This window comes from Kocuria sp. KKT182, assembly GCF_055635395.1.
The window spans coordinates 1-85,108 of sequence record NZ_JBVMVZ010000004.1 but is presented as its reverse complement, the minus strand read 5'-3'; the positions used below and the strand labels follow the sequence as shown (position 1 = coordinate 85,108).

Annotated in this window: 81 protein-coding genes and 3 pseudogenes; 48 read left to right on the top strand and 36 right to left on the bottom strand. The window is 66.1% G+C overall.

Annotated features, from left to right (window positions below; genetic code table 11):
- Window positions 1-90: 90 nt before the first annotated feature.
- Window positions 91-369 carry a Sec-independent protein translocase subunit TatA gene (tatA, locus tag ACZ2G1_RS19945; protein ID WP_470377999.1) on the bottom strand — a complete coding sequence of 93 codons (279 nt, stop codon included), beginning with the start codon at window positions 367-369 and terminating at the stop codon, window positions 91-93.
- Between tatA and ACZ2G1_RS19940 the strand changes: the two genes are divergently transcribed.
- Window positions 341-523, top strand: coding sequence for a hypothetical protein (locus ACZ2G1_RS19940; RefSeq protein ID WP_470378039.1), 183 nt, complete (start codon window positions 341-343; stop codon window positions 521-523). The two genes, tatA and ACZ2G1_RS19940, sit on opposite strands and share 29 nt — an antisense overlap.
- Window positions 524-573: 50 nt before the next feature.
- On the opposite strand, the gene ACZ2G1_RS19935 is transcribed toward ACZ2G1_RS19940, so the two are convergent.
- Complete coding sequence (locus tag ACZ2G1_RS19935) at window positions 574-1,446, bottom strand: polysaccharide deacetylase family protein (RefSeq protein ID WP_470377998.1); 873 nt, start codon at window positions 1,444-1,446, stop codon at window positions 574-576.
- 205 nt (window positions 1,447-1,651) lie between these two features.
- Between ACZ2G1_RS19935 and ACZ2G1_RS19930 the strand changes: the two genes are divergently transcribed.
- The 14 genes from ACZ2G1_RS19930 (at window position 1,652) to ACZ2G1_RS19865 (ending at window position 13,547) form a co-directional block, all read left to right on the top strand.
- Window positions 1,652-2,656, top strand: a complete 1,005-nt coding sequence (locus ACZ2G1_RS19930; RefSeq protein ID WP_470377997.1) for an ABC transporter substrate-binding protein — start codon at window positions 1,652-1,654, stop codon at window positions 2,654-2,656.
- Entirely contained in the window at window positions 2,653-3,480 is an 828-nt protein-coding gene (locus ACZ2G1_RS19925) for an ABC transporter ATP-binding protein (RefSeq protein ID WP_470377996.1), read from the top strand. Before ACZ2G1_RS19930 ends, ACZ2G1_RS19925 begins: the two co-directional genes overlap by 4 nt.
- Window positions 3,477-4,271, top strand: a complete 795-nt coding sequence (locus tag ACZ2G1_RS19920) for an ABC transporter permease (protein WP_470377995.1) — start codon at window positions 3,477-3,479, stop codon at window positions 4,269-4,271. The genes ACZ2G1_RS19925 and ACZ2G1_RS19920 overlap by 4 nt, the downstream gene beginning before the upstream one ends.
- Entirely contained in the window at window positions 4,268-5,068 is an 801-nt protein-coding gene (locus ACZ2G1_RS19915) for an ABC transporter permease (protein ID WP_470377994.1), read from the top strand. The genes ACZ2G1_RS19920 and ACZ2G1_RS19915 overlap by 4 nt, the downstream gene beginning before the upstream one ends.
- A gap of 50 nt (window positions 5,069-5,118) precedes the next feature.
- A complete protein-coding gene (locus ACZ2G1_RS19910) occupies window positions 5,119-5,775 on the top strand; it encodes an N-carbamoylsarcosine amidohydrolase (protein ID WP_470377993.1) in 657 nt (218 codons plus the stop codon).
- Between the two features lie 101 nt (window positions 5,776-5,876).
- Entirely contained in the window at window positions 5,877-7,019 is a 1,143-nt protein-coding gene (locus ACZ2G1_RS19905; protein WP_470377992.1) for an MFS transporter, read from the top strand.
- Window positions 7,020-7,094: 75 nt separating this feature from the next.
- Window positions 7,095-7,961, top strand: a complete 867-nt coding sequence (locus ACZ2G1_RS19900) for an aldo/keto reductase (RefSeq protein ID WP_470377991.1) — start codon at window positions 7,095-7,097, stop codon at window positions 7,959-7,961.
- Between the two features lie 138 nt (window positions 7,962-8,099).
- Window positions 8,100-9,563, top strand: coding sequence for a Rieske 2Fe-2S domain-containing protein (locus ACZ2G1_RS19895; protein WP_470377990.1), 1,464 nt, complete (start codon window positions 8,100-8,102; stop codon window positions 9,561-9,563).
- 2 nt (window positions 9,564-9,565) lie between these two features.
- Window positions 9,566-10,177 carry a 3-phenylpropionate/cinnamic acid dioxygenase subunit beta gene (locus ACZ2G1_RS19890; RefSeq protein WP_470377989.1) on the top strand — a complete coding sequence of 204 codons (612 nt, stop codon included), beginning with the start codon at window positions 9,566-9,568 and terminating at the stop codon, window positions 10,175-10,177.
- On the top strand, window positions 10,174-10,479 hold the full coding sequence (locus ACZ2G1_RS19885; protein ID WP_470377988.1) for a hypothetical protein: 306 nt from the start codon (window positions 10,174-10,176) through the stop codon (window positions 10,477-10,479). Before ACZ2G1_RS19890 ends, ACZ2G1_RS19885 begins: the two co-directional genes overlap by 4 nt.
- A gap of 47 nt (window positions 10,480-10,526) precedes the next feature.
- On the top strand, window positions 10,527-10,724 hold the full coding sequence (locus tag ACZ2G1_RS19880; protein ID WP_470377987.1) for a ferredoxin: 198 nt from the start codon (window positions 10,527-10,529) through the stop codon (window positions 10,722-10,724).
- Window positions 10,721-11,953: an NAD(P)/FAD-dependent oxidoreductase gene (locus tag ACZ2G1_RS19875; protein WP_470377986.1), complete on the top strand. Its 1,233-nt coding sequence runs from the start codon at window positions 10,721-10,723 to the stop codon at window positions 11,951-11,953. Before ACZ2G1_RS19880 ends, ACZ2G1_RS19875 begins: the two co-directional genes overlap by 4 nt.
- Entirely contained in the window at window positions 11,950-12,699 is a 750-nt protein-coding gene (gene phtC / locus ACZ2G1_RS19870) for a 3,4-dihydroxyphthalate decarboxylase (protein WP_470377985.1), read from the top strand. Before ACZ2G1_RS19875 ends, phtC begins: the two co-directional genes overlap by 4 nt.
- A 47-nt stretch (window positions 12,700-12,746) precedes the next feature.
- A complete protein-coding gene (locus tag ACZ2G1_RS19865) occupies window positions 12,747-13,547 on the top strand; it encodes an IclR family transcriptional regulator (RefSeq protein WP_470377984.1) in 801 nt (266 codons plus the stop codon).
- Between the two features lie 47 nt (window positions 13,548-13,594).
- Here ACZ2G1_RS19865 and ACZ2G1_RS19860 read toward each other — a convergent pair whose 3' ends face one another.
- The 3 genes from ACZ2G1_RS19860 to ACZ2G1_RS19850 form a co-directional block, all read right to left on the bottom strand.
- Window positions 13,595-14,734, bottom strand: coding sequence for an MFS transporter (locus ACZ2G1_RS19860; protein WP_470377983.1), 1,140 nt, complete (start codon window positions 14,732-14,734; stop codon window positions 13,595-13,597).
- A 421-nt stretch (window positions 14,735-15,155) separates the two neighbouring features.
- Window positions 15,156-15,746: a recombinase family protein gene (locus ACZ2G1_RS19855; protein WP_470377982.1), complete on the bottom strand. Its 591-nt coding sequence runs from the start codon at window positions 15,744-15,746 to the stop codon at window positions 15,156-15,158.
- A gap of 216 nt (window positions 15,747-15,962) precedes the next feature.
- Complete coding sequence (locus ACZ2G1_RS19850) at window positions 15,963-16,304, bottom strand: hypothetical protein (protein WP_470377981.1); 342 nt, start codon at window positions 16,302-16,304, stop codon at window positions 15,963-15,965.
- Between the two features lie 233 nt (window positions 16,305-16,537).
- Between ACZ2G1_RS19850 and ACZ2G1_RS19845 the strand changes: the two genes are divergently transcribed.
- Window positions 16,538-17,653, top strand: a complete 1,116-nt coding sequence (locus ACZ2G1_RS19845) for a hypothetical protein (RefSeq protein WP_470377980.1) — start codon at window positions 16,538-16,540, stop codon at window positions 17,651-17,653.
- A 208-nt stretch (window positions 17,654-17,861) separates the two neighbouring features.
- Here ACZ2G1_RS19845 and ACZ2G1_RS19840 read toward each other — a convergent pair whose 3' ends face one another.
- The 3 genes from ACZ2G1_RS19840 to ACZ2G1_RS19830 all read right to left on the bottom strand — a co-directional run bounded on the left by ACZ2G1_RS19840 (window position 17,862) and on the right by ACZ2G1_RS19830 (window position 23,924).
- Window positions 17,862-18,971 (bottom strand): DUF2971 domain-containing protein, encoded by a 1,110-nt coding sequence (locus ACZ2G1_RS19840; RefSeq protein WP_470377979.1) that lies wholly within the window; start codon window positions 18,969-18,971, stop codon window positions 17,862-17,864.
- 280 nt (window positions 18,972-19,251) lie between these two features.
- The gene (locus ACZ2G1_RS19835; protein ID WP_470377978.1) at window positions 19,252-21,813 is read right to left on the bottom strand and encodes a DEAD/DEAH box helicase; all 2,562 of its coding nucleotides are present in this window, start codon (window positions 21,811-21,813) and stop codon (window positions 19,252-19,254) included.
- Window positions 21,813-23,924: a site-specific DNA-methyltransferase gene (locus tag ACZ2G1_RS19830; protein WP_470377977.1), complete on the bottom strand. Its 2,112-nt coding sequence runs from the start codon at window positions 23,922-23,924 to the stop codon at window positions 21,813-21,815. The genes ACZ2G1_RS19835 and ACZ2G1_RS19830 overlap by 1 nt, the downstream gene beginning before the upstream one ends.
- 1,151 nt (window positions 23,925-25,075) lie before the next feature.
- Here ACZ2G1_RS19830 and ACZ2G1_RS19825 point away from each other — a divergent pair.
- Window positions 25,076-25,405 (top strand): histone-like nucleoid-structuring protein Lsr2, encoded by a 330-nt coding sequence (locus ACZ2G1_RS19825; protein WP_470377976.1) that lies wholly within the window; start codon window positions 25,076-25,078, stop codon window positions 25,403-25,405.
- A gap of 467 nt (window positions 25,406-25,872) precedes the next feature.
- Here ACZ2G1_RS19825 and ACZ2G1_RS19820 read toward each other — a convergent pair whose 3' ends face one another.
- Both ACZ2G1_RS19820 and ACZ2G1_RS19815 read right to left on the bottom strand, forming a co-directional pair.
- Window positions 25,873-26,220, bottom strand: coding sequence for a hypothetical protein (locus ACZ2G1_RS19820; protein ID WP_470377975.1), 348 nt, complete (start codon window positions 26,218-26,220; stop codon window positions 25,873-25,875).
- Window positions 26,217-26,987, bottom strand: a complete 771-nt coding sequence (locus ACZ2G1_RS19815; RefSeq protein WP_470377974.1) for a ParA family protein — start codon at window positions 26,985-26,987, stop codon at window positions 26,217-26,219. The genes ACZ2G1_RS19820 and ACZ2G1_RS19815 overlap by 4 nt, the downstream gene beginning before the upstream one ends.
- A 285-nt stretch (window positions 26,988-27,272) precedes the next feature.
- On the opposite strand from ACZ2G1_RS19815, the gene ACZ2G1_RS19810 reads away from it, so the two are divergent.
- The 3 genes from ACZ2G1_RS19810 to ACZ2G1_RS19800 all read left to right on the top strand — a co-directional run bounded on the left by ACZ2G1_RS19810 (window position 27,273) and on the right by ACZ2G1_RS19800 (window position 29,231).
- The gene (locus tag ACZ2G1_RS19810) at window positions 27,273-27,470 is read left to right on the top strand and encodes an antitoxin VbhA family protein (protein ID WP_470377973.1); all 198 of its coding nucleotides are present in this window, start codon (window positions 27,273-27,275) and stop codon (window positions 27,468-27,470) included.
- On the top strand, window positions 27,463-28,095 hold the full coding sequence (locus tag ACZ2G1_RS19805) for a Fic/DOC family protein (RefSeq protein WP_470377972.1): 633 nt from the start codon (window positions 27,463-27,465) through the stop codon (window positions 28,093-28,095). The genes ACZ2G1_RS19810 and ACZ2G1_RS19805 overlap by 8 nt, the downstream gene beginning before the upstream one ends.
- A gap of 125 nt (window positions 28,096-28,220) precedes the next feature.
- On the top strand, window positions 28,221-29,231 hold the full coding sequence (locus ACZ2G1_RS19800; RefSeq protein ID WP_470377971.1) for an IS481 family transposase: 1,011 nt from the start codon (window positions 28,221-28,223) through the stop codon (window positions 29,229-29,231).
- Between the two features lie 68 nt (window positions 29,232-29,299).
- Here ACZ2G1_RS19800 and ACZ2G1_RS19795 read toward each other — a convergent pair whose 3' ends face one another.
- The 6 genes from ACZ2G1_RS19795 to ACZ2G1_RS19770 all read right to left on the bottom strand — a co-directional run bounded on the left by ACZ2G1_RS19795 (window position 29,300) and on the right by ACZ2G1_RS19770 (window position 34,856).
- Window positions 29,300-30,913, bottom strand: coding sequence for a replication initiation protein (locus ACZ2G1_RS19795; RefSeq protein WP_470377970.1), 1,614 nt, complete (start codon window positions 30,911-30,913; stop codon window positions 29,300-29,302).
- 163 nt (window positions 30,914-31,076) lie between these two features.
- Window positions 31,077-31,334, bottom strand: a complete 258-nt coding sequence (locus tag ACZ2G1_RS19790; protein ID WP_368833394.1) for a hypothetical protein — start codon at window positions 31,332-31,334, stop codon at window positions 31,077-31,079.
- Window positions 31,335-31,352: 18 nt separating this feature from the next.
- Complete coding sequence (locus ACZ2G1_RS19785) at window positions 31,353-31,955, bottom strand: hypothetical protein (RefSeq protein WP_470377969.1); 603 nt, start codon at window positions 31,953-31,955, stop codon at window positions 31,353-31,355.
- Window positions 31,943-33,061 carry a transglycosylase SLT domain-containing protein gene (locus ACZ2G1_RS19780; protein ID WP_470377968.1) on the bottom strand — a complete coding sequence of 373 codons (1,119 nt, stop codon included), beginning with the start codon at window positions 33,059-33,061 and terminating at the stop codon, window positions 31,943-31,945. The genes ACZ2G1_RS19785 and ACZ2G1_RS19780 overlap by 13 nt, the downstream gene beginning before the upstream one ends.
- Window positions 33,062-33,094: 33 nt before the next feature.
- Window positions 33,095-34,576, bottom strand: a complete 1,482-nt coding sequence (locus tag ACZ2G1_RS19775; protein ID WP_470377967.1) for a hypothetical protein — start codon at window positions 34,574-34,576, stop codon at window positions 33,095-33,097.
- 10 nt (window positions 34,577-34,586) lie between these two features.
- The gene (locus ACZ2G1_RS19770; RefSeq protein ID WP_095651506.1) at window positions 34,587-34,856 is read right to left on the bottom strand and encodes a helix-turn-helix domain-containing protein; all 270 of its coding nucleotides are present in this window, start codon (window positions 34,854-34,856) and stop codon (window positions 34,587-34,589) included.
- 127 nt (window positions 34,857-34,983) lie between these two features.
- On the opposite strand from ACZ2G1_RS19770, the gene ACZ2G1_RS19765 reads away from it, so the two are divergent.
- Genes ACZ2G1_RS19765 through ACZ2G1_RS19730 form a run of 8 tightly spaced genes read left to right on the top strand, consistent with a single transcriptional unit; the run spans window position 34,984 to window position 44,024 of the window.
- On the top strand, window positions 34,984-35,619 hold the full coding sequence (locus ACZ2G1_RS19765) for a DUF6668 family protein (protein ID WP_470377966.1): 636 nt from the start codon (window positions 34,984-34,986) through the stop codon (window positions 35,617-35,619).
- A complete protein-coding gene (locus ACZ2G1_RS19760; RefSeq protein ID WP_017832684.1) occupies window positions 35,616-35,915 on the top strand; it encodes a hypothetical protein in 300 nt (99 codons plus the stop codon). Before ACZ2G1_RS19765 ends, ACZ2G1_RS19760 begins: the two co-directional genes overlap by 4 nt.
- Window positions 35,916-35,961: 46 nt before the next feature.
- On the top strand, window positions 35,962-36,711 hold the full coding sequence (locus tag ACZ2G1_RS19755; protein ID WP_470377965.1) for a DUF8175 domain-containg protein: 750 nt from the start codon (window positions 35,962-35,964) through the stop codon (window positions 36,709-36,711).
- Window positions 36,704-38,569, top strand: a complete 1,866-nt coding sequence (locus ACZ2G1_RS19750; RefSeq protein WP_470377964.1) for a type IV secretion system protein — start codon at window positions 36,704-36,706, stop codon at window positions 38,567-38,569. The genes ACZ2G1_RS19755 and ACZ2G1_RS19750 overlap by 8 nt, the downstream gene beginning before the upstream one ends.
- The gene (locus tag ACZ2G1_RS19745; protein ID WP_470377963.1) at window positions 38,550-40,064 is read left to right on the top strand and encodes an SCO6880 family protein; all 1,515 of its coding nucleotides are present in this window, start codon (window positions 38,550-38,552) and stop codon (window positions 40,062-40,064) included. Before ACZ2G1_RS19750 ends, ACZ2G1_RS19745 begins: the two co-directional genes overlap by 20 nt.
- Window positions 40,064-41,815: an ATP/GTP-binding protein gene (locus ACZ2G1_RS19740; protein WP_470377962.1), complete on the top strand. Its 1,752-nt coding sequence runs from the start codon at window positions 40,064-40,066 to the stop codon at window positions 41,813-41,815. Before ACZ2G1_RS19745 ends, ACZ2G1_RS19740 begins: the two co-directional genes overlap by 1 nt.
- Entirely contained in the window at window positions 41,812-43,617 is a 1,806-nt protein-coding gene (locus tag ACZ2G1_RS19735) for a type IV secretory system conjugative DNA transfer family protein (protein WP_470378038.1), read from the top strand. The genes ACZ2G1_RS19740 and ACZ2G1_RS19735 overlap by 4 nt, the downstream gene beginning before the upstream one ends.
- Before the next feature lie 2 nt (window positions 43,618-43,619).
- Complete coding sequence (locus tag ACZ2G1_RS19730; protein ID WP_470378037.1) at window positions 43,620-44,024, top strand: DUF4913 domain-containing protein; 405 nt, start codon at window positions 43,620-43,622, stop codon at window positions 44,022-44,024.
- A 324-nt stretch (window positions 44,025-44,348) separates the two neighbouring features.
- Here the strand turns inward: ACZ2G1_RS19730 and ACZ2G1_RS19725 are convergent, their stop codons facing one another.
- From ACZ2G1_RS19725 to mobC, 5 genes are all read right to left on the bottom strand, one after another.
- Window positions 44,349-44,711, bottom strand: a complete 363-nt coding sequence (locus tag ACZ2G1_RS19725; protein WP_470378036.1) for a hypothetical protein — start codon at window positions 44,709-44,711, stop codon at window positions 44,349-44,351.
- A gap of 424 nt (window positions 44,712-45,135) precedes the next feature.
- Complete coding sequence (locus ACZ2G1_RS19720; RefSeq protein WP_470378035.1) at window positions 45,136-45,867, bottom strand: hypothetical protein; 732 nt, start codon at window positions 45,865-45,867, stop codon at window positions 45,136-45,138.
- Window positions 45,868-46,301: 434 nt separating this feature from the next.
- Window positions 46,302-47,072, bottom strand: a complete 771-nt coding sequence (locus ACZ2G1_RS19715; RefSeq protein WP_470378034.1) for a hypothetical protein — start codon at window positions 47,070-47,072, stop codon at window positions 46,302-46,304.
- A gap of 2 nt (window positions 47,073-47,074) precedes the next feature.
- Window positions 47,075-48,586, bottom strand: coding sequence for a relaxase/mobilization nuclease domain-containing protein (locus tag ACZ2G1_RS19710; RefSeq protein WP_470378033.1), 1,512 nt, complete (start codon window positions 48,584-48,586; stop codon window positions 47,075-47,077).
- Window positions 48,583-48,972, bottom strand: coding sequence for a plasmid mobilization relaxosome protein MobC (gene mobC / locus ACZ2G1_RS19705; protein WP_470378032.1), 390 nt, complete (start codon window positions 48,970-48,972; stop codon window positions 48,583-48,585). The genes ACZ2G1_RS19710 and mobC overlap by 4 nt, the downstream gene beginning before the upstream one ends.
- Window positions 48,973-49,186: 214 nt before the next feature.
- On the opposite strand from mobC, the gene ACZ2G1_RS19700 reads away from it, so the two are divergent.
- On the top strand, window positions 49,187-49,510 hold the full coding sequence (locus ACZ2G1_RS19700) for a hypothetical protein (RefSeq protein WP_470378031.1): 324 nt from the start codon (window positions 49,187-49,189) through the stop codon (window positions 49,508-49,510).
- A complete protein-coding gene (locus ACZ2G1_RS19695) occupies window positions 49,507-50,181 on the top strand; it encodes a hypothetical protein (protein WP_470378030.1) in 675 nt (224 codons plus the stop codon). The genes ACZ2G1_RS19700 and ACZ2G1_RS19695 overlap by 4 nt, the downstream gene beginning before the upstream one ends.
- A gap of 290 nt (window positions 50,182-50,471) precedes the next feature.
- Here ACZ2G1_RS19695 and ACZ2G1_RS19690 read toward each other — a convergent pair whose 3' ends face one another.
- Window positions 50,472-55,454, bottom strand: coding sequence for a helicase-related protein (locus ACZ2G1_RS19690; protein WP_470378029.1), 4,983 nt, complete (start codon window positions 55,452-55,454; stop codon window positions 50,472-50,474).
- A 125-nt stretch (window positions 55,455-55,579) separates the two neighbouring features.
- Window positions 55,580-55,966 carry a TnpV protein gene (locus ACZ2G1_RS19685; RefSeq protein ID WP_470378028.1) on the bottom strand — a complete coding sequence of 129 codons (387 nt, stop codon included), beginning with the start codon at window positions 55,964-55,966 and terminating at the stop codon, window positions 55,580-55,582.
- A gap of 769 nt (window positions 55,967-56,735) precedes the next feature.
- Between ACZ2G1_RS19685 and ACZ2G1_RS19680 the strand changes: the two genes are divergently transcribed.
- From ACZ2G1_RS19680 to ACZ2G1_RS19670, 3 genes are all read left to right on the top strand, one after another.
- Entirely contained in the window at window positions 56,736-57,035 is a 300-nt protein-coding gene (locus ACZ2G1_RS19680; protein ID WP_470378027.1) for a type II toxin-antitoxin system RelE/ParE family toxin, read from the top strand.
- A gap of 31 nt (window positions 57,036-57,066) precedes the next feature.
- Entirely contained in the window at window positions 57,067-58,164 is a 1,098-nt protein-coding gene (locus ACZ2G1_RS19675; RefSeq protein WP_470378026.1) for a HigA family addiction module antitoxin, read from the top strand.
- A gap of 194 nt (window positions 58,165-58,358) precedes the next feature.
- Window positions 58,359-58,781: a hypothetical protein gene (locus ACZ2G1_RS19670; RefSeq protein WP_470378025.1), complete on the top strand. Its 423-nt coding sequence runs from the start codon at window positions 58,359-58,361 to the stop codon at window positions 58,779-58,781.
- Window positions 58,782-59,269: 488 nt separating this feature from the next.
- Here the strand turns inward: ACZ2G1_RS19670 and ACZ2G1_RS19665 are convergent, their stop codons facing one another.
- The 3 genes from ACZ2G1_RS19665 to ACZ2G1_RS19655 all read right to left on the bottom strand — a co-directional run bounded on the left by ACZ2G1_RS19665 (window position 59,270) and on the right by ACZ2G1_RS19655 (window position 61,685).
- Window positions 59,270-59,431 (bottom strand): hypothetical protein, encoded by a 162-nt coding sequence (locus tag ACZ2G1_RS19665; RefSeq protein WP_470378024.1) that lies wholly within the window; start codon window positions 59,429-59,431, stop codon window positions 59,270-59,272.
- An 824-nt stretch (window positions 59,432-60,255) separates the two neighbouring features.
- A complete protein-coding gene (locus tag ACZ2G1_RS19660) occupies window positions 60,256-60,483 on the bottom strand; it encodes a ferredoxin (RefSeq protein ID WP_470378023.1) in 228 nt (75 codons plus the stop codon).
- Window positions 60,480-61,685: a cytochrome P450 gene (locus tag ACZ2G1_RS19655; RefSeq protein ID WP_470378022.1), complete on the bottom strand. Its 1,206-nt coding sequence runs from the start codon at window positions 61,683-61,685 to the stop codon at window positions 60,480-60,482. The genes ACZ2G1_RS19660 and ACZ2G1_RS19655 overlap by 4 nt, the downstream gene beginning before the upstream one ends.
- A 711-nt stretch (window positions 61,686-62,396) precedes the next feature.
- Between ACZ2G1_RS19655 and ACZ2G1_RS19650 the strand changes: the two genes are divergently transcribed.
- From ACZ2G1_RS19650 to ACZ2G1_RS19640, 3 genes are all read left to right on the top strand, one after another.
- Window positions 62,397-63,350 (top strand): oxidoreductase, encoded by a 954-nt coding sequence (locus tag ACZ2G1_RS19650; protein WP_470378021.1) that lies wholly within the window; start codon window positions 62,397-62,399, stop codon window positions 63,348-63,350.
- Window positions 63,350-63,979 carry a TetR/AcrR family transcriptional regulator gene (locus ACZ2G1_RS19645; protein ID WP_470378020.1) on the top strand — a complete coding sequence of 210 codons (630 nt, stop codon included), beginning with the start codon at window positions 63,350-63,352 and terminating at the stop codon, window positions 63,977-63,979. The genes ACZ2G1_RS19650 and ACZ2G1_RS19645 overlap by 1 nt, the downstream gene beginning before the upstream one ends.
- Window positions 63,980-64,352: 373 nt before the next feature.
- A complete protein-coding gene (locus tag ACZ2G1_RS19640; protein WP_470378019.1) occupies window positions 64,353-65,054 on the top strand; it encodes a dienelactone hydrolase family protein in 702 nt (233 codons plus the stop codon).
- 139 nt (window positions 65,055-65,193) lie between these two features.
- Here the strand turns inward: ACZ2G1_RS19640 and ACZ2G1_RS19635 are convergent, their stop codons facing one another.
- Window positions 65,194-67,581, bottom strand: coding sequence for an MMPL family transporter (locus tag ACZ2G1_RS19635; protein WP_470378018.1), 2,388 nt, complete (start codon window positions 67,579-67,581; stop codon window positions 65,194-65,196).
- A gap of 36 nt (window positions 67,582-67,617) precedes the next feature.
- Window positions 67,618-68,220 carry a TetR/AcrR family transcriptional regulator gene (locus tag ACZ2G1_RS19630; RefSeq protein ID WP_470378017.1) on the bottom strand — a complete coding sequence of 201 codons (603 nt, stop codon included), beginning with the start codon at window positions 68,218-68,220 and terminating at the stop codon, window positions 67,618-67,620.
- 390 nt (window positions 68,221-68,610) lie between these two features.
- Here ACZ2G1_RS19630 and ACZ2G1_RS19625 point away from each other — a divergent pair, with 390 nt between their 5' ends.
- From ACZ2G1_RS19625 to ACZ2G1_RS19615, 3 genes are all read left to right on the top strand, one after another.
- Window positions 68,611-69,045: a DUF6640 family protein gene (locus tag ACZ2G1_RS19625; RefSeq protein WP_470378016.1), complete on the top strand. Its 435-nt coding sequence runs from the start codon at window positions 68,611-68,613 to the stop codon at window positions 69,043-69,045.
- A gap of 471 nt (window positions 69,046-69,516) precedes the next feature.
- Window positions 69,517-70,077 carry an NADPH-dependent FMN reductase gene (locus tag ACZ2G1_RS19620; RefSeq protein WP_470378015.1) on the top strand — a complete coding sequence of 187 codons (561 nt, stop codon included), beginning with the start codon at window positions 69,517-69,519 and terminating at the stop codon, window positions 70,075-70,077.
- 69 nt (window positions 70,078-70,146) lie between these two features.
- On the top strand, window positions 70,147-70,455 hold the full coding sequence (locus ACZ2G1_RS19615; protein ID WP_470378014.1) for a transposase: 309 nt from the start codon (window positions 70,147-70,149) through the stop codon (window positions 70,453-70,455).
- A gap of 90 nt (window positions 70,456-70,545) precedes the next feature.
- Here ACZ2G1_RS19615 and ACZ2G1_RS19610 read toward each other — a convergent pair whose 3' ends face one another.
- Window positions 70,546-71,661 (bottom strand): PucR-like N-terminal domain-containing protein, encoded by a 1,116-nt coding sequence (locus ACZ2G1_RS19610; RefSeq protein WP_470378013.1) that lies wholly within the window; start codon window positions 71,659-71,661, stop codon window positions 70,546-70,548.
- A 364-nt stretch (window positions 71,662-72,025) separates the two neighbouring features.
- Here ACZ2G1_RS19610 and ACZ2G1_RS19605 point away from each other — a divergent pair.
- Both ACZ2G1_RS19605 and ACZ2G1_RS19600 read left to right on the top strand, forming a co-directional pair.
- Window positions 72,026-73,025: pseudogene (locus tag ACZ2G1_RS19605) on the top strand (IS256 family transposase); the annotation flags it as partial.
- A 13-nt stretch (window positions 73,026-73,038) separates the two neighbouring features.
- Complete coding sequence (locus ACZ2G1_RS19600) at window positions 73,039-73,188, top strand: hypothetical protein (RefSeq protein WP_470378012.1); 150 nt, start codon at window positions 73,039-73,041, stop codon at window positions 73,186-73,188.
- A gap of 261 nt (window positions 73,189-73,449) precedes the next feature.
- Here ACZ2G1_RS19600 and ACZ2G1_RS19595 read toward each other — a convergent pair whose 3' ends face one another.
- Window positions 73,450-74,427: an aldo/keto reductase gene (locus ACZ2G1_RS19595; RefSeq protein WP_470378011.1), complete on the bottom strand. Its 978-nt coding sequence runs from the start codon at window positions 74,425-74,427 to the stop codon at window positions 73,450-73,452.
- Between the two features lie 436 nt (window positions 74,428-74,863).
- On the opposite strand from ACZ2G1_RS19595, the gene ACZ2G1_RS19590 reads away from it, so the two are divergent.
- The 3 genes from ACZ2G1_RS19590 (at window position 74,864) to ACZ2G1_RS19580 (ending at window position 77,768) form a co-directional block, all read left to right on the top strand.
- Window positions 74,864-75,490: a TetR/AcrR family transcriptional regulator gene (locus ACZ2G1_RS19590; protein ID WP_470378010.1), complete on the top strand. Its 627-nt coding sequence runs from the start codon at window positions 74,864-74,866 to the stop codon at window positions 75,488-75,490.
- Window positions 75,487-77,148 (top strand): MDR family MFS transporter, encoded by a 1,662-nt coding sequence (locus ACZ2G1_RS19585; protein ID WP_470378009.1) that lies wholly within the window; start codon window positions 75,487-75,489, stop codon window positions 77,146-77,148. The genes ACZ2G1_RS19590 and ACZ2G1_RS19585 overlap by 4 nt, the downstream gene beginning before the upstream one ends.
- Window positions 77,149-77,504: 356 nt before the next feature.
- Entirely contained in the window at window positions 77,505-77,768 is a 264-nt protein-coding gene (locus ACZ2G1_RS19580) for a hypothetical protein (protein WP_470378008.1), read from the top strand.
- A 53-nt stretch (window positions 77,769-77,821) separates the two neighbouring features.
- Here the strand turns inward: ACZ2G1_RS19580 and ACZ2G1_RS19575 are convergent, their stop codons facing one another.
- Window positions 77,822-77,983, bottom strand: coding sequence for a hypothetical protein (locus ACZ2G1_RS19575; RefSeq protein ID WP_470378007.1), 162 nt, complete (start codon window positions 77,981-77,983; stop codon window positions 77,822-77,824).
- A 315-nt stretch (window positions 77,984-78,298) separates the two neighbouring features.
- Here ACZ2G1_RS19575 and ACZ2G1_RS19570 point away from each other — a divergent pair.
- Window positions 78,299-79,010, top strand: a pseudogene (locus ACZ2G1_RS19570) (DUF305 domain-containing protein).
- Between the two features lie 76 nt (window positions 79,011-79,086).
- On the opposite strand, the gene ACZ2G1_RS19565 reads toward ACZ2G1_RS19570, so the two are convergent.
- From ACZ2G1_RS19565 to ACZ2G1_RS19555, 3 genes are all read right to left on the bottom strand, one after another.
- On the bottom strand, window positions 79,087-79,788 hold the full coding sequence (locus tag ACZ2G1_RS19565; protein ID WP_470378006.1) for a DUF305 domain-containing protein: 702 nt from the start codon (window positions 79,786-79,788) through the stop codon (window positions 79,087-79,089).
- A gap of 279 nt (window positions 79,789-80,067) precedes the next feature.
- Complete coding sequence (locus ACZ2G1_RS19560; RefSeq protein ID WP_470378005.1) at window positions 80,068-80,214, bottom strand: hypothetical protein; 147 nt, start codon at window positions 80,212-80,214, stop codon at window positions 80,068-80,070.
- A gap of 78 nt (window positions 80,215-80,292) precedes the next feature.
- A complete protein-coding gene (locus tag ACZ2G1_RS19555; protein ID WP_470378004.1) occupies window positions 80,293-80,700 on the bottom strand; it encodes a four-helix bundle copper-binding protein in 408 nt (135 codons plus the stop codon).
- A gap of 606 nt (window positions 80,701-81,306) precedes the next feature.
- Between ACZ2G1_RS19555 and ACZ2G1_RS19550 the strand changes: the two genes are divergently transcribed.
- The 3 genes and pseudogenes from ACZ2G1_RS19550 (at window position 81,307) to ACZ2G1_RS19540 (ending at window position 83,881) form a co-directional block, all read left to right on the top strand.
- The gene (locus ACZ2G1_RS19550) at window positions 81,307-81,672 is read left to right on the top strand and encodes a hypothetical protein (RefSeq protein WP_470378003.1); all 366 of its coding nucleotides are present in this window, start codon (window positions 81,307-81,309) and stop codon (window positions 81,670-81,672) included.
- 220 nt (window positions 81,673-81,892) lie between these two features.
- Window positions 81,893-82,153: a hypothetical protein gene (locus ACZ2G1_RS19545; RefSeq protein WP_470378002.1), complete on the top strand. Its 261-nt coding sequence runs from the start codon at window positions 81,893-81,895 to the stop codon at window positions 82,151-82,153.
- Window positions 82,154-82,712: 559 nt separating this feature from the next.
- Window positions 82,713-83,881: pseudogene (locus ACZ2G1_RS19540) on the top strand (IS630 family transposase).
- Between the two features lie 7 nt (window positions 83,882-83,888).
- Here ACZ2G1_RS19540 and ACZ2G1_RS19535 read toward each other — a convergent pair.
- Both ACZ2G1_RS19535 and tatC read right to left on the bottom strand, forming a co-directional pair.
- The gene (locus ACZ2G1_RS19535) at window positions 83,889-84,209 is read right to left on the bottom strand and encodes a twin-arginine translocase TatA/TatE family subunit (protein ID WP_470378001.1); all 321 of its coding nucleotides are present in this window, start codon (window positions 84,207-84,209) and stop codon (window positions 83,889-83,891) included.
- Window positions 84,206-85,108 carry a twin-arginine translocase subunit TatC gene (tatC, locus tag ACZ2G1_RS19530; RefSeq protein ID WP_470378000.1) on the bottom strand — a complete coding sequence of 301 codons (903 nt, stop codon included), beginning with the start codon at window positions 85,106-85,108 and terminating at the stop codon, window positions 84,206-84,208. Before tatC ends, ACZ2G1_RS19535 begins: the two co-directional genes overlap by 4 nt.

The window sequence follows — 85,108 nt, the reverse complement described above, 5'->3', positions numbered from 1 at the left end:
GGGGACCTTCGGGACGTCGGGGCCGGGTGGTGCGGTGGCCTCGTGCGAGCGGTCCGCACCCCGGCACGGGAGGCGGACCGCTCGCACGGGTCAGGCCGGCGGATTTCCGGGAGGCTGCCCGGTGGCGCCCGGGCCGGGGGCGCGGTCCGGCGTCACGTCCTGGCCGTCGTGCACGGGTTTGCCGTCGATGACAACGCCGGAGCCGTCGGCCTGGTCGTCCTTCTTCATCTCCTTGACCTCGGACTTGAAGATGCGCATCGACTGGCCGAGGCTGCGGGCCATGCCCGGCAGCTTGGGGGCGCCGAAGAGCAGCAGGATCACCAGCAGGATGATCAGGATCATGAAGGGGCTGTCGAACAACCTACCCATAGAAGATTCCTTTCTGTTCGGCCCGGCAGATGTCGTTCATCCGCTGCGGCTGGCCCATACGGTCCTTGCGCTCCATGCGGCGTTCCAGACGGGCGGTTTCTCGTCGGTCGGAGCCGTTCCGGTACTCAGCCAAGACGTCGCCCCACGGGGGTGAACACGGACGGTACACGCCAACCAACGGGGCTGGGATAGGCGCCTGCGCGCTTAGCTGCCTTGACGTCCAGGCATGTCCTGGAAGTGCATCGCGATGTCGTCGCTGGTGGTCAACCACACGTCAGGCTGGCCTGCTATGAACTCGAGCGCGAGGTCCAGGTACTTGTGCCTGAAGGGTTGGTTGATGATGAAGGGGTGGAGCGGCAAAGACATCACCCGCCCACTCTCTCCCGCGTCCGCGCAAAGTTGCTCGTATTGATCCTTCACGATCTGCAGGAAATCGGGGCCACTGAGGTTTCTGTTCGTGAAAAGAGTAATGTCGTTGACCTCGATCGAGTAGGGAACGCTCATCATGCCAGCGACGTTGAGATGGAAAGGCTGGTCGTCTACACACCAGTCGAGAACGTAGCTCAGACCGAGTTCTTCGAGTATCTCGGGAGTGTTTCCCGTCTCCGTCAGGGCGGGTCCCAGCCAACCTTTGGGCCTTGAGCCGGTGTGCGATTCGATGGTGCGGACCACGTCTTCCAGATAGTCAACTTCTTCCTCTCGGGACATTCCCGCCTGGAAGGTCGAGTTGTCGCGCCCGTGGGCAACCCAGACCCAGTCCCGCTCCAGGCCGGCCCGGACAACCTGCGGGTAGTGCCTGCACACATCCGCGTTCACCAGAGCGCTTGCCCGAATGCCGTGCCTGTCGAGAGAGTCAACCATCCGCCAGAGCCCCACGCGCAGTCCGTAATCGCGCCACCCGTAGTTGAGCGGATCGGGGTGGAGCCCCGCTGTGCCCCCGAAGATGGAAGTCGAGGGCTTGTCGATCTGATAATGCTCGAGATTTAGACCCAGGTAGAAGGCCACCTTTTTGCCCTCGGGCCAGTGGAGGGGGGCTCGATCAATGATCGGACTGTAGTCGTAGAGCTTGTTGTCCATCGGATACATCAGTCCTTCGGTCAGATGACACGAGTCCTCCGGCAGCTCAGCCTGCGCGGCTAGCACGCCTGGGCGTTGCTCGGCCCCCTCGCGTTATGGAGGTGATCCTAGGCCCATCTGGACAGCAGAGGAAGGGTCTGGACAGCAGTAAAGTGACGTGGTTCACTTGCCAGGACATGCGCCACACACGACGAGGGAGAACCGCATGACCACCATCTTTCGCCCCATGGGACGTCGAGGCTTCTTGAAGCTTTCAGCCGCAGCAGGAGGCGTTGTCGCTCTGGGCTCCACGACGGCGTGCGGGCAAGGCGGCGGCGGCAACGGCGGCGGGGGCTACTCTGGGGACGTTGCCGTCACCGGTCTCGCGAGCCTCATCCACTCAGCACCGTTCTTCATCGCCCAGTCGGAGGGCTTCTACGAAGAAGAGGGACTCGACCTCGAACACATCCAGTTCCCCGGTGGACTGGACACGGTGCGCGGCATCGACTCTGGGATCGGGTTCGGCACCTCCTCGACTTTGCCTGTCTTCATCGCTGCAGAAAGCGGTATGGATGTCCGGATTTTTGGCAACGTCTACACTGCCGCGTCCGTCGACTTCATCGCGCTTCCGGACTCTCCGGTCAACAGCATCGAGGACGTGCGGGGCAAGAAGGTCGCCGTCAGCACTCCGGGATCGAACTCCTCGTATTTCGCGGAGCGTACGTTGCGCGAGGCGGGGCTGGAACCGGGCAGGGATGTCGAGCTCGTCAGTGTCGGTTCAGCCAGCGATTCGTGGACTCAGGTGTCCCAGGGCGTCGTCGACGTGGCGTGGACGGCCTCGCCATTGTCCGAACTGATCGCCAACGACAGCGGCGGCAAGGTCATCTGGCGGTCCCGGGACTACGTCACCGACTGGTCCGACACGTGCCTGGTCGCGACGGGGCAGTTCCTGGACGAGAACGCCGACGCCCTCCGCGGATGGGGCCGGGCCCTGCAGAAGGCGATGGACATGATCTCCAACGACGTGGAGGCGGCTGCGGAGGTGTACGCCAGAGCCATCGAGTACGAACCGGAGGTCGCCCTGGAGGCGCTGAGGAACTCCCAGGACTTCTTCAGTCTCGAATTCACCGACGCCCAGCTCAATGCCGTCGTCGAAGCCGGCAAGGAGCAGGACCAGATCACCCAGGATCCGGACATGGACGCCGTCGTTATGAGGGGCTTCTTCTCATGAGCCAGACTTCCACCCAGCCTGCGGCCGCGCAGGAACACGACGTCGTTTTCGACAACATCGGCATGACCTTCCAGAGCGCAACCGGCGTGACCCAGGCCGTCGCGAACGTGAGCGGGGCCATCCCCGAGCACAAGTTCGTCTCCGTGATCGGGCCCAGTGGTTGCGGGAAGAGCACCCTTCTGGACATGGTCGGCGGCCTGCTCAAGCCCACCCAGGGGACGGTGAGTATCGACGGCGAGACCGTGACCGGACCGCGACGCGACACCGCGATGGTCTTCCAGGAGGACTCGACCCTGCACTGGCGCAGCGTGCTGGACAACGTGGCGTTCGGACTCGAGGTCAAGGGGATCTCCAAGACTGAGCGCCACGACAAGGCCCGTGCCATGATCGAACTCGTCGGGCTGCGACAGTTCGAGAACCACCGCCCGGGCCAGCTCTCCGGAGGCATGAAGCAACGAGTGGCCATCGCCCGAGCGCTGGCCATGGAGCCGCGGGTCCTGCTGATGGACGAGCCGTTCGGAGCGCTGGATCAGCAGACTCGCCAGTTCGTCGGCCGGGAACTGCTCAACATCTGGGAGAAGACCCGCAACCGGGTCCTGTTCATCACCCACGACATCCAAGAGGCCGTCTACCTCTCGGACGAGGTCTGGGTCATGTCCGCCAGGCCGTCGGTGGTCAAGGAGGTCGTCAAGATCGACCTCCCCCGGCCCAGGCCCGCAGGCACCCATGCCATGCCGCGGTTCCGAGAGATCGAGGACCACCTGTGGGAACTGGTCAAGGTGGAAGCCGAGAAGACCCTGGGCCCAGGAGCGCAGGCGGCGTGACGGTCACAGACAAGGCCTCATCACAGCTCCGGCCGGATCCTCTGTGGCGACGGCCCCGGGTCGTCCGCTGGGCCATCATCATCGGACTCGTCGCCGTTCTGGAGGCAACGACCAGGACGGGGCTGATCGACCGCAACCTCATGGTCCCGCCGTCGGAGATCCTCGCGCGGCTGGCCTCGATCGTCCCGACCAGTGAGTTCGGTGCGGACGCGGCGCGCACCCTGACGACCATCTTGGCCGCCTTCGCCATCGGGCTCGTCGGGGGAATACCGCTGGGCGTGCTCCTGTGGCGGCTTCCTGCGGTGGGGCGCGTCCTGGAGCCCTTCCTGGTCACCGGGTATGCGATGCCGACCCTGCTGTTCTACCCCGTCCTGTTGGCGGTCATGGGACTGAACGCGGGCCCCATCGTCGTCATCGCCGCGACCATGTCACTCATCCCCATAGCGCTCACAACGATGGTCGCCCTGGGCTCGATCAAACCGATCCTGCACAAGCTCGCGAAATCGGTGAACGCTTCCTCGTCGCAGTACTACCTGAAGGTGCTGCTCCCGGCTGCGACCCCACTGGTCTTCCCCGGGGTGAAACTCGGATTCATCTATGCCGTGATCGGCACGATCGCCATGGAGTTCATCCTCGCGGCTCAAGGCATCGGATTCCGCGCCGGCTTCTACTACCGCGAGCTGAACACCGCGGACATGTGGGCCTACATCACCGTCGTGATCGTGCTCAGCGTGATCGTCAACGGCATCCTCACATGGTCGGAGAAGCGGATCAGAAAGGACATGCTATGAGCACGGACGTCAGCGCCCCTGCCGCACCTGGTACCGCCGCACCTTCCGGAGCCAAGAAGTCCACGAACGTCAAGGACAACCTGTGGCGCGCCGCGGTGATCCTGGGACTGCTCGCCGTGTGGGCCGTGCTGTCGCTCCTTTCGGATCTGGTGTCGTCTCCAGCTGCCTCTTTTGCCGCTCTGGCTGAGCTCTTCGCCAACGGATCCATCTACCGGCACCTGAGCACCACACTGGAAGCAGTGGCCATCGGCTTCCTCGTCGCAGCAGCCATCGGCTTCCCGCTGGGCTACGCGATCGGCAGAAGCAAGTTCCTCGGCGCCGTCTTCGACCCCATCGTGGCGGGCGCTTTCGCCATCCCGCGCATCGTGTTCTTCCCCGTTCTTCTGCAGATCTTCGGGGTAGGAGTCGGCGCCCAGTCGGCGATGGCCGCCCTGGCTGCGGTGTTCCCCATCATGGTCTCCACCACTGCTGGGGTCCGCGCCATCAACCCGCTCCTGCCCAAGCTCGCGCGGTCGCTGAGCCTGACCCCGTTGCAGACAGTCACCAAGATCTACGTACCTGCGATGGCCCCGTCACTGATGGTCGGCATCCGGATCGGCTTCAGCATCGCCTTCATCAACGTCATCATTGCCGAGTTCTTCGCTGCTCGGGCAGGCCTCGGCCTGCTGGCCCTGCGCGCCTACGGACGGCTGGACCTGCCGTCCATGTACGGGATCATCATTCTGCTCGCAGCCATCGCGCTCATCGGCAACATGGTCCTCTGGGCCGCCGAACGCAAGCTCGGCGAAAAAGCCTGAACCAGGCAACACAAGACCCGACCGTCCGAACGAGCCACAGGAGAGACACCATGTCGACCAGCGCTGCGGTGGAAGAATACGAACGTCTTCGAGCGGAGTTCCGGGCCAAAGGCCTGGGTGGCCGGGTGGGGTTCGGGAAACGACCGGCGCTGCTGGTCATCGATCTGATCCGGGGGTTCACCGACACGAGGTCTCCCCTGGCCGGGGATCTCGATACCCAACTGCAGGCCACACAGCAGTTGCTCACGCACGCACGGGAGGCCGAGGTGCCCGTGATCTTCTCGACGGTCGCCTACGACGCGGACCTCCAGGAGGCCGGCAAATGGATCCGTAAGATCCCCTCCAACAGCTGGCTGGTGGAGGGCAGCGAGTGGGTGGAGCTGGACGAACGACTGGGGCGCCGCGAGACGGAGATGCTGCTGGTCAAGAAGTACGCCTCGTGTTTCTTCGGCACCGACCTGGCGGCCCGGCTGGTTTCCCGGGGCGTGGACACGGTGATCCTCCTCGGGTGCACGACCAGCGGATGCATCCGCGCCACCGCTGTGGACGCGTGCTCCTACGGATTCCACACGGTCGTCGTGGAGGAGGGCGTGGGAGATCGGGCCGAGCTGCCGCACCTTGCCAGTCTCTTCGACATCGACAACAAATACGGTGACGTCGTGAATCTGGAGGACGCCAGCGTCTACCTCCAGCATGTCCGCCAGTAGAGACTCCGCATACGGGCCCCGGTGGCGAGAGCTCATCGGCCAGTGCATCGGCGGAGCCTCGAGGACGTCTGTGCGATTGAGCTCTCACCGCGGGGAAGCGCATGGCCTCCGTCAACCGTGACAGGGCCCTGAGCGCGCTGGCCATCGTCTTGTTCAGTTTCGCGCTGGGCACTCTGTCCCTCGTCGTCCCCCTGCTGGGCGTGCATGCGGGCTACACCCCCAGCGAGATCGGGCTGCTGGTCGCCGTCGCTGCTGTCGCTCAGCTGATCACCCGCCTGTACATGGGCGCCTTGATGCGCCGGATTCCGGACAGATCCTTCCTCGTGGGATCCGGGGTGATGATCGCGGTCTCGTGCGCCCTGCTGGCGCTCTTCCCCGTGTTCGTGGTTTTCGTGGCGTCCCAGTTGGTGCAGGGGGTGGCCCGGGCGTTCTTCTGGACGAGCAGTCAGACCCACGCCGTTCGTACGTCCGTCGCACCGGTCAGTGGCCTCCGGGACGTCAATTTGGCGGCGGGGATCGGTGCGCTTCTCGGCCCCGCGGTGGCCGGATCCCTCTGGGAGGTCTCGGTGCAACTGCCGCTCATGGTGGGGGTCGTGGCAGGTTCCGTTGCTGTCGTCCCCGCGGCCTTGTTGATCAGGTTTCCCCCGTTCGCGGCCAGGCCTTCTTCGCCCACGGGCAGGGACGTCCGCCTGTGGCGGCGACCCGGTGTCAACGCGGCTTGCTGGATGAATACGGGCGCAGGGGCCTGGAAAAGCCTCCTGGATTCCTACGTCCCTCTCGCCCTGTCCCTGGCAGGCCAACCGGCTGCAGTCATCGGCATTCTGCTGTCCATCGCCAATGCCACCGTTCTCGCCGGCAGTACCCTCAGCGGTTGGGTGCGCCGCAAAGGCGTCAGGGCGTCGCTGGTCATCGGCGTGCTCACGACCGGGCTGGGACTGGCCGCAGTAGGTCCGTTCGCCGGTCTGACCGCACCGGTGGCCGTTGCCCTGGCTGTTTCCGGCATTGGCGCCGGGATCCTGCAGACCGTCGGTCCGGCCATCGCAGCGGAGAAGGTGCACCCGGAAGAACGCGGAGACGCCCTCGCACTGACGGGCACCTTCCGCGCCACGGCGCTCCTTCTCTCGCCGCTGGCCATGGCAGGGCTGGTCACCCTCGCCCCGGTGACGGCCGCCCTGTTTGCCGCGGGCCTTCTCATCACCACCCCGGCCGCAACCACCTGGAGGGCAAACAGAGATGTCGCCTGACCGGCACAGACCCCGAGGCTCGCGCTGTGTGCCTCCGGTGACAGGAAAACAAGACGTTTCGACGAGAGGCTGTCCATGACGACGGAACCCTATCCGAGCAATGACCCCGCAACGGTCCCGAGGCTCCACCTGCGGCACGAGCACAGCATTCCGCATCTGGGTCTGGGCACCTGGCCGCTGGTGGGGGAAGAGTGCGAAACGGCCGTCCGCTACGCCGTTCGAAGCGGCTACCGGCTCGTCGACACCGCGTTCCAGTACCGCAACGAAGACGCCGTGGGACGTGGTATCCGCACGGCCGGCGTTCCCCGAGAGGAGCTGTTCGTCTCCAGCAAGTTCAACAAGGAGTCCCACAGCATCGACGGTGTCCAGCGCGCCTACGACCGCAGCCTCCAAACCCTCGGTCTCGACTACCTGGACATGTTCATGTGCCACTGGCCCGTGCCAGCCCTGGACCAATACACCGAGGCCTGGAGAGGCCTCGTCAAGCTCCTGGACGAAGGCCGCGTCAAAGCGATCGGCGTCTCCAACTTCAAGCCGAACCATCTGGAGAAGGTCATCGCCGCAACCGGCGTGGTTCCCGACGTGAACCAGATCCAGCTCAGTCCCGATCTCGCGCGGCTGTCCCCACGAGCCGTACACCAGGACTTGGGCATCATCACCGAGGCCTGGAGCCCTATCGGCCGCGAATCGGGTCTGCGCGACCACCCGATCGTGGCGAAGATCGCGCAACGGGTAGCAAAGACTCCGGCGCAGGTCCTGCTCCGCTGGCACGTCCAGCACGGAATCGTCCCCATCCCGCAAGCCGCCAAACCCGAATGGCTGGTCGAGAACATCTCGGTGTTCGACTTCTCCCTGACCACCGAGGACATGGAAGCCCTGGCGGAACTGGACCGCGGAGAGAGCGCCGCCCGCGACTCCGACTCTCCCGAGAACGGACACTGACCCCTGCCGCACCTTCCCTCGCCCGTCACAAAGAGGGGCAGGGGTTGACGTAGATCACAAAATACGGAAACCTCTTCATAACAGAGAAGACCTCTGCTCTGCAGACTTACTGCTCGCGGATCGACAAGGAGCTCTCCCATGGCTGACCACAACGGTGTCCTCGAGGACGTACGGCGGGGCATGATCCCTGCCCACATCTACAACGACAAAGAGATCTTCGAACTCGAGAAAGAACGGCTCTTCAACCGCAGCTGGCTGTTCGTCGCCCATGAGTCGGAAGTCCCCGAGGCCGGCGACTACGTGGTCCGCAGAGTCCTCGAGGACTCGTTCATCATCTCCCGGGACGAAAAAGGCCAGGTCCGGGCCCTGTTCAACATGTGTCTTCACCGCGGCATGCAGGTCTGCCGGGCGGAAATGGGCAACGCCTCCCACTTCCGTTGCCCCTACCACGGCTGGTCGTACCGCAACGACGGACGCATCGTCGGACTGCCCTTCCACAAGGAGGCCTACGGCGGGGAGGAAGGCTTCAAGAAGAAGGGCCAGACCCTGTTGCCGGCTCCCTCGCTGGCCACATACAACGGGCTGATCTTCATCAGCATGGACCCGGACGCCGAACCCCTCGAGGAGTTCCTGGGGGACTTCAAGTTCTACCTGGACTACTACACGAAGCAGAGCGCGGACGGCATCGAGTTGCGCGGCCCGCAGCGTTGGCGGGTCAAGGCCAACTGGAAGATCGGGGCCGAGAACTTCGCCGGGGACATGTACCACACACCCCAGACCCACACCTCGGTGGTGGAGATCGGACTCTTCCGTGAGCCCAAGGCGGAGAAGCGCAAGGACGGCACCACCTACTGGGCCGGCAACGGCGGTGGCACCACCTACAAGCTGCCCGAAGGAACTCTGGAAGACCGCCTGCGCTACGTGGGCTACCCGGACGAGATGATCGCCCGGATGAAGGAGCAGTGGACCCAGCAGCAGCTCGACGTGGTCGGCAAGGACGGGTTCATGGTGTCGGCGGCATCACTGTTCCCGAACATGAGCTTCGTCCACAACTGGCCGCGGGTCGAGGAGGACTCCGACGAGGTGCTCCCCTTCATCTCCATCCGCATGTGGCAGCCGGTCAGCGAGAACGAGACCGAGATCCTCTCGTGGTTCGCCGTCGACAAGAACGCCCCGGAAGAGTTCAAAGCGCTCTCCTACAAGGCGTATCTCATGTGCTTCGGCAGCGGTGGCATGTTCGAGCAGGACGACGTCGAGAACTGGGTGTCCCTCACCAACACCGCGGCCGGGTCCATGGCACGACGCCTGTTGCTCAACAGCCGGATGGGCATGCTGGAAAACGGGCAGAACGTCGTCGAGGCCCTGTCCCCCGAGGAATATTCGGGACCCGGCTCCACCCGTATCGGCTACAGCGAGTACAACCAGCGTGAACTGTTGCGCCGGTGGGCCGATCACCTCGAGCGTCCGGTAGAAGCCGCAGCGCAGGTGCACGTGGGCTCAGACCCGGTGCAGGCGCCCCCTGCCGCGGGATCAGGGCCCGCCCGGCCCGCCAGCGGCAGCGCAGAGACCGTGCCCGCAGCAACCCTTCACGAGGAGGCCTGAACATGAGTGTTGGAACGGCACACGAGAACGAGAACCTGACGCTGTCCGAACAGTCGGCACTGGGAGCCCACGCGCCGCGTACCCAACGGACGGGGCAGACCCTGCCCTTCAACGACGAACTACACCTGGAGGCGCACCGTTGGCTGGTCGATGAGGCGTACCTGCTGGACGCCCAGGACTACGACGAGTGGCTCTCCCGGATCGCCGATGACGTGCACTACCTCATGCCCGTCCGCGTCACCACCGCCCTGGGCGCCGGCTACACCACCTCACCGGGGATGGCGCACTGGGACGAGAACAAATACTCGCTCAGCCGCCGCGTGGCCCGCTTCGCCACCGAGCACGCGTGGACCGAAGATCCGCCGTCGCGGTTGCGCCACTACATCACCAACGTGCGCACCTTCCGCACCCCCAACCCCGACGAAATCATCGTGGACTCGGCGGTCCTTCTCTTCCGCAGCCGTGGTGATGTCGGGGAGTCCGCCACAGTCTCGGCAGGACGGGAGGACCTCCTGCGCCGTACCGCATCCGGGTCCGGGTGGGAGCTGGCCCGTCGCACCATCATGGTCGACGAGTCGGTCATCCGCATGCAGAACTTGGCGATCTTCCTGTGAAACTGGAATGGGAAGGCGAGGAGGAAGACCGCCTCGCGGCGATCCAGGCCACGGAGGAACGCCGCCGGCTCGAAGAGCACGTCACCGGAACGCCGATCGTGATCGCCAACGAGTTCTCCGAGGTCCAGGTCACCCGCATCGAGACCCGCAACGGTTCGCGGCTGATGATCAAATCCCCTCGTTCGGGCCAGTGGGTCACGCTCTGCCCGCTGGAACTGGAGTCCTTGACCTGGCAGGCCCCGGCCACGTTCTCGGCCATGATCGGCCACCCTTTCGGCCCGCTCGTGACCGAAGACGAATAGACACCCGCAACCGCCAGAGCACCACCGCCTCACGAAGGAATGTGACCATGCCTGTAGTCAAAGCTGACCTGGAAGCCTGTCAGGGGTATGCAAACTGCATCGTCGGAGCCTCTGACTACTTCGACCTGGACGACGACGGGGTCGTCGTGCTACTCCAGACCGAAGTCCCCGAGGCCGACCGCGCCCGCGTCACCGAAGCTGCCCGCAGCTGCCCAGTCTCCGCACTGGTGGTGGAGGACGAATGAGCCCGGTCACCGTCATCGTCGGGTCCTCCATTGCCGGGGTGCGCACCGCGCAGTCTCTCCGCCTGGAAGGATATAAGGGGGAGATCGTCCTCGTCGGGGAGGAAACGGAACTCCCTTATGACAAGCCGCCCCTGTCGAAATCCGTCCTGGCGGGCTCCGCTGATGAGAACTCCATCCGACTGCTCACCCAGGACCAGGCCGATGCCGACGGCATCCGTCTCCTGTTGGGACACCGCGCCATTGGCCTGGATGTCGCCGAGAACCTGCTGAAGCTGGAAGGGCACGAGCCCCTTCACTACGACCACCTGGTCATCGCCACCGGAGCCTCACCCCGCCCCTCCCCCTGGGGCCGGCCCCCAGGGATCCACGTGCTACGCACCCTCGAGGACGCCCGCGAACTACGTGGGGACCTTCTCCGGGGCGGGGCACTGGCCGTCATCGGGGCAGGGTTCATCGGCGCCGAGGCAGCCGCCACTGCCCGTTCCTTGGGGCTCGACGTCACGGTCATCGACCCGGTACCCGTGCCCATGAGCCGCATCTTCAACCCGGAGATCGGCCAATGGTTCGCAGACCTGCACCAGGACAACGGGGTCAACACCATGTTCGGCACCGGCGTGGAATCCATCGAAGGCGAAGAGGGCAACTTCTCCGTCCACCTGACCAACGGGGAGAGCATTCAAGCGGCCACCGTGCTGGTCGGCATCGGCGTCATCCCCAACGACGCCTGGCTCAGCGCCTCCGGCCTGCTCGTGGACAACGGGGTCGTGCTCAACGAGTACTGCCAAGCCCTCGACGCCGCGAACGTGTACGCGGTCGGGGACGTGGCCCGCTGGCGCCACCAGAAGCACGGCGAGGACGTCAGGATTGAGCACTGGACCAACGCGGTGGAACAGGCCACGTGCGTGGCCTACAACATCACTCACCCGGATCAGCCGCGCGCCTACACACCCATCGAATACGTGTGGAGCGACCAGCACGACTGGAAGATCCAGGTCGTGGGACGCGTCGGAGGCAATGTCGACCACGTGCTCATCGGACATCCGCAGGTCCACGGCAAGTTCGTCGCCCTCTACACCACCGACGGCACCACCGTCCGGGGCGCAGCCATCGTGAACTGGCCCAAAGCCCTCATCGCCTGCCGGCTGGGCATGGCCAAGGGCATCACGGTGCAGGAACTGCGCGCCAAGCTCGAACCCCAGTTGGAGCCGCAGCCGACGAGGGCGTCATGACGCCCGGGAACTCGTTGCCCCAGACCGAGAGCGCCGCGCGGGAACACATCGCCCTCGCCTGCCGGGTCCTGGCCCATCGGGGCCTGGCCGAGGGGATCCTAGGTCACATCAGCCTGAGGATCACCGACAGCACACTGCTGGTGCGCTGCCGGGGCCCGCACGAACGCGGCCTGGGGTACACACAGGCCGAGGACATCCACATGGTGGACCTCGACGGCAACCCCGCCGCCGACGGTGAGCTCGAGGGCGGGTATACGGTCCCCAACGAACTGCCGCTGCACACCGAACTCTTCCGGCGCCGCCCGGACGTCCGGGCTGTCGTGCACGCCCACCCCCCGCGGGTGGTCGCCGCCGACCTGGCAGGACTCGCAGTACGACCCATCGTGGGGGCATACGACATTCCGGGGACACGCCTCGCCGCCAACGGGGTACCCGTCTACCCCCGCGGAGTACTCATCCGCACCCGTCGGCTCGCCGCCGAAATGGCCGACGCCATGGGAACCAAACCCGTTGTGGTACTGCGGGGACACGGCCTCACGAGTGCAGCCGAAACCGTCGAGCAAGCAGTTCTCCAGGCCATCAGCGTGGACGGCCTGGCGGGGATGGCCCTGCAAGTGACCTCCGCGGGCGGGCGCCTCGCCGACCTGCCCGACGCCGACATGGCGGAGCTGCCCGACCTCGGAGGAGCATTCAACACCGGGACTGCCTGGAGACACGAACTCGCACGACTTGGTGAGGGCCGTTGACAGCCGGCGCCATAGCCGGGCTGGGAGCGAAGCCCCAGCTCAGTACCATGAAGCCCATGTCCACATCACAGACGGAGGACAACTCCAGGTACGGCCCTCCTCCGCAGTACCCCATCGAATCCGTCGACAACGCCCTCCGGTTGTTGCTGCTCTTCGAAACCCGGCCGAGCATCCGGCTCACCGATGCCAGCAAGTACCTCGGAGTGGCATCATCCACGGCCCATCGCCTCATGGGGATGCTCCTCTATCGCGGTTTCGTACGGCAGAATCCCCAGACCAAAGCGTACGAACCCGGTCAAGCACTCAGCTCCATCGCTTTTGCCATACGGCGCCACGTCGACATCGGGACCCTCGTCCGTCCAGCGATGGAGCGGCTATTCGAGGCAACCGGAGAGACGGTGCACTTTGCCGAACTTAAGGGCTCGAACGCACACTTCCTCGAGGCCATTGAGAGCCAACGCGCCGTCCGCGTCGCCTCACGTCAGGGCGCGATGCTTCCGGCCAACTGCACCGCAACGGGCAAAGCAATGCTGAGCCTACTCACCACGGAACAATTGCACGCCCTCTACCCGCAGGAGAGGCTCCCGGGTCTCACCAAGGGATCCATCACCTCCCGTTCCGATCTGGAGCGTGCCCTCGAAACGATCCGGCAAACCGGATACTCAACGAGCCGGGAAGAAAGCGAAGACGGCGTCATGTCAGTCGCTGCTCCCCTCACCAGCCCGAGCGGCAAGTACTACGGGATCAACGTGTCCGTGCCCGCTCACCGCATGACTGAACAACTCCGCACAGAACTCGGGGCCATGCTCGAGACAGCCGCCAAAGACATCCACGGCTTGCTCGTCTAGGGATCTCGACGGTGGGGGTCGTGGACAGGACCGCTTCAGCTCAGCGGTCATTCCAGAGAGTCGATTTTCCGCAGTCGGTGCCCGAAGAAAAAGGAGATGACCACGGCGACTGCTGCCATAGTGGCGAGCATCGCCCAGGTCAGTGTCGAGTTACCGAGGCTGAGGACCACCCCGGTGAGCACGGGACCGATGGTATTGCCGATGTACGTGCCGGTCTGGACGATGCCGGTGGCCGCCGCGGTGGCCCCAGGTGCCATGTGCGAGATGAGGAAATGCACCAGGCCCGGCCACCCCCACCCCAGGCCCGCCGCGAGCAGAAAACCCACTACGTAGCTCCAGGTGGTAGGGATCGCCATGAGTGAAAGCCCGACAGCGCAGATCACGAGTGCTGTCTGGATCAGCGGAAGAGCCGACACGCCGCCTCGGTCGACGACCCGGCCGATCACGATGCGGGTCAACGCTCCTGAGGCGCTGCCGAGGGCCAGAAGCACACCAGCCGGGCCGACTGCGATCCCCCGCTCCAGCGCGCCGATCACGGCGAAGGCCACGGCGGAGGTGACGGCACCGCCCGCGAACATCGTCATCGCGGCCATCAGCACCAACGCGGGACGCAACTGGGGATCCCATTGCCCCGCCGGCCGTGCCGCGCCCACGGCGACACGCGTTGTCCGGGTCAGGGTCGCGGGAATCAGCACGAGCACGCCCAGGGCGGCCATCAGCAGAAAGGCCACGGGCCAACCCAGGGTCAGCGCCACCAGCGGGATCGAGACGCCGGCGACCAGTCCCGTCAGAGGGACCGCGGCCTGTTTCACCCCGAAGGCCAGACCGCGCGAGGAGGCTGGGACGTGCGTGACGAGCAGGTGATTGGAGGAAGGGTGCCCCAGACCGTTCCCGAGTCCCCCCAGGCTTGCCCACACGAGCAGCCACGGCCACGCAGGGATCCAGGACGCGCTGCCGGTCAGGCTCAGTACCGCCAGCAGCAAGGCGGTGATGCCCATGCCCTTCTCGCTGAGCACACGACCGATCACACCGGTGCACGCGGAGGTGAGGGCGGCCGCGGCCCAGTAGACCCCCACCGCCAGGCCGATCCCGTAGGCCGGGACGCGGACCGTTGCGGTGATCTCCGTGGCCAGCGCCCCGAGGAGAAACACCGGCATGTTCGTCAGAACGGTCACCAGAACGGCCACCGCCACAGCGGCGGGTCCGCGGCCCGGACGTCTCACGCGCGGCGGCCTGCCACCGAGGCGTCCGATGTCGCATCCGTCACCGGCACCCTGCGGCTACGCACCCGGGGGCATGGCGGTGAAAAGTTTATGGCTGGCTTTCCTGCTCTTCCAGGCCGTGGCTGTAGTGCGGGCAAGGCCGCTTCCGCAGATGATGCTGCCTGCTGTGTTGGCATCCCTGGACCCTACCGAATCCGTGTCGCTTTGACGGCCCCCGGCCACCGAAACCCCTCGACAACGTCGATGACCAGTGGGTGAGTCCGTCGACTCCGCTCCGCACAGAACCTCACCGTTAACGTTTGTCACCACTCCGGAAAAGGGGTTAGATCTATCAACAGACTCCGGTGGGCGACATATGCATCACGGTTTGCAGTCCTAAACGGCCTCAGATGGTCGGTTGCGGGAGCTCCCGGATGCGCCGGTACAGGGTGGCCCGCGACATGCCGAGGTCACGGGCGACCTGGGTGGCCGGCTCCCCACTGTCGATCAGGCGCACGGCATTACGGATCTGGGAGTCGGTGAAGGTCTGGCGGCGACCGCCGAGGTCTTTGCCAGCCGCTCTCCGCTTGGCCACCGAGTCGGTGATCCGCTCTCGCTTGATCTCCAGCTCCATCTGAGCCAGGGCCGCCATCACGGTGAAGACCATCGAACCCATCGGGGTTGCCGTGTCCACGTCTCCCCCACCGAGGTTGAGCACCCGCAGCCCGACGCCCCGGCCCCGCAGCGCCTCTGCGAAGACCAGCATGTTCTGCGTGGACCGGCCCAGACGGTCCAGCGTGGTGATCACCAGAGTGTCGCCCTCCTCGAGCGCAGCTACCGCCTTGTCAAACTGTGGACGGGATGCACGTCCCCCAGACACTCCGTGATCCACGTAGAGGTCATCGTGCCGCACGCCAGCATTCAAGAGGTCGGACACCTGACGGTCTGCGTCCTGCTGCCGCGTCGAAACGCGCGCGTACCCGACCAGCTTTGCCATGTGCACCCCAATGTGTCTCGCAACCTACGTTGAGTACCTGATTTTAGGGGCATAGATAAAGCACATAGCTACGAGACAGGCCGAACCGCGGAAACATGCGGCCGCAAATTTTTCCGACGAGACGTCTTGCATCCCATGGCCTGCGATACGCGTCAACGCACCGAAAGCCCCTAAGACTCGGTCTCACCCGCTGGCGAACCTTCACCAGAGACAGGGTCAGCCGGCGAACCGTTCATAGGCACTCTGCCGGGAGGTGTTCAACGCCCACCCCACCCCGGCCCACGAGGCCCCGCTCCCCCGGGCGTCTGCCACGGCGTCGCGCAGCGCCACGCCGGCCCCGCGCTCGAGCAGGCGCAGGAACCTCACTCGTTCCAAAGCACGGTCGGAGCTCTCCTCGGTCTTCGCGGCCGCCCAGGCATCGGCGGCCATGCGCAGGAACTGGGCTACAGCCACCCCGTCACGGCCATCCACCGGCACGGAGTGATCAGCCAGGGCTGCCCCCAGCTCCCACGCTGCGTGCGGCGCCGTCACGCCTTGCTGTCCGTCGTGCTCGAGCACGTCTACCTCCGAGGTGTCATGAAACCCTGACATCGTCAGGATCCCCTGACGTTGCTACAAGGTCAAGGGCTCCAAGCTGGCACCAAGGCAGGCATTTCTCTTACTGGCTACAGTCTCGCAACCAAGGCGTCGCACAACCCCTGCCTTAAAAGACACATGATGCGCCCTATTCCGGCACTGCCAGAGCAACAGATGCCGCCAGCGTGCCTTACCACAGCATGCAGACTAGGCGCATGACCTTGAGCGATCTCGTCCCAATCGAAGCCATCGCCCTCGATATTGCCCGGGCTGACATGCACTACGTGACAACCTCATTGCTCGGCCTTTCGTCATCCGCCGCCGCCGAGATCGCCCTCCTGCAGTACGGGGCCATGGCCGCCTATGAGGCGAAGCTCCACTTTGAGAAAACGCTTGGTTGGCGCCTGTCCGCGGAGTGGGATGCGGACACGGCGAAAGCCGCCCGAATGAGTGGCAAGTTCTTTGCTGATACCAAACGCAGCCTGGAAGGTGTAATCACTCACTTCGAAGATCTTCTGCAAGCCAACCATGGCGCCTTTTTCCCGCCCAACCGACGAGGCAAGCCCTTCGATTTTCTCCGCTACGACCTTTCTGTTGTAACTCTGCATGGCATTCCGTATACAAGTCTCATTAGCGCCCATTATTTGGTCGGCCTTAGATCTAGTCAGGTCGGAGACTTGGCAACTGTTGGTCCCGCCATCGGGAAGCTAAGCGTTGGTATTGGTAATCTCGCAGGCACCCTCCTACAAGATTCCACTATCGACCCCCATCGGCACGGACCCATCCCACCGTTCAGATGGCTTGATGGAAATAGCAGAATCGCTTTGCCCCGACTGTTCGGAGGAGAGCTCGATCCTCCTCTTGCGGCAGCTCTCTTGACTGTGCATTGCACTACTTTTTCCGCGTTACAAAGTGTCTCTAGATCTCTGTGCTCATGGTGTGAGATTGCTGCTCGCAAGCACCGATTCATAGCTCTTTTTCAGTCATTAAAAGCTCTCGAAATAATGCGACAGAAAGGGATCCGGGCCCCTCGATCTATCGACATGATGGCATTTCTGGACGAACCGGAGTCCGTGTGGGTTCTGGGGCAATCAAAGCTCCGAAACGGGCTCGTTCATCTCGGGCTCGAGGACATTGCATCGAGCCTTGAAACAGGGAACACAATCCACGATGCCGTACGGGCGTACACCGGACTGGAATCAAATGAGGTCGCAGCCCGAACCGTAAACCACCTCGCCCGATTCGTCAGCCTCTTAACGTCCTGGATGCTATCTCCAACCGCTGATGGCAAATTCTTTCTCTCCGCTCTGCAACCTGCTGCTCTGGCGTGATCACGGGCCGACTCCGGGACGAGCCGCGCCTGCCCTCGCCAGAAAATTGCAACTCGCTACTGCGATTCACAAAATTGCAGGTGAAGACGGATCTGTTGCAAAAGTGATAAAAGTCTCATGCAACATTGAATTCGTCATCCGACCCGCACCAATGAAGTGATGTCTTTCTAATCTAGGCTCGGAGGCTGTTATGTCATCCAGACTTTGATCACCTCAAAGTTGAAGTAGATACGTATACTGGCGTGGCGAAATACTCGTATCTCCTGAGAAGGGCAGCAACGCCTCTACCGGAAACGTCTCTTCCGTCAAACGGTCCTACCGCCACACCCACAACCGGAAGTTGTCGACTTTCGGCCGTGGTCCGCTCGTCAAAATGAGCAGCAGCCGTCAATTTTAGGAATGGAGTTACGCCCAAGCGGGAAGACCTAAAATTCACAGCCTCTGGGCCTGGAGACTGCACGACCATCCTCAGTTCCTGCTCTTCCGAAAAGCTAGGATCTTTGCAATATGCAACAGCCTCAATCAATACTAAAGCCAGATCCCGGGTTTTGTCATTATCAATGAATTCTTCACTTTCCACGGGCGCAAAGTTTGCGACGAATCCAAGGCATTCACGCAGAAACTCCGCTTGCTCATTGACATCATATAGCACTTTTCGCCAACGGGGCCGAATAGAAATATGTGTGCTCGGCATTATTGGGCTTACGATGGAGAGTTCCTCGTGTGGGTCGATAATCAATGCGTGTCCAGCATTGCCCCCATAGGCACGCCATTGAGCCAGAGAGTTGTGCGCCAAAGACGTGCAAGCAATAAACAGGTCAGACTTTTTGACTAGTCCGTCCGATAATGTAATCACATCACTAATAAATTGTTTTTGCAGCGGATGTACATGCTGAGAGTCGTCCACAAGATGGAGCACGCGATTTAAAATATCCCTGCCGTGTTGGTATTCGGCAGAATCGTTAAGCATGCTGATTGATGTAGCCCAAATGCACCCACTAGAGACCGCACCAATTACCCCTGCGGCATCCGTATAGTGCCACACTTCCTTGACGCCTTGATCGACTGTGGGAGGAGCCGGCGTCCGTATCCACCCTCCCTTGGAGCCAGCTTGCTGATCATCGAAGAGTTCGGATGTTTTTACGCCTGAAGGGCCCATTACGTTTGGGGGCGACGAAATGGACGGCGACGATTCTCTGCGGCTTGTTCTGATTTCCCTCATAGGAAAATGCTCGTTGGGTATTTCGTCCCATCGGAAATGTTTTGGTTGAGGCAGTGTAAAATTGCCTGTGGAGGCGGGGTCGTGCATGTCTGCCATGTTGCTGGGTTCCACCTAGTTTCGTATTGACTGCGCCGCCACTTCGGATAGATGTGCAATTGGTGGCTTTTCGCAGATTAGCGGATTCCGGGTCCTCTGCAGCGTGAGTGGGGACCACGTCGACACCGCATCCGCAGAAGGCCTCGACTGTGATCCAGCCTAGCGGCGGGCACACCTGTTGCGTCTCTGCGTGCACCCTCTTCAACGGGACTGCATGGTCTTCGGGACTGCCGCACGGATAGGTCAAACTGTCACCTATCGGTGCGGCAGTCCCTATCGTCTAGTACGCGACTGAGACCTCGCGATAGGCGTGGTCGGCATCAATGGCTTCCAGTACGTGCGTTCTAACTTCGGGCAAAGTCATGTCTAAGACCCGTAGCTCGCCGTCTATTCGAGAGATTGACTCAATGCGGTGAAAGCTGTCGCCGTACACCTCTGCGAACCGAGCGAGACCTCGTAGCTTGGGCAGTGCATCGGGTAGCCACGATCCGTGCGGATCCACGATGTTGGCTTTCGCCCCCTCACGACCGTCGACGAAGAACAGGAAGTCGGGGCGGAGAGTTCGCCAGGCTCCGTGCGCATCCTGGTAGGCAATACTCATCGAGTCCCGACCACCCGTGGGATTGCGATACCACGCGAGCAAGTCACCGCGCTGAATCTCTGTGTCGAGCACCTGGACCTCATCGGGGTTGAGCTTTCCAATGGGGAACATGCCCTCTTCGTCAGCGAGCAGATGGAGTGGGCGTTGGTCGAGCATTTGCATAATGTCGCCGACCAGTCGACGAGTCTCTTCCTGACGGTTTTTCGGCAGAGCCATCGAGATCAGCTGAGGATCCGTACTCATGGCAGTAATCTCGGCGTACAAGCTTTGACGAGACTCGGAAAGCTTCTTGATCGCCACCCGGTGCTGACCCAACCACTCGGCTGAGAGGCCATTAGCAGCAGCGTCGAGAGCCGGCCGCGTCTGCGGCAATATCGCTAAGCCAGCTACACGCACGTGTGCGTCACGAAGCAGGTCCTCGTCATCCGCCTCGGCAGCCAAATGGTCAACATAAGTGCGAGCAACGTCGGGCGTCACGGCGCGCGAGCCGTGACGGTAAGCCTCTTGGATCGCACGGTCGTCGGCTACTTCAGTCCATGCCTCATCGGCTCGCAACCCATATCGCGCATGCCCGCGCACAGTGCCACCAGCAACCGTAAGCACATCCGCCTCAGCTTTGCCGAGCTCCTTCGGGTACTGCGCAGCGAGCCCGTTGAGGACACCGTGTAGCCGCCCATGGGCCTCGCGGCCGGCCTCGGGCACCAGTCCGTCTGCCGCCAACGCATGAGCAAGAGAAGTCAGGCGCTTAATAGGGTTAGCGTGCTTACGCGGCAAAGTCTCCGCCGGGAGGTCGGCAAACAACGCCCATACCGAGTCCGGCACCCTATCGTTCGGCGTCATGAGCTGCGGGTCGACCAGGACACGCTGCCCCGTACCCGTTCCAGTCTCGGAGAGATCGCTACCCATAATCTGTTCGAGCACGCGGCTGGCTGTGGCTTTATTGAACCGAGGCAGTATGCACTCGACGCTGTTCAAGAGGTCGTCGCCCTCGACACGGCGCGCAAGCGGCGTGCGGATCATACGACCTAGCAACTGGGTGATGTGTGTCTCATCCTCAGCCGGGCGGAAAGACACCATCACCTCTGCGCGCGGGCAGTCCCATCCGGTGCTGATTGCGTCCTTTGCTAGCAGCACGCGGATGTAGGTTGCGTCCTGGACCCGCTCGGGAGAGATGTACGGAATGCTGTGCGCACCGAAGGTTTGGGCGGTGTGGTCGCCGAAGACGTGTGCGATGGCGTCGGCGCCAATTTGAGGCCACTCGTTCCGGATGACGTCGATGGCGGAGGCCACCTCGGTCGGCGACGGCTTGTTCGGCACTTGGAGCACTAAAAGTGGCTGGATGGCCTCTGGCTCATTTTCAGCAGTGGCATATGCTGCCCAAGCTGATGACAGCTCCTTCACCTTACGGACGCCTCGCCGTAGAAGGACGGTGTTGAAGTCTCCAGTCTCCGCAGGGAAGTCCAGGACGATGTCATCCTTGAGCAGTCCTGACTCCTGAATGCGCACGGGGTCCACAGTGATTGTTCGGAGATGGACTCGATTGTCCTGTACCTCCGCAGCGCTCATCGCGTCCTCGAACCGTTTTACCGTCGCGGAGATACCCCACACGATCGGCACTGGCGGGACCGACCCGTGACCATTAATCAGGCGCTTCACGATAGTAGGCGTGTCCGATGAGGCACGCCGCCCCATACCTCGATGCGCCTCGTCCAGCACCATATACAACGTGGTGCTCTCGTCATCGATAGTGTTTCGCAGGGTGTCCCAAAACGTGAACGGCACGGTATCCGGGTTCGACTCCATGCCGGGCAAAACGCCATCTGCGTCGTGTCCTCGTATCAGTAGACTGTTCCGCGACAGCTTTGAGGTGTTGAGGAAGTACACGTGACCGGGCTGAAGCTTTCGATATCGGAACGGGTGCTCGACCGTGACGAGTCGATTGCGGAGCCTGTCGGATGCCTGCTCCAAGCGGTGTCGCGTCTGCTGGTTCAGCGAGGGATCATCGCTAAACCACAGGACGACTGCGCCTGAATCAGGGGTCGTTTCGAAGTCTTCGCTACCCCAGAAGAGCGCTTCAATGACTCCTGCAGCCATCACAGTTTTGCCTGCACCAGTGGTGGCTGTGAGAGCCACCGACGAAACTCTTGGCCGAGCGCCGTGGTAGAACTCACGGGCATCAGCGAGCTCCGCCAACGTGTCACCTACGGCGTCCGCCTGGTAGTCCTTGAGCGTGAAGCGCATCAGATGTCACCGGTGCTTTCGCAATTTCGTAGGTAGTCCTCATAAAGACGAACGGTCTCAATGCCAGGGATCTCGTTCGCAATTTGCTGATAGCGGCCTTCATCGTCCGTGACGATGAAGGCGACCCGCACATCATCTTGCGCCTGCAAAGCAGCGATAAAGTCCGTTGACCTGTCAAGGTCCTTGACGATGCCATAGGCCTCGACGACGGCCCACCCATCCGAAAAGTGTTCAATACATCGTCCCTTGGCGCCAGCGCGCAGCCATAGCATTGGTGCAATAGCGGCAAACGCACGGTCGGTGCTGACTCGCCACGGAGACTCGTAGGTAAGCGTGAAGAAGGCGGCGTTCTCCTTAAAGCCGTCGGCCATCGGGAAATCGTCGACAAACTTATAGTCGCCCTTAATCGGTTCGCCGGCTGGCGTGAGTCCAGTGATCACCGCTCGAATCCGGGGTTTGGTTATGTAGTCGCAAATACCGTGCCGTTCCCACTCAGCATCGCCAGGCCGTAGCCCCTGCTTGCGTAGCCGGGACTGTTCCTCCGCTGAAACCTCGTTGTTTGTCACCGAGATGCACTGGCGACGACCACCGTCCTGTTTGTTTAAACGCATGACGGCATGTGCCGTAGTACCGGATCCGGCAAAAAAGTCGACGATGACAGCGTCGGGCTTGCTCGCGACGAAAAAGCGGAGTACATCCTCGACGGCGTACAGCGACTTGGGGAATGGGAAGCGACGCCCCGGCAAAACACGCGCCAATAGCGCTGACCCAAACGAGCTCGCATCGTGAGACGGAACATCCCACTGGGTACCTGGCACAAGGGCTGTACGGTACTCGGAGTCATCAACAATTACGGATCCATCCGGCCGGTGGCCGACCACGGGGTAGGTGCCGTCGACGACCTTCCTCTGCTCGCCCGCCGCCAAGTGATAGAGCGCCATTCCTCTGGGCGTGAATCCACCAAGTCGAACGAATCCTTGGCCTAAGGCTGTCCGCAATGACTCAGGATTGCGCCCCCAAGTGCCGTGAGATCCATCTTGCCGGACCGGCCAGATTGCGATGGTTCCCGCGGGCGCTTTGACCGACTCGATGTTTGCGTCGGCAGGGATGGCATCGCCCACGGAGTGAACCGACGACCCATCTTCGTAGATAAATAGCGGATAGAAAAGATTGGGCCGCGCAATGCGCCGGCCATTGTCGCCTCGACGAGAGAGTTCCTGCCAGCGGATACGATCTTTCCGCTTTCCCGAAGTCTTGCCGAACCAAGTCGAATCTAGGACCAGCGGCGACGGCGCAGCATCGCCAAAATAGACAAAAAAGATGTATTCGTTGCTTCGCCCAAACTCACCTCGACGTGCTGAGCTCGCAGGATTGATCACAGACGAAATCATTTGAATACGAGCCTCGGGGAATATCTGCTCCAGCAGAAGCCCAAGCCGAAGGTACTCCTTCTCATCGATCGTCACTATCAAAACCGAGTCGTCTGGATTAAGGAGACGCTTCGCTAGCTTGAGCCGTCGCTCCATGAACGCCAGCCACTTCGAGTGCCGGTACAAATCATCGCCCTCGACGTAGTCATTGTTGTACTTCCAGTCACGGGCGCCGGTGTTATATGGCGGATCAATGTAAATTGCGTCGATTGTGTGCTCGTGGGTGAACGTGAGCTGTTCGAGAACGTGAAAATTTTCGCCATTGATCACCGTATGAAACGGCTTGTCTCCACCGAATTCGGCAGTTCCATCCGGGCGCAAGCCAGGATAGATCCAGTCACGGAATTCAGCAACCAGGATGAGGTCATCTACCTGCACGGTAAGGGACTCGCCCTCACGGCTGTCGAGAAGCGAGATCTCAGCGGCGGTGCCGCGGATCGCGTCGACGCGCCAAAGCCGCCTATCACCATACGCAGTGGAACCTCTTGGAGGAAGGACCCGAACCTTGCTTCCCTTACGGATATTGTGGCCCGCGAGTTCGACCGCTTCAGGTGCGTGCCTCTCGAAATTGAGACCGAAAGGTAGACGCTGCTGCAACGGCTGGATCTCGTCTTCTAAATCCTTGCCAAGCTGCGGGTCAAGTTGTTTAGCAGCGCGCAAAAGGTCAGTGAGCCGCGACATCCCCATCCTTACTTCTACATGAGTGGAGTTGGTGCCCCACGCAGACCCAGTGGCACCAACTCAAGTCGAACCCTACCCGCGCGAACTTGTTCGGACGAATCCCCACCACGCTCATCGCGATCACCTTCGCCACGATGGACGTCGCTGGGATGCACTAGCGCATAGGCATGCTGGCTGAACGGGCATCCCAGGCCAGGGTCATGTTAGAGCGAAGGAAAGGCTTCTCGTTGGCCTTAGACTTGTCGCTCTGGTGTTGCTGGCTAGCCTGCATGTGCTGGTCTACGTGTTGTATAAAATGGGGCAAAATGGGCGCGGGGTCTCGGCATCACCCTGGAAATCTTGAGCGCGGCGAGCTTTATGGGCAATTTTCTCGCCAAGGAATACATCTCAGTACACAAAGCCGCATTCATCGCTACATCGGTCAATTTAGAATGGATCCTACAGCCGGATGGCGATACGGACCAGCTCCGGACCGTTACGCCATCCCCCGAAAAGTCATCGTCTTCACGCTGACGCGCGGCGTTGCCGCCCCGGCGGCAGACCCCCAGCCCGATCAGTACATGGTCGGCAAAAGTACGGGCACCCTCACTGTCACGGAAGCCCCCCGCCGAGCAGACTCGAGCGAGCATCGTTCACCGCATCAAAACCGCGGCCACGGAAACTATTCGGACAGAGCGCCAACTTGAGAACCGCCTACGCGAAGTTCTTTACGTTTACCTACGACTGCCGACCCAGACTGCCAGCTCATCCACCATCCTCTACACCGATCTCTGGGACCCCGATAAACGCGAGCCTTTTGGAGTGAAGAGCTCAGCGTGCCGGCAAAGCGTCCGCATGGCTGTAGGGCAGCTCCTGGACTACCGGCGATGTAGCGCCGGTGATGAGCCTAAGTGCGTCGTGGTGGTACCCGAAGACCCCGGGGAAGACCTGCGCCAATTTGTCCTGGGCGTGGGCATGGACTTGATGTTCTGGGACGAGGAGAAACACCTGATGAGGGTCTCTTCCAATGATGGGACGCCCTCGAGACCCTGACAGGGAGGGTTTCTGAGCAGATTTTCAGCTAGCCCATAGAAAGTGGGTTCGGTTAGAGTAATCCCGCCGCGGATATATCCCGGTGCAAGCCATGATGAAATCAATGAAAAGGTGCTGAGTTGGCGCAGAGCGTGAAAATCATTCTGGAAGACGACCTCGAGGGCGGTCCTGCTGAGGAGACCGTCCAGTTCGGTCTGGACGGCCGGCAGTACGAGATCGATCTCTCCACCGCTAACGCGGAGAAGCTGCGGGAGGCCCTGCGCCCCTACGCCGCCGCTGGCCGGCGAGCCCAGAGCAAGCCCGCCCGGACCGCCGGGCCTCGTTCCTCCTCCGGTGGGAACCCGGAGACGGCGAAGATTCGGGCCTGGGCGAAGGAGAACGGGTACGAGGTCTCCGACCGCGGCCGCATTCACCAGTCCGTCAAGGATGCCTACTACGCCGCCCAGTAGGCGCCCCACTCCCCCACCGGACAGCAGTCGGCCTTCCGGGCGTTCCGTGACAGCGGGCCAGGTGCTGGCCGGTCACCGCTGCGACATCGCAATGGAACGTCTTGGGGCACGGCTCGAGCACGGGGGGCCGTCACCGTGGCCTTTCCTCGTGGTGAGCAGCTGGTGACGGGCTGACGGCCCCTGTCCGCGGTACGGGGCCGTCGGGACGCCCCGCGTCCAGTCTGGACAGCGTTGGTCGTCCCTTCGGCGCCCGGGAACAGGCCTCGCTGGGGGTCGGCCCTGGCCCCTTGCAGACGGGGAGTGGGCACCCGCGTCGATCGACAACCCACGGAACCACCCACCGGATCCCGCCGCCTGTCCAAAGAATGAGAGAACCCGGCCCACCAGCAACGGTGGGCCGGGTTCCTTCGTCCTGGACCATGGGAAAGCCGCCCGCAGCCGCACCCCTCCCCTACCGGGGGCCGGTTCTATCGGTTGAGCTGTTGGGCGTAGGCACGCACCGCGTTCTCGATCACCGCACGGGCGGTGCCGTCGTGCTCGGCGAGCTCTTCGATCAGATCGGAAACGTCCTGGGCCACCCGCACCCCGAGCTGGATGGTGGGTTCCCGGCGCGGCCGGCCGCGGCCGCGCTTCGGCGCCGCCGGGGGCTCCGCCGCCGGTGCCGCCTGGACCGGCGGGGTCGACACCACCGGTGTCGCCGGCTGGGGTGAAGTAGCGCGTGGGGATGTGTAGTCGACCGGGTCGATGTGCTCATCCGGTGCCGGACGGGGCCGGCGGCGGGCCAGTGAGGCGGGACGCTCGGGCTGGTCGGTCATCGCAGCACCTTCTTCGCGATCGCCGTGTAGGCCTCCAGCACCCGGGCGCCCTTGCGGTACTGGCCGTACCACTCCCCCGAGATCCGCACCTCCTGGACGATGGCCCGGTCCGGGATCAACGGCTCCAAAAACAACCCCGTGGCACGCAGCTCCTCGAGGCTGGCCACCGCCGCCCGGCTCATGATCGTTTCCTTCACCCCACCGACGACAATGCCGGCCTCGGTCAGGGTGTCCGGGGCGCCCAGCTGCTGGCGGTGCCGGCGGAACTGGGCAACCGTGCGCCTCGCCCCGTCCACCCCGTCGATGCCATCACTGGTGGCGGTGGCGGCGTAGACCACGGTGTCCGCCGCGTTCAACGCCGACAGCGTCAGAGGGCCGCCCTGCCGGTTGGGGCAGTCGATGACCACCACATCCGCTTGAAGGCCGGTCAGGGAGATCTTCAGCCGCAGCTCTGCGTGATCGGCCCGGTCGGCTTCCCGGTTGGAGACGTTGCGGGCCGAGGGAATGACCCGGAGGTTGGGGTGCCACCCACTGGGCACCGCGAGGTCTTCAGCCCAGCCTTCAGGGTTCTCATCTCCCAGGATTGCCCCAACGTGCATTCCTTCAGCCGAGGGCTCCACCCCGAACCACTTGGTGCTGGCCGCGCGGGGGTCGAGGTCAACGAGGACTACTCGACGTCCCTCGGCGGCGGCGACCATTGCTAGGGAGACGGCGGTGGTGGTCTTAGTGACTCCACCGGATTCGCTGTACACCATGAGGGTTTGCATGCTTTCAAGCTATCAAGCTTGCGGGCCATCAAGCCATCTCCCTAGTTAGCTGGATTGCTATATAGCTTACTAGCTAGATATATAGCATGCTCACTAGGTAGCTATCTACCATTAATTATGCAGGTCGTGCTTCTGGGGTGTCGTCGTGGACAGGGACGTTGGGCCAGAGAGTTCGTTTCGCCACCGAGGCTGGCGTCCCCGGCGCGTATGACGCCAGGTGCTGGTCAGGGGCGCTTGGTAGGCTAGAGCGCATAGCACGGCCCAACACACGACCGGGGAGGTTCCATGGCGCAGCAGCACATTCTGCCGCCGGCTCGTGCGGTAAACCGGGCGCAGCAGGTGGCTTCCGTGGTGCACAGTGCGGCCATGGAAGGACTTCACGTCACTGCGGCGACCCGGGCGGAGCTGGATCGTTTCGCCGAGGGTGGGCTCGAGGTCGAGGAGCTGGTTCGGCGCACGCGCGCCCGCTACGGCCTTGAGTGAGGCCCCCGGCCCGCACCGTGACCCGTATCTGGACCCGCACACCGGGATTCTGACCAATCTGATCGGCGCCCGCACCGCCGTAGAGCTGGCCGCCGCGGAAGCTGACCTGGTGGCGGTTCGCACCCTGCAGCTGTGGCGCCATCCGCCGGCGCCCAGCCGAGATCTGGTCGAACTGCAAGCCATTCACCGTCACCTGTTCCAGGACGTCTATCCCTGGGCGGGGCAGCTGCGCACCGTGGATTTGCGCAAAACGGTCCCGGGGGCCCAGCCGTTCCTGCCGGTGTCGATGATCAACCGCTCGGCCGGTTTCGTCTTCGATCAGCTCCGCCGGGACCGCTACCTGCAGTACCTGGACCGGGAGCGGTTCATCGAACGGTTGGCCTATCACTATGACCAGGTCAACTATCTGCACCCGTTCCGGGAGGGCAACGGACGCACCCAACGCTTCTTCTTCGACTCAGTGGCCGTCGCCGCCGGCTGGTGGTTGGACTGGACCCAGATCACCGGGGCGGTCAACGACGCTGCGTCCCGGGCCGCAGCCGAGGACCATGACCTCGCTGCCTTGCAGGAGATGTTCACGGTGATCCTCACTCCCGCACCTCACCACCGTCGGCCGCGTTCCTGACCGGACCAGCTAGCTGTTGTGGGTCATGAGGTTCTTGGCGCGGGTGCGTCGATGAGATGAGGAACGGGCTCCTCGTCACAGGATGGAATTTCCTACACCGTCCATCCGCGCGAGAGAGCCCGTTCATGACCCACGTTAATGCACCCCTGACCCCGACCGGCCGGCTGCGCATGGTGTTGCGCCACCTCGAGGACGGGATCCCGATGGCCCACGTGGCCGCGGAGTTCCGGGTCTCTCGCCCGACCGTGGCCACCTGGGTGGCCCGCTACCTCGAGTCCGGCGAAGCCGGACTCACCGACCGGCCCTCGACCCCGCGACGCAGCAGCACCCGCACCCCGGCTGCGGTCGTCGAGCTCATCGAGGCGCTCCGCCGGGGCCGCAAGTGGTCGGCGCGGCGCATCCACCGCCACCTGGTCGACCTTGCCGTGACGATCAGTCTGCGCACCGTCGGCCGCTGGTTGCACCGACTCGGGATCTCCCGGCTGCGCGACCTCACCCCTGAGGGCGAGAACTCCCGCAGGACCCCGGGACGGATTCGCGCCGCCTGGCCCGGGCACATGGTCCACCTGGATGTGAAGAAGGTCGGCAAGATCCCCGACGGCGGCGGCTGGCACGCCCACGGCCGTGGCAGCGCTCAGGCGAAGAAGTCCAAGCGTGGGCCCGGAGCGAAGGTCGGCTACACCTACCTGCACTCGGCCGTGGACGGCTTCTCTAGGCTGGCCTACACCGAGGCCCTCGCCGACGAGAAAGCGGTGACCACGATCGGGTTCTTCTGCCGGGCCAGGGCCTTCTTCGCCGCCCACGGCATCTCCCGGCTGCACCGGGTCGTGACCGACAACGGCGCCAACTACCGGGCCCGCGACTTCACCCGCTGCGTGGAAGCCCTCGCCGGCCGCCACCAGCGCATCAAGCCCTACACGCCGCGGCACAACGGCAAGGTGGAGCGATACAACCGCCTGCTGGCCGACGAGGTCCTCTACGCCCGCCCCTATTCCAGCGAGCAGGCCCGCCGGGACGCAATTGGGGTGTGGGTGAACCACTTCAATTACCATCGGCCCCATACCGCCTGTGGCGATCATCCCCCGGCCTCACGCGTCCCGGCCCGTGCCAATAACGTCATGCCCTCTTACAGCTAGCGGTCGGACAAGCCCGGGGACAGCGAAGTCCCTGAGAGCACTGTGACACTGACCTTGGAGGCGACGCGTCAGTGGACGATGTAGCCGGGGAACCGTGCTGACCACCGGGAGTCGCCAGCGACTCGAGTGACTTCGTAGGAGACCGCGGTCAGGTGTGGGAAGCGCAGTCCGTGGAGTTCTCCGACACGGGCCCCCACTTCAGTGACATGCAGTTCTCGCCCACCCAGCGCAGCACCATGGAACGGTCCGGCCTTGACTGTCTCCCAGTAGTCGGAGGCGGTCGTAAAAGACCAGTACCCGGAGCCAATGGGATGATCCTCCAGATAGTCCAGGGGCACCCAGAGAGTGAGGCCGCGGTGCCCGGGGAGGAGCAGATCCCGGAAGTCGGGGTCTGGTTCTCCAGGCAGGACGCCTTCGGGCCACTGGTAGGCGGGTTCACTCGTCACGGGGGCATCCTCTTCATCGGCAGGTCCGGGGGGCACTTCCAGGCTAGGGGAGGGGGTGGGGCGCACTCTGGGGGCGAGACCAATACCTGTTGCTTGGAGAACTTCACCTTCTCCCATGGTGTCGTAGATGGGCGCGTTCTTCAGCCAGGCCATCACGGTGCGGGCGGTACGCCCCACGGCCTCGGCGATGGCCCGGTAGGTCGCCCCTGCCGCCCGCAACCGCACCGCTTGGGCCCGCAGCTGCCCCGCACGGTCGGTGCGGGCCTGGCGGGCGTGGGCGGCGTTGTCCGCCGCCGCACGCACCTTGGCCTCGGTCCTCGCCTTCCCACCGCGCCGTCCCATCCGGGACAGGTACTCGTGTGCCGCATCAGAGCCGCTGCTGGAGGTGGGGCGTCCTTTGCCGGCGTTGACCTGGCGTACGGCCGAGCGCGCCAGACACGTCACCTCCCCATCAGCCAGGGGGTGGGGTAGCTGGGCGTTGAGCGCCCTAGCGTGGGCGATCGAGGCGGCCTCCGTCGGGGTCTGCTGGCGGGCCTGCCGCTGGTCCCACAGCCACCGTCGGGTGGCGCGGAAGATCGCGGTGTTGCGCCCCACCTCCATCGCGGTGTCCACCACCGGGACCCGCGGGATGTCGGACTGTCCCAGCAGGGGCGTGCCCGGGTCCCAGGCCGGTGTGGCGGGCCCGTCGATGGCCTCGTCGTAGAACGGATCGGTGTATTCGACCATGTGCGCCTTGAGATCCCCTAGGGACCATGGGCTGGCTCTGCGGCCCCACCACACGCGCCCGGCCGGGAACGCAGCGGCCGGGTTGCGCACCAGGTAGCGGGTGAAGCACGGGTCCCCGTCGACCAACCGGTCCAGGGCCCGCTGCACCGCCTCCGCGTAGCGGATCGGACCCGACCGAGCACCCTCGCCCCGGTAGACCGGTTCGATCGCCCACCCGGCCTGAGCATGACCAGTCTGCGGGTTCTCGATGATCCAGGTCGGCTCGGGCACGGCCGGGTGCATCAGGTTCAACAACGCGTCCTCGTCATCAACGTCCACGACAAGGAAGTTCAACCAATCGGCCGGATTGAGCTGAATGAACGCGAAGTCACCAGCAGGCCGCCCACGGTTCGGGAACGCCTGCGACTTGGTCTGACCGCACCGGAAGTACTCGATCCGGTGGTGCTCAAGGAACCGGCGGGCCGGGGTCTCGGGGCAAAAAAGGGCAATATCCAGCAAGGCGGGGTCCACTTGCGGACGCGCCTCAGGTACACTAGGGGACACAGCAGTCCCCTGGTAATGGGTTCATATGCGGTTCTCATCCGGTTTCTGTTGAACCAGCTGTCTCGGTCGGCAAACTTGCGACAGCTGATTGACTTCGACGGCCCGCCCTCCACGGCGGGCCGTCAGTCGTTTAAGCGGTTTTGGTGATGGGGAGCTCCTCAGCGTTCTGCCGGTCGTCTATCGCGTTCGGTAATCCGTAGTCACGGTCGATCAGTGCACCGATGTAATCAGCCTGGGACAGGCCGAGGGCGGCCGCCTTCTCGAAAGCGCGGCGGTGCTGTTCAGGAAGCACCCGCATGCTGAACGGGACTCTGCGCCCGATCATCTTGGGGGGCTCGTATTCCTTCATGGGCTCAGCCTGCCACATGTACATGACATTGAACAGCATCGGGTGTCCGTGTCGGGGTTACTTGCTGGTGCCCATGTCATGGGTCTGGTGGCCAACGACGTCCCAATGCCCGTTGTGCTTCTCGAGGTAGATGACGACCTGACGTTGGCCGGTGGCCTCGATTTCTTGACCGTCGCGGCTGATCCACCGCCAGGTGAGGTCGTAGGCGCGAATCGCTTTGTCCGCGGCGACGTCGCGGGAGACGTCGCCAACGGCCGGCACAAGGCTGGGTGCGCTGTAGGCCTGGTGCTCAGCGGGTTCCAGCCAGGCGGCCTGGTTGCCGTTGCGTTCCGGCTCGACCTGATTAGCGGCCCAATCCTCTGACATCAGCGGTTTGGCGCGGATCGCGGCGGCGGTTTGGGTGCGGTCGGTGGCGGTGTCCCAGGAGTGCAGCATCAGCGCGGCGGTTTCGGCGGTGGCCTCCACATCGGCCCGGTCCACGGTGTCCGGGTCGGGGAAAGAACCTTGCCCGGGGGTGTGCTCGGTGGGGGAGGGAGTAGCCGTGGCGGGGGTGGTGGTCTGCTCGCTGGCCTGTTGCGCTGCATCGGGCCCGCAGGCGGTCAAGGGTAGGAGGCACAGGGTGAGGGCGGTGATCAGGCGGTGTCGGGTCATTTCGGCCATGCTCCTTTCTGTTTGAGGATGGGCTCGGGATCGAGGTTGTGCCCTTGGTAGGGGAAGACCATCTCCGGGGCGTCGGGTTTGTAGATCTCGAAGTGCAGGTGCGTGGCCATGCCGAACCGTCCGCGGTTGCCCTCGGTGCCGATGACGTCACCGCGTTTGAGCTGCTGGCCTTTGGACACGTCCCAGGAGTGCAGGTGGCAGAAGGCGAAGCCGAAGTCGGGATCGTCCCCGTTCTCCTTGGCGATCACGCACCCATCGGTGGTGTTGAACCCGGTGATCCGCAGGGACGTAGGGGCGACGACGACTCCACCGCGACCGTTGCCGGCCCCGGGGGTGGCGATGTCCACGCCCTCGTGCTGGTTGGCCCACCCCGGGACCCCGGCCAGGGCGCGGCCGCCGTAGCCGGAGGTGAACACGCCCCCGGGCAGTGGAGTGGTCCACTCGCCCTCGCCCAGGTCTCCGTCCCAGGCCAGGGCCCCGGTGGGGACCTGACAGTTGGCGGAAAACTGGGACTGGCCAGTGTCTAGGATCGTGTCGATGTAGTCGCGGGTCTCTTGGTAGGGCGGCACACCCCGGTGCTGCTCCACAGCCCCGGGTCCGGCGTTGTAGGCGGCCAGGGTCAGACGCACGAGGTCACCGGCGTCCTCGCCGGCGATCGGTTGCACCTGGTCCTTGAGGACGGCCATGTAGCGGCCATAGGCGGGTATCGCGTCGTCGGGGTCGAAGGGGTCCCCGCCCTCGCCGTAGGTGGCCCAGGTGGCGGGCATGAACTGGGCGATGCCCTGAGCGCCGGCCGGGCTGGTGGCGTCCGGATTCCACCCGGATTCCTGGGCCAATTGTGCCGCCACCACGCTCACCGGCAACCCGGCGGTCCGGGCGGCGTCCTCGACCAGTGGTGCCCAACCGTTGGGGATGTTCGGTGCCCGCTGCTGGCCGCTGTCGTTGCCCGTGGTGACGGCGGTGACGGTGCAGGAGTTGGCTGAGGCCTGCTCTTCGTCCTCGGCCAGGGTGGCGACGAGCACGGCGAGGGCCACGATCGAGCCGATACTGAGGACCAGCAGCAGCGCCACGACGGCGCCGAGGGCACGGGGGGATCCAGCCGACATCACAGCCTCCTGGGGGGATGGGAGGGCTGGGGGTCAGAGCTGGTCGATCAGCGTGGCGGTGGCCTCCTCATAGGCCCGCACGGTCCCCGGGTGCAGGGCGTCATAGTGGAAGGCGCGGCCCTCCTGGAGGGACTTGTCGAAGGGAATGACGACAGTCCCGGCCAACCCGACCGCCTGGGCGTACTCGCGCAGCCGGGTGAGACGTTCGGTGTTGTTGGTGGCGGTGTTGGAGACCACCAGCACGGACCGGGCCAGCTTCTGCCCGTGGCCTTCAGCGGCGACGGCAGCCACGGTGGCCTCCAGCAACCGGGCGTCGTCCTCGCGGTTGTGGGCCACCAGCACCAGGGAGTCGGCCACGTCCACGGCGGCGCGCCAGGTGGAGGACTGGGCGGAGTTGCCGGTGTCGAGCAGGATCAGGCTGTAGAGGGAGCGCAGGGTCTCATGGGCGGCCCGTACGGAGCGCCCCTCCACCCGGGTGCGGTCGGTGCCCTCGGGCGGGGAGGCGAGCACGTGGATCCGGTCGTCGCCCTGGGGGCGCACGTAGCGCACGAGGTCGGCGGTGCGGCGGGTGACGGTGTCCAGGTTGCGGATTAGGTCCAGGGTGGTGCGGTCGTGGCCGCCGGCCAGGGAGCGTTCGGCCAGGGTGCCCTGGTTCTCGTTGAACTCCCCGGCCAGGATGTTGCCCCCGCGCACCCGTCCGGCCGTGGCGGCCAGGTGGTAGGCGGTGGTGGTCTTCCCGCCCCCGCCCTTGAGCTGGAGCACGGCCACGGTGCGGTGGGTCTCCAGCGGCCGCTGAATCCGCACCCGGCGGGCACGAGATGCCTGCTCGGCGGGCGATGCCGCCAGGGACAGTCCGAGCCTCTGGTTGCACCATCCTCGCCAGCCGTGGCGGGCGGGGGATTCGGGCGTCTCCGTGGTCGTCTCCCGGCGCAGCTGCAGGCGGGGATCTCCGGCCTCGGCGACGACCGGGGTCGGTGTGGAGCTGCTGGGCGCCGGGTCGGCGGCGGGCGTGTCGCCCGCGGTGGTCTCGGGCCGTGGGTCCGTAGCTGAGAGCTCGGATGCGTCCCCCGAATGGGGGACATCGGCCTTGGGAAGCGTCTGCGGGGTCTCCGCATCGATGGAAGGCTCCGCGGGCTGGTGTTCGCTCAGGTCAGCGGTTGGTTCGGTGGCCACCACTGGGCGTGTCGTCTGCTCAGGCTCCGGTACGAGGTCGTCGACTGTGACAACACGTGAAGAGCCTCCACGGGAGGGCCGTTTCTTGGCCGAGGCACTGGCATCTGCGGTCACGGATCCGTCCGCGGCGACGATCAGTCGCGTCTCCGGCTCGCTCACCGAGGCCGGGTCGATGGCCGTCAGCTTCACCGGTCGCCCCAAGTCATCAGCGATAGAGACGACGTGGGCGATAGCTGCGGGCATCGAGGCGAACTCGTAAGGGACCCGATCGATCGTCACCTCCACGCTGTCGTCGGCGGCGATCCTGGCCGTGCAGACCGGCCGCTCCAGTGCCTGAGCCATGGTGCTCTCCCTACTCCTCGTTCGTGTGCGCCCCGTCATTGTCGGTGGAATGGGGGACGTTGTACTGAGAGCGAAGGTGTTCCTTGATGTCGTCACGCAGGATCAGCCAGGTCTTGCCGAGCTTGATCGCCGGCACGATCCCGTCACGCAACCAGCGGTAGGTGATGGTGCGATCACCGAGTCCGAGCACCTGCGCGAGCTGGTCGACGGTCAGCCGCTCGGGCAGGCCCTCGAAGAGCCGGTCCAGCGCGTCAGACACGACGATCACCTGCGCCCTCATACTGGGCACTGTACACAGTCATACTCGTTTGTTGTCTAGTGTTGTTTAACATTGCTAATCCTTTCTCAGTGTTGTCTAATGCACATAGGGTCCAGTCTATTGGAGGCCCTACGACCGAGGAGGTGTGATGGACAACCGTTGGGCTGAGTTGGTATCGCCCTCCACCCAGGAGCAGACCCGGCCGATCTTCGAAGACGTCCCCGAGGAGACCGTCACGGTCTTGCACGGCGCCTCGGGACCCCAGCGAGGCGTCATCGGACTTCCCGAGGACGAGGGGCGACTGGGGCGGTTTCTCACCGACGCCCACGACGTGTTCTGGCTCGGTGTCCACGGTGGGGCCGGGGAGTCTGTGCTGGCCGAACTGCTCGGCGGCACCTCCTGCCATCACCGGTGGCCCGCCCGCCCTGATGAGGAGACCCAGCACGCCCCCGCGCCGGTCTTCCTCGTGGCCCGGCAGAACAAGCGGGGCCTCGACGCCGCCCGTCTCGCCGCCCGCGACTGGGCGGCCGGCGCCCACCCCGATGTCGATCTCCAAGGCCTGGTCCTGGTGGCCGATGCCCCGGGGCGCACCCCGAAGTCCCTGGCCGCAGCGACCCGGGTGATCTCCGGTGGTGTGCCCGCCACCTGGGTGGTGCCCTGGATCGAAGAGCTCCGGCTCACCGGGACCGTGGACTGGGAGTCCATGGCCCGGGAACCGAGAAAAGTCCTCACCGCCCTCGGTGAGGCAGCCGATGAAGCACTTTCTGAGAGGACCCCCCAATGATCGACCTCGTACTGGCTGCACAGGACACCGTGCTCGCGCTGCCGGCCGCCCTGCCCGACTCCGACCCGCTGGCCCCTCCCGGCATCGGCGACACCTGGAACCGCATGGTCGGTGTCGGCAAGTGGATCGCCCTGGGCATCGCCGTGCTGGGCCTGCTGGTGGTCGGCGGAAAGATGGCCTTCGACGCCCGCCGCGGAGAGACCACCGAAGAGGTCTCCGGGATCATCAAAATCGTGCTGGCCGTGGCCCTGATCTCCGGCGGCGCCTCGATCCTCTCCTTCATCTCCGGGGCATGACCTCTGACCTCCGCAAGACCAACCCCCCGCATCAGAGGAGCAGCAGGTGACAGATCAGATCGAGACCGACGACAACAGCACCTGGTGGAAGGCCCCCCGCTTCCTGATCTCAGCGGTCCTGGTCGCGTTGCTGATTGTGCTGGGGGTGGTTCTGTGGCTGTGGCCCGACGGTGAGGAGCCCACCCAGGCCGCCCCGGCACCGGCCACGACCGCCGAATCGGTCTCGGGCGGGGAGTCGGTGTGCGGCCTGGACGCCACCGGCGGCACCACGCTCACGAAAGCACCCGAGGACGTCGAATGGACCGCCCTGGGCGCGATCTACGCACCGTCCTCGAAGGAGCACGGGCCTGGCACCGTGGATGAGTCCACCGGCGTCCGCTCCTGCTACTCCCACACCCCCGAAGGGGCACTCCTCGCCGCCACGAACATGCTGACAGCCAGTGGCGACCCCGAGCTGCTACTGGAGACCACACGCCTGCTCGGCATGGAGGGCCCCGGCAAGGACGTTGCAATCGGGCAGATCCAGCAACGGATCGCAGGAGGGGATAACACGTCAGTGCCTGTGCAGGTCGCCGGCTTCCGGCTTCTCTCCTACACCGGGGACACGGCCACCGTGGAGGTCGTGCTGGCCGGCGATGACGGATCAGAGAAGGTGTACAACACCACCGGTGGCAACCTCGTGTGGCATGAAGGGGACTGGCGCTTTGCCTTTGATGACGACGGCAGTGGTGGCCCCGTCTCTGGGCGCGTCTCGGACCTAAGCGGCTACATCGTGTGGGGCCCCGGCAATGGCTGAGCAGGAATGCGGCTTCTGGGACGGCGTCTGCAAGACGAAGGAAGGCATCAGTGACGCCCTGACTGGGGCGGCCGGAGATGCCCTGGATCAGATCGCGGACGGCGTGACCGCTGCGGTGGTCGACACGATCGCCTCCCTGGGGTCGATGTGGACGAGGATCGGCAGCGCGAACCTCACCAGCGACAGTGCACCCGCCTCGCAGGCTCCGGTTCGTGGTGAGTTCAACGCCTACATCGATCTGCTGCTGAGCTACGCGAGCTGGATCGGGCTGGGGGTGTGCGTGTTCGGGGTGCTGTTCCTGGGCATCGTGTTGGCGACCAATGCCCGCCGCGGCGACGGGGCCGGCCTGGTGAACACGGCCACTGTGCTGGCCTCCGGGGCGGCGCTGATCGGTGGGGCCACCAGCCTGATCGGCTTCCTCGTCCCGGCCCGGGCGGGAAATCTGAGCGGGTCGGTGGGCTTCATTCAGGACCAGACCTTCTACCTCACCCTGGCCGTGGCCGCGCTGAGCGTGATGATCGCCGGGGCCCAGATGGCCTGGACCCAGCGCGCTGAACCGGCGAGGGACCTGCTGAAGAATCTGCTCACCCTGGCCGTGGTGACGGCCTCGGGGGTGACGATCCTCAACGTCCTGGTGGCCGGCACCGATGCCCTGGCCGTCCAAATCATCGATTCGGCCATCGGCGAGGACTTCCAGACCGATGTGCTCAAGCTGTTGGCCCTGGACAACGCCACCAGCGCCGGTGCGGCGGATCCGGTGTGGTTGGGGGGCAACGTCATCCTGATCATCGTCGGCGGGGTCGTGGCGATCATCGTGAACCTCATCCAGCTGATGCTGATGGTGCTGCGCACCGGAATGCTGTTCCTGATGGCCGGGATCCTCCCCTTATCCGCTGCGTTCCTGAACACCGAGACGGGCAAGAACTTCTTCCAGAAGGTCATCGCCTGGACCCTGGCCTTCGCCTTCTACAAACCCGCCGCCGCGTTGATCTACGGGTTGGCGATCAAGATGTCCACCACCGGGGTGTGGGAGGACGGAGGCAGCGGGCTGATCCAGTTCGCCGCCGGACTGATGATGATCGTCGCCTCCGTGTTCGCCCTGCCCGTGCTCATCGGCTTCCTCAGCCCCGTGCTGGGCTCGATGTCCTCCTCCGGAGGCGGGGGCGGCGCGTTAGGCATCGCGGCGATGGGTGCCGCCATCCCGCAGGGCGCGTCCCATCTGGCGCGGTCTGGGCGTGGCTTCGGCTCCGATTCCTCGTCCACTTCTTCGCCCCAGTCTTCCGCCTCCTCCAAGGGTGGGCCCATGTCCCCAGCGTCTGGACCGTCCTCGAGCACTGGTGCCACCGGTGCTACGGGGGCCAGCACTACAGGAACTGCGGGCACTGCGAGCACTGCTGGTGCTGCTGCGGCTGGCGCAGCTGTTGCTCCCGTAGCTGCAGGCATGGCGGCCGCCAACGCCGTGCAGAAGACGGGGGAAGCCGTCTCCCAGGCCACCGAGTCCAGCGCGAACGCCGGCACCTCCAGCACCGGAGGCGGTGCCGCCGGCACCGGAACGGCAGGCGCGCCCTACCCGGGCACACCCGGCCAGGACGGTGCGCAGAAGCCCTCTGCGGGAACAGGGGCGCAGCCGGCCCCGGGCAACGGGGCAGCAGGGGCATCACCTCGCACCGGGGCCCGCTCCACCCCGGGGGCCGGTGCTGGCGCGGGCGCGCCACCCCGCACTGGGGCACGATCCACGGGCCCCGCAGGCGCCAAGCCGACCGCCAAGGCCGTCCAGCAGCAGGCGCGTGCGTTCAAGGCGCAGATCGCCAACGAGACCGGAAACGAGGCCCGCCCTGATGGCGCAGACCGAAGCTAAAACCGAGAACCGTCCGCGGGTGTACGGCAACTTCCGCACGCCGGCCTCCAAGGGCCTGGCCGGGCTGTCGACCGCCGGCACCGTGCTGCTGATCGGTGGGGTGGTCGGCGGGATCCTGCTGATGATGCTCAATCTGTGGCTGGTGGCTCTGGGCTTCGAAGCGGTGATCCTGACGCTGATTGCGCTGTCGATGCAGAAGAACAAGCACGGGCGCACCCTGATTGAGCGCATCGTCCGCCGGGCCGGGTGGGCCAACGCCGTCTACTCCGGGGCCAACGTCTACCGGGCCGGGCCGGTGTCCCGGGTGCCTTCAGGGACCACGAAGCTGCCCGGGGTCTCGGCCCGTTCCAGGATCACCGAGCACGTCGACGGCTACGGCCGCCCCTTCGCCTTGGTCGAGGTCCCGCAGAAACACCACTACACCGTGGTGTTCTCCTCCGAGCCCGATGGCGGGGGCATGGTCGACCAGGAGCACATCAACCGGTGGGTGGACCGCTGGGCGCACTGGCTGGGCATGCTCACCGATGAGCCCGGGCTGACTGCGGCGTCGGTGACGATCGAGACCGCCCCGGACTCCGGGTACCGCCTGGCCCGCAAGATCGAGGCCCGCATGGCCGAGACCGCCCCGGCTTTCGCCCGCGACGTGATCAACGAGACCGTGCAGATGCTGCCCACCGGGGCCACCGTCACCCGGGCCTACATCGCGGTGACCTTCAAAGCCTCCGTGCGGGCCGGCGGGCGCATCCGCAACGCCCATGAGGTCGCCGATGACCTGGCGGCGCGCCTGCCCAACCTCACCCTGTCCCTGAACGACACCGGGGCGGGGGTGGCCGCACCGCTCACGGCCCAGCAGCTGTGCGAGGTCATCCGGGTGGCCTACGACCCGGCCGAGGCAATCCTCTTCGACCGGGCCCACGCCCAGGGGGTGGCCCCGGAGCTGGACTGGAGTGAGGTCGGCCCCCAGGCCGCCGACACCTTCTGGGACTGCTACCACCACAACAACTCCTGGTCGAAGTCCTGGGCGATGTCCGTGCCCCCGCGCTCCACCGTCCAGGCCAACGTCCTCCAGGCCCTGATCGCCCCGACCCCGGAGCTGGTGCGCAAGCGCGTCACCCTGCTCTACCGCCCCATCGACCCCGCGAGGGCGGCGCAGATGGTGGAGAACGACATCAACACCGCCACCTTCAACGCCTCCTCCCGCAACCGCGCCACCGCCCGAGACACCCGCGAAACCCGTGCGGCCCAGGCCACCGCAGCGGAGGAGGCCGACGGGGCGGGGCTGCTGAACTTCGGGCTCGTCGTCACCGCCACCGTCCGCTCCAAGGGCGAGCTCGATGAGGCCGAGGCCATCATCGAGAACCTCGGCACCTCGGCGCGGATCCGCCTGGAGGAGGCCTACGGGGCCCAGGACTCCACCTTCGCCGCCGGCCTGCCGCTGGGTGTGGTCATTCCGGACCACCTGGCCCTGCCCTCGACCGTGAGGAACGCCCTGTGATGAAGCAGAAGCAGCGAGACCAGATCATCCTCCCGGCCAGCCGGGGAAACGCCTCGACCACCGTCCTGGACCGGGCCTTCGCCCGCGTGAGGCTCGGGAAGGTCTTCGCCAAGCCCCAGCGCACCGGCAGCACCTCGGTTACTGCCTCCTCCACCCGTCGTCCGGGCCCGCGGGGTCACAAGGGCCGGGGACTGGGCGAGGCGCAGCTGCTGCACCCGATCCGGGAAATGCGCGGCACCAACTACCAGGTCTGCGGGCTCTTCCCCTTCCCCATGGGCGGCGGCTCTCCGCTGGAGGGGGTGCCGTTGGGGCGGAACCTGCTCTCGGGGGAGCCGGTGTGCTGCGACCCGATCTCCTGGTTTTTGAAGCTGCGGGTGATCTCCAACCCCTCGGCCTTCGTGATGGCCAACCCGGGTCTAGGCAAGTCTTCGCTGCTACGCCGGATGGCGATCGGGTTGGCTGCCTTCGGGGTGTGGCCGCTGATCCTCGGCGACATCAAGGGCGAACACGTGACCATGATCGAAGCCCTCGGCGGCGCCGTCCTCCCGTTGGGGCGCGGGGTCGGCCACATCAACCCGCTCGATGACTGCGGGGCGGTCGCCGCCGCCAAACTGCTCTCGCCCGCCAGGGCGGAGGAGCTGCTGGATGAACTGCATTCGCGCCGCCGGTCGCTGATCGCCTCGCTGATCGCGATCCTGCGCAAGAAGCCGCTGGATGAGCGGGAGGAATCGATCCTGGACCGGTGCCTCACCGTCCTCGAGACCCGCCACGCCGAGTCGGGCACGGTGCCGGTGATGGCGGACCTGCGGCGGGTCCTGAAGGACAAGCCGGTTGAAGTGCGCGAGGTCGCCCTGGACCGCGGCGACGACGCCCGGTACGAGGCCATCACGGAGGGGTTGGAGTCCTCGCTGAACTCCCTGTGCGGCTCCGGGGCGTTCGGGCAGATGTTCGCCCACCCCTCCACCAACCGGATCGACGCCTCCCGGCCGATGGTCTTCGACCTCTCCCGCATCTCCCAGACCGAGTCCGACCTGCGGGCCGCGACGCTGATGGCGTGCTGGTCGGCCGGCTTCGGGACCGTGACCACCTCGAACATGCTGGCTGATGACGGGGTGATCGAGCGCCAGCGGTTCCTGGTGATCCTCGATGAGCTGTGGAACACCCTGGCGGCCGGGCCCGGCATCGTGGACCAGGTCAACGCCCTCACCCGTCTGAACCGGGAATGGGGGGTTGGACAGATCATGGCCTCCCACACCCCCTCCGACCTGATGGCCGTCCGCGGCGAGGAGGACCGGGCGAAGGCCAAGGGCATCATGGACCGCTGCGGCATCAAGATCCTCGGCGGCCTCGCCAAATCCGAGATGCCGCTACTCACCGAATCCGTGCCCTTGAGCATGCGTGAGCAGGAACAGCTCGCGAACTGGCAGGACCCACCCGCCTGGAACCGCCGCGGGGACGAGGCGATGGAGTACACCAACGACGACGTCTACGCCCCCACCGACCAGGCATTCACCGACGACGAGCTCACTCAGTGGCTGGCCGACGACGAGAACGCCGCCTGGTACTTCGACGACCGCACCACCACCCCACCCCCGGGCCAGGGGAAGTTCTTCATCAAGGTCGGCTCCCGGGCCGGGATCCCGTTCGCCATGGAGTTCACCCCCACCGAACGCCGCAGTCAGGTCCACGACACCGAGAAGAAGTGGCACGAGGCCAAGTCCCGCGCCGCCCAGGAGAGGGGCCAACGATGAGCTCCCTGGACCGTAAGTACAAGGCCGGCGGAGGGGAGATCGCCCTGCTGCTCACCCTGCTCTTCGCCCTGGTCGGCATCCCGGCCATCCTCTACGTGATCGTCAGCGCCGGCCATGCCTTGACCCCGCGTACCGACCCGCTGCCCAGCGGGTACTGGGAGCGGTCCCTGGGCACCTTCACCGGTGACCTCCCCTGGCGCACCACCGAGGTCGTCCTGGCCGCCACGGTCGGGTTGCTCCTGACCGGGCTGTTCGCGCTGTGGGGGTGGAAGCGCCATCAGAAGGCCCAGAAGGTGGTCAAGCACGACCGCGCGGCCGTGCGCATGGCCTCGGTGCGCGACGTCGCCCCCTTCACCGAGAAGCAGGCCAAGGCCAAGGCTGCCCGCTTCGGCGTCGAGGCCCCGGGGGTGATGATCGGCAAGATGGTCCGCGGCGGTCACACCCTCTACGCCTCCTGGGAGGACACCCTTCTGCACATCTGGGGCACCCGTACCGGCAAGACCACCTCCCAGGCGGCCCCGTCCATCATCGAGGCCCCGGGCCCAGTGATCGCCACCTCCAACAAACGCGATCTCTCCGACCTGACCCGCGATATCCGCGCCGAGAACGGAGACGTGTGGGTCTTCGACCCGCAAGGTGTGGCCGGGGAGAAACCGACCTGGTGGTGGAACCCGCTGACCTACGTCACCGACAGTGAGCGCGCCGCCGAGATGGCGAACAACTTCGCCGCTGGCTCCCGAGACGTCGGCGCCAAGGGCGATGGTCACTTCGACTCCGCCGGCAAGGACCTGCTGGCCGGACTGCTGCTCGCGGCCGCCGCCGGTGGGGAGCCCATCGAACGGGTGCACTACTGGCTGACCCGATCCACCGATGAGACCCCAGCACTGCTGCTCGATGAGCACGGGTGGACCAAGGAAGCCGACTCGGTGGCCAGCACCATCCAGCAACCGGAGAAGTACCGGGGCAGCGTCTACTCCACCGCCCTGCAAATGGCCGCGTGCCTGAAAAACGAGAAGATCGCCGCCTGGGTCAACCCCATCGGCCCCGACGATGACCGGCCACAGTTCGACCCCCAAGCCTTTGTGCGCGGCAAGCACACCCTCTACGCCCTGTCCAAGGAAGGGGCCGGCACCGCCGGTCCCCTGGTCACCGCCCTGACCGTGGCCACCGTGACGGCGGCCGAGGAGCACGCCGTCACCCAGGCCGGGGGCCGACTGGCCACCCCCATGCTGTGCGTGCTCGATGAGGCCGCCAACGTCTGCCGCTGGATGAACCTGCCCAACCTCTACAGCCACTATGGGTCTCGCGGGATCGTGGTCTCCACGTTCCTGCAGTCCTGGTCCCAGGGCGTGGACGTGTGGGGTGAGTCCGGGATGCGCAAGCTGTTCTCCACCGCCAACGTCGTCACCTACGGCGGCAACGTCAAGGAAGAGGGCTACTTGAAGATGCTTGTCGAATTGATCGGCAAGTACACCTACACCTCCGTCTCCTCCTCGAGGCAGAAGGACTCCGGGTCCACCTCCCGGCAGGACGCCACCGACGACATCATGTCGGTGGCCGACCTGTCCGCCCTGCCCAAGGGGAGGGCCGTGATGTTCGGCTCCGGGGCGAGGGCCGTGCTGCTGCGCACCATCCCGATTGACCACCGCCCCTACGCGGAAGCATCCAGGGCCTCCGAAGAAGCCCACAACAACCCGACTGCGGCCACCGCCGAGCAGGGCGACGAGCCCGAGAAGCCGGCTGCTGGGGCAACCGCGGCCGCGCCTGCCGGGAACCGGTGGGCGGCGCTGGTGAAGGAGTAGACATGAACTGGGAAGAGGAAGCCGCCGACGGCAACGAGGACGTCGAGGAACAGCCTCCTGCACAGCTGTTCTACGCGAACGTGGCCCAGTTCGTGACCGAGCAACTGGCGCCCGTGTACCGACGTCAGCTGGACCCTGCGGGCCGCTCGACCACGTTCACCTGGTGCGCCCAGTGGTGGCGACATGAGGAAGCGGTGAGCCGCCTGACGGGGTTGTGGCGGGCGTGGGAGCAACTACGCACCGACCCGTCCACGGGATTGGTCGTGTGGTGGCGTGACTACGCCGACCCCACGATGCGTGTGCTCTTCGAGGAAAAAGGGCCCTTCCACGGTTGCACCCCCAGGACGCACAGCCCCAAGGGAGTGCCCCTGGCCCTGGAGCCGCCACCGGATGGTCTGTTCGACTGATTCAGGTATCTCACCCGTGGTCGAGGACGTTCCGGAAAGGCGTAGGCCGGTCCACCTCTAGGGCCTGTCCCATGAGTTCGCGCCCCCCGGTTCCCGCTTGGAACTTCCGTTAATGGGCGAGGGTGGGGCCGCGGCGGAACTGCCAATGGCCCGTCGCCTGCGACTGCCCAAGAACCGCCACCGGCGGCGGTTCCTTGGCCAGTGGCAACATTTTCGACACCAGCCGACTTCAGCTTACGGATGGGTCACAGTGATCAGTTACCCCTAAGTAGGCAGAGCGCAGGCGGCTAGCTTCGTCGTGTCAGCCCGATAACGAGTGGGTACTCAACCATGCAAGGAGGAAAGATGTTGAAGAAGGCTTTGGCTACTGCGGCGGCCACGATATTTCTGTCTGCTGGCCTCGGTGTTCCTGCCGCGCACGCTGACCGCCCCGATCCACAGTGCCTCCTCGGCAACCCTGGCAAATGCACCAGTCGCGCCGCCAAAACTCCGGAAAGGTCCAATGACGCCGCTGCTCGCGTTTTCAACCCTTCTCGCGCTGATGGACGCTTTAGGTTCTGACCTCACCTCATCGGGGTCACTACTCCAGGCATCCGCTTCGCCTTCGTCGGCCACACGAAAATCGGCATTCTGACCCGCGCCAAACCACTTAGGCTGCAATATTGCCTGACTGATCGACAAAGTCATCCGCGCTGAGAGCAAGCTCCATCGCCGCAACCAAGACCCGGCCTCAGAACTGGGTTGTCTGACGCCGGCGCCGAGCACGTGGACTCTGCAGGAGCCTCTCCGCCCGTCAGACCGGCAGTGACCTTCACCAGCGATTGCACCACTGGAAGCTATAGAACGTGGGCAACAACCAACGGCCCCGTAACTGCACCCAATGCGGTTGCCCGCACCGACGCTAGGCGTGCGTGGGGATTGCCGCACGAATAGGTGACCTATCACGTACCGGTGCGGCAGTCCCGTCATCATCCTCTTTTCCGTTTGCGCCGTCAGCGGTCAGCGCGACCGGAGCCTGTGACGACGATCACGGCCGCGGGGCTGGCTCGACGGACGCAGACACTGCGAAGGCCCGCCCCCAGATAAGCGGGGGCGGGCCTTCGTGCCAGCGTTACGAGCAGGCGTTACGGCGCTGCTCCGCATTGGAGGGGTTGTTCTGGCAGGTCTCACCGGTGCCACGCGTCGAGGTGGTGACGATCGGCTCGCCGGGGCGGCTGGTCTCGGCGCTGAGGGGCTCGAGCTCACGCTCGGTCGTGCTCAGTTCGGGGTCAGCGGGCGCGCACACAGGTCCGGTCACGATCGGCTCACCGGGCAGCGTCTCCGTGGTGGTGCTGGGCTGGATCGGAACGGTGGTCGTCACCACGTACGGGTCCGCCTCTGTGGTCCGGGTCGTGGTGCGCGGGTTCGTTCCGCCCCCAGGAAAGACGATGAGCTGCAGGTCGTCGCGGCCGTCGTATCTGTAGGTGGTCGTGATGGTCGTGGTGATGGTGCGCTGCTGGTAAGAGATGGTTTGGTCCTGCTCCTGGCCCTGCGTCGTCGTCCGCACGAAGCTGGTCGGCTGCGTCGTCGTGGTGCACTCCTCGCGCGCTTGCGTCGTGACCGTGCGCTCGGTCTGCGGGGTTGTCACCGTGGTGACCACGGTGGTGGGAGTCGTCGTGGTGGTCACGACCGTGCGCTCACACTGCTCGACCGGCTTCTTGGCGTTCTCGTTATTGACACGCTCACAGTTACGCGTGCCGGGGGCCTCGGTGCTGGTGGGTGTGCCGCGCTCGGTGCGCTCAGACGTCATGGGATCGCCGGGAACGACCGTCACGACGCTGGTCGGATCGCCGACGTCGCGCAACTCGGAGTCGGTCGTGGGCTCGCCGGTGGGAGTCGTCGGACCGTCGATGAAAATCGGACTCGTGTCGTCGGGCCGCGGTTCGCTGCTCGTGTTCGTCGGCCTGCCGTACGGTCCGGTGACAGAGCTCTCCTCCGTGACAACGCAGCGGTCCGCGCCCCGCGTCGCGCCGGCTGTGAAGACTCCCCCTGCCTGCTCACATGTGTGCTGCCGCGTGTGGTCCGCATACGCCGGAGGCGCTGCAATTGCTCCCGTAAGGATCAGTGGCGCGGCAACGGCGATCACATGACGAATCCTGAACATTGGCAATCCCCCTATAGCGCTACCTGGTTCGGTAGAACTTACAGAGCTGACCGGCGCGTAACCATACCTCTGCGTAAGTTACAGATTTGGGGCTAGGGCACAGGTTGCGCCCCTTCTCTTGTGCTTGGAGGGCCTCAGCCCAGCTCCAGGCCCCTCTCCCGTCCCGCTGCGCGCCCGGTGTTCTTCCGCGCCTTGGGGCCGCGTTGGGTGGATCGCACGGCGTCGATCGGGGGCGTGCCCTGGTCCCGGTCCGCCGCCAGGCGTGCGCGCACGCCATCACGGCCTTCCTCGGTGCCGCCGAGGGCGTCCATGAGCCGCTTGGCGAGGTTGGCGCGCCGGTCCCCGGAGTCCCACAGCTCCTCGGCCTCAGCGGCAGCATTGCGGGCATCGGTGTCGTTCTGGAGATCGCCACGGCCGGCCTCAGCGGCGTTCAGAGCGGCGGCGGTGTGGTCACGTTGGGCGTCCGCTGTCTCGCGTGCGGCGGTCTCTTGCTCGGCGGATTCCGTGCGCTGATGCTCTGGGGCGCGTTCCTCGAGGTAGTTCTCCACGCTCAACCCGTGGCGTTCCTTCACCTGAGACTCGATCCGTGCCCGCGCGGTGCGGGCGGCCTCGTCGTGCTGTTCCCACTGCCGGGCCAGCCCGTAGTGGGCAGCGATGTCTTCCGGCTTGGCGTTCTCCCAGAACCGGTCCTGGTCCACCGGCGCGAGCTCGGTGCGCATCACGGCGCGTTCGGCCTCGAAGCGCTCCTCCAGCTCACGCCGCCGGTGCTGCTGCTCCGTGACACGTTGGCGTGCCTGTTCGGCGCGTTGGCGGGCCATCATCTCGCCCCAGCGCCCGGCCACGGCCATCGCCGCCTGGAGGTCTCGGGAGAGCAGGTCGTTCACGCCGTCGGGTTGTGTGCTCATCTCTACAGCTCCATTCCGTGGTCCGTGTGGGGGGTGTGGTCAACGTAGGGGTGCTCGATGGTCGGGCCTTGGGTTTCACGCAGCGCACCACGGTGGCGGGTGGGACCGGCGTGCGCGGCACCCTGCCTCGCCTCACGCTTCACATCGGGCAGGGGCTCCGCCACGACCGCGAGGTGCTGCTGGAAGGCGTCCACGATCAGCTGCGTCTCGCGCAGCTCTTTGTTGGCCTGGTGCATGTCCTGGAACGCCCGGGTCATCCGCAGCATCTGCTGCATGATGAGCGCCTGCGCCACCGGGGACGGAGCCCGGGTGGCCGCCAGCAGGAAGGCCGTGGTGCCACTGGTGCGCAGCGGCGCCTGAAGCGGGGTGGTGATCTTCACCCCGGAACGGTGCGCGGACCGGGCCAGCACCCGGGCAGTACGCCCCAAGGGTCCCTGGCCGTCCTCGGTCGCATGAGACCACGCCGCGAACACCCCGGAGGCTTCCCGAGCCGCGTGCGCCCACGACTGGTGATCGTCCGGGGCGATCTTGACCAGCCGCCGGCGGACCTCCTTCAACTCCCCGGCCAACCGCCGGGCGGTCTCCTCGTCCAGGGCAGCGCCGGGGGCGTCGGGGTGCACAATGCGTCGGTGGCGCTTGGCCGCCATCCACTCCTCAGCCGCCTCCTGAGAGGAGTGCGGGGTGTCGGGCCAGCGGGTGCGCAAGGACGGCAGCGTGAGGTCCTGTGCGAGCTTGCCGCCCCCGAACCACAGCGGCCGCATCCCCTTCGGCGGACGCTCCGCCACCGAATACCCGGTCACCACTGAATCGGTGCCGGCGGCGAAGCGGGGATGCACGAGCAGGTTGGCCCGACGCATCTGCCGCACGAACTGCGCCTCCGACTCGGCGGCCACCGCGCACGCGCGGACGGTGCGTTCCAGCGCGAACCGGGTCGGTTCCCTGGTGCTGTCCCGGTTGATCTCGCCCTGCTGCAGCCACCGTTCGGAGTGGTTGCCGAGCTGGATGAGGTTGAAGTCCTTCTCGATGCCCCGGGTGACCTTCTGCGCGCGGGCGTAGTCGTTGCCGTCGGCCCACTTCGTCCCGTCTTCACGGATCGTGGAGGCCATGATGTGGATGTGGTCGTTGCCCTTGGTGGAGCGCCCGTGATGCACCGCGACCCACTGGCACGGGGCTTTGGCCCCGGCCTCGGTGAAGTCCATCTCGTCCATGAATCGCTGGGCGATGTCGGCCCATTCCTGATCGGTGACCTCCCGGTCCTGGTACGGGATCGACAGGGAGCAGTGCCAGATGTGCTTGGCGTCAGCGTCCACCCCGAAGGCACGCCGGTTCAAATCCACCTCGCGGGCGATGGACACCGCGGCTTCCTCGCCCAGCTGCGCGTCGTCGTGCCAGGACATGATGAGCGGGGAGCCGCCCACCAGGTGCGGGTCGGTGTGCTCGTTTGACCGGCCCGGGCCCACGAGGTACTTCATCAGCCCGATCGGCTTGTCACCCTTGGTGATGTTCGGGATCACGGGATCAACTCTTCGATCTTGGCCAGCACGTCCTCACTGAACCGGCGAGCCTCACGCATCGTCTCCACCGTCTCGGGCAGGACCTCGCCGGTGCTGTTGGCGTGCCGGGCGATCTGGTTCACGTTGTTCGAGATCGTCGCCATCAGCCGGCGCATCGCCAGCAACTCCGCCAACTGGTTCCGCCGCAGCTGCACCGCCACCGGATCCGCCGACCCGAACACCGCCTCGACCATCAGCGCCGAGGGCGACAGCCCGGTCTGCTGCTCCAGCATCATCAACTGGGCACGCTCCGCCTCGGACATGGACACCCGGACGTACTGGGTCTTGCCCTCGATCCGCTTGCGCCTCGACTTCCACACGTGGCGCGGATTCTCCTGCTCCACCACAGCACCTCCTCTCCTTGCCGGCCCAGCGCAGCGCCCCCACTGAGTGGGCCCCACACGACCAGTGTGCCACCGCAAAACCGGCAGGGCTAGCGGCGGACCCGTTTTATGGCACATAAAACATAGCTTTGCTCCGCTGAGACACCACGGGTGCGAAGCGGCGACGGAGTGGGCGCTTCCTCTGGAACGCACGGTGTGCGTTCGTTAAGGTGGGGGCATGGCGAAGCTCACTGACCCCCAGCAGGCAGAGGAAGCCGCGCAGCGGCTGCTCAACGACCGGATGGACTACATCCGCCGGGCGATCACCGCACGCGGCGCCCTCGACGACGCCCGTGAGGCACTCAAGGAGGCCGAGAAGAACGACGCCCAGGCGTTCCAGGCCGCCGTGAACAACGGCGGCTGGACCGCCGAGGAGCTGCGCAAGATTGGACTGGCGGCACCCGAAAAAGTGCAGCGCGTGCAGCGTCGCAAACGCCGGTCAGACTCTCCGACCGGTGGTCCCGAAGCTGGCCAAGCTGAAACAGAAGGCCAGCATCCATGAGCGGATGGGACAAGGTCATCGACAACGAGAGCCATGTGTGGAGGATGTATCTTGCCGAAATCAACCGGCAGGCTAGAACATGCAAGGCAGCGTGTGGTCACGTGCTCGAGCTTGGCGATCGCCTACGCATGAGCCAGCACTTCTCCCCCTCGGACGGAGAGGATTTGGGCGAACATGTAGAGCAGGCAATCTCGTGCGCAGCCAGCCTCCGCAACCTCATCTTCGGCAACGGCCAGAAGCCCAAATCAAAGGAGCTTGCCCCATTCCGGGCCGATCGCATCGCGTGGATCCAGAACCTATTGGGCAACCCAAGCTTGCCCACCATCGAAAACGTGGCTGCACGCAACTCCCTGGAACACTTCGATGAGCGCATGGACTCCTGGGCCTATGAATGGGCCCACCGGACGGAGGACGAATCGGGCTGGGTCGGTGCCTTTGATTGCATCGTGAAGTCTCGTGATTCCTGGGCCATACCCGAAGTACACACTGCTTTCGTGCGTTGCTACATCGCAGACGAGACGGTGTTCGTGGTACGTGACGACGAAGTGCACATCCCCACTCTCATGAAGGAAGCCAACGCCGTGATCCAACCATCCCGCCGTTTCGTCGCCGAGCACACTGCCATGTGGAAGAAGAGCGGGGCTGCACCGCAAATAATCGTGCCGCTCTGACGCTGGCTCCTGACGCTGTTGCTCGTGATTTTGCCACTGGCCCCGTGCCCACATGTGCACGGCCCGAACTCCATCGCTCCGCGGTTCGGCCCGCACCCATGATGGACAGCGGGGACCCCATCCGACCACCCGCCCACAGCCGGCAGGTCACCTCGCGCGCGCACCTGGCACTTTCGTAGTCGCCGACTGTGGACGGCTTCCCGAGCGGGTGGTCACCACACAAGCAACGGTGCCTGCTCCCCTCATGGGGAGCAGGCACCGTTCGTCGTCCGACCCAGTAGAGCGAACGATTACAGCCCCAGACCGTCCTCCTGGGCACGCTGCTCGTAGTGCCGGCGGCCCACCTCCCGTGAGTGCCCCACAGGTGATCCGCCGCGCTGGGCGCCACCGCAGCGCCCGTTCGATGACTGCGGGGATTCCAGGCGCATCCTCTTCTTCATCGCCTCCAGCTCCGGGTCCAGGGAGGGTTGCGGCTCGTCTTCCCCGCGCATGGCACGTCCGATTCGTTCGACCTCCCACCGGGCGGCTTCCAGCGCGTCCTGGTGCTTGAACGGCACGTCCAGCGCCTCCCGGGCGTCCTCGACTTCTTGCCGGGCGAAGCCCAGCCGGGCTTCGCGTTTGGTGACTTCCTCAGGTAGCGCCCGCACCTGGTTCTCGAGTCGTTGGATCATGCCCACACTCGGATTCAGCGACGTCGCGCGGGTGACTTCCACGGCGACACCGGGGGCGTCATCGATGCGCAGCTCCACCGGTGAAGCGCCCAGATCGGCCAGGTTCCCTGGACGCTGCACGACCCGGATGTCGTGGCCGCCAATTTGGCCGGCAACCCCGAGGTCGATCTCTCCGCCCCGGGGCGGGCGGGAGGTGGCGTGGACACCGGCCCACTGCTGCCACGCCTGCGCGGCTTCGCTGCGCTTGTCGTAGGTGGCCCCGTCGATGCTCATCCGAAACTTCTCACCACCCAACTCATCGGTGGTGCGCTGCGCCGCCGCGCGGAGCACGGGGATCTCCCGTTCCAGCGCATCAGCGCGCGCCTGGGCGGCGTCTTTGCGGAACACCAGCGAGGATTGGTTGCGGTGCCAGGCCCGGTTCAACCGCTCCAACCGGGCCAGCTCCTGGTCGGCTTTCGACTTCTCCAAGATCAACGGGTTGCCGCTGGAGATCGCCTTCACCTCGGCGAAGGACAGCGTGTTGTCCCCGACGTCCTCGATCTCACGCACGTCCAGGCGCCCGCGCATGATCTGGTCGATGAACTTCGACTTCCGCTCCAGGGTCTGCCACATGAAGGTGTCGAAGGACCCCTTGGTTACGACCTGAGAGATGGCTACCTCAGGGTTCTGGTTGCCTTGACGGATGATGCGTCCGTGGCGCTGGGCGATGTCGGCTGGGCGCCACGGGGCGTCCAGGTCCACCAGGTGCACCGCCCTGGCCTGGATGTTGGTGCCCACTCCCATTTTCTGGGTGGAGCCCATCAGCACGGCGATGTCTCCGGCGCGGGCGGCGGAGAACAGCCGGCCCTTCTCGGCGTCGTTCTTGGCCTCGTGCATGAACCGGATTTTCTCCGCCGGGATACCCCTTTGGACCAGCTGGTCCTTGAGTTCGTCGTAGACGTTCCACTTCTCCGTTGACGGGGTGCTCTGGTCGCAGAACACGATCTGCAACGCACCCTTCGTGGGGTGCTCCTCGCCGCTGGCGGTGTCGAGGAACACGTCGTCCTGGTGCTCCTCGTGCACCCGGGAGATCAGGTCCGCGGTCACGCTGACCTTGGTCTCCGAGACGATGGACCCCAGCTCCGGGTCGACGAGGCGCATGTCCAGGGCGGCCTTGCGCCCGTCGGAGCTGATCTTGAGCATGTTGTCCTCGGTCCGGTCCACCAGCCGGGCCTGGATCGCCTCGGCCCGCCGGCCGATGTCCTCGATGTACGCCTCGAGCTCGGCAGAGGCCTCCACCGGGACCATGCGCGGCAGCCGCTTCCCGTCCTGGCGCTCTACGAGGTCTGGGGTGGGCAGGTGCAGGTCCTCGGCGGTCTTCACGTCGGCGAAGGTGTGGAACATCTTCAGCAGCTCCGGGACGTTCTGGAACTTCGCGAAGCGCTCTTTCAGCTTGAAGTGGTCCCCGCCGGCCACCGAGAGCTCCATCTCGGACACCACCTGACCGAAGGTCGCCGCCCACGAGTCGAAGTCGTGGATCCCGGCCCGCTCCAACAACTCCGGGCCGAGGTAGCGCTGCATCACGTACATCTCGGTGACCGAGTTCGCGATCGGTGTCGCGGTCGCCCCGGTCATCACCCGATCCCCGTGCTGGGACCGGAGGTACTCCACCTTGGCGTGCAGGTCGCTGGCGCGCTTGGACCCGTCAATCGCCGCGTCCTGGATGTTCGAGGGCGTGGTCAGATTCTTGAAGTCGTGCAGCTCATCGACCACCAGGTAGTCGATGCCGGTCTGCTCGAAAGTGATGCCCGGGTCGACCTCCCGGTCAGCCTTGGCTTTGAGGCGCTCCTCGAACCGCTGGAGGGCAGCCTCCATGCGCTTGACCGACATGCTCTCCGCCCCGCGCTCCGCCGCCCGCTGGCGGGCCGCCTGCAGCTCGGCCCACTGCCGGTCAGCTTCCCGGGCGGAATACGCATCGCGGCTGCCCGGAGAGAGCTCAATGCGCTCGAACGCGGTGCGGGTCATGATGATCCCGTCCCAATCACTGGCCGCCGCCCTCGCGACGAAGACCCGCCGCTTGTCCCCGGCCAGATCCTCCGAGGAGGCAGCGAGGATCTGCGCTTGGGGGTAGAGCTGCAACCACTCGCGGGTGAACTGCTCGAGCATGTGGTTGGGCACCACCACCACGGGCTTGCGCGCCATGCCCAATCGGCGCAGCTCCATCGCGCCGATGACCATCTCGGCGGTCTTGCCCGCCCCCACCTCGTGGAAGAGCCCCACCGAGGGCTCTGAGAGCATCCGCGCCACCGCCGCCCGCTGGTGCGGGCGGGGGGTGAAGTTCTTCACCAGCCCGGGGAAGCTCAATCGCTCTCCCTCCACGGTGTAGTCGCGCAGCACGATGGAGTTGAACCGCCGGTTGTACTCATCCACCAGTCCGGCTGCCCGCCCCGGGTCTTCCCACACCCACTCCCCGAAGCGCTCCTGCATCAGTTGCGCTTTCTCCTGCGCCGCGGTGGTCTCGGTGGCGTTGACCACCCGGCGGTTGCCCTCCGGGTCCGACGGGTCGGGGTCGGTGACCTGGATACGGCGCTGCTCGGCCAGGTTCTTGAAGATGTCCCCAGCGGCCATCCGATCCGTACCCCAGTCATTGCGGGCGGCGAAGACGTGGCGGGAGGCCCGCACCTCCCAGTTCGCCCCACTGATCCGGTCCACCCGGGCGGCCGGGTCTTTGATGATGTGGCGCAGGAACTGCTCGTGGATCTCCGGCGCCACCCACACCGCCCCGATCCTCGCCTCGATCTCATCGGCCCCCAACGGGGTCGGCAGCACCGCCTCCAGGGCCGCCACGTTCGTCTGGAACCGTGCCCCGGTGGTTGCCGCGGCCCGGGCGGCATCCAGCTTCTCGCGCACATCCCCGGACAGGTACTCGGCCCGGGTCTCGTAGATCCCATCCTCGCCGGGCACCTCGTAGACCAGCTCCCCCAGGGACTCCCGTGCCCCGGTCTCGTCGGTGCCCAGCAGCCGGGCGATGTGGGGCAGGTCCACGGTTCCCAGGGTGTCCAGGGTGACGGCCAGGGCCTCGTCGGGGGTGTCGACCCCGAGCACGGGTCGGCGCGGCTGCACCTGCCGCTCCGAGAGCAGACCGGCCGCCACCGCGGTGCCGGCGCCCTCGTCGAAGTGCTCCAAGCCCAGCACCAGCGGCCCGAACGGGTCCCCGCGCAGTAGCCGTACCGCCGGCGGGGTGACCCGGGCCAGGATGTCCGCCCCTGCCTCGTCGTATTTGCCGGTGCGGCGTTCGGTGAACCGGTTGATCGGCCCATACCGCCCCGCGTACGTCTCATAGTGGGCCGCCAGCTGGGACCTCATGGCGTCGAGCTCCGGGGTGTCCTCGACGTTGGTCGCCTCGAGGGTCAACACCGCCCGGGCCGCATCCCGCAGACCCAACAGAGCCCGCAGCTCGCCCTCCTGGGTGCGGGGCACCTTCAGCGGTGCGTGCACCCCCTCCACGGTGACCTGAGTGAAGCCCTCGTCCCCGCGGTCGGTGATGTGCCCGATCTGCTCTTGCTCACCAGCCGGCACCAGGGCCGCGACCTCCAGGTCCTGCTCGCCCGTGCGTTCGGCCATCCCCCGCCCGGCAGCCAGGGCCAGTTCGGTGATGTCCGATAGCTGCTCGCGCAGCCGGGCCCCGGTGACCGCCAAGTCATCGGAACGCACGGTCAGCGTGGCGGAGCCGTACATGCCGTTGCCGATCACCGGCTCACCGAGCACCCGGGCGGGGTGGGCGAGGAAGTAGGCGTTCATCCGCCCCTGCTGGCCATCCAGCTCCAGCGGGGCGGTCTCCACCCAGGACTGGTCCAGCGGCTCCTCCCCGGGCAGACGGCGGCGGAAGATCAGCACGTCGGTCAGCGCGTCCGTGCCGGCCGCACGGCGGTGGGCGCCGGTGGGCAGGCGCACCGCCCCGAGCAGGTCGGCGGTGGCGGCCATCTCCCGGCGGGCCGCGGGGTTCTGCGCATCCAGGGTGAACGCGCTGGAGATCACCCCGACCACCCCGCCGGGGCGGGTCAGGGCCAGGGACTTGAGGATGAAGTGGTTGTGCATCGAGTGCCCCGCCGCGTTGTGCCGGGGATCGTGCAGGGAATTCTTCGAGAAGGGGACGTTGCCCACCGCGGCGTCGAAGGCGCCACCGGGCATCCGGGTGTCGGCGAAGGACTCGGTGCGGATCGTGGCGTCCGGGTAGATGGCCTGAGAGATGGCCGCGGTCACCGGGTCCAGTTCCACTCCGGTCATCTGGGCGCCTTCGGGTGCCAGGCCGATGAAGGTGCCGGCACCGGAGCCGGGCTCCAGCACCCGCCCGCCCGTAAAGCCCAGCCCGGTCAGGGCGCCCCAGACCTCGGTGGCGATCGCCGGGTCGGTGTAGTGGGCGTTGATCACTGTGCGCCGTGCGGCGGCGTACTCGGTCTCATCCAGCAGCTCGCGCAGCTCGGCCCGCTCGGCCTCGTACTCGGTGCGGGACTCGTCGAAGACTTCGGCGACACCGCTGGCACCCCAGGACCCCCAGCGGACCAGCGTGGTCCGCTCGGCCTCGGTGGCAGTCCGCCCCTCGGCCTGGAGGATGCGCAGCACCCGCAGCGCTGCGAGGTTGGCTCGAAACCTTGCCTGCGCCCCGGAGGGGGCCAGGTCGTCCTGGGCACGAGGGACGAAGCGTCCCGGGCTCTCTGTGGGTGCAGGTCCGGTGGCCGGCTCCAGCCCTACGGCCGCTCGGCCTCCTCCTGCGCCGACTCGTCCAGGAAGTCCTGATAGATCCGGTTCAGTTCTTTCATCTCCTCGAGAGTCTCGGCCATCCCCGACTCGGGATCCTCGTCCTCCTCCTGCTGCACGGACGGGTCTGGGGTCAGCATCTCCGCGCGCACGATCTCCTCGGCCTGCATCTTCGACGCGTTCAACCGCCCTACCTTCTCCAGGTAGGTTTCCCCCACCGGATCCGGGCCGGCCAGCTCCATCATCAGCTCGCCCACCCGCTGCGCCGCCTCCTCCCCCAGGCTTTCGAACCACTGATCCGGATCCGGGATCAGGGCGTACTCCGCCGGCGCGGTCGTCCTCCACGCTTCCTGCGCGAACTTGCCGTACGTGTTCATCACGAACCTCCTCGGGTTCCGGGAAGAGAAAGGCATCAATGCTCAGCTGCCCCTCGACTTGTGTCCTCTTGCGGGCTCTGGCCATGGAGGGTCTCCTGATTGCGATCGGGAATCTCCCTCACACGCTACCCAGCCGCCCAGTCCATCTGAGCGCATGGCACCGGCCGGGAGAAACCCGACCTCCTCTGAGGGAGCCCAAAACCCCTGGTCGCACGCATCACGCCACGTGAACCAGGGGTCTGCCCGACTCGTCACCATGGGAGCCTCGTGGCTGGTGCTCTTCATCCATCGCCAGCCGCTGCCGAGAGCCGGCTTGGCAGCAACTCATCATGATCAAGATGCTTCCGAGATCCACCGACGCGGCTGCGCTGTCACACCTGCTGGGTGATCGTTCCCCCAGGGTTCTCACGCCCCCAACGCGTCGTGACGAAGCGTCCCGTCGTGGAGGAGCGCGTCACCGGCTTCGAGTTCGACGTCCCACGCCCCACACGCTCCGTGGTGGTCGTGCGCGGCGACCGCTTCGCATGTCCCTTCGTCACGAACCGACCGGTCCTCGAGCTCCTCGCTACCGAGCGTCCCTTACTCATCACGTCCATCCTTCCCGCCGGTCACGGCCGGCCACTTGGTTTGGCGCCGAGGCCCGGCGTCAAACCAAACTTTAGTCGATGTAATACTTCTGGGCAAGGGTGATGCACCGAAGTCGAGTAGTGGTAAAGTAGGCTGTGGCCGGTCCCTGGGGAGCACAGTCCCTGGAGAACGGAGTCAGGATTTGCGTATCGAGTACGAGGACGAGGATCTCCGCTGCCTGGCGGAAGATCCGGGCTTCGTTCACCCCCGGCTCAGTGGAGAGCTGGTCAAGGCGTACCGCAAGAGGATCGACTCCATTGACGCAGCCAGTGATGAGCGGGATCTGCGGGCGTTGAAGTCGTTGCACCTGGAGAAGCTTCGGGGCAACAGAGAAGGCCAGTACTCACTGCGCCTGAACAAGCAGTACCGGCTGATCGTCCGATTCAGGACGGAGCCGGCCGGGCGGACGACGATTGTCATCGAGATCGTGGATTACCACTGAGACCGACGTCCGTTGAGAGGAGAAGAGCACCATGAGCATTGCCCAGGCCTTCCCGGTTGGTGAGCACCTGGAGGAAGAGCTGGAGGCACGCGGCTGGTCGCAGGCCGAGTTCGCCGAGATCATCCAGCGCCCTACCCAGTTCGTGTCTGAGGTGATCAGTGGCAAGAAGGAACTCACCCGCGAGTCGGCCGCTCAGATTGCAGCGGCCTTTGGGACCAGTACCGAGTACTGGCTGAACCTACAGAATCGGTACCTGCTGTGGCAGCAGTCCCAGGACCAGGGTCTGCAGAGCCAGCTCACCGACGTCCAGCGACGCGCCCGCCTGAACGACCTGGCGCCGGTGTCGTTGCTGCGTAAGCGCGGGATCATCGCCGACGGCTCTCTCGAGGAGACCGAGGCGCAGATCATCCAGCTCTTTGAGCTGGGCACCATCGACGACGAGCCCGAGTTCAACGCTGTCGCCCGGCGCAGCAACGAACACGAAGAGGCCACCAAGCTGCAGCGAGCCTGGCTGGCCGTCATCAAGGACAAAGCCCGTAGCCAGCAGGTACCAGCCTTCGACCCGGCCGGCTTCGCCACGTTCGCCCGTCGGATCAGTCAGATGGTGGCCACCCCTGCGGCGTTCGCGTCCCTTCCGGACCAGTTCGGCGAGCACGGAGTCGCCCTCCTCTACGAGGAGAGCTTCCCCGGTTCCAAGCTCGACGGGGTGTCCTTCTTACAAGACGGCAACCCCGTCATCGCCCTGTCCGGGCGGGGAAAGAGACTCGACAAGGTCCTTTTCACCTTGCTGCACGAGGTCGCGCACATCCTCAATGGCGACCTCAAAGAAGGCGAAATCCGCGTGGACACCGGCATCAACGAGACCGCCGGGGCCCAAGGGCTCGACGACCAGGAACGGGCAGCCGACGAACTCGCCGCAGAGCTGACCTTCCCCAATCACGAGTTCAGCGACCCACCCAGCCGTGTCCGGAGCGCCTGGATCCAGGCCGAAGCAGACAAGCACCACGTCCACCCCGTCGTTGTAATTGGGCGCCTGCAGAAAATGGGAAACCTCGACTGGCGCACAGTGCTTGCCAAGGGGGCTCCCACCGTTGAACCACAGCTCGCCAGCTGGAAATACCCCTTCTGAAGTCGATATCTCCCGTGCTCCGGCATGTCGAATAACCGTGACAGGAAGATGGCGAAGTGCCCCAAAGACATTCCAATAAATGGCTTCGACTATCGTGGATTATCGGGTATTTAATTACTCTCTTATTCTCAGCACTTCTGGGAGCGTTAGCGCATGCGCACTGGCCTATTGAGCTAGAAACCATCCGGGAATGGTTGTACTCGTTCTCCACAAGTGCGGGCTTGGGCGGGGTCGCGGCCCTCGCGGCGGCCTCGATCGCCTACCGCGGAGTCACCCGTTCCGCCCAGACAGCCCGAGACACTGCTCTGGCGACTGCTGAGGTGCAAAGGGCTACCGCCGAGACCGCCCAATGGTGGGAGAATGCGCGTTGGGCGGCGGACCGCCTGCTCTCCGTATCCACCGAGGACGAGGAGCTAGAGGTTGAGGACGCAACGGTGGCCATTCTCAGCGACCGCGACGCTCTTGCCGCGATTGCGGCCCTCCAGCATCTTGGCGAGAACGCCCCTAGCGATACGACGGCGGCGTTCATCCAAGAAGTCCTGGGAACCGCCTTGGGTCTGGACACTTCAGAGGACGACCACGCAGACTTGACCAACAGTGAGGAGGGGCAGTCGTGACGAAGAGCGTTAGACGTTCCGCAAAAACGGGTCGGTTCGTGGCGAATCGACAGGCTGCAGCCAAGGCTTACATCGCAGTAGCTTCGAAACGCCACCAACCGATCCCGGATGAAGTGAAGAAAATCGCTGGCGGCACCCGTGAGAACGGCAAAGGCCGAGGTTCCGTAGCCAGGCCGGCCAGCTCATAGACACAGGAGCCCAGCCGAGCAGGCAACTGTGCTCCAGTCCCATGCCTGTGGGAAGTGGCCGGTAGCCGGGCCATATGTAAAGGCGGCCCTTTTTCGTGACCCTTGCGGCATGACGCCTCATCTGACCTACTGGCGCAACTATCCGCTGCTCGAGCACCAGACCAGTCCGGCTTGACAGGCCATAAGAGCGTCCCCGGGCGGCTGATGTTATCTGCGGGTCCCTAGCCCGAGGGTCGCGTGCCCAATCTCCCCGGTCGGGCACCGGAATGCCCTCATCCCCTGTCGGGTGGGGCGCTTTCGTTATGGCCTGACGGTTTCTGTTGCATGCGCGATCAGCTCCCCCATCATGTCCACCACGACCTGCCGCTGGATCTGCGTCAAGGGCTGGGTGTTTTCTGCTAGTGCGACCCGCAATAGTTCATGGAACCGGCTGATGTCTTCGAGACGCTCGACAGTGATCACTCCATAACACTAATCGACGTGTCCCTTCCGGAACGGACCCGTAAACAAGCACCCTGCCGGACACCCCTAGCCCGCTGGGGATGTCTTGCCCCAGGGCAGTAAACCCCTGATCTCGTCCGATCGCGAGGCCTCACTGGGGCGCTGATGGCACGCTTCGGGCCTCTACCAGACAGCAGGTCTTCGATCGGTTGATCAAGGCCGGCAAGGACTGCCACCGCAAGCCCACCGAGATCGCCGACGAGGTCCTCGACACTGGGAAACTGCTCATACCGTACAACCTCATAGTCCCCCGCACCTGAGAGACACCGCCGTGACAGGCGGTGTGGGCGGGAGTGGGTGGCACTCCGGCCAGTGCCCAACGGGCCGGGCGCCTCGGCCTGCCCCTGGCCCTGGCCTGATCGGCAGCACGATCGACCACGCCCGCCGGCTCGTCGAGTTCTACCGCACCGCTGGCGCCCAAGCCGGACACCCGGAGGAGGCGCTACAGGTGGACATCACCAGCCACTTCTACCTCGGGGACACCGCCGAGCAGGCGTATGAGCAGTCCTACCCCTACTACGAGCGTTACCCCCGTTACCTTCTTCATAGCTCGTCCTGACCAGAGGATGTAAACACGCTTGAACGTCACCGTCTTCGGGGCCACCGGCGCCATCGGTTCCCGCACCAACATCGCCGCCCCGGGGGACGAGGACACCCATCACAACGCCGCTCCCGCCATCAGCCACTGACTCCACCCTGCGCAGACGGCGACGTCACCACTCTCATGTGGGCCAGCGGCGGCGCGAAGGGGGCCGCCCGGCTTCGACGACGGTCACCCGCGCACGCTAATAGGTGCCAGGCCTTGTCCCATCGCCCTCAGGGTCGATGAGGCGCAGCGCTCCCGACGGGCAGAGCGAGACCACATGACGCGCCTCCACCTCGGGGAGGTCCGGGGCGAGGACGACCACGATTCCCTCCTCGTCCTGGTCGAAGGCCGTCGGCGCAGCCACGACGCACATCCCCGCGCCGATGCACACGTCCCGGTCGGCGGCGACCCTCACGGTCGTGCTCACCAGGTCACCGGCAGCGTGCGCAACCCGTAGACCACGTGATACGAGCGGAAGTCGACCTCCTCGTACGGCACGGCCAGGGCCAACCGCGGGAAGCGCCGCAGCAGCGCGGGGAACGCAATCCGCATTTCCATCCGGGCCAGCGGCGCCCCGAGGCAGTGGTGCACGCCGTGCCCGAACGCGACGTGGCCGGGGGCACCTCGGGTGACGTCCAACCGGTCCGGATCGTCGACCAGGGCCGCGTCGCGATTGGCCGCGGGCAGCGAGCACACCACGAGCTCTCCTGCCGGGATGGTGTGGCCTGCGATCTCGACCTCGGTGGTCGTGGTGCGCGGGACGCCGGAGTGCACGATGCTCAACCAGCGCAGGAGCTCCTCGACCGCCGAATCGACCATCGCGGAGTCGTCGCGCACCAGTGCCAACTGCTCGGGGTGCCGCAGCAGAGCCAGGGTCCCCAGCCCCAGCATGTTCGAGGTGGTCTCGTGCCCGGCGACCAGCAGCAGCCCGGCGATGCCGATCAGCTCGTCGGTTCTCAACTCCTCGCCGTGCTCACGCACGAGCATGCCAAGCATGTCCTCGCCCGGTGTGGCCTGGGCGCGGGCGACCAGGCCTTTCATGTACTCGTGTCCCTCCCGGGCCAGCTCGAGGCGTTCCTCGGCCGGGGTCGACATGTCGAGCTGGCGTTCAGTGCGGTGCTGGAACTCCGCGCGGTCCGCAAAGGGCACGCCGAGGAGCTCGCATATCACCAGCGACGGGATGGGGAGGGCAAAGTCCGCGACGAGGTCGGCTGGCGCGCCGGCGCGTTCCAGCGCGTCGAGGTGCTGCTCGACGATCTCGATGATTCGCGGCTCCAGTCGGCGCATCCGGCGGACGGTGAACTCCGGAGTGAGCATGCGCCGCAGCCTCGTGTGCTCCGGCGGGTCAAAAGCCAGCAGCTGACCGGCCTGCATCTGGTCCAGCTCCTCGGGGCTGAGCTGCTGATCGCCCATTAGCGCGAACGACCGCCGGTCGGTGTTGCTGTACCGGACGGGGTCGGACAGCACCTGGCGGACGTCGTCGTACCGGGTGACCAGGTACGCGGACATCCCCAGGCCCGTGTCAACCCGGCTCACCGCATCGCCGTCGCGCAGCCGGCCGAGTTCCTCGACCGGGTCAAAACGCTCCCGGCGCATATGCAGCGGGAGCACTGCCGGGGGCTCGGTCATGCCACGCCACCTTTTCCTCTGCCTGGAGCCCCTATTTTACTCCCGAAGCGGCAAGTCACCTATCGATTCTCGTAGCGGAGTCCTGCCCCCAGGTGGACGCCGCGGTCATCGGCGAGCAGATGGTATTTCGTCCCCGCCCTCCCACGACCGGGGGATGCGCCCGGTCTGTTCTCGCCCCCCTTCTTTGGCGTGCACGAGCACCGGGGGATGCTGGGGCGGGAATACTCCGGTGCCTGCGCATCGGAGAGTTCAGGGGGCACCGTCTGGGGCAGCTGATCCCAGATACCGGCCTCTTGCCGCTTTCGTAGCCGATGCCGAGGGCGGATCCCGCCACCGGAGGCCAGGGGCAGTACGGCGAAAATGCCCTCCAGGGCGACCCGGTTGCGGATTCCCGCTTGTCCACCGGGAGCAGTACAGGCATCGATGCCCCGAGCCCGGTGGTGACGAGGGTGAGCGATGCTGCACCCAGAGCGTCGGCGAAGAGGCTTCAGCACAAGCACCCTGGTGAGGCTTCGGAGCGGGACGGCCGGCGGTCCGTCGGTAGTTGGAAACCCCGGACCAGTTTCGTTCTGATGGCCCGGTCTCTGACCGATCCGATAGTTGTATCGGTCAGGGACATACCGATGCTCAGGTGGTCACCCGATGCGGCCCCGACGGTGCGGCGCCGCCCCGAAGCGGACACTGTCAGTCCGTTTCGGCTATGGTCTGGTCATGACGAACACGACGACATCTCCGGCCTGGTCGCTGGCCGACATCCCCTCTCTGGACGGGCGCACGGCCGTGGTCACCGGCGCGAACAGCGGCATCGGGTTGCGCACCGCGATCGAGCTGGACCGTCGGGGCGCGGTGGTGACCCTGGCCTGCCGCGATCCGCGGCGTGGTGAGCGGGCTCTGGCTCAGCTGGTCGAGGAGACGGGGTCGAGCACCGCCAGGCTCGGACAGCTGGACCTGGCCGACCTCTCCTCGGTGCGTGCGTTCGCCTCGGCGTGGGATGGACCGTTGGACCTGCTGGTGGCCAACGCCGGCATCATGGCCGTCCCCCAGGGTCGGACGGCTGACGGCTTCGAGCGCCAGCTGGGCACCAACCACCTCGGCCACTTCGCCCTCACCGGGTTGCTGTTGCCGGCCCTGCGCCAAGCGGAGGCGGGCAGGGTCGTGGTCGTCTCCAGCAACGCGCACTGGTTTGGGCGCATCGACTTCGACGACCTGCACGGTGTGAGCAGCTACCGGCGGTGGGCGCGGTACGGGCAGAGCAAGCTCGCGAACCTGCTGTTCGTCCACGAGCTGGATCAGCGACTGCAGGCGGCGGCCGACACGGTGACCGTCGTCGCGGCGCACCCAGGTGTTGCCAACACCAACCTCTCCAGCGGATTCATTGGTCCTGCGGGCCCGATGCGCACGGTGGTGCGTGCCCTGCAGTCGCGCATTTCGCAGCCCGCCGCCGCGGCGGCCCTGCCGTCCCTGCGCGCTGCGACGATGCCCGACGTCCGCGGCGGCGAGTACTACGGACCTGGCGGCCTCGGCCAGGGGCGCGGGGCCCCGGTGCTCGTCAGCCGCTCCCGTGCTGCAGGCGACGACGCCGTTGCCGCCCGGCTCTGGCAGGTCAGTGAGGACCTGACGGGAGTGACCTACCCGGACCTGCCGGCCCCTGGCGAGGCCCATTGATGGCCGTCGAGCCCAACCCAGCGCCTCCTGCGACGGGGGCACGAGGACGGTCGGACGCGGCACGCAACACCGAAGCCGTCCTGCTCTCCGCGCGTGCGGTGTTCGCCGACCGGGGTGCGAGTGCCACCATTCCCGAGATAGCCCAGCGGGCAGGAGTCGGGAACGCCACCGTCTACCGGGCTTTCGGCTCCAAGTCGGGCCTGCTCACCGCGGTGGGTCAGGATCTGCTCAGCTGGGTCTCCCAGCGGATCGCCGAGGCCGTGGCGGACGCGACCCAGCACGGCGCCGCGGCCTGGCCTGCTTTCCTGGAAGACCTGTTCGAGCGGCTCCGGACGGACCGCATGACCCTGAGCCTTTTGTGCGGAGAGCTCATTCCAGGTCTGGGCACGGCCGAGGTCGAGGTTCGCGCGGCGATGGGCGCTCTCGTATCTCGGATGCGCGAGGTCGGAGCGCTGCGCCCCGACGTCAACGTGGACGACGTGACCATCCTCGTCACCGGCTGCGCCACCGGCCTCGACCACGCACGGCAACAAGACCCCGCCCAGTGGCGGCGCTTCGCCGATCATGTGCAACGAGCCCTAGCACCGTCGACGCCGAGCCGTGGGACGACGCCTGCACCGTCAGGTTGAACCGGGCAGCCCGCGACGTCACCGGGCTCGCCCGGGTCTGCCAGCCGCCACGGGCGCCAGACGTACCGCGGGCCGAGGGCGCCCCCGAACGGTCGCCTTGTCGGGATCCCCCCGTGACGGACCTACCCGCGAGACCGGCCAACCGGGTCTCCTCGCCCCGGAATAAACGCTTGCCGCGTGCCGGGGGCGGTGACGTCGATGATCATTGGCGGTTCCGGGCCCGCCAGCAGCCTCCCGTGGCACTGACACCGGGCACCACGGATACCGACGCCACAACACCACCCCTCACAACTGCCGCGGCGGCGAGGCTGCCGGCGGCCGGTGACTAACACGGTCGTCCGGGGGCGCCTCACTCGGGGCTAGCATCGCTGCTATGTCGATGATGTCCTTTCCCGCCCCCGCTGGCCCCTTGCCCGGGTATTTGGCCGTTCCCGCCGGGGAGGGGCCCTGGCCGGGGGTGGTCGTGGTCCACGACGCCTTCGGCCTGACCGAGGACATCAAGTCCATCACCGACCGCTTCGCGGCTAACGGCTACCTGGCCTGCGCCCCCGCCCTGTACCGCCGCGGGCGCAGGCTGGCCTGCGTCGTGAGCACCTTCCGATCACTGTCCAGCGGCAATGGGAGGGCTGTCGAGGACATCCTCGCCGCCCGCGACCACCTCGTGGCCGATAATCGTTGCTCCGGGAAGGCGGGATCGGTCGGGTTCTGCATGGGTGGCGGCTTCTGCCTCCTGCTGGCGCCACGAGGAGTGTTCAACGCGACCGCTCCCAACTACGGGTCGATGCCCACAGACAAGGCGTCACTGACCCGGTCATGCCCTGTCGTGGCCAGCTACGGCGCCGAGGACCGCACCTTGCGGGGGGCAGCCGATGAGCTGGAGAGGCTCCTGGCCGAGGGCGGGGTGGCACGAGACGTGAAGGAGTACCCGGCCGTGGGTCATTCCTTTATGAACGACTGGAAGACGCCCGGGCCTCTGCGCTTTGTCGAACGCACCGCCGGGCTGGCCTACTCGGAGCCGGAGGCCGAGGACGCCTGGCAACGCATCCTCGACTTCTTCGGCGAGCACCTCCACTAACCAGCAACCCCGGCCTCACGAATCCCACCCCGTATGGTCGATCGCGTTCGACCGTGCCGGCAGAGCCGGTGGGTCCGGTGGGTCCGGTGGAGGCACCGGAGCCTGCCCCGGACGTTGGGCTCGCGATGTTGCAGTTCCCTCAGGTGCGGACCTCGACCTTGTCTCGATCGGTGGCCTCGGGCTGCTGGTTGAGCATGGCCAGCAGCTTGTCGCCCTCGATATCGAGGTCCGGCAGCAGGCGATCGAGCCAGCGGGGCAGCCACCATGCTCGTTCGCCGAAGACGGCCATGAGCGCCGGGACGAGGGTCAACCGGACGATGAAGGCGTCGATGAGGATACCGACGGCGAGGGCGAAGCCGATCTGCTTGATCATGACGTCGTGGCTGAAGATGAAGCCGGAGAACACCGAGATCATGATGATGGCGGCTGCGACGACGACCCGGCTGGCCTGGTCGAAGCCGTGGACGACGCTCTGCCGGGCTTCCTGGCCGTGGATGTGCGCCTCACGCATCGAGGAGACCAGGAAGACCTCGTAGTCCATGGCGAGTCCGTAGAGGATGCCGGTCACCATGATCGGCATGAAGCTCATCAGCGGACCGCCGGTGTCGACCCCGAAGAGGCCGCTGAGCCAGCCCCACTGGAAGACGGCGGTGGTGGCTCCGAAGGTGGCCAGGATGCTGAGCAGGAACCCGGCCGTGGCCTTGATCGGGACGATCACCGAGCGGAAGACCAGCAGCAGGATCAGCACGGACAGGACGATGATGATGCCGAGGTAGAGCGGGAGGACGCTGGCGAGCTTGTCGGACATGTCGATGCCGATGGCGGTGAACCCGGTCACGCCCAGCTGCACCTGATTGTCCTGGGCGATCGCGTTGTCAGGCTCGCGCAGGGACTTCACCAGGTCCCTGGTGGCCTCGTCGCTGGGGCCGGAGGTGGGAATGACGCTGAACACCGCCAGATCGCCGGCCTCGTTGACGCCCACGGGGGCGGCCAGCACGATGTCGTCCCGGTCCTGGAACTCCCCGATCAGCTGCGCGGTCAGCTCGGGCGTGACGCCGCCTGCGGTGTCGGTGGGTTCCGCGGTGACCAGCAGCGGGCCGTTGAATCCTTCACCAAAGCCTTGGGAGACCGCCTCGTAGCTCTGCCGGGCGGCGGTGTCCTGGTTCGCGGTCGCCCCGGAAGGGATCCCCAGGTTCATGCTGGCCGCGGGGATCGCCATCACGCCCAGCAGCGCGACCACGCCCGCGATGACGGGCCACCTGAACCTGATCACACCCTTCACCCAGTGGTCAGCCACACTGTGTGATTCCGCTTCCACCTTGGCGCGGCTTCGGGCTCGGGCTTTGTCCGAGCAGATCCGTTCCCCGACCAGCCCTAACAGCGCCGGCAGCAGGGTCAGGGCGATGAGCACGGCCAGGGCCACCGTGGACGCCGCGACCAGCGCCATCGTGGACAGCATGGCGATGCCGATGACGGTCAGTGCCGTCAGGGCGATAATGACGGTCAGCCCGGCGAAGAAGACGGCGCTGCCCGCGGTGCCGACTGCTCTGCCGGCTGCCTCCTGAGCGGTGAGTCCCCGATCGAGGATCAGCCGTCGCTGCCGGTTGACGACGAACAGCGCGTAGTCGATGCCCACGGCCAGCCCGACCATCAATCCCAGGACGGGGGTGGCGGAGTTCATCTCCACCACCGTCGAGAGCGCGTACGCCCCGCCCACGCCGATGCCGACACCGATCAGCGCGGTGATCAGGGGCAGGCCGGCCGCGATCAGCGAGCCCAACGTGAGCACCAGTACCAGGGCGGCGACGGCCAGACCGATCACCTCGCCAATACCGACCGGGACCTCCAGGGCTTTGAGCGAGTCACTGGGCAGCGCAGAGATCTCCGTTCCCTCCTCGGCTCGCTCCACCACCTCGACCACGGAGGTCACGTCCTCGTCGGTCAACGAGGTCGAAGCGACCGTGAACTGGAACTGGAACAGCGCGACCTGCCCGTCAGAGGACACCAGCACGCCAGGCACCGGTGCCCCGTCCACCACCAGCGGCTGGTAGGGAGGCGCCTGCCCCTGCTCCGGCCCAGCAGCGGGAGCACCTGGCGGATTCTCCTGCCCAGCACCGGCAGCACCTTCCCCAGGGGCCCCCGGGGCGTTCTGCTGCCCAGCACCCGCAGCGCCCTCCCCGGGGGCAGCCGGGGCGAGGTCGAGGGGGTTGACGACCTTTTCGAGGGCGTAGACGTCGTTGACGGTGTCGCTGATCGCTGCCAGTCGCTCCGTTGTGTCCAGACGCTCACCGTCCGGGACGGTGAAGACCACACTGGCCTGACCCCCCGAGGCCTCGGGGAGCTCATCGGCTACGCGGTCGAGCACGCTCTGGGCCTCGGTGCCCTCGATCTTCATGTCGGAGCTCACGCTCACCCCGTTGACGGCCACAGTGCCGATGACCACCGCGAGGACTGTCAGCCAGCCGGCGATGAACAGCCACGGCCTGCCGAACGCGGTTCGTCCGAGCCGGTACAAGAAAGTGGACATGGGTCTGGTTCTCCTTGAGGGCGAAAGCGGCGGCGTCTAGAGGCCGCGGCGCAGGTAGTCGAAGGTCATGTCGAGGAACGCGTTGTAGTCCATCGACGCGGAACTGAGGTCGCTCTCCCCGCCGAAGCGCACGTCGAGGGTCCCCTCCAGGGCGGCCATCACGGCCCCGTACACGGCACCGAACAGCAGCGGCACGTAGATGGCCGGGTACCGGTCCCCCGCCACCGACCCGAAGACCTCTTGGGCGGTATGGCGCATGCGTTGCTGAACCCGCAGGACGTGGGGCTCCAGGGTCGGGTACTGCTGTGCCATCGCCATCAGCTCGCGCATCTTGACCAACGTGTCCTCGGTGAACTGCGCCCTCATCACGGCCAACAAGGCATCGAGCAGGGGCAGATCGGCGGGCAGGCCGACCAGAATCGCGCTGGCGTCATCGACACCACCGAAGGCGACCGAAGCGACTGCCTCCTCCTTGCAGGAGAAGTGGTTCGCGAAGGTGCGTCGGGAGTACCCCGCCCGCTCCACCACATCCGCGGTGACAAACCCGGACAGCCCGCGCTCACGCGTCAGCTCGAATGCCGCCTCGGCCAGCGCCTGTCCCGTCGCCTCGCGCTTGAGGTCCCGCAACCCACGATCCATGCCCACAGTGTGAACCACACTGCCCAATAAGCAAAATTGCCCAACGGGCAGACCAGCATTCGCCTCACCGCCCCGCTGCTCCCCAGCAGCACTCCAACCACGGCAAGCCGGGGGCGCGAGGGATAACAGTGGACACGGCAGCCCCGACCGTCGGTGCGCTCCAGGCCAAGGGGCCGGATCCGCTCGACTCCGCTGCTCGTCGCCGCCCAAGGGCCCATCACTCCAAGGGGCCGGATTTCCATCAGTTCTTCCCCAGCGGTGCCGCGGCGGCGACCACGACTCGCAGGCGGGCGGGGCCGGCGCTGCCACGGCGCGAGTCCTTGGTGCCTTGGAGCACGAGGGTCCTCCCGCGATATGGGTCAGATGACACGGGTCCGATAGAGTGTGGCCATGTCAGCAGGGCGCACAATCCTGAATGTCGTTGCTGGGGCCACCACGGTGGGAGGATTCGCCGCGGACTGGAACCGCACGCACCTGTTCAATCCGAACTGGCCTGCGCATGCCCGGTTCCACGATGCGATGACCATCGCCGTGGCCGCGCTGCTGGGGGCTGGTGGACTGTATGCGTTGAACCGCAAGGGGCCGGACCCGGACCGGGACACCACCATGGGCGCCCTGTTGCCGGCGGTCTTCTGGACCTCCATGGGTGCGGCCTTCGCCTTTCCCGGCGCCCAGGGTCTCCAAGCGGAATTTCCCCACCTGGTGCCCCGGGTCCGAGGAGTGTGGATCGACGAGCGGTTCGCCAGCGCGGGAATGCTGGGGCTGACCGGCCTCGGCTATGCACTCGAACGGCGCACACGCCGGGGTCATCGGCCCCAGGTGTAAGAAGGCAGCGTTGCTGTCAGGTTCTGAAGCCCGCTGCTCAGATGCCCGGAGTCCTCTGCATCGGGGGCTCAGGTATCGCCAGCCAGAGCCCCGTGGAGCGCCAGGCGGGCGGCCTCGGTCGGAGTCGGTGAATCGTCGAGGCCATCGGCCTACGCGGGACGGCGTCCGTGGTCGCCGCGGATTGTCCTCCAGGGGTGCCCACGAGGTGGCCCCCGCCTGCAAGCTTCTGCTGACCAGGATTCCGCCTCCGCCGTAGGATCCCACCACAACACGGGAATCCTGTGGCTACTGGACCGGAATGGCGGGCCCCCGAGCTCATGGCGCATCGATGAAGACCTCGGCGGCGCAGAGCCGGGAGGGGTTCTCTTCCGGCTTGGAATCGGTAGCCTCAACGGGAGGGTGTCGTTCCGCGGGTTCCCTGGACCGACGCCGCAGTGGTACCAGCCCTCAAGACCCCAGGAGATGCTTGTCATGGTTCGCATCGCGATCGTCGTCGGCAGCACCCGCCCGAACCGCAACGCCCCGGACGTGGCGGACTGGGTGCACGAGCACGCCTCGGCGCGCACCGACGCCCGGTTCGAACTCGTGGACATCGCCGACCAGCACCTGCCCCTGCTCGACGAACCCCTCCCCCCGTCCATGGGCCAGTACGAGAACGAGCACACGAAGGCATGGTCGGCGAAGATCGCCTCCTACGACGGCTTCGTCTTCGTCACCCCCGAGTACAACCACTCCGTGCCCGCGGCGCTGAAAAACGCCGTGGACTACCTCTACGCCGAGTGGAACAACAAGGCGATCGGCTTCGTCAGCTACGGCAGCGCCGGGGGCACCCGCGCCGTGGAGGCCTGGCGGCTGATCGCCGCCGAGCTGCAGATGGCCGATGTCCGCGCCCAGGTGTTCCTGCCCTTCGGCTCGGAGTTCGGAGAGGACTTCTCCTTCCGGCCCACCGAGGGCGCCACCGGCGCCCTGCAGGCACTCTTCGATCAGGTGGTGGCCTGGGCGCAGGCCCTGAAACCGCTACGCGGGGCGTAAGAGGTCATTTCAGCAGGAGTTGGCCGTAGATCTTGATGGCGCCCGGGGTGCTCGGCGACCCTCGTGAGCATGATGGGGAATCCCGTGCCGGATTCGCTGTGGGAGCGAGCCGAGCCGTTGCTACCAGCATGCCCACCTCGGCGGTACCGCCACCCAGGGCGCCGGCGCGCAGATGACCCCGCGGTTCTGACAGGGGTGGTGTTCGTGCTCAAGACCAGGATCTGCTGGAATCAGCTGCCGCGCGAGTCACTGGGCGTTCCCGGGGTTGGGTGTGCGCTGGTTCTGAGCACTACAGCCGCGTTGAGAGGGCATGGCCGAACGCCCGGTAGTGGTTCACTGCTTGGCGTGGTGCCAGGGCTGCTGCAGTGGTTCCGCTGAAAACTGGACCGGCCCCGGGTCGCTGTCCTGGTCCTTCGGCGCCGCCGGCGGCCGATCACCGCCCAGGGGCGGGGCTTCAACGGTCCTCGCTCACGCGCGATCCTGGTCGGCGCGGGCGCGTAGGAGGAGCTCAAGCTCGAAGCGGGCCTGCGGGTCGTGGAGCGCCTCCCCAAAGACCTCGCGCAGCTGATTGACCCGGTAGCCGACCGTCTGCTCGTGGATCTCCAGCTCGGCGGCCATCGCCGCGCGTTGCCCATGGTGTTTGAGCCAGGACAGCAAGGTGGAGACCAGTCGTTGCTGTTGGGCCGGGCGGAGATGTTCCAGCGGGGCCAGCCGCTGGGTGGCGAGGTCTTCGACCAGGGCGCGGTCGCTGTGCAGCAGCAGCCGGGTGAGGTGCTGGCAGACCCACAGTGGTTCCTCACCATCGTGCTCCAGCAGGTCCCGGGCGGCCACGGCCAGGCGCAGGGAGTCCGGGGCCGCCCGCCAGGGTCGTCCCGGGCCCACCACCGCGGTCCGCCCGGTCAGGGACCGCCCCAGCTCCCGCCGGGCCGCAGGCGTGGGCGGTTCGGGGAGGACCGCCACGACGTCCCCGGGGCGGGAGGTGAGCAGCGCCCCCGGTCCCAGCCGGGACCGCAGCCCCGGGCGCCGCTCGGCGGGCAGGAGCACCACCACGACCCGTTCGGGCAGGACCCAGCCTGCCGCGAGCACCGCGGCACGCACGGACTCCTCCTCGGCGTGACCGCGGATGAGCATCTCCGCCACCATGTCCAGCAACCGGTCGCGTTCCCCGGCACGCTCGGACTGCTCGGCGGCGTAGCCCTGGGCGCTGGCCGCGGAGAGCTCCTCGATGTAGGCGAACACCGACTCCGCCAACACGATCAGCACCGAGGCCTCGAACCCGGCTTCCATGGCCACCTTCGACATCGCCCGCAGGGTCGTGCGCCCCCCGGAGCGGTAGGCGGTGAACAAGGCGTCCATGGGCCGGCCCTGATGCACCTCGGCCCGGCCCAGCCCCTCGTAGACGACCTGGTCCACCTCGAGCAGGGCCGGCTGGTCGGTGCCGGCCAGATCCAGGAACCTGGCCAGGGCGTCCTTGACCCCGTGCCGGATCTCCTGGCGCAGCGCGCCATCCATGAAAGCGGCGTAGACCGGGACATCGTGATGCACCCCCGCCAGCAGCTGCTCGGTGATCACTGGCAGATGCACGCTCAGCAGCGGAGCGAGGGCGGGCGGCAACCCCGTCCACGGCAGATCGCGATCCACATCAGACACCATGCACCTCATTCCATGCTGTAAGCACAGTCTCCCCGGGACGGCCGAGGGCGGGCAACGCCGACCGACCCGGCCGGACCGCGGGATAAGGCGGTCCTGGGCAGGACCGTCTTGAGGCTCACCGTCAAGGACCGAGATCGGGTGGAACCAGCCGCCACGCGGGTTGCTGAAGTTCGGATGGGCAGTTCGGATGGACATGTCGGCGGCGAGACAGTGTAAGAAAACAGTGTGTGAGGGTCCGGCCTGATCCGAAAGAAGACGGCCGTGTCAGAGTCCACGACCGAGACGACGGGCACGAATCGATCCCGTGACCGGAAAGATCATCAATCAGAAGGACCTCGCCGTACGACCTCTCGCCCAGGCGAAGGAGCGGGGCGTGAGTCTGATCGAGCCCGGCGGGGCTGCTGAACCAGCTCATGAAGAACGTGCTGGAGACCGCACGGGAAGCCGAACTGCCCGAGCACCCCGGTCATGACCACGGGCAGACACCGATCGCGTTGAACATGCGCAACGGGACCCGGGTGATGACCGTGCTGACCGAGATCGGCCCGGTCGAGATCGAGGTTCCCTTCGGACCGGGACGGGTCACTCACACCGGTGATCGCGCCCCAGCGCAAGCGGCACCTGGACAGGATCGACCAGATCGTGCTCTACGTTCTCGGCCAGCGGATTGATCACGGGGAGATCGCCGCGCACTTCGAGGAGATCCGCCGGGCGAAGCTCTCTCAGGACACCCTGAACCGGATCACTTCAGAAAGTCGCCGGCGAACTGGCCGAACGGTCCTCCCCTCCGCTGGACCCGCTCTATCCGGTGCTCTTCGTCGACGTGATCGCTGGTGTTGGTCCGCGACAGGCAGGCGCGCACCACGCCCTTCTACGTCGTCCTGGGCGTGACCGCCAACGGGGAACGCGACAGCCTCGGGAACTGGGCCGGCGACGGCGGGCGAGGGTGCCCGGTTCTGGCTGCAGGTCTCCTCTTCAGCTGAAGACCCGGGGTGTCCAGGACGCGCTCACCGCAAGCCGGCGACAGGCGCAAGGGCCTGCCGGAGGCCATCACGATCACCGGGCAACCGACGGTGGCGCAGCAGTCTGGGTCGTGCACCTGATCCGCTACTCCTTCCGCTACGCCGGCCGCCAGCACCGCGACGGGATCGTCACGGCGCTCAAACCCGTCGACACCGCCCCGTCCGAGGCCGCGGCGGAAGACCGGTTCCCTTCAGGTCGAGGCCGAGTGGGCCCGCGGTATCCGGCGATCGCGCAGCGGTGGGAGTCCTCCTGGGCGTCAGTTCGTGCCCTTCGAAGGAGGACGACGTGGAGATCCACTTCGGTGATCTACACACGCTGCGCGGCCTCTTGAAGAGGCTCGAGCGCTCCGCAACGACGTCCGATGACGTGGCGGCCCCGCGGCTGCAGGAAGAGCCCGAGCGGCTCACCGGGGTGATCTGCCCCGCCGCTGGCTGACTCGATCGAGCTCTTCCCAGACCCTGCCGGACCAGGAATCGCCACACCCGCCCCGCCCACCGTGGGCCATATACGCGCCGCTCTCGATCCCTAGGAGGCCGCCGCCTGCCGCCCACCGGTGATGCGGTGTTGCAGGCCCAACCCGGACCCGGACCTGGACCTGGACCTGGAGCATGCGACCAGGCGTGGACACGTCGGCTGCACCCGGAGACGATCCGGGGACTCGGCGGGAAGCGTCTCCGGGTGCAGCCGTGCGGATTTCTACCGGTTGATCGTGGACATGTCCTCGTAGCGGTCCCCGGCCGGGGCGGCCACCTCGTCGAGGGCGGCCAGGTGCTCGTCGGTGAGCTCGAGGGCGTCCGCGGCGACGTTCTCCTCCAGATAGCTCACCCGCTTGGTGCCCGGGATCGGGGCGATGTCATCGCCCTGGGCCAGCAACCACGCCAGGGCCACCTGCCCGGGCTTGGCGCCCAGCTCGGCGGCCACCGCGTCCACCTGCTCCACGATCCCGATGTTGTGCTGCAGATTCTCCCCGGCGAAGCGGGGGTTGTTGCGACGGAAGTCGTCCTCGTCCAGCTGGTCCAGGGAACGGATGGTGCCGGTGAGGAAACCACGCCCCAGCGGGGAGTACGGCACGAACCCGATACCCAACTCCCGCACCGTAGGCAGGATCTCCTGCTCCGGTTCCCGGGACCACAGGGAGTACTCGGTCTGCAACGCGGTCACCGGGTGCACCGCGTGTGCCCGACGGATCGTGGCCGGGGCCGCTTCGGAGAGCCCGATGTGACGGATTTTGCCCTCCTGGACCAGCTCAGCCAACGCGCCCATGGTCTCCTCGATGGGTGTGTCCGGGTCCATGCGGTGCTGGTAGTACAGGTCGATGTAGTCGGTGTTCAACCGTCTCAGCGAGCCCTCCACCGACAGCCGCACGTTCTCAGCGCTGCCGTCCAACCCGAAAGCATCGTCGGCGCGGTGGGAGATGGTGCCGAACTTGGTCGCGACCACCACCTCCGAACGACGGGAGCCCAAGGCCCGGCCCAGCAGCTCCTCATTGGCGTAGGGGCCGTACATCTCAGCGGTGTCGAAGAACGTGACCCCCAGATCCAGGGCCCGGTGGATCGTGGCGATCGACTCGGACTCATTGGCGCCGCTGCCGGTGTAGAACGCCGACATGCCCATGCACCCCAGACCCAGGCGGGAGACCTCGAGTCCTGTAGTACCCAAAGTGACGTGCTTCATGGTGTATCCGTCCATTCCTGATCTGTTCTGCTCGGGGACCCCGAGCCCGGCAGGGCCCGGGTCTGTGGACCCGCCCGTGGAGGCAATGGGGACCACCCCGACTTCCCTTGACTCTGACCCGACGGTCTGCCCCGCGACCACGCCGAAGGACAGCTCCTCAATCACGGTGGTGTCCCCGAAGGCCCTCCGGAAGTCCCGGATCTGCACCCATGGCTCCCTGAGGATCTTCTCCTCCCCGCCTCTTCCACCCGAGAACGGGTCAGCCTACTGACAGCAGACAGGGTACGCCCCCCGCTCCCGGCACCGCCGGAAACGGCGGCACGCCCCTGAGCCTCTCCCGGAAGGCGGATCCGAGCCACTCACCTCGCGGTCTCGACGCACCCCTTCCCCTGCGATGCATTAATGCACGTTCTGCAGTTGTGCAATGATTGAGGGTGTGAGTACGACATCTGGTTCCTCGCTTCGCCAGCGGAGAAGAGCCGACACCTGGGCAGCCATCCACGAGGCGGCCGCCGCGCTGGTCCTGGACCACGGAATCGAGGCCACCACCGTGGACGCCATCACCCAGAGCGCCGGGGTGTCCCCACGGACGTTCTTCAACTACTTCCGCACCAAGGAGGACGCGGTGCTGGGCCTGCGCGCCCCGGCCCTGGACCCGACTCTGCTGAAAGGCTTCACCGCCGAGCACGACCTGCTGGGCCAGACCTCACGGTTGCTGCTCGCGGTGGCTCGCAGCGCTGATGCCACCGGTGACCCCGTGCGGCGCCGGGCCCTGCTGCGGAGGTACCCCCAGCTGGGTCAGCGGCACAAGGAATACATGCTCGAGGCCGAAGAGCTCGTGCGCCAGGCCCTGGCCGGCCTCCTGGCTGCGGACCCGCAGTGCTCCGCCCAGGTCCCAGGATGCGACGCGCAGGAACTGGCCCGGATGCTCGTCATGATCGCCGGCGTCCCGATCCGCTTCGCCCTGGCCTCCCCGGACTACGACACCGACTCCGGGGTGACACCCGAGAACCTGGCTTCGGCCCTCACCCTTTTCCACCACGTACAGAGGAAGCTCTCATGACCCCCTCCCCTGCCCACCGGGCAGAACCCACAGACGCCCGCCCCTCGGAACCGGCTGAGGGGAAGCAGCACATCGTGCTGCTGTTCATCGGGCTGATGCTCTCCATGCTGCTGGCCGCCCTGAACCAGACCGTGCTCAGCACGGCCCTGCCCACGATCGTGGGGGAGCTCAACGGCGTCAACGAGATGCTCTGGGTGATCACCGCCTTCATCCTGGCCTCAACCATCATGATGCCCGTCTACGGCAAGCTCGGGGACCTGATGGGCCGCAAGGCACTGCTGATGGCCGCCATCGTGCTGTTCATGATCGGCTCCGTGATCGGGGCCCTGGCCGGCACCATCGAAGTCCTCATCGCCGCCCGGGTGGTCCAGGGCCTGGGCGGTGGCGGTCTGATGATCCTCTCCCAGGCGGCCATCGCCGACGTCGTCCCGGCGCGGGAACGCGGGAAGTACATGGGCGTGATGGGCGGGGTGTTCGCCGTCGCTTCCGTGGCCGGGCCGCTGCTGGGCGGCTGGTTCACCGAGGGACCCGGCTGGCGGTGGGTGTTCTGGATCAACATCCCCCTGGGGCTGCTGGCCCTGGCCGGGGCGTTCTTCTTCCTGAAACTGCCCCGCCACCCCGGCCGCCCGCGCGTGGACGTGCCCGGCATGATCCTGCTGGCCGTGGCCACCACCTGCCTGGTCCTGTTCGCCACCTGGGGCGGCGGCAAATACGCCTGGACCGACCCGGTGATCCTCGCGCTGATCGCCGGGACCCTCGTGGCCGGGGCCGCGTTCGTGGCGCAGGAGCGCCGCACCGCCGAGCCGATCATCCCGATGCGCCTGTTCGCCGAACCGAACTTCGTGCTCACCACGGTGGCCGGACTGTTCATCGGGGTCGCGATGTTCGGGGCGATCGGCTACCTGCCCACCTACCTGCAGATGGCCTTCGGTGTCGACGCCACCGAGTCCGGGCTGCTGATGATCCCCATGATGGGCTCTCTGCTCATCGCCTCGGTCATCTCCGGGCAACTGGTCAGCCGCACCGGCCGGTACAAGTGGATGCCGATCACCGGCAGCATCATCGTCGCCGCCGGCCTGGGCCTGCTCTCCACCCTCACCCCGCAGGTCTCACTGTGGCAGGTCTGCACCTACATCGCGGTCATGGGCCTAGGACTGGGGCTGTCCATGCAGATCCTCGTCCTGATCGTCCAGAACACCTTCCCCCTGCGGCAGGTCGGCACCGCCACCGCCTCGAACAACTTCTTCCGTCAGATCGGGGCCACCCTAGGCTCGGCCGTCGTGGGCAGCGTCTTCGCCGCCCGCCTGACCGACCTGCTCACCGAACGCCTGCCAGCTGCCGCCCTGGAAGGCGCCTCGGGCGGGGCCAACTCGCTGACCCCGGCCGTGGTCGCCTCCCTGCCCGAGGCCCTCAGGAACCCGATCATCGCCTCGTACAACGACGCCCTGACCCCGGTATTCATCTGGATCACACCGCTGGCACTGGCCGCAGCCGTACTGCTGTGCTTCGTGAAAGAAAAGCCGCTGGCCACGACCATCGAGCACGACGTCGACGCGGAGGCGATCTCCGAGGGCAACATCCTCATCACGGCCGACGACGCCGGCGACCGGGACCCCGCCGGCGACCGTCACGAAGACATGTCCACGAACAAGCACTAAAAGACCACCACGCCGCCTCCGCCGGGACTGCCCCGGGGGGCGGCCGCCGCCGCACATGCGACAGCCGCCCCCAGCGCCCCCTGCAGACACCTGCACCTGAACACCTGCCGCCCCGGCAGGGGACTGTCGCTCTGACGGTGGAAGCGGCTCTTCCGCGACGAAGCCCCGGAGCAGCGATGCCCGCATCTCCTTCCATGACGTCGCCGGCACCAGTACGCAACCTGCCGGTCAACGAATCAGGAACATCGGACTCCCCGGGCTGGCCCCGGCCAGCAGGGCCGGTGTCTCCAAACCTCGGCGGGGACGTCGGCCCTGCACCACATGCACCACACCCAAGATCCCCCGAAAGGGTTTCCATGACTACAAACGCCCGGCCCGCCAGCTCGACTGAACCCGCCGATGGAGTAGCCCTCGGCGCCCCGATCGAGGTCGATCTGCAGGCGGGACCGGTTGCCATCACCCCCGTGCAGGTCGACGGGGAAACCCGTTTCGCCCTCACTGACCTTCCCGACGCGCCCCTGACCGAGGACGATGTCGAGGGTCTGGCAGTGGCGCTCCAGGTGGCCCGCTACGGCCCCGCGGTCCTCGTGGACATCGAGGACTACGCCGAGACCGAGTAGTCCCCTGAGACGGACGGACCATGTCCTCGCCCTTCCCGGCAGGGACGCCTTGGTCATGCCCTCATGGTCTCCTTGGCGTGGGCGATGAGCTCGCCCATCATATTCACCGCGACCTGGCGTTGGATCCGAGACAACGCCTCATTGCTTTCTGTCAGCGTTGCCTGCAACAAGTCGTGAAACCGACAGATGTCGTCGAGTCGCTCAGCAGTGATCATGCATTCGAGACTAATGGAGCTGTCCCGAACGCGCGGGACGCAGCGAAGCGCCCCGCCTGCCACACGGTAGACGGGGCGCTTCCGTCACACCGGGCGGGCGCCCCGGTTTGCTCGCTGATCCCCAGCGATTGCTACTCATGGCGGGACGCTGGAACCACAGCCGAGAATGTCTCGGGCCATCGAGCGGAGCACGCAGGATCAAAATCCAGGTCCACAATGATGCCCCGCTGACACCGTACGGAGTCGACTTCGGAACCCTCATCGCGACGCCGCTGAGATAACTGCCGTGACTAAACGTCCGGTAGCCGGCCATATGTGAAGCGGTCCATCACCCTCACTACTCTCGCCCTGACCTCCAGCTTGGCCCTGGCCGGCTGCGGCACCAGAGGCGAGGAGAGCACTGGTGCGGCTTCGGAGGCCTCGACAAGTGCGGTGGCCGGCGCCGAGATCACTTCGACTTCCCCGTCCTCTGGGGCAGGAGTTCAAGTCTCGGCCGAGCATGACGACGCGGACACGATGTTCGCCCAGATGATGATCACCACCACGAACCCGCCGTGACGATGAGCGAGGCATTGTTGGCCAAAGAATACATTCCGAGTCAGGTCCGTGAGTTGGTCGAAGGTGTGATCGCCGCCCAGGGCCCGGAGATCGAGCGCGTGCAGCAGATGGTCCAGACCTGGGGTGAGCCCATCTCAACGGAGTCCGAGGGCAGGGATCACGGGTCCATGGAGCGCGGCGCAGAGTCCGGCGCGGAGTTCGCTGCAGAGTCCGGTGCGGGGATGGTCGGGATGATGAGCGAGGAGGACACTGCCGCCCTCGAGGGCGCCCAGGGCACCGAGGCGGCGCGGTTGTACCTGGAGCAGATGGCTATCCAACCTACCAGGGCGGGGTCGAGATGGCCCAGGGCGAGGTCGCCAACGGCAGCCATCCCGAGGTCCTCGAGCTGGCTGAGGAGGTCGTCGCCGCCCAGGAAGCCGAGTTCACCGAGAGGGAGCGGATGCTCCAGGAGCTACCGTGCCAGTCCTGATGCTCCGGCGCACAGGCAGGGGGCCCGTCCTGCGGGCGGGCCCCCTGCCTGTGCGCCGGCACGGCATGCCGTGGAACTATTCCGTGTCGTCCTGGCCGGCGAGCCAGGTGCGGAAGTCCGCGACCTGGGCCTGCTGGGTGGTGATCCCCGCGGTGGCAGCCACCCGCAGCTGTGCATGCGGGGCACGGGACTGCGGTTCCAGGAACTCGATGATCCCGCTCTGGTGGTGCGGGATCATCTTCTGCACGAAGGCGACATCGAAGTTCTCACCGGCCTCAACGGCCGAGAGTTCCTCGATCATCATCTGGGTCTCCTCCTCCAGGACCTTCATCTCCTCCTGGGCTTCGGCTGGGGCCTGGGCCATGGCCTCTTCCGGGGTCAGCCCGTACCACTCATCGAGCCAGCGGGTGAACTGGTCGATCTGGTGCTGCTGGTTGGCGATGATGTTCTCCGCATGGGTGCGGATGTCCGGGCTGACCCCGCGCTCGAGCTCCAGTTGAGACATCTCGATGGCGGCTTGGTGGTGCGGGATGATCTCGGCCAGGAACGTGATTTCCAGCTCTTCACCCTCCAGGGTCGCCAGGGTCTCGCCGAACTCGTAGGCCGTCGGTGATGTCGGCTCCGGCTGGAGCATCTCCGCCGGGGAGTGGGAGGAGGCCGCGGTGGCCTCTTCGTGGGCGAAGACCGGGGCGGTTGCTCCGCCCAGCAAGGTGGCAGCGAGGGCGAGGCTGGAAGCGGCTGCGGCGATACGACGGCCGCGATTCGGGGTATGAGGCATGATCAGGTCTCTTTTCGGTGTGGACAGGCCCGGAGGATGAAACCGGTTCACCCACCCGCTGGGCGGCCTCGGGGCGCATCATGGTGCGCCCCGGTAGAAGGCACGGGCCCGGCTGAGGCGCCGGAGACGGGGGGAGAGGAAATCCGGCGGGGCGCTCGGGCCGGGCGCCTGGCCGAGTTTCCTCTTGCACCAGTGGATGCCGGCCAGCGGCCTCACCGGTCAGTGATGAACATCAGGTACCGGCCACCAGCAGCCTAGGTCGGACCCCCGTTCAACGGGTCATTCGTAGCGTTTAAGGATTTCCTGCATCTGGTCGTCCTCCACTTGTCGGGTCTCTACGATGGTGGCGCACAAGTCGCGGACCGCGTGATCGATGATGTGCGCTTCCTGGCAGGCCGAGATGGCCCAGCAGGGGTGCAGGATCATCGACTACGAGAACCCCTGGTTCGCGTCGGCCACCGATGCACCGGCGCCGCCCGAATGGGCGGGCGGCGCAAGTTCTGCTCAGCTCAGCGAGGCGAGCAGGTCCGCGCACGCCTGCTCGCAGCGGCGGCACGCCTCAGCGCAGACCCGGCAGTGCTCGTGCATCTCGGCGTGCTCGGCGCATTCGTCCCCGCAGGCCCGGCACGCGGTGCGGCACGCCTCGAGCAGGGACCGGCCGACCTCGGCGTTGTTGCCGGTCTGGCGGGAAAGAGCCTTGCCGGTGGCAGCGCAGACGTCGGCGCAGTCCAGGTTCTTGCGAATGCACTCGGTCAACTCCGCAACCGTGTCCTCGGCCAGACAGGCGTCGGCGCAGGCAGTACAGGTCTGGGCGCACTCAAAACAGGCGGCGATGCACTCGGCCAGCTTCTGCCGGTCAATGTCCCCCAGATCCTTCGGGTAGGTCTCCAGCATCGAGGTCACATGTGTCATGGCGTGCTCCTTCATCCGTCCTGCCAGGCAGTGGACCGGTCGAAGTCGGCCCCCGTGCAATCGACAGTAAACTGCCCATCCGGTCGAATGAAGCGCTCAACCTTAAAAATTGCGTGAAAATCCATCCAGGACACCATCCCGGCGCACACCGACGGCGGCCTGCACACGGACACGCACCGCGACTGCACCAAAGGTCCGTTCCAGGTGATTCGGCGTATGCCCAAGAGGCACCCTCACTGCAACACGGTCCGCGTGGAACACGGTCGGTATTGGTGCCACGGCCGGAGCCAGTCCATGACCTCCGTGGCGGTCAGCCGGTAACCGGGCCTTATGTAGCCCGCTGGTCTGCGTGCTGCCTCCGATCCGTCACTGGACGTCCTCCGCCCCTGTCCGCCAGCACTGGGCACTACCCCTGCATGCTTGGTCGGGCGCAGTTATTGCTGCGGTGGGCCCGGAGATGGAGGCGGCCCTCCCCTTCCGTCGGTTGGCGAAATGTGGGGCAGGTGGAGGACATGTTCTTGTGGGCCAGGCCCCGTCTTCCTACCGTGGATGAAGGCCCGACCCAGGGCCTGCGGTTCCCCCAGCATGCGATGAAGGATGCTCCCCATGGACCACAAGCTCTCCGTGCTCGTCCAGGTCGATCTCCACGCCCAGTACGTGCACCTGGTCATTACCGGATGCGTGACCGAGACCAACCAGCACGCCCTGCACCCGGTGGTGGCCCGGGCCCGAACGCTCATCCCTCCGGTGACGGTCACCGTGGACCTCACCGGCGCCGCCCACCTGGAGGCCGCCGCGGTAGACCTGCTGCGCTGGACGATCCATCACGACCACGCACTCTCCGGGGCCGGATCGGTGGAGTTCCTCGTCCCGGCCGCGCTGCCCGACCACGCGCCTGTCCCGCACCACGCGAACACCCTGGCAGGCGGCACACGGGCCCGTGCCGCCTCGCCGGTCCTGAGGGCGGCATGACCACGCCCGGACCTACCCGCCCAGCGCCCCCGCCACCCCGGGGTGCCGTTGCGCCGGGAACCGGCTGGTCTGCACCCAGGGTGGCGACCGCCTCGGTAAGACCGCTCCGAGGCCAGGAGCTGCTGCCACCCCCGGGGCACCGAAGACCACCCGACCCGCGCGCCTCCCGTCGGTGGGAAGCATCGGGGACCGGACCCGTGAGGGAAGGAAAGTGAGTGCGATGGCACCCAGGCATCACCACGACGGCGCGCCGCCGGAGGACCGGTCCCCCACCGGGCACCGCCCCGAGCAGCGGATCCAAGACGGGCCCGCCGCGGACGAGGAAGCCGCGCTGGACCCCATGCTCGATGAGTACACCGAGGTGAGCCGGGTCGCCCGCCCAGCCGGCAGCTCGGCAGATTCTTCCCAGCAGCCGGTGGACGATCCTGGGGCAGGGATCGCTCAGGGGGAGTCCTCGGACGAGGGGCACCACACCGGGTAAGGGCTCCTGCCCCGGCCCGTGCCCGCGGCCTGACATTTGACCACCGAGTCCGCGACGCGCCCTCGTGGGGATTCCGGTTTCATCGGGGCCACCTCGGCCATGACGGTGAAGACCGTCGAACCCAGCGAGGTGGGCGTGTCCACGTCTCCCCAACCGAGGTTCAGCACCCGCTAGCCTGCTCCTCTGCCCCGCAGTTCTTCGGTGAAAGCCAGCCGCTAATCGGCCATATGTAAAGCAGAGGATGCCATGTTGGTGGAAAATGCGAATCCGCCAGCCTGGACGACTCCCCCTGTCTCGGGGCCCATGCGGTGGGCTTCTGGAGGCGTTCTCGGTCCTGTGTGAAGGACCGGTGTGGTGAGTCAGCCGCGCCCGTACAGCGTCGCCTGGGTGTCCGGGACCGAGATCATCGCGCTCCTGCCAGGCCGCCGATGGGGATTCATTTCGATCCTCCTACGCGGGGACTCAACTGCGCTGGCGCACCGGTCTAGTGCCGTAGCTGGGAACGTTTGCCGTGTAGGCGCAGACTGGGGTTGTCTTCTTGTCTTCCCCGGAGGCTGCGATGTCCGAGCGTGTGCGTGTCCGAGAGATCTCCGATGAGGAGGGCAACCGGCTGCTGAGGCTGGTGCGCCGTAGCGGCGGCTCGGTGGTGACCTGGCGACGGGCGCAGATGGTGCTGCTCTCGGCCCAGGGCATGGAGGCGGTGAAGATCGCCGAGGTGGCCTTCACCAGCCCGGACCGGGTGCGGGAGGTGATCCACAACTTCAACACCGACGGGTTCGATGCCCTGTATCCGAAGTACGCCGGTGGCCGCCCGACGAAGTTCACCGCCGTCGACCGGGCGCAGATCCGGGAGGTCGCCCTGTCCAGGCCGGCCGATCACGGGCTGCCGTTTTCCACCTGGAGCCTGTCCAAGCTGGCCGAGTTCCTGGTGGCCGAGGGGGGGGGGTCGAGGACATCTCCCATGAAGGGCTGCGCACGCTGCTGCACCAGGGCGTGTCCTTTCAAGCGGTGAAGACTTTCAAGACCTCCACGGACCCCGACTACGAGGCGAAGAAACAACGGGTGCTGCACCTCTACGATCTCGCCGACGGGCGCGTGGCCGCGGGCGAGCCCAGCGGCGACGGGCTGGTTGACCCGGACGTGGTGATCTACCTGGACGAGTTCGGGCCCTTGAACCTCCAGCCCCACCCGGGCAGGCAGTGGGCCCCGCGGGCTGTGGGGCCCGGCGACCAGAGCGTCCCGCGCCGGCGTCGGCGCCGGGCGACGTACACCCGCCCGCACGGTGTGCGTCACCTGCTGGCGGCGTGCGACCTGTCGAAGAACAAGGTCTACGCTCATGTGAAGGTGCGCAAGACGCGCACCCAGTTCCTGGCGTTCTGCCGCTACCTGCGGTCGTTGTATCCGATGCGCCAGCGGATCGCGATCGTGTGCGACAACTTCTCCCCGCACCTGTCCACGAAGACCGATCAGCGGGTCGGTGTGTGGGCGGCGGCGAACAACGTCGAGCTGGCCTACACGCCGTTCTACGCCTCGTGGTTGAACCGGATCGAGGCCCAGTTCACCGCTTTGCGCTACTTCGTCCTCGACGGCACCGACCATTCCAGCCATCGCGAGCAGGCCTCGATGATCCGCCGTTACATCGCCTGGCGCAATCGCCACGCCCACGACCATCGCCTGGTCGAAGTCCTCGATAAGGCCGCTACCATCCACATCGCAAAAGCTGCCTGACACGGCACTAGGTCGACTCGGCGTCGAACGGTGCGGGCACGCCGGGCGCGAGACCGGTGCGCACCGGCTCGTTGCGCCGGGTCGGAGATGGTTCGTCCTCGTCCTCGTCCAGGGCCTGACGCACGATGGTGCGGGGGTCGTACTGGCGAGGGTCGAGCTTGCGCCAGTCGACGTCGGCGAGTTCGGGCCCCAGGCTTTCCTTGAGGTCCTCGGTGGCACCGGTGGCGTAGCGCTTGGCGGTTTTGACGAGCTGCTTGAGCTTCTCCGCGTACTCCGGCAGCCGCTCCGGCCCGACGAGGAACAGGGCCAGCAAGACCAGAACGATCATTTCGGCGCCGTTGATACCGAACACACGGAGTCCTTCCCCAAGCGGTGGATTTCGTCGGTGGAGGTGGCGGTGCCGGCGCCTTCGCCGGTGGCCTCCGCGCGTCGGGCGGCCCGGTGTGCCCGACGGCGGTCCAGGACCAGGCACAGCCCCACGGCCACGAAGAACAGCACCAGCAACGGAATGGCGAGATAAAACATGGTCATCGGATCCGGGCCCGGGGCCGCCATGGCGGAGACGACCATCACGAGGACCACCACGATCCGCCAGCTCTTGAGGATGCTGCGCCCGGAAAGCACGCCCAGCATGTTCAGGCCCACGAGGAACACCGGAAGTACGAACGCCACGCCGAAGGTGAGGATGAGCTGGAGGAAGAACCGCAGGTACACGTCGGCGGAGATAAAGTTGGTGCCGCCCACCGGGGTGAAGGCCGTCAGGGCATAGACAGCCGTGGGCAGCGTCAGTAACGCCACCACGATCCCGCCCAGGAACAGGGGCACGGCCGCGACCAGGAACCCCATGGCGGTCCGGCGCTCATTGCGGTGTAGGGCCGGAGTCACGAACGCCCAGAGCTGGTAGAGCCACACCGGGCTGGCCAGGACCACGCCGAGGACCAGTGAGACCTCGACCATGATGTTGAAGGACGACCCCACGGCCGAGTAATTGATCGTGGCCTCGCGCCCCTGGGCCTCGGTGAGCCTCTGGAGGGGCTCGGTGATGTAGCCCATGAAGGGCTCGTAGAGGAAGAAGCCCGCGACCATGCCGAGGACCGTGGCCAGGGCGGCCTTGGCCAGCCGGTTGCGCAGCTCCCGCAGGTGCTCGGCCAGGGCCATCTGCGCCTGCGGATTGGACTTGCGCGAGGACCGGCGCTTCTTCGGGGCGCTGCTGGACTGCGAGGACAT

What these genes read in the sequence shown, in the direction of transcription:
- ACZ2G1_RS19940 (WP_470378039.1), top strand. Translation starts at nt 341, where the DNA reads ATGAAGGGGCTGTCGAACAACCTACCCATAGAAGATTCCTTTCTGTTC.
- tatA (WP_470377999.1), bottom strand. Translation starts at nt 369, where the DNA reads ATGGGTAGGTTGTTCGACAGCCCCTTCATGATCCTGATCATCCTGCTG.
- ACZ2G1_RS19935 (WP_470377998.1), bottom strand. Translation starts at nt 1,446, where the DNA reads ATGGACAACAAGCTCTACGACTACAGTCCGATCATTGATCGAGCCCCC.
- ACZ2G1_RS19930 (WP_470377997.1), top strand. Translation starts at nt 1,652, where the DNA reads ATGACCACCATCTTTCGCCCCATGGGACGTCGAGGCTTCTTGAAGCTT.
- ACZ2G1_RS19925 (WP_470377996.1), top strand. Translation starts at nt 2,653, where the DNA reads ATGAGCCAGACTTCCACCCAGCCTGCGGCCGCGCAGGAACACGACGTC.
- ACZ2G1_RS19915 (WP_470377994.1), top strand. Translation starts at nt 4,268, where the DNA reads ATGAGCACGGACGTCAGCGCCCCTGCCGCACCTGGTACCGCCGCACCT.
- ACZ2G1_RS19910 (WP_470377993.1), top strand. Translation starts at nt 5,119, where the DNA reads ATGTCGACCAGCGCTGCGGTGGAAGAATACGAACGTCTTCGAGCGGAG.
- ACZ2G1_RS19905 (WP_470377992.1), top strand. Translation starts at nt 5,877, where the DNA reads ATGGCCTCCGTCAACCGTGACAGGGCCCTGAGCGCGCTGGCCATCGTC.
- ACZ2G1_RS19900 (WP_470377991.1), top strand. Translation starts at nt 7,095, where the DNA reads ATGACGACGGAACCCTATCCGAGCAATGACCCCGCAACGGTCCCGAGG.
- ACZ2G1_RS19895 (WP_470377990.1), top strand. Translation starts at nt 8,100, where the DNA reads ATGGCTGACCACAACGGTGTCCTCGAGGACGTACGGCGGGGCATGATC.
- ACZ2G1_RS19890 (WP_470377989.1), top strand. Translation starts at nt 9,566, where the DNA reads ATGAGTGTTGGAACGGCACACGAGAACGAGAACCTGACGCTGTCCGAA.
- ACZ2G1_RS19880 (WP_470377987.1), top strand. Translation starts at nt 10,527, where the DNA reads ATGCCTGTAGTCAAAGCTGACCTGGAAGCCTGTCAGGGGTATGCAAAC.
- ACZ2G1_RS19875 (WP_470377986.1), top strand. Translation starts at nt 10,721, where the DNA reads ATGAGCCCGGTCACCGTCATCGTCGGGTCCTCCATTGCCGGGGTGCGC.
- phtC (WP_470377985.1), top strand. Translation starts at nt 11,950, where the DNA reads ATGACGCCCGGGAACTCGTTGCCCCAGACCGAGAGCGCCGCGCGGGAA.
- ACZ2G1_RS19865 (WP_470377984.1), top strand. Translation starts at nt 12,747, where the DNA reads ATGAAGCCCATGTCCACATCACAGACGGAGGACAACTCCAGGTACGGC.
- ACZ2G1_RS19855 (WP_470377982.1), bottom strand. Translation starts at nt 15,746, where the DNA reads ATGGCAAAGCTGGTCGGGTACGCGCGCGTTTCGACGCGGCAGCAGGAC.
- ACZ2G1_RS19845 (WP_470377980.1), top strand. Translation starts at nt 16,538, where the DNA reads ATGACCTTGAGCGATCTCGTCCCAATCGAAGCCATCGCCCTCGATATT.
- ACZ2G1_RS19840 (WP_470377979.1), bottom strand. Translation starts at nt 18,971, where the DNA reads ATGGCAGACATGCACGACCCCGCCTCCACAGGCAATTTTACACTGCCT.
- ACZ2G1_RS19835 (WP_470377978.1), bottom strand. Translation starts at nt 21,813, where the DNA reads ATGCGCTTCACGCTCAAGGACTACCAGGCGGACGCCGTAGGTGACACG.
- ACZ2G1_RS19830 (WP_470377977.1), bottom strand. Translation starts at nt 23,924, where the DNA reads ATGTCGCGGCTCACTGACCTTTTGCGCGCTGCTAAACAACTTGACCCG.
- ACZ2G1_RS19820 (WP_470377975.1), bottom strand. Translation starts at nt 26,220, where the DNA reads ATGACCGACCAGCCCGAGCGTCCCGCCTCACTGGCCCGCCGCCGGCCC.
- ACZ2G1_RS19815 (WP_470377974.1), bottom strand. Translation starts at nt 26,987, where the DNA reads ATGCAAACCCTCATGGTGTACAGCGAATCCGGTGGAGTCACTAAGACC.
- ACZ2G1_RS19810 (WP_470377973.1), top strand. Translation starts at nt 27,273, where the DNA reads ATGGCGCAGCAGCACATTCTGCCGCCGGCTCGTGCGGTAAACCGGGCG.
- ACZ2G1_RS19800 (WP_470377971.1), top strand. Translation starts at nt 28,221, where the DNA reads ATGACCCACGTTAATGCACCCCTGACCCCGACCGGCCGGCTGCGCATG.
- ACZ2G1_RS19790 (WP_368833394.1), bottom strand. Translation starts at nt 31,334, where the DNA reads ATGCTGTTCAATGTCATGTACATGTGGCAGGCTGAGCCCATGAAGGAA.
- ACZ2G1_RS19785 (WP_470377969.1), bottom strand. Translation starts at nt 31,955, where the DNA reads ATGGCCGAAATGACCCGACACCGCCTGATCACCGCCCTCACCCTGTGC.
- ACZ2G1_RS19780 (WP_470377968.1), bottom strand. Translation starts at nt 33,061, where the DNA reads ATGTCGGCTGGATCCCCCCGTGCCCTCGGCGCCGTCGTGGCGCTGCTG.
- ACZ2G1_RS19775 (WP_470377967.1), bottom strand. Translation starts at nt 34,576, where the DNA reads ATGGCTCAGGCACTGGAGCGGCCGGTCTGCACGGCCAGGATCGCCGCC.
- ACZ2G1_RS19770 (WP_095651506.1), bottom strand. Translation starts at nt 34,856, where the DNA reads ATGAGGGCGCAGGTGATCGTCGTGTCTGACGCGCTGGACCGGCTCTTC.
- ACZ2G1_RS19765 (WP_470377966.1), top strand. Translation starts at nt 34,984, where the DNA reads ATGGACAACCGTTGGGCTGAGTTGGTATCGCCCTCCACCCAGGAGCAG.
- ACZ2G1_RS19760 (WP_017832684.1), top strand. Translation starts at nt 35,616, where the DNA reads ATGATCGACCTCGTACTGGCTGCACAGGACACCGTGCTCGCGCTGCCG.
- ACZ2G1_RS19750 (WP_470377964.1), top strand. Translation starts at nt 36,704, where the DNA reads ATGGCTGAGCAGGAATGCGGCTTCTGGGACGGCGTCTGCAAGACGAAG.
- ACZ2G1_RS19745 (WP_470377963.1), top strand. Translation starts at nt 38,550, where the DNA reads ATGGCGCAGACCGAAGCTAAAACCGAGAACCGTCCGCGGGTGTACGGC.
- ACZ2G1_RS19740 (WP_470377962.1), top strand. Translation starts at nt 40,064, where the DNA reads ATGAAGCAGAAGCAGCGAGACCAGATCATCCTCCCGGCCAGCCGGGGA.
- ACZ2G1_RS19735 (WP_470378038.1), top strand. Translation starts at nt 41,812, where the DNA reads ATGAGCTCCCTGGACCGTAAGTACAAGGCCGGCGGAGGGGAGATCGCC.
- ACZ2G1_RS19730 (WP_470378037.1), top strand. Translation starts at nt 43,620, where the DNA reads ATGAACTGGGAAGAGGAAGCCGCCGACGGCAACGAGGACGTCGAGGAA.
- ACZ2G1_RS19725 (WP_470378036.1), bottom strand. Translation starts at nt 44,711, where the DNA reads ATGACTTTGTCGATCAGTCAGGCAATATTGCAGCCTAAGTGGTTTGGC.
- ACZ2G1_RS19715 (WP_470378034.1), bottom strand. Translation starts at nt 47,072, where the DNA reads ATGAGCACACAACCCGACGGCGTGAACGACCTGCTCTCCCGAGACCTC.
- ACZ2G1_RS19700 (WP_470378031.1), top strand. Translation starts at nt 49,187, where the DNA reads ATGGCGAAGCTCACTGACCCCCAGCAGGCAGAGGAAGCCGCGCAGCGG.
- ACZ2G1_RS19695 (WP_470378030.1), top strand. Translation starts at nt 49,507, where the DNA reads ATGAGCGGATGGGACAAGGTCATCGACAACGAGAGCCATGTGTGGAGG.
- ACZ2G1_RS19685 (WP_470378028.1), bottom strand. Translation starts at nt 55,966, where the DNA reads ATGAACACGTACGGCAAGTTCGCGCAGGAAGCGTGGAGGACGACCGCG.
- ACZ2G1_RS19675 (WP_470378026.1), top strand. Translation starts at nt 57,067, where the DNA reads ATGAGCATTGCCCAGGCCTTCCCGGTTGGTGAGCACCTGGAGGAAGAG.
- ACZ2G1_RS19655 (WP_470378022.1), bottom strand. Translation starts at nt 61,685, where the DNA reads ATGACCGAGCCCCCGGCAGTGCTCCCGCTGCATATGCGCCGGGAGCGT.
- ACZ2G1_RS19650 (WP_470378021.1), top strand. Translation starts at nt 62,397, where the DNA reads ATGACGAACACGACGACATCTCCGGCCTGGTCGCTGGCCGACATCCCC.
- ACZ2G1_RS19645 (WP_470378020.1), top strand. Translation starts at nt 63,350, where the DNA reads ATGGCCGTCGAGCCCAACCCAGCGCCTCCTGCGACGGGGGCACGAGGA.
- ACZ2G1_RS19640 (WP_470378019.1), top strand. Translation starts at nt 64,353, where the DNA reads ATGTCGATGATGTCCTTTCCCGCCCCCGCTGGCCCCTTGCCCGGGTAT.
- ACZ2G1_RS19635 (WP_470378018.1), bottom strand. Translation starts at nt 67,581, where the DNA reads ATGTCCACTTTCTTGTACCGGCTCGGACGAACCGCGTTCGGCAGGCCG.
- ACZ2G1_RS19630 (WP_470378017.1), bottom strand. Translation starts at nt 68,220, where the DNA reads ATGGATCGTGGGTTGCGGGACCTCAAGCGCGAGGCGACGGGACAGGCG.
- ACZ2G1_RS19625 (WP_470378016.1), top strand. Translation starts at nt 68,611, where the DNA reads ATGTCAGCAGGGCGCACAATCCTGAATGTCGTTGCTGGGGCCACCACG.
- ACZ2G1_RS19620 (WP_470378015.1), top strand. Translation starts at nt 69,517, where the DNA reads ATGGTTCGCATCGCGATCGTCGTCGGCAGCACCCGCCCGAACCGCAAC.
- ACZ2G1_RS19615 (WP_470378014.1), top strand. Translation starts at nt 70,147, where the DNA reads ATGATGGGGAATCCCGTGCCGGATTCGCTGTGGGAGCGAGCCGAGCCG.
- ACZ2G1_RS19595 (WP_470378011.1), bottom strand. Translation starts at nt 74,427, where the DNA reads ATGAAGCACGTCACTTTGGGTACTACAGGACTCGAGGTCTCCCGCCTG.
- ACZ2G1_RS19585 (WP_470378009.1), top strand. Translation starts at nt 75,487, where the DNA reads ATGACCCCCTCCCCTGCCCACCGGGCAGAACCCACAGACGCCCGCCCC.
- ACZ2G1_RS19580 (WP_470378008.1), top strand. Translation starts at nt 77,505, where the DNA reads ATGACTACAAACGCCCGGCCCGCCAGCTCGACTGAACCCGCCGATGGA.
- ACZ2G1_RS19575 (WP_470378007.1), bottom strand. Translation starts at nt 77,983, where the DNA reads ATGATCACTGCTGAGCGACTCGACGACATCTGTCGGTTTCACGACTTG.
- ACZ2G1_RS19565 (WP_470378006.1), bottom strand. Translation starts at nt 79,788, where the DNA reads ATGCCTCATACCCCGAATCGCGGCCGTCGTATCGCCGCAGCCGCTTCC.
- ACZ2G1_RS19560 (WP_470378005.1), bottom strand. Translation starts at nt 80,214, where the DNA reads ATGATCCTGCACCCCTGCTGGGCCATCTCGGCCTGCCAGGAAGCGCAC.
- ACZ2G1_RS19555 (WP_470378004.1), bottom strand. Translation starts at nt 80,700, where the DNA reads ATGACACATGTGACCTCGATGCTGGAGACCTACCCGAAGGATCTGGGG.
- ACZ2G1_RS19550 (WP_470378003.1), top strand. Translation starts at nt 81,307, where the DNA reads ATGGACCACAAGCTCTCCGTGCTCGTCCAGGTCGATCTCCACGCCCAG.
- ACZ2G1_RS19545 (WP_470378002.1), top strand. Translation starts at nt 81,893, where the DNA reads ATGGCACCCAGGCATCACCACGACGGCGCGCCGCCGGAGGACCGGTCC.
- ACZ2G1_RS19535 (WP_470378001.1), bottom strand. Translation starts at nt 84,209, where the DNA reads ATGATCGTTCTGGTCTTGCTGGCCCTGTTCCTCGTCGGGCCGGAGCGG.
- tatC (WP_470378000.1), bottom strand. Translation starts at nt 85,108, where the DNA reads ATGTCCTCGCAGTCCAGCAGCGCCCCGAAGAAGCGCCGGTCCTCGCGC.